The sequence below is a fragment of the Hydrogenovibrio sp. genome, from assembly GCF_049975065.1.
In the GTDB taxonomy this organism is placed as follows: domain Bacteria; phylum Pseudomonadota; class Gammaproteobacteria; order Thiomicrospirales; family Thiomicrospiraceae; genus Hydrogenovibrio.
On the sequence record NZ_JBNGDN010000001.1, the window covers coordinates 1 to 101,750 of the forward strand.

Here is a 101,750-nt window from a genome sequence, read left to right on the forward strand (position 1 = left end):
CACCAGGCCTGGCGGTTTTTTAATAGTTTGATTCCGGTTGAATAAGGGATTCGAATTGATGTCCAGTTGTATCGGATTTGCTCCGATTTTGCCTGAAAACCCAAAAGTGGTGATTCTCGGCACCATGCCCAGTGTGGCGTCGTTGGAAAAAGCGTTTTATTACGCGCATCCGCGCAATGCCTTTTGGCCAATTCTCGCGGAGGCTTTTCAGCAGCCAATTGAAACCACCGAGCAGAAAATCGCCTTGTGCCGACAGCACGCAATTTTGCTGTGGGATGTCTTGGCGTTTTGCGAACGCGCCGGTAGCTTGGATTCCGCCATTAAACAGCCCGAAGCCAATGATTTTGAGTCGCTTTTCAAACGGTTTCCCGCTTTGAAATCGGTGTTGTTTAACGGCAAAGCCGCCCAGAAGTTGTTTGAGCAACAGGTGATGACAACGCAAATTTTACCGAATGATTTGGTGCTTTATTCACTGCCCTCTACCAGTCCGGCCAATGCGCAATTATCCTTTGAAAACAAACGGGTTTTATGGCAGCAAACACTTGAACAAGCCTGGCCGAAATAAGGTAAGATACCCGGTTCGCAACTCGGAATTAAACGATAAAGGATTTGCCTTGAAAGCAGACAACTTTAAACCGGAATTACTCTCGCCCGCCGGGACTTTTAAAAACATGGAGTACGCTTTTGCGTATGGCGCGGATGCGGTGTATGCCGGTCAGCCGCGTTACAGCCTGCGGGTGCGCAATAACGAATTTGACGAAGAGACCTTGGATAAAGGGATCAAGCGAGCACACGCATTGGGCAAAAAATTCTATGTGGTCAGTAATATCGCGGCGCATAACGCCAAAATCAAGACCTATATGCGCGACATTGCGCCGATTATCGCCATGAAGCCAGATGCGTTGATTATGTCCGACCCGGGCTTGATTGCGATGGTGCGGGCGGAGTATCCGCAACAGGAAATCCATTTGTCGGTGCAGTCCAATGCGGTGAACTGGGCGACGGTGAAATTCTGGCACGATCAGGGCATCAGCCGGGTGGTGTTGTCGCGCGAATTGTCGATTCAGGAAATCCGTGAAATCGGCGAAGCGGTGCCGGGCATGGAGCTGGAAGTGTTCGTGCATGGTGCTTTGTGCATCGCTTATTCCGGGCGTTGTTTGCTGTCCGGTTACATCAATAAGCGGGATGCCAATCAAGGCACCTGCACCAATGCTTGCCGTTGGAACTACAACACTTACGAAGGCCAGGAAGACGAAACGGGCGACGTGGTGGGGGTTCCTGTTGAGCAGGTGGCGAACATTACCGACCTGACCAGCACGGCGCCTGAGAGACCGGATGTTACCATTGGTGCGGGTAAGCCAACCGACAAAATGATGTTGTTGGAAGAAGAAGGGCGCCCGGGTGAGTATATGCCGGCGTATGAAGACGAGCATGGTACCTATATTATGAACTCCAAGGACTTACGTGCCGTCGAACTGATTCCGGAATTGGTCGAGATGGGCGTGGATTCCTTAAAAATCGAAGGGCGCACCAAGTCGCATTACTATGTGGCGCGTACCGCGCAGGTGTACCGCAAAGCCATTGAGGATGCGACCGCCGGTAAACCGTTTGATCGAAATTTGCTGAGCGATTTGGAAAGCCTGGCGAGCCGCGGGTACACCGAAGGCTTTTTGCGTCGTCATGTGCATTCCGAATACCAAAACTACGAATACGGCGTCTCCAAATCCGACCGTCAGCGTTTTGTCGGTGAGGTGGTCGATGTGATTGAGCGTGACGGTCAAAGCCTGCTGGAAATCGACGTGAAAAACAAATTCTGCCTGGGGGATTCGCTGGAGATTATGACGCCGGCCGGCAATGTGACCTTGAAGCTGGCGGACATGCAGGATCATCACGATAAACCGGTGGAATGTGCCTTGGGGTCCGGTTGGCGTGTACGCATTCCGAATCCATTTAAAGGCTTGGACTTGGACACTTTGCGTTTCGGTTTGGTGATGCGTAATGAAGCCTGGGGTGGCGACTTGAAGCGGGATGCGGCGGCTCGTGAAGCCAAGTTGGGCAAAGTGGCGAGCAAAGAGGCGGTTAATGAAGCGGCCGACACGTCGGTTTGAAATCGCTTGGGTAAGTTGAAGGAACGACGCTTATGGCTTTGAAAATACTGCAAGGGTGCACCAATTGCGATATGTGCGAACCGGAATGCCCGAACCAAGCGATTTATTACGGCGAGAAAATCTACGAAATCAACCCGGATTTATGCACGGAATGTGTCGGCTATTACGATACCCCGACTTGCGTCAGCGTCTGCCCGGTGGATTGCATTATCACCGATCCGGAGCGGGTGGAGGATTCGGACACTTTATTGAAAAAGTTCGAACATCTGGTGCTGACGGATAAAATTTAACCCAGCACGCTGCAGCGCTCAATGGGTAATGGGTGTCGAGCGTATAACTTTTTGATATGCCATTAAAAAATTCTGATATTAGCCGATAATAATAAGCTATGGTGTTTTGCGAATGGGCTGGTTAAAATGGCAGAAATTGTCGTAATTTCAGCTGCGATTTTTCGTCAATTGTGATGCGTTTGAATGGCAAGAAAATGTCATGTTACCTAATGCTTGTACTGAATGCTTGATTTATCCTCCTCCAACTAGGATGAGCGCTGATGCTCCGCATCGGCGCTTTTTTTTCGCGCCTTGTTTCACGCTTCCTTCTTGACCTGGTCACCTGAGTTTGTATGATGTGACTACTTGAATCAGTTAGGAGAGAGAAAATGACCGGCCAGCAACCTCACAGCCCGCTTTTGGATGAAAAGCTTGAGTTAATCAGCTTTAAGCTCTGCCCGTTTGTGCAGAGAGCCGTGATTGTGCTCAAGCTCAAGCAAGTGGACTTTGATTTGACCTTTATTGATTTGAATAACCCGCCCGAGTGGTTTGCCGAAGTCTCTCCGCTTGGAAAAGTGCCGGTTTTAAAGGTGGGCAAGTCGGTATTGTTTGAATCCATGGTGATTCAAGAATTTGTTGATGAAATCACGCCGCCATCGCTGCACCCGGCGGATCCGCTGAAAAAGGCGATGAACCGCGCTTGGATGATTTTTGGTGGGGATTTGAGTGAGTTGCTGTTTAAGCTGGCGCACGCCACCGAAGCGGCGCAGTTTGAATCCTTGCGTCAGGCGATGCACGATAAGTTGGTGCGAGTGGAGGCGGTTCACAGTGGTGGCACCTATTTTAATGGCGACGAATTTTCGTTGATTGATGCCGCTTATGCCCCGTCTTTTATGCGTTTGGCGTTAATGCAGAATGTCTGTTCAGTGGATTTTCTGGCTGGGTTGCCGAAAATGCAGGCCTGGTCAAAATCGCTTCTGGCTCAAGAATGCGTGAAGGCGTCGGTGGTGCCGGAAATGCCGGTGATGTATCAAACGATGTTGCGCAATGTGGAAAGCAGCTATCTGGCCACCTTGGCGCAGGAAGCCTGATACGTTGAAGCGGTTGGGCGCTGGAATCATTGCTGGGTGCTGGCTGGTTTTGGTGAGCTTGGGCGGGTCTGTGTGTCACAGCCTCGCCGTGGCGGCTCCTGCGCCGTCGGCGCTTCTTGCCTCCCAGGCAACGACCGTCGATTTTAATTGGGTCGCGGCTCGTATCGAGCAGAATGAAACCGGCGGCAAAGAGGCTTATCTGACTTTTTGGAGTGATAATGAGCCTTTCCCTTCGTTCGGTATTGGGCATTTTATCTGGATTCCTAAGGGCGTCACGGTTCCGTTTCAGCAGACCTTTCCGCAGATGGTGGCTTATGTGTCGGCACGTCAGCCGGCACCTGACTGGCTGCGAACCCTGAATCCTTTTCAACCGCCCTGGCCGGATCGCCACGCTTTTTACCAGGCCTGGTCGGAACCGTCATTAAGCGAATTGCGCCAATGGCTGGCTGAGACAAAGGGCTTGCAGGCTCAGTTTATTTATCGGCGGCTGCTGTCGCAGTTGGACGCCGCCTGGCTGCAAATGACGGCTGCACATCAACGCCAGGTGTCACAGCGAATTGCCGTCTTGTCAAGTGAGCCGCGCGGCGTATTTGCGCTGATTGATTACGCCAATTTTAAGGGCGTCGGGTTGAATGCCCAGGAGCGTTATTTGGGTGAGGGCTGGGGGTTGCTGGATGTTTTGCTGGCGATGCCATCCACGCCCTCTGAGTTGTCCGGGGCGTCTGATGCCAAACCGGTCTCATCGGAGGCGTTTTCCGCGGCTTTGCGGGCGTTTGTTGAGTCCGCGACATCGCGGTTGCGGTTGCGGGTGAAACTGTCGCCACGTGATCGCAATGAGCAGCGTTGGCTCCCCGGCTGGGAAACGCGCTTGGCGCGTTATCTTTCGTGAGGCACGCATGTCGGTGACAGCCTCTAATCCAACGTTTAGGCAAACGGCGAAGACCGTTCTTCAGGCCATGCGACCTCCGTTTTTGTTGTTAACCGTGGCGATGATGGTGTTGGTGGCGGCATTGGCCAGCTATGAAGGTTATCGCTGGTCCACGCCTCTGTTTGTTCTGATTTGTCTGGCCGCATTGGCGGCGCATCTGGCGGTCAATCTGCTGAATGAATACGAAGATTTCGAATCCGGTTTGGACGCCATCACCCAGCGAACTCCGTTCAGTGGTGGCAGCGGTGCCTTGCAGGTGGAACCCCGCGCGGCGCAAGCGGTGGCGGCGGCCGGTTATTTTTGTTTGGGGTTTTTGATTACCCTCGGAGCGTTTTTCGTCCAGTTGCGCGGTGAGTGGGTTTTGCTCATTGGGCTGCTCGGTGTGGTGGTGATTGTCAGCTATACGTCTTTTATCACTCGTCATCCTTGGCTGTGCTTGGTGTCACCAGGCCTGGCGTTTGGTCCTTTTATGATCGTGGGCGGCACCTTGGTGTTGACCGGTGAATTCAGTTGGTTGGCCTTTTGGGTGTCTTGGATTCCGTTTTTATTGGTGAACAATTTATTGCTGTTGAACCAGTTTCCAGATGAAGCGGCCGACCAGCGTTTGGGGCGTTTTAATATCATTATGCAATGGGGGCATGCGCGCAGTTTTGGGGTGTTTCTGTTGTTTTGGGGGCTGGCGTATGGGGTGCTGGCCTGGCTGATTCTTTTGCAATGGCTGCCGCTGGCGTCGGCGTCGGGGTTTGTGACTCTGCCATGGGTGTGGGCTATGGGTTATAAACTGCGCAATCGTACCCGAGATTTAATACAATTAACCCCTTTGCTGGCAATGAATGTGGCTGCAACCCTGCTGTTGCCGGTTTTGATTGCGTTTGGCCTTTATTATGACGTGGCTTGAAGACTTGAATTCAAGGGAAGAAAAAATGTACCAGACCTTAATGGATACAGTGGGCAATACGCCGTTGGTAAGGGTGCAGCGGTTGGTGCATCCGGATACGAACAGTGTGGTGCTGGCGAAACTGGAAGGCAATAATCCGGCGGGGTCGGTAAAAGATCGTCCGGCCGTCAATATGATTCGTCAGGCGCAAAAGCGCGGCGAGATTCAACCGGGGGACACCTTGATTGAAGCCACCAGCGGTAATACCGGCATTGCCTTGGCCATGGCCTCGGCGCTGATGGGCTATCGCCTGAAATTGATTATGCCGGACAATATGTCGATGGAACGCCGTGCGTCCATGGCCGCTTATGGTGCCGAGTTGATTTTGGTGTCGCAAGCAACCGGCATGGAAGGCGCGCGGGATTTGGCGCAAACGATGCAGGTGGCGGGGGAGGGGGTTGTGTTGGATCAGTTTGCGAATCCCGATAATCCGATGGCGCATTACCATGCCACCGGGCCGGAAATCTGGCACGGCACGCAAGGCGAAGTCACGCATTTCGTCAGTGCGATGGGCACCACTGGCACCATTATGGGCACCTCCATGTATTTGAAGGAACAGTCCGATGCGGTGCAGATTGTTGGGGTGCAGCCCACCGAAGGGTCGTCGATTCCCGGTATTCGCCGCTGGTCGAAAGCCTATTTACCCGCCATTTACGATGACCGCCGCGTGGATCGCGTGATAGATGTGTCGCAATCGCTGGCGGAAAACACCATGCGAGAGATGGCCGTCAAGGAAGGGATTTTTGCCGGTGTTTCCTCCGGTGGTGCCATGGCGGCCGCCTTGCAGGTGGCGCGTGAAACCGAAAACGCCACCATTGTCACCATTGTGTGTGACCGGGGTGATCGGTATCTGTCTACCAATGTCTTTGCCGCGCCCTGAGCGGTGATTCAGCAGGACCTCCAGCAGACAAAATACAAAATAAAAGGCGTACGGAAGGCTTATGGCCAGAGAAATTGAACGTAAATTTTTGGTAACGGGAAGCGATTGGGAGACCCTGGCGGATAAGCAGGTGCATTTTGCACAGGGGTATTTGAACGATATTCACCAAGGCGGCAGCAAAAGCTCAATTCGCATTCGTTTGGAAGGGGAGGCGGCCAATATTAATATCAAGAGCTTGGAAATCGGCTTGAGTCGCGATGAGTACGAATATTCAATTGACGCGGACGATGCGAGGCGGATGCTGGATACCTTGTGTGTGGGGCCGGTGATTGAAAAAGTGCGTTATTATGTTACATACGAGTCACATATTTGGGAAGTCGATCGCTTTTTAGGCGATAATGACGGTTTGATTGTGGCGGAAGTGGAGCTGTCGTCCGAACAGGAAGTGGTGCGCCTGCCGGATTGGATTGGACAGGAAGTCACGGATATTCCGCGATATTACAACATTAGTTTAAGCCAACGACCTTATTGCAACTGGAGTGATCATGAAAAAATCAGTTAGATCGAATGCGTTGAATGCGCCTACACGGCCTCAAGCCCGATTTTTAAAGCCTTTGGCCGCCGCAATGCTGGTGGTTTCCGGCCAGGCCTGGTCAGCACCGGGGCTGGTGGATATTTATCAGATGGCGGTGTTGCATGATGCCCGACTGGCGGAAGCACGCGCTGTTTATGAAGCGAATCAGCAGGTGGTGGACATTGCCAAGTCGCCTTTATTGCCGCAGATTTCTGTGGATGGGGGTTTGACGAAACGTGACAGCGACCAAAAGGCGAACGATGTGACCACTGGTGAGCTGGGCGTCAGTTTGGATCAATCGCTCTACAACCATGCCAATTGGTCGAACTACACGCAAGCCAACTATGAATTGAAACAAGCCGAATATCAGATCAAGTTTGCTGAACAGGACTTGATTGTGCGTGTGGCGGACGCCTATTTTAAAGTGGTGTTGGCCGAGCAGGATTTGACCCTAGCGGTTGCCAATGAAGAAGCGGATAAGACTCAGTGGGAAAGAGCGAAGGCCTCCGCTGAAGTTGGCTTGTCGAGCCGCACGGACGTGTTGCAGGCCAAATCCAGTTACGATTTATCGACTTCCAATCGCATCAGTGCACAGAATGAAGTGGATAAATCCTATGACGAGCTGATGAAATTGACGGGCAAACCGGTCAATGAGCTGAAAGTGATTGCGCTGAATACTCAGTTGCCGGACATCAAACTCGATATGACAGATTGGGAAACCCGTGCCGAAGGCGATAACCTCGAAGTGTTGCAGCAGCAAGAAAGCACCAAAGTGGCGTCGGAGGAAATTGAAGTGCAGAAGTCCGGTTATTGGCCACAGTTCAATCTGCAGGCGGGCTATCGCAATTATAATTACATGGACACGCCTTCCGGTTACAGTTCGCAATATCAGGATCGTAATGATTTAACCGTAGGGGTGTATGCGAGCCTGCCGCTCTATTCCGGCGGCAGTACCACGTCTTTAGTGTCTCAGGCGCGTGCCAATTACAAGGCGGCAACTGAAGGCTTGCGAAATGCACGCGAAACCGCTCGACTGGATGCGCGAGTGCAGGTGCGCAATGTTCAGCGTGGTTTGGAATTGGTGACGGCCAACCGAGCGGCGGTGCAGTCCAATGATGCGTTTCTGGAAGCCGCCGAGGAAGGCTATAAAGTTGGTTTGAAAAGCTTGCTGGAAGTCTTGACGGCGCGTACCAATATGTTCCAAGCCAGACGAAACTTGGCGGAGTCGCTGCATAATGTGGTCCTCAGTCGTTTGAAACTGGAGGCGGTGGCCGGCAGTCTGACCCCTGAAAAATTGCAGGGTTACGATGAGATTCTCACCAATCCAAGTCAGGAGCCAATGCCGAAACTGGATCCGATGGATCCGTGAGTTGGACTGGCCAGCCATCACGCTTATCCCGGTTTTATGAAAACACGTCATTTTGTACCGCTTGTCTTGCATGATGCCGAGTCGTCGTGAGTTGATTCGAATGGCTGCCGCCTCATCCGCTTCGCTGGCAACGGCAAGCTGGTTGGGCGGTTGCGCGGATGCGTCGTTGACTGAAGGTGGTGAGATTCGCTTTGGGTTGACCAGTCGTCCAAGAATGCTGGATCCGCGCAAGGCGACCGATGCCTTGTCCAGTCGCATCAATCGTTTGTTGTATCAGCCGCTGGTGGATTTTAACGAAGCCTTTGAAGCCGTGCCCGCTTTGGCGGAGTGGCAGCTTATCACGCCGACACATTATCGCTTTACGTTGACGCAAACCCCCGTGTTTCACAACGGTGATCGCCTGAGTGCTGACGATGTGGCGGCGACCTATGAATCGGTTCTGAATCCCGATTTCGGCTCCCCGCACCGTGGATCGCTGAAAAATATTCAGACCATTGAGGTGGTTGACAACAGGGTGGTGGACTTTCGGCTTGCACAGCCGGATGCTTTGTTTGCGGGACGCCTTGTCATTGGGATTTTACCGAAAGCGCTCATTAAAGCTGGGCATCTTTTTCAGTCGCAACCGGTGGGGTCGGGACCCTGTCGGTTTGTGTCCATGACCGAACAGAAACTGGTGTTGCGGCGACCGGATCAGGTTAGGCTGGTATTTTTGCCCGTCAAGGATGCCACGGTGCGTGTTCTCAAGCTGCGTAATGGTGAACTGGACATTGTGCAGAACGATTTGTCGCCGGAATTGGTTGAGTATTGTCAACAACGTGACGACTTAGAGGTGATGTGGCAATGGGGCACCAGTTTTGGTTACATCGGGTTTAATTTCGATGATCCGTTATTGTCGCAGTTGCCCGTGCGCCAGGCCTTGGCGTTTGGCATTGATCGTCAAGCGATTATTGACAGCGTTTTTAACGGTCATGCCCGTTTGGCTGGCGGGCTGCTGGTGCCGGAACATTGGTGCGGCGTGTCGGGGTTGCACGGCTTTGACTACCGTCCTGATCATGCGCGGGCATTGGTTGAAGCGGTAAAGCAAAAACACCCAGGCCTGGTGAATTCTGAGGGAATGCTGGAGTTCAGCTATAAAACCTCCTCGGACCCCACGCGCATCCGCTTGGCGACGATTTATCAATCGCAGTTGCGCCAAGTGGGCATTCATTTGAAGGTGCAAAGCTATGATTGGGGGACGTTTTACAACGATATTAAGCAAGGGCGCTTTCAGCTTTATAGCCTGGCCTGGGTCGGCGTGAAAAGCCCGGATATTTTCCAGTATGTGTTCGACAGTGATGCGATTCCGCCAAAAGGTGCGAACCGCGGGCGTTATCGTGATGCCGAAGCGGATCGTTTGATACGCGAAGCGGGTGAGACGCAATCCCTGCAAAAGCAGGCCGCACTTTATCGTGCGTTGCAGGTGCATTTGCAGGAAACCCTGGCGGTGGTGCCTTTGTGGTATGAAGATCAGTATGCGATATTGCGAAAAGGGATTCTGGGGTATCAACTCTATGCGGACGGCCGTTTTGACGGTCTGTTGAATGTGACCAGGGCGACGGGCACTGACGCCAACTAAGTCACCAATTTGTACTGAGCGGGTTTGAGAGTCACGCAGTGGCTCAGAGGGTGTTCGGGGCGAAACCGTCAAGGATCCGTTCTGAGAAATTACATTGAGATAGAAGGGTATTGTCATTTGAAAAATACGCGTGAAAAAATCATCTGTGCTGCGGTTTCCGTGTGGAATGAAGATTACAGTGCGCCTTTGAAGTACATCGCCCGCGAAGCCGGTATCAGCCGCATGACGTTGCATCGTCATTTTTGCGGACGGGATGCGATTTTGCAGGCGATTGGCGATGACTTCGTCGATCGCGTGGTTCAAGTGCTGGACGAAGCTCAGCAAGAAACGGTGCCGCCCATTGCTCAGATGCAATCGGTTTTGAAAAAGACGCACCGTCTGGGAGAGGATTACAATTTTCTGTTTGATCTGTTTGAGCAGAAAGGGTGCCCAGAAGCCTTAATCGAGCGCTTTCGAGTGTTTGAAGAACGCTTTGCCGCGTTTTTTGATACGTTGATGGCGCAGGGCGTGGTCAAGCCGGGCGTGAATGCCAAATGGGCGAATGCTTTGTTGGAAGGCTTGATGAAGTCGGCGTTTCGGATGCGTCAAAAAGGCTGGAATGCGGCGCTGGATATGGAGGCCTTGGTTTGGGATTCTTATCAATCGGCCATTTTTATTCAGCCCACAAGGATTCAGCCCACAGAGATTCAGCCGACAACGGGCGCTTCCCATTCGGCAGAGGTGTGACCGCAAAGGTCGCAATCTGTCACCGTTTTCAGGCCTGGCGGTTTTCATTAGGGTTTCAACACCCACTCGCCCGTGCTGAACCGAGCGATTGCTGACATTATCACGGCGAACGGGTTAAAATAGGCTTTTCTTTTCACCATGGCCGCTTGTGTTTCTTCGAATTTCCATTTCTCAACAAACCTTATCGCTTTGGGGCAAGGCAGAAGACCTTGAGCCTCTGCAGACTTATGCCGTCAGTACCGCGTTAAACGGGGTCGGTGCTCGGAAAAATTCCGGGCAGACGCCGTTGGGGCGTCATCTGATTCGTGCCAAAATCGGTGAAGGCCAGCCCTTGAATGCGGTGTTTGTCGGCCGTCGCCCCACAGGGGAAATCTACTCGGACGCCTTGGCGAGACAGTATCCCCAACGCGACTGGATTTTGACGCGCATTTTATGGTTGTCCGGTTTGGAGAAAGGGGTGAATCGTTTGGGAGAGGTGGATACCATGCAGCGTTATATTTACATTCACGGTACCCCGGATACGGAGCCGATGGGCTGGCCGAAATCGCATGGGTGTGTGCGGATGCGCAATGCGGATCTACTGAAATTGTTCGACCAGGTTTCGGTTGGCACTGAAGTGGTGCTATTGAAATGATCGGGTTTCTTGCTCGCTTATTTGGGTCGGTGTTATTGATCAGTTGGCTGGTCAGTTCCTTGGTGTTTTTGTTGATTCATCTGGTGCCCGGTGATCCGGTGGTGGTGATGCTGGGGGATTGGGCGAGTCCAGCGGACGAAGCCGCGCTGCGGCGTCAGTTGGGGCTGGATCTCCCGATTTGGCAGCAATACTGGCAGTATTTGGCGGGGTTGCTGCAAGGCAATTTGGGTGAGTCGCTGTTTTATCAGCAACCGGTTTCCGGTTTGATTGCCGAACGCTTTCCATACACCTTGCAGTTAACCGTTATGGCGATGTTGATTGCCATTCTGATGGCGTTTCCGTTGGGTTTCTGGGCGGCGCGGCGTGCCGGTCACTGGCCGGATTACGTGTCGATGACGGTGTCGTTGCTGGGGGTTTCCATTCCAAATTTCTGGCTGGGGCCGATGCTGATTTTGGTGTTTGCCATTGGCTTGGCTTGGTTTCCGGTGAGCGGGGCGGAGCAGCCTTGGTCTTGGGTGCTGCCAGCGGTGACCTTGGGAACGGCCTTGGCGGCGATTCTGGCGCGTATGCTGCGGGCGTCTTTGCTGGAAGTGTTTCATGAAGATTATATTCGCACCGCTCAGGCAAAGGGCTTGCCGCCTCGAACGGTGTTTGGAAAGCACGCCTTGCGCAATGCGTTGCTGCCGGTGGTGACGATTCTGGGCTTGCAATTGGGCACTTTGTTGGGCGGGGCGGTGATTACGGAGGTGGTGTTTGATTGGCCAGGCCTGGGGCAATTGCTGGTGGAGTCGATTCAGCGGCGCGATTATCCGGTGGTGCAGGCGTGTATTTTAATCATCAGTGTGGCGTACATAACCGTGAATGGTTTGACGGAAGTGGTTTACGCTTGGCTGGATCCGCGTATTCGGTTGGGGCAATAACAAATGAAGATTAGGCTTGTCTCCTACGTGACCGAGGGTCGCTGGTTTTATGGGGTTCCGTATTTGATTGTGCTGGCTTGGTTAGCGATGGCCGTGGGAGCCGCGTTTGTTGGAACCCAAGCCATAGAGGTGCAACTGGATCGCTTGCTGGCATTAGGCGATGCTCAGAGCTGGCTGGGCTATGATGAATTGGGTCGTCCCGTTTGGGATCGCCTGTTGATGGGGGCGCAAACCTCGTTACTGGTGGCGGTGTCGGTGGTGGTGTTTTCGGCGTTGATCGGCACCACTATTGGGGTTTACAGCGGTTATGTCGGTGGCTGGACGGATCGGCTGATTATGAAGGTGATTGATGTGTTTCTGGCTTTTCCCGGTCTGCTGCTGGCGATTGCGCTGGCGGCGGTGTTAGGGCCGGGCATCGAGAATGTGGTGATTGCGCTGGTGACGGTGGGGTGGGTCGGTTATGCCCGTTTGGCGCGGGCGCAGACGTTGAGTTTACGCCAACGCGAGCATATTCTCGCGGCCAAAGCGATGGCGGTGCCGACGCATTGGATTCTGTTTCGCCACTTGATTCCGTTGATGTTGGCACCCTTGGGCGTGGAGGCCACGTTTGGCATCGCCGGTGCGGTGATTTCGGAGGCAGGGTTGTCGTTTCTGGGCTTGGGGGTTCAGGCACCTGAGGCCTCTTGGGGGAATATGATTCGCGAAGGGACGCGCTATTTGCTGGTGGCACCGCATTTGGTGTGGGCACCCGGCCTGGCGTTAATGCTGGTGGTGTTGGGGGTGAATTTGTTAGGGGATCAGTGGCGGGATCGTTTGGATGTTCGTTCGCGGACGACTCGGATTTGAGGCGGTTGGCAGGGCTTTCAGTTTGGCGGTGGCATCGGCTTTGCTTAGAGGGTGACTGTAGAGATACCCTTGAATCAGGTGGCAGCCTTCGGCACGAACAAAGTCCCGCTGGGCTTCGGTTTCAATGCCTTCGGCAATAATCGCCAGATTCAGACTTTGGCTCATGGAAATAATGGCTTTGGTGATCTCGGCGTCGTCCTTGTCGTCCGGTAGGTCGCAGATGAAGGAACGGTCGATTTTGACTTTTGTAATCGGAAGGCGTTTTAAATACGCCAAAGAGGAATAGCCGGTGCCGAAATCGTCAATGGAGAGGGTGATGCCGCGCCGTCGGATTTGTTGCAGACGCTTGAGGGTGCTTTCAATATTTGTCATGACACAACTTTCCGTTATTTCAATTTCAATCCATTCCGGTAAACAGTCGTTTTTGTCCAGGAGCGCACTGAGTATTTGAGTGAATCGCGCTTCATGCAGTTGTTTGGCTGAAACATTGATGGCCAGCCGTCCCTGTGTCAATCCAGCGCGTCGCCATTCGGCAATGGTTTGTGTGGCCATGTCGATAACCTGCCGCCCCAGTTGCAAAATCAAACCGGTTTCTTCGGCGATGGGAATAAAGTCCTGCGGTGAAATGAGGCCGCGCTCTGGGTGAATCCAGCGTACCAGGGCTTCAAACCCGATGATGGTATCCGTGTCCACATCGTATTGCGGTTGATAGTAAAGCTCAAATTGGTTTTTGGCCATGGCCTCGCGCAGGTCATTTTCCATTGAAAGCCGTGCTACGGCGAGATCGGTCATTTCTTTGGTGTAGAAGTGATAGGTGTTCTTACCGTCCTCTTTGGCTTGATACATGGCGGCATCGGCGTTTTTTAATAATTGGTCGGCATCCATTCCGTCATGCGGAAAGACGGTGACGCCGATACTGGCGGTGATGTGGAAGACTTCTTCGCCGAGGTGAATGGGTGCCGAAAGCTGATGAATGATGCTGTCGATTGTATTGATAATCTCATTGTTATTTTTCAGTGCGTTCAGCAATACGCTGAATTCATCACCCCCCAATCGCGCCAGGCTGTCAAAACGTCGCAGGCATTTTCGTAGACGTTTGGCGCAAACGACTAGAACCTCATCTCCGCTGTTGTGACCGAAGGCATCGTTGATTTCCTTGAAGCGATCCAAGTCGATAAACAATACGGCCAATTTCGTCTGGTTGCGTTGTGCTTGATAAATGGCTTGATTGAGTCGATCTAAAAAGAGTGCGCGGTTCGGCAGATCGGTCAAAGGGTCGTGAAAGGCGATAAAATCGAGTTCGTTTTTCTGTTGTTTGACTTGATTTTGAATGGTGAGATAGTGGGTAATGTCGTGCCCGAGTTGTATCACATAAGCCGGTTTATTTTGAGCGTCGAGTAGCGGGGTGGCGCTCACTTCAAAGAAGTGGGTTTGCTGGTGGTCATCTTCGTACTCCAGAACGCTTTGGTGGTCACGGCTGTTCTGGAAAGTGTCCATGACGAGGGTGTGGCAGGCTTTTTGAAAGCGACCAATGGAATAGAGCTCGAACCGGTTCACGGCGTTGCGCAGGGTGTTTTGAGTAGCGGCTGGCGCGGTAAATGGGGGCTGTTTTGCCGCTTGGTTTATGAGAACTTTGATGGGCTGATGGTCGCGTATTTCGTAAACCGTCACGGCATCGGTCACGCCATCCATTACGTTTTGCAGGAATTGTTTTTGATCGGAAAGTTCTTCGGTTTTGAGCGCGACGGTTTCGGTTAAGTGGGTATTGAAGTCGAAAATTTGACGGGCACGGTTTTGATACGACCAGTAAAAATAGGAGATTAAAGCGAACAGGTACACCAGCAGCGTGAACAGATACAGGTAGAAGGGGTTGAAGGCTTTGAGATTTTGTTCAATCAACGACAGTGGGTAAAAAAAGAAGAAGTGTCCCATTGGGTCACCCGCGATATTGGGCTGTTTGTAAAAAACCACCAGCTGCTGGTGGCGATGATCGACAAAGTAAGGCTGTCGTTCGCTGTAGGCGAGCAGGTTATGCCGAGTGATGGTGTCGATTAAGTCGTTACGGGCATCTGGGTTGACCAGATACGCCGATCCAACAAAGCGCTTTGAAAAAGGGGTGTGAATCTGGTTTTTGTAGACGGGGTCGGCTAATAACACACTGTCGATATGGCGTTTTTTAAGGTGCGAGACCACGGGCGCAAATTTTCCGATGACTTCGAAAACCCCAACCAGTTGCTTGTTCTGTTGCTGTTTGTCATAGATGGGCACACTGGATTTAAAGGTCATGTCGTAGAGACCCGTGCTGACGACTTGGAGAATTTGCGGTGCTTGGAGCATTTTTTGCAGATCCCGTCTGGCATCGAGTACATTGTCGCCCCGCTTGGGCGTCCAACTTCGGTAAAAGCTGTTGCCGTCGCGATCGACAATGTGCAGCCAAAGGGGCTTTAAGTCGGAATGTTCGGCCAAAGTGTGCAGATAGTCTTGATAGGATAAATTGTTCGGGCTGTGCGTTATGAGCGCCTGTTTGAGTTGAGCGTCCTGCGCCAGCGATAACGCAATAAACGTGAGCTCGCTCATCTGGTTCTGGATGAGCGTATTCACAGTATTATGAATCTCCTGGGATTTTTGTTGATAGGCCAACTGGGTCATTTCGTGTTGCCGTTTGTCGGTATAGGCATGTAACCCGATGAGTACCACCAGCAAAATCAAAAGCGAAAACAATGTCGGGATGAGTATTTTGCTTTGCGGCATAAGTCTCTGGCTAATTTGTGGTGCAATTTTTTTCAGGCATTGAATTGGACGTTTTATTTGAGGTGTTCGTGAGTGTGTGTAATTCCCTAAACGCTAAAAAATGCCGGATACGACACGGGTTTCGGTCATTATAGCGAAGAATAACGGCCAGTGTTTGATAAAACCTTTCATTCAATGTGTGTTGTGTTGCCGTTGGGCTTAGGTTGGAAGCGAAATGCCGTTATAATCGTCGTTATGCCAAAAACGAGAACGAAAACATGATGAAAAAAATGCTGGGGCAGGCCATGCCGTTAGGGTGTGTAATGGTGGACATTGAAGGCATTGAATTGCAGACGCAGGAAGCGGAACGGCTCTTAGATCCTTTGGTCGGGGGGGTGATTTTATTCACGCGCAATTTTGAGTCAATGGCACAGCTTGAGGCGTTGACGGATCAAATTCATGCACTGCGCCACCCGAGATTATTGATTGGCGTGGATCACGAAGGGGGGCGAGTTCAGCGTTTCAGGGAGGGGTTTACGCGTTTACCCGCAATGGGGTTGCTTGGAGACGTCTTTCATTGCTCCGCTCAGGAGGCGCAGGCCATGGCTGAAACCGTGGGGTGGATGATGGCGACGGAGTTGCTCGCGGTGGGCGTGGATTTCAGCTTTGCGCCGGTGGTGGATCTGGATTACGGTGACAGTCGAGTGATTGGTGACCGATCGTTTGATCGGGATCCGGTCATTGTGGGGCAATTGGCATTGAGCGTGATGCAGGGTATGAAAAAAGCGGGCATGGCCTCAGTGGCGAAGCACTTTCCAGGGCATGGGTACATTCAGGCCGATTCGCACTTGGAAGTGGCGTTGGATGCACGTGATTTTAATACCATTGCACGAACCGATCTGCAGCCGTTTTTAAAGCTGATTGAGCATGGGGTGCAAGCGGTGATGCCGGCGCATGTGCGTTATCCGCAAGTGGACGATTGGCCAGCTGGGTTTTCGAGTGTCTGGTTACAGGAGGTGTTGCGCGGTCAGTGTCATTTTGATGGGGCGATTATCAGTGATGATTTGTCGATGCATGCAGCGGCGGCTTATGGTGAGGCACCGGAACGTGTGTCGCTGGCCTTGAAGGCTGGATGCGACCTGGTGCTGGTGTGCAATGACTCTATGGCTGCGGATGCGGTCTTGAGCCGGGTACGTTGGGAGTCGGATGCGGCTTCCCATGCACGCTTGATTCGATTGCACGGTAAAGGTACACTGCGCAGGCATCAGTTGTTGACGAACCCGTTATGGCAGTCGGCGGCTGCCCGAATTGAACATTTTCTGAACGAGCAGAATCAAAAGGTGCTATCGGTATGATTATAAATGAATTGATGAGTGTGTTTATTGGCCAGGTCTGGCATTCGCTGGCGACTATTGTGTCTAATCTATTTTCTGGATCGCTGTTGCAAGTGTCATCCGGTGGGGCGATGGACGAAATTAACCGGATTGGCGGCCTGAATGAAAAGGGTGCCACGGTGTTTGAGCAGATGGTGGGCGACTTAATGAACTTGTTGTTGGATTGGTATCCAGCACTTTGGGATGCTTCTCTTGCGGTGTTTGGCGGTCAGGTCTGGATCCCTTTGTTATTGTTTGTCCTGTTATTGACGTTTTTGGTTGATCTGGTGACTCGGTTGATTTTTCGGACATTGGATGGCAAGTTAAAGCGTCACAATAGGTTTTTCTTATCCTCGATTGTGATAGCCATGACCCGTCCGGTGGTGTTTTACATTTGGTTGTCGGGGTCGGTGCTGGCGCTCCTGACAATGATCAATCATTTCCAGATTTTTACTGAGCTGAAACCGCAGATTCTTGGTTTTCGATCCACTTTGGGTATTCTGGCCGTGGCCTGGTTCTCCGTGCGCTGGGTGGCTGAAATTGAAATTTACTTGAAGCAGCTCGAAGCCGAAGACCGTCGCTGGGATTCAGTGACCATTGAAGCCTTGTCGAAAATCATTAAATTAACCGTTTTTGTGGTGACCGGTTTGTTTGTGTTGAGCGAGCTGGGCTTGAATATCACCGGATTGGTGGCCTTCGGGGGTGTGGGCGCTATGGCCGTGGCCTTGGCCGGTAAGGACATTATCGGTAACCTCTTGGGCGGCATGATGCTCTATTGGGATAAACCGTTTTATGTCGGCGACTGGATCAGTTCGCCGGATCGCTCCATTGAGGGAACGGTGGAAAGTATCGGCTGGCGCATGACGGTGGTGCGTACCTTTGATAAGCGGCCGCTGTATATTCCAAATGGGATATTTTCCACTATCGCGGTGCAAAATCCGTCTCGTATGACCCACCGACGAATCTCTGAAACCATTGGTGTGCGTTATTGTGATGTGGATAAGGTGGCGTCCATTACCGCTGACATTAAAAAGATGTTAAGCGAGCATCCGGAAATCGACAGTACGCAAACCCTTATAGTGAACTTTGTAACCTATAATCACTCTTCGCTGGATATTATGGTGTATACCTTTACGAAAACAACCGTTTGGGTTCGATTCCATGAAGTGAAGGAAGATGTATTGCTTAAAATCGCTGAGATTATTGCGTCGCACAATGCAGAAATTGCCTTCCCAACACGCACTTTGTATGTTGAAGACAGTGTTAAGGTAGAATCGCCAGGCCTGGCAAAAACATCGTAAGCTTTGTAACCCGCTGTCACTCTGCCGCTAAAAAAAGGGGGGGGGACACATCATGGTAGACACGATTAGATAAGGGTGCGCAAGCGCCCTTTTTTGATGCGCTACGGCGCGAATCATTTCATAATAATGACTTCTTTTTCCAGATGAATGCCGTATTTGTGGTCGATGTCTTCTTGAATGCATTCGGCCAGATCAATGATGTCTTGCCCGTTGGCCTTGCCTAGGTTGACCAGTACCAAGGCGTGTTTTTCGGAAACACCGGCTTGTCTCAAGGTACGGCCTTTCCAGCCAGCCTGTTCAATTAGCCAAGCGGCGGGAATTTTGTATTCATTGTGAACCGTTTTGTGAAACGGGATATCGCCGTGAATGGCGGTGAGCTCTTGATAGTAGGCTTCGGTGATCAGCGGATTTTTAAAAAAGCTGCCAGCGTTGCCGTAAATGCGCGGATCGGGTACTTTGTTCTGACGAATATTGATAACAGTGTCAAAGACGTCAATGGAGCGAACGGCTTCCAGGTTGGGGAAGTCGTCAAGAACCGCTTCTTTGAGCGGATCATACACAAGATTAGGATGTCCGTAGCCTGCTTTTCGCAATCGAAACGTCACGCGGTGCACCAATAAACGGTTTTCAAACTCTTGCTTGAAAAGGCTGGTGCGATAACCAAAGTTGCATTCGCTGTTGCGATATTCCTGACGTTCACCCGTAAAGAGGTTTAAGGTTTGCACGCGCGTAATGGTATCGCGCGCTTCGGCACCGTAAGCACCGATGTTTTGAACCGGTGCGGCTCCGACGGTGCCCGGAATCATGGCGAGATTTTCCAATCCCCAGTAGCCGTTTTCAACCGTATATTTTACAAATTCGTGCCATTGCATGCCGGCTCCGACCGATAGCCAGATGTTTTCGGCATCTTCTTTCATCACCCGAATTTTGTCAAACTGACAGGTGACCACCACCTTTTCCATATCTTGAGTGAAGAGGATATTGCTGCCGCCGCCCATAATGACCCACGGGAGCACGGCGAGTTTCATATCCGATCGAAGCACCGGGATGTCGGATTGCTTGCTGATTTCGACAAAATACTGCGTTTTGATGTCGATTTTGAAGGTGTTTCGGTCTTTTAGGGAATAATTCGCATGAATATGCATATCTGATATAATTTTGTAACAAATAAGTAAGGTTATTATAAAGGAATAATGATGGCGCAGTTGAAACTTTCAACCCAAGCATGGACATCCCAAACCGTTTTTATCTTGGCAGCGATTGGTTCCGCGGTCGGTTTGGGCAATCTTTGGAAGTTTCCCTACATTACCGGTGAAAACGGCGGTGGAGCCTTTGTGTTGGTTTACCTTTTGTGCATCCTGTTGATTGGTTTGCCGATTTTGATTGCCGAAATCACCATTGGTCGAGCTGGACAGGCCAGTCCACCGCAAGCGGTTGCTAATATTGTTCGTACAAAAGGTGCCAGCCGCGGGTGGGTGTTTTTAGGCTTTAATGCTGTTATGGGCGGTTTACTGATTTTGACCTTCTACTCGGTGATCGCGGGCTGGGGATTGGCGTATTTTGTGGACAGCTTGACAGGTGCTTTTCAAGGCATGGATGGCAATCAAGCGCAGCAGTATTTCGATGACTTTGTGGCCAGTCCGACGGGATTGACGTTCTGGCATTCCATGATCATGCTGATGACGATTCTGATCGTTGTCAAAGGGGTGCGCAGCGGCATTGAACGCGCCATTAACTTTATGATGCCCGCGCTAATTGTGATTCTTGCGGTTCTGCTGGGGTATGCCGCCACCAATGGTGCCTTGGCAGAAAGCGCGGCCTTTTTGTTTTATCCCGATTTTTCCGAGTTGACCACCCAGTCGGTTCTGGTTGCACTGGGGCATGCTTTTTTTACCTTGAGTCTCGGCTTCGGCACCATGATGGTGTACGGGTCTTATATGCCGAAAGACTATTCCATTGTGCGTGCCAGTTTGTGGATCGTGGCGGCGGATACCGTCATTGCTCTGGTGGCAGGCCTGGTGATTTTCTCGATTGTGTTTGGAAATGGCTTGGAAGCGGGTTCCGGCCCGGGGTTATTGTTTCAGACCTTGCCGATTGCCTTTGGGCAGATGACTGGCGGTTGGTTTTTTGGCACTTTGTTTTTTGGGATGGTGGTGTTTGCCGCCTTGAGCTCAGCCATTTCCATGATTGAACCGGCCATTAGCTGGTTTGAGCAGAACTGGGGCTTTACACGCCGAAAAGCCGCTTGGTCGCTGGGGTTGTTTTCCTGGTTTCTGGGGCTGGGCAGTGTCTTGTCGTTCAATCTATGGCAAAACGTGCATTTCTGGCAGGATAAAACCTTTTTTGGCCTGATGGACTTTTTGACGTCGAATGTGATGCTGCCGCTGGGGGGCATGTTCACGGCACTATTTGTCGGCTGGGTCTGGACGCAATCCGAACGGGATGCCGCTTCCGGTATGCCCGCCCGTTGGTCGCCCACTTATTCGATTCTGACCAAATATGTGGCACCGATTTTGGTGTTTATTGTGTTCTTTGAAAGCGTGGCGGCCTGAGGCGGTAACGTTACACGGTCAGCATGAAAACAAAAAAGCGGGCGCTGGCCCGCCTTTTTGTGCTTGTTTTTTGTGCTTGTTCTGTGTGAGCACGCCTTTTTCAGTATTGCGCCATGTAGCTGCTTTGGATGTGCTTTTGCATTTCCAGGTTTTCTTGCAGCATTTTGCGTTGCAGCTTGTGCGAGAAGCGCAGAATGGAGCGCATGACGTTGAACATCAGTTTTGGGTTCTGCTCGACCAGTGCTTCGAATTCATCGCGATGCAGAATCAAGACGGTTGAATGCGATTGTGCTTGCAGGCGCATGGTGTGGGCGATGCCGTCCAGAAAACTCAGTTCACCGATCAGCGCACCTTTTTTTAAGGTGTTGATGTGCAAGTTTTTTTCATGGCTGATGGGCTTGAGAATTTCAAGCTTGCCTTCGACCAGAATGTAGAGGTTGCCGTCTAGGGTATCCGGTTCGAATAACACTTCTTCTTTGGCCAGTGTGCGTTGTTTGACGATGTCCGACAGCGCTTCACAGTCTTGCTGGGTTAAATCGGCGCCGAGCACGGATTCGGCAATCAGTTGAGTTTCAGCGGGTTTTGACATAAAGCGACTCCTAGTTTTACATGGTTATTAGTTTGAATTTCGTGACGTTTGCGCGGCCCCTGAGTCACTCGTCTGAGTGCAAGCTGGGCGGTGCGGCTTGATCGAGCCGCTCAACCGGAAAAAAGGTGTCAAAGAAAAAGGACAGGCCGACACTGAAGACGAGAATCAACACAAACACGATGAGAATGGATCTGGCCTGTTTGTTGTCGATGAATTTTTCTTTCCATTTTTCCTGTTTGACGTAAGGCCAGATTAATAGAATGAAAACGATCAGCGCGAGAAGTTGCAGAATAATGGACAGCAATCAGTTCACCAATAAGTTGATTAAAATGTGTTCGTAAATATCCGTCAGTTGATTTAAGTCGTTCACATTCACGCGCTCATTGAGCTGGTGAATGGTGGCATTTAACGGCCCGAGTTCAATGACTTGTGCACCGGTTTGTGCGATAAAGCGGCCGTCCGATGTTCCCCCGCCGGTGGAAAGCTGGGTTTCCAAGCCGGTTTTTTGCCGGATGGCCTCGGAAACCGCTTGAATCAACGCGCCTTCCGCTGGAGTAATAAAGGGTAAACCGGACAAATTCCATTGTAAATCATATTGAAATTCGCAGCCATCCAAAATGGTATGGACGGCTTGTTTCAGACTGTCCGGGGTTTGTTCGGTGGAAAAGCGAAAGTTGAAATCCACGACGCAGTCGCCGGGAATGACATTGGTGGCACCGGTGCCGGAATGGATATTGGAAACCTGAAATGAGGTGGGCGGAAAGTATTCGTTGCCGGTGTCCCAAACGGTGTCCGTCAGGATTTTCAGTGCTGGGGCAAAGGCGTGAATTGGGTTTTCGGCTAATTCGGGATAGGCAATGTGACCTTGAGTGCCTTTAACGGTCAAGCGACCGCTAAGCGATCCCCGACGGCCGTTTTTGATGGAATCGCCCAGTTGCTGACTACTGGACGGCTCGCCTACTAAGCAGTAGTCGTATTTTTCACCGCGCGCTTCCAGTGCTTCAACGACCTTGACGGTGCCGTCCACCGCAGGGCCTTCTTCGTCACTGGTAATCAAAAAGCCTATCGAGCCTTTATGGTTAGGATATTCGCTGAGGAAGCGTTTGGTGGCGACCATAAAGCAGGCAATGCTGCTTTTCATGTCGGCGGCACCACGGCCGTATAGATTGCCATTTTCATCAATGTGGGCGGAAAAGGGTGGGTATTGCCACTGATCGGCCGGGCCGGTGGGCACCACGTCGGTGTGGCCGGCAAATACGATGACAGGCTTGGCTTCACCGCGTCGTGCCCAGAGATTGCTGACCTCGCCAAACGGCATCGGTTCGATTTGGAATCCCAAGGGGCGAAGGTAATCGGCAATCACTTGTTGGCAGCCGTTATCGTTTGGTGTCACGGATTCGATTTGAATTAATTGTTGGGCGAGTTGGATGGTTTCGGTCATTCTAGGTGTTCTTTTGGTATTCGGTTTCGTTAAACCCAAACAGCAGGGCGGTGTCGGTTTGCAGCACTGGGCGTTTAATCAGTGTTGGCATCTCGGCGAGTAAGGCCAAGTTGTCACCCGCCATGAGTTGGTGTTTTTGTTCGTCACTCAGTTGTTTCCAAGCGGTGCTGCGTTTATTGACAATGACGTCCATCGGCTGACGATTTTGCCAGGCCTGAAGGGTGTCGAGCGTGAGCGGGTTTTTGCGGAAATCGTGAAATTGATAGTCGAGGTGTTGCGCCTCAAGAAATCGGCGGGCTTTTCGCACGGTATCGCAATTGGGAATGCCGTATAGGGTGATCGGGTTCATTCTGGTTTTCCGAGGTTGAGTTCTTATTATTCTGCTATTTTAATCCATTTTAGAGTGGTTTGAGGGGGAAGATGGTGTCTTTCTCCGGCAGAACGACTTCTCTGTTTTGGTCAGAAACGGTATACTTTGCGTTTTGATTTTGAATGTTAAGAGAAGACTATTATGACGATTAAGCGAGTCGGTCATCGTTACAGCGATGCCAAAACGGGTGCCACTTTGGATGTTTGGTTTCCACGTTCCAATAAAGAAATTGCGCGCAACTGTCTGGCGTTGAAAGCCGGCATCATTAAAAGCGATTTTGTGATGGTTGAGATCGCTTCGGTGGACGCTGCGCCGACCTCGGCGGAAGACGCTTATTTGCGCCTGCATTTGTTGTCGGAATGCGCTTACAAGCCGCATGAGATTAATCTGGACGGTGTATTTGGTTTATTGAGCAATGTGGCCTGGACCAGTGCTGGACCGGTGTTACCGTCGGAGGTGGAGAACCTGCGTGAAGCGATTGCGGAAGAACCGATTCAGTTGACGATCACCTCGATTGATAAGTTCCCGCGCATGGTGGATTATGTGATTCCGGAAGGGGTGCGTATCGGCGATGCGGATCGTGTTCGTCTGGGGGCGCATTTGGCACCGGGCACGACGATTATGCACGAAGGCTTCTGTAACTTTAATGCCGGCACCTTGGGGAATTCCATGGTGGAAGGCCGCATCAGCGCCGGTGTGGTGGTGGGCGAAAACACCGACATCGGTGGTGGCGCTTCCATTATGGGCACGCTGTCTGGCGGTGGAAAACAGGTGATTTCCATGGGGCAGCGTAATCTGTTGGGCGCGAATGCAGGCCTGGGCATTTCGTTGGGTGACGATTGCATTGTTGAGTCCGGTCTGTATTTAACGGCGGGCACCAAAGTGAAAATGCCGGACGGTTCCATCGTGTCCGCACGTGATTTGTCGGGGCAGTCCAAGTTGTTGTTCCGTCGCCACAGTCAGACCGGCGAGGTGCAGGCGATTATGACGGACGGTACGGTTTGGGGCGGCTTGAACGAAGCGCTTCACAGTAACGACTGATGCTAAATTCATAACAACGCCTTCCGTTGTGTGAATACAATGAACCCAGCCTCGGAGCTGGGTTTTTTATGCGTTTTGAAAATGGAACAGGAGAAAAAGATGGCTAAGGTCATGGGGTTGGATCATGTCAGTATTCTTGTGGCGGATGCGCAGGCCAGTTTGAATTTTTATCAAAGTTTGCTGGGCTTGTCGTTGTTGCAACGACCGGATTTGGGGTTCCCGGGCTATTGGCTGGATCTGTTAAATGGTCAGAGTTTGCATATTATGCAACTGCCAAATCCGAACGCTGAAACCAGTCGGCCGGAACATGGCGGGCGGGATTTTCACTTTGCCTTGTGCGTGGACTCGGTGGCTGACTATGAGGCGCATTTGCAACAACACGGCTTGACCTACAGCCGGAGTCGTTCTGGACGAAAAGCTCTGTTTGTCAAAGATTTGGATGGCAATGCGTTTGAACTGTTTGAGGTGGGTGATAAGTCGAAAAGCGCAAAGGGGGAAAGTGACCAGGCCTGGTAAAATGCGTTTTTGCCAGGCCGGGTGAATTGAGGTGCTTTTTGCGTTAATCGCCTCAGGCGTTATTACGTTCAATGTGATCCAGCAAGGCTATTTTCAGGGTTTCTTGAACGTGATGGGCGTGAATCGACTGGTGGCCGGTTGAGCTGATCATAAAGACGTCTTCTGCTTTTTCGCCGACGGTGTTGATTTTGGCATCGTGCACCCGTATCCGGCATTGTTTAAAGGCTTGCCCGATCCGCGCCAGCAGGCCGGGGATGTCTTTGGTGGTGAGGCTGAGTTCGGTCAGTTCATCACTGACTTCCTGAAAGTGAATTTCGGTGGGTGTGTGAAAGACGCGGGTGCGTCTGGGTTCCGGCTGCGGCGAGGGTTGCAGGCCAGTGTCGAATCGCAGTTGGTCTTTCAAGGTGTGTTCGATTTCATGTAGGATCATGTCGTCGGTAATGCACAGGTGTTCGTGGTTGAGCAGGTAAATAATGACCAGTGTCATGTTTTCCGTGCCGGAGTAGATTTTCGCCTCCACGATGTTCAGCCCAAGGCGGTCGAGTATTTGCGTGAATTGGGCGAACAGATAGTCACGGTCGTGCATATAGATAATCAGTTCGGTGGCACCGCGAGACGTTGTGGGCTGGAGATGGATGTTGATATGCGCCCGGTCTTCGTGATAAAGCACCTGGGTGATGCGGGCGATTTCAGCCGGATTTTGACGATTGAAAAAATCGGTTTGTTCAAACGATTGCCAGAAAGCTTGAAAATCAGAAGGGCGCCAGCCTTTGCTTTTGAGCAGTTCGCTGGCTTTTTCTTTATTAAAAATGGCCTGTTTGGTTCGGTCTCTGGGTTGCGTTGAAGTGGCGTCCAAGGCTTCGGTGGTGTTGTGATACAGTTGCAGAAACAGTTGGTTTTTCCAATCGTTCCAGACATCGTCGGACGTGGAACGTACGTCCGCCAAGGTGAGCAAGTAGAGGTAGTCGAGACGCTCTTGGGTGCCGACTTTTTCAGCAAACCGAGCAATGACGTCTGGGTCGGACAAGTCTTTTTTCTGGGCGACATAAGAAAAGTCCAGATGCCGCAGCACCAGCCAGCTGAGCAGTTCCGAGTCGTTTTTGTTGAGATTGTGTTTGAAGCTGAACTCTTTGGCATCTAAAGCCCCCAGCTTTTCGTGGGCACCGTTGCGCCCCTTGGCGATGTCGTGAAACAGCCCCGCCAACAGGAGAATTTCCGGCTTACAGAGTTGCTTGGCAATCTGATGCGCGGTAGGGAATTCATAGGCGTAGTGGTTGACGAAAAAGCGCCGCAGGTTGCGAATCACCAGAATGGTGTGCTCATCCACCGTGTAGGCGTGAAAGATGTTAAATTGCATTAACCCAGTGATTTTTTTGAAACTGGGGAGGTAGGCACCGAGAATGCCGTAGGCATACATGCGTTTGATGGCGGCATTGACGCCTTTCGGTTGGCGGAAAATTTCAATGAACAGCGCTTTGTTGATGGGGTCGGAGCGAAACTGGTCGTCGATCAGGTGCAGGTGGTTTCGGATCAAGCGAATGGTGCGTGATCGGATGCCTTGTATCAGATGTTGGTAGTTTTCAATAATAATGAAGATTTCCAGCAGCGCCGTCGGGTTTTTGGCAAATAGGTTGGTTTTAATAACGTCTAAATAATGGTTGACGATGCGGAAGCGGGGGTTGATTTGTTCAATCCGGTCTTCCTGAGTGCGAAAAATTTCTTCCTGAAAGTGTTGCAGTAGAATTTCATTGAGCCGAGCGACAATGTGAACGTTTTGATAATAGGGTTTCATAAAGGTTTCCACGGCTTTGACACTGTCTTGGCTGGATAGATTAGGGTAGAGTTTTTCTGCCAGCTGTTGTTGGTTGTCGAACAGCAAGCGGTCTTCGTGGCGTTTTTTAAGGCGATGCAGCGCGAAGCGGATACGGTTGAGATAAAGGTAGGCCGCTTGAATTTCCTGAAATTCTTTTTGACTGATAAAGTTATGCTGCATGAGTTCTTGAAGCGAGTTGGCACCGAAATGACGCTTGGCCACCCAAAGAAGGGTTTGAATATCGCGTAACCCGCCTGGGCTTTCCTTGATGTTGGGTTCCAGTTGGTAGAGGGTGTTGTGATAACGTTTGTGTCGGCGCTTTTGTTCTTCCATTTTGGCGTCAAAAAATGTTTGGCTGGGCCAAAAATCTTTGCGGTTAAACAGGTTTTGTAGGTTGGAAAATTGTTCGTAATCGCCCGTCAGCCATCGTGCTTCCAGCAAGTTGGTGGCGGTGGAGACGTTTTCCTGCCCCGAAATAAGGCATTCTTCAAGGGTGCGCACGGCATGACCCACTTCGAACCCGAGATCCCACAGAAAGGTGATGAACTGAATGATGTTTTGCTGGAGGCCGTCGTCATGCTCGCCGAGGATCAGCAAGTCTATGTCGGAATAGGGTTGCAATTCGCCGCGCCCGTAACCGCCAACGGCGATAAGCGTCAAATGGTGTCCGCTGTCTTTCGGCAGACAGTGTTGCCATATTTTTTTGAGCAGTTGGTCGATAAAAGAAGTGCGCTCTTTGATTAAGGCCTCAATGGAGCGTCCCTGATCGAATTTGGCAAACTGCTGTTCGTTGAAGGTCTGCAAAAGCCGTTTGCCGCTTTCCAGTACCTCTGGGCGCTGGGAGTGTGTGAGGTGGTAGATGAAGCTGGGAATGGTGCTCGGATCCTGAGGGGTGTCTTGGGACTGGTCGTTGGACATGCAAGTATCCTTAATGTCGTCGAGTGGGTTGGCTCCGGCTCCGTTGCCGTGGTTGTCATTAATGTGAAGGCATTAGGGCAAAACCGGTGTTTCGCCAGGTCTGAGGGTGAACACTTCATAGCCGTCATCGGTGACGGCGAGCGTGTGCTCCCATTGCGCGGAGAGTTTTCGATCGGCGGTTTTGACAGGGAAAATGGTGTTTTCCGGATGTTTTTTATTGGGGCCAAGCGTTTTCACATCGGCTTTGCCTTGGTTGATCATGGGTTCAATGGTGAACACCATTCCGGGTTGGAGTACAATTTCTTTGAGTTCCGGTTGGGTATAGTGCACCACTTGAGGTTCTTCATGGAATTCGGAGCCGATGCCGTGGCCGCAATATTCTTTGACCACAGAGAAGCCGTTGTTATGCGCGTGGGTTTCGATGGCTTCGGCCACCTCATACAAGGTAGCACCGGGTTTGACGGCTTGAATGCCGAGCCACAGGCACTCGTGGGCGACGCGGCACAGACGATGCGCGAAAGGTTTGACTGAACCGACTTCGAACATCATGCTGTTGTCGCCGTAGTAACCGTCTTTAATAACGGTGACATCGATATTGACAATGTCACCGTTTTTCAGCTTTTTACTGTGATCCGGTATGCCGTGGCACACCACGTCGTTAATGGAAATGCAGCTTTCCGCGGGAAATCCGTGGTAGCCGAGGGTGGCGGAAAGCGTGCCCTGTTCTTCGCGCATGAAGCGCGCCATAATATCGTTCAGCTCACCGGTGGTGATGCCCGCTTGTACGTGGGGTTCAATCATGACCAGTACGTCTGCGGCCAGTTGGCCAGCGATGCGAAGTTTTTCCAGTTCGTTTTGCGTTTTAATTTTGATTGCCATAATGGGTCCAGATAGTCAATAGGATAGTCGTTATTCCAGAAGTCTTACGTTTTGAGGGTAGGTTAAAAGACTTGAAAAAAACGAGGCGGCGTGTTATAAATGCGCCGCCTTTTTGAATGAGGCTATTTTAACAAAAAAACCACACGTCTGCCGAGACATCAAGCGGGGTGCCGCATCAAGCTTTTCGACGTCGGAAATAGCGCCAGCGTTATTTTAAGAAAGATTAAGACAGTCGGGTTTGAGGACGGTTCGTTTGATGGGCAGGTGGAGGCTTAACCCAAAATCTGGAGAAAATCATGGCTAAAGTGACAATGCGTCAAATGTTGGAAGCGGGTGTTCATTTCGGGCACCAGACACGTTATTGGAACCCAAAAATGGGGCCTTACATTTTTGGTGCGCGCAATAAAATTCATATTATCAACCTGGAAAAAACCCTGCCGCTGTTCAACGATGCGTTGAACTTTTTAGGCGGTGTTGCCGCTAAAAAAGGCACAGTGCTGTTTGTGGGCACCAAACGTGCCGCGGGTGATTTGGTGGCCGAAGAAGCTAAACGCTGCGGCATGCCTTATGTGAATCACCGTTGGTTGGGTGGTATGCTGACTAATTTCAAGACCATTAAACAGTCCATTAAGAACCTGAAAGACTTGGAAACTCAGGCGCAAGATGGCACCTTTGAGAAGATTACCAAAAAAGAAGCGCTGATGCGCACACGTCAGAAAGAAAAGTTGGAATTGTCGTTGGGCGGTATCAAGGACATGCGTGCCATGCCGGATGCTATTTTTATTATCGATACCGGTAACGAGAAGATTGCGATTCAAGAAGCGAAGAATTTGGGCATTCCGGTTGTGGGCGTGGTGGATACCAATAACGATCCAAATGGCGTTGATTACGTGATTCCAGGAAACGACGATGCGGTTCGTGCCGTGTCTTTGTACCTGTCATCTGTGGCGGATGCCATTATCGAAGGCAAAGGTTCAATTGCGACTGCGGTTGAAAGCGATGAGTTTGTGGAAGAGCAAGCCGAAGCCTAATTTTTTAGCCCACTTTTGGGGTGAGTCCGCGCCAGACGGCGCGGCAGATGAAAATACCAGGCCTGGTCATTATTTCCAGGCTTTTTAGTTGATTTCAATTTAGTTTAGGGGTCTCGAAATGGCTGTTACAGCATCAATGGTGAAAGAATTGCGCGAAATGACCGGCGCAGGAATGATGGATTGTAAGAAAGCATTGGGTGAAACCGATGGTAATATGGAAGAAGCGATCGAATTTCTTCGCAAAAAAGGCATGGCCGGTGCGGATAAGAAAGCGGGTCGCACAGCGGCGGAAGGGGTGATTGCCATTGCCGTTTCCGACGACAAGAAGAAAGCGGCCATCGTTGAAGTAAACTGTGAGACCGATTTTGTCGCTAAAGGCGACGAGTTCAAAACGTTTGCCGATGAAATTGCGGCGATTGTGTTGTCATCAGGCAAAACCGATATTGAAGCCTTGTTGTCTGAAACCATGGCGAATGGTCAAACAATCGATGAAAGACGTCGTGAGTTGGTGGGTAAAGTCGGTGAAAACATGGCGGTACGTCGCGTAGAGTTGATCGAAACGACCGGTGAAATTGGTCAGTATCAACATGGCGAAAAAATCGGTGTGGTGGTGGCCATGAATGGCGGTGACGAAACTTTGACGCGTGACGTGGCGATGCACATTGCAGCGGCGAAGCCAGCGGCCATTTCGTCTAATGATGTGGATCCGGAAGTTTTGGAGAAAGAGCGTAAGTTCCAAATCGAACAGGCTCAGGATTCCGGTAAGCCAGCTGAAATCATTGAAAAAATGATCGAAGGACGTATGCGCAAGTATCTGGAAGAGATCACGCTTCTGGGGCAGGCGTTTGTTAAAGACCCGGATCAAACGGTTGAGAAGTTGTTGAAATCTTCCGATGCCTCCGTGTCGCATTTTGTTCGCTTGGAAGTAGGCGAAGGGATTGAGATCGAAGAAACCAATTTTGCAGACGAGGTAGCCGCTGCCGCTGCCGCTGTTAAAGGTTAATATGGTTTTGGGTTCATGGCGCTGAACAAGCGCAATCGAACCCAATTAGGTCGCATTAGGCTTTGTTGGGTCGTGTTAGGCCTTGTTTTATGATGAAAAGCCATGGTAAGCAACTGAGTTTATCATGGCTTTTTTGTAACTTTTTTTTGCGATTTGTCTCGAAAGTCATTTTATAATGCTTTCCATTTCAAAGCGGTTTGCAAGTCAATAATTCAAAATGGTTTAAGGTGGGTCATGTCATTGAAATATCAACGAGTGCTGTTAAAGTTCAGCGGTGAAGCCTTGATGGGGCAGGGGCAGTTTGGGCTTGAAGCGGCTACGCTGCGAAAAGTGGTGGGCGAAGTGAAAGCGTTGCATGAACTGGGTGTGGAAGTCGGTTTGGTGGTTGGGGGTGGCAACATCTTTCGCGGTGCCCAGATTGCCGGTTCCGGGATTCAGCGAACCACTGGAGACCAGATGGGGATGATGGCCACTGTGATTAATGCTTTGGCTTTGCGGGACGTGATTGAAGACATGGGCATGTCGGCGGTGATTTATTCGGCGATGGGCATTGAAGGGGTGTCCCATGGGTTTAATGCCAATCAGGTCAAAAAAGGGTTGCAAACGGGGCAGGTCGCCATTTTTGCGGCGGGCACCGGCAGCCCTTTCTTTACCACTGATACGGCGGCCGCCTTGAGAGGCATAGAGATTGATGCCGATATTGTGCTTAAAGCGACCAAGGTGGATGGTATTTATACGGCGGATCCGGCGAAGGATCCGAGTGCTGAGCGATTGGCGGTGCTGAGTTACGATGAGGTGATTCAGCGTAATCTGCAGGTGATGGATATGACGGCTTTTGTGCTGTGCCGTGATCACAATATGCCGATTCGTGTGTTTGATATGTTTAAAGAAGAAGCGGTCATTCGCATCGTGCGCGGAGAGGATGAAGGTACGTTGGTGCACGCAGGCTGAGCGGGTCATTAGTTTCATGTTTAAGGAGAGTAAAAGAAATGTTGAACGATATTTTTAAGGATGCCGATGAGCGGATGTCTAAATCGGTGGAAAATTTGGCCAGTAATTTCGCTAAAATCCGCACAGGTCGAGCGCATCCGAGTATTTTGGATGCCATTAAAGTCGATTATTACGGTTCTGACGTGCCGATCAGCCAGGTTGCGAACGTCAATGTGGAAGATGCGCGTACTTTGACGGTGCAGCCTTGGGAGCAGACGATGGTGTCGGTGGTGGAAAAGGCGATTATGACCTCGGATTTGGGGATTAATCCGGTGACGACGGGCAATATGATGCGTATTCCGATGCCACCTTTGACAGAAGAGCGTCGTAAGGAGTTTATTAAGCTGGCGCGTTCCGAAGCGGAACAGTCTAAAGTGGCGGTGCGTAATATCCGTCGTGATGCCAATGCCGATTTTAAGGCTTTGAACAAGGATAAGGACATTACCGATGATGAGTTGCGTCAGGCCGAGGAGCGGATTCAAAAAGCCACCGATGCGCACGTAACCGAAATCGATAAGATGTTGGCGGAAAAAGAAACCAGTCTGATGGAAATTTAAGCTGAAATTTTCCGGTTATTGCGGCATAATGAGCCGTTAATGATCAATTGCGGCCTGTCTTGGCTTTCGCCTAGAGAGGCCGTTTTTGTTTGAACACATCATTCGGCTAGGAACACTTTTGAGTCAAGGTCAACCGACAGCAAGCATCCCAAAACACATTGCGATTATTATGGATGGTAATGGTCGCTGGGCGAAAAAACGACTGCTTCCGCGCTTTGTGGGGCACCAGAAAGGCGTGAATGCCGTTAAGCGTGTTGTGGCGCGATGTGGTGAACTGGGCGTGGAGTCGCTGACGCTGTTTGCCTTCAGCACTGAAAACTGGAAGCGCCCTCAGGAAGAAGTCAATAAGCTGATGGGGCTGTTTCTAATGGCGCTGCAGAAAGAAGTGGCTAAACTGCATGAAAATAAAGTGCGTTTAAACGTCATTGGTGATCGCAGTGCTTTCAGTGATGACATTCAGGCACATATTCTCAAAGCCGAAGCCTTAACGGCGGATAATTCCGCACTGACATTGAATATTGCGGCCAATTACGGTGGCCGTTGGGATATTGTTCAAGCGGTTCAGGCCTGGCAGAAAGCGCATCCCGATAAGCCGATCACTGAGTTGAATGAAAAGGCGCTGTCTGAGTACGTTTGCTTGGCGGAACAGTCGGTGCCGGATTTATTGATTCGAACCGGTGGCGAGCAACGCATCAGCAATTTTTTAATTTGGCAGATGGCGTATGCCGAGTTTTATTTTACCGATGAACTTTGGCCGGATTTTGACGCCGCTTCTATTGATCGAGCCGTGGCGTCTTTTCAGCGGCGCGAACGCCGCTTTGGCAAAACCAGTGAGCAGGTGTCGACATGTTGATGCAGCGCGTGATTACCGCTACCTTACTCTTTGCAGGGGTCTTGGCCTTATTATTTTCGGAAAACGACCAGGCCTGGTTTGTTTTTGTGTTACTGTCCACCTTGATTTGCGCCTGGGAATGGGCCGGTTTAGCGGCGATAAAACGCCCGTGGCAGCGTTGGATGTATGCTTTGCTGGTGGTTGCGCTCAGTGCATGGTTGGCACTGAGCGCCAGTGTTCACGTCAGTGAGTGGATGACGTTGACGGTGACGGTCATAATGGTCGCAGCGGTGCTGGTGTATCAAGCCACGGCGGGGGCATACAGTGTGCGATCGCAGCTGGGGATTTTGTCGCTGGGCGGCTTGGTGCTGGCCAATTTTGCAGTGCTGTTGGTAGCGTTTTTGGAGCATTATTCACCGTTGATTTTGCTGTTGAGTCTATTTGTCATCTGGGCGATTGATACCGGCGCCTATTTTTCGGGGCGCCGCTTTGGGCGACGCAAACTGGCGCCGCACGTCAGCCCTGGTAAAACCTGGGAAGGGGTTTTGGGGGGTGGCTTGCTGGCCTTTGTTGTGGCTTGGTTGGGGCTGATCTGGCTGGCACCTAGCTTGTCCATTTCGTATGCACTGGCGGCCTTGTGTTTTGCCGCCGTGGCGCTGGTGTCCGTTTTTGGCGATTTATTTGAGAGTCTGTTAAAGCGGCAAGCGGGTTTGAAGGATAGCAGTCGCATTTTGCCTGGGCATGGTGGCTTGCTGGATCGCGCGGATAGCCTGTTAATCGCTGTGCCGATGTTCTTTTTTGTGTGGACGTGGATTCGGCTATGACGATACTCTGGTCTGTTTTAGGCTTTATTGTCGCCATGGGTATTTTGGTGACCATTCACGAATGGGGGCATTATATTGTCGCGCGTGCTTTTAATATTAAGGTGACGCATTTTTCGTTGGGGTTCGGTAAAGTGTTTTACCGTCGGCAGTGGGGCGAAACCCAGTTTCAGTTGAGCGTTGTGCCGTTGGGCGGTTACGTCCGCTTTGTGGATGAGCGAGAAGGGCCGGTAGCACCGGAAGATCGCGCCAGAGCTTTTAACCGTCAAAGTGTCTATCGTCGCTTTGCGGTGGTGGCCGCGGGACCGGTTGTCAATCTGGTGTTTGCATGGCTGGCCTTTTCGCTGATTTATTTCTCAGGTGTTTCGGGGTTAAAGCCGGTGTTTCAGAGTATCCCGCCGAAAACGCCTTTGGCCGAAGCCATGCCGAATAATGACCAGGCCTGGCAGGTTTTGAGTGTCAATGAACAATCGGTTCTGGATTGGCGTGCGGTCTATCAGCAGGTGCTGCAGGCACTGGCGGGCAAACAATCGTATCTGGATGTGCAGGTGCAGCCGTTAAACGGCGGCCAGGATCAGAATTTGATATTGCCTTTGAAGGGATTGGATATTAATCAGCCCGAGCAGGATTGGTTGAGTTCCTTGGGGTTTCGGCCGGAGTACCCTCCTTTTCAACCAGTCATTAACCAGGTTGTTGCAGGCTCCCCGGCTGAAAATATGGGGCTTGAGACCGGTGATCGTGTGGTGAAAATTGACGGTTATGCAGTTGATGATTGGTCTCAGTTGGTTGAATATGTGCGCAGCCACCCAAGTAAACCAGTAGAATTGCAGGTTGATCGTAACGGGCGTTCCGTTACGTTGGCAGGCGTGTTGGGGGAAGTGTCCTCTGGGCAAACGCCCGTGGGGCGTCTCGGAGCCTCGGTTCAATTGGATGAAGCGGCTTTGGCACCCTATCGCATCACACAGTCGTTTGGCCTGTTGGCGTCGCTGGAAAAAGGTTGGCAGCATACGGTCGGTTTTGTGGATATGACGTTGAATATGATTCGGGGGATGTTGTTCGGCGATGTCTCACTCCAGAATCTTTCCGGGCCGGTCAGTATTGCCGAATTTTCCGGCAAAGCGATGCAGTCGGGCTGGGTGTCTTTTCTCACCTTGTTAGGTCTGTTAAGTTTGAGCCTAGGGATTTTGAATTTATTGCCAATTCCGGTTTTGGATGGCGGGCACCTTATGTTTTATCTGGTGGAGATGCTTAAAGGCTCTCCTGTGAGTGAGGCGGTAGAAGTAGCGGCACAGAAAGTGGGTTTGGCTTTGATTCTGACGCTCACTTTTTTTGCATTATTTAATGATGTGGTACGAATTTCGAATGGGTAAACAGTTTACACAGGTTGTGTTTTGGCTGACATTATGGGTTTGGCCCTTTGTCTCTATTCAGGCAGCCGATTTTGCGGTGCAAAATATTCAGGTTGAAGGGAATAAGCGAATCAGTTTTGAAACCATTCGCAGTTATTTGCCGGTGGACGTGGGTGAGACCCTGACGCCGAAAAAAGTTGAACAGAGTATTGATGCGCTTTATCGCACGGGCTTTTTTCGGGACATTGCTATGTTTGAAGACGCTGATGGCGTTCTGCTGATTCGTGTCATAGAACGGCCTTCGATTGCTGAAATCAAAATTGAAGGGAATGATCTCATAAAAACCGAGGACATGAATATGGCCTTGGATTCTTTAGGCATTAAGCAGGGACGGATATTCAATGATACCCAGATGGATCGAGTGGTGCTGGATTTGCGACGTCGTTATCAGAATCAGGGCTACTATGCTGCGGAAGTGGATATAGAAGTGACCGATTTGCCCCGAAATCGTGTGGGTTTGCTGATTAAAGTGGAAGAGGGCAAGCCTGCCAGTATTGGTCGTATTACACTGGTTGGCAACCATACCTATGAAGACGATCGTTTGAAGTCGGCCATTGCGCTGTCTGAATCAGCGATGATTGGCGATTCCGATAAGTATGCCAAACCCAAGTTGCAGGCGGATATTGAAACCTTACGTTCCTATTATATGGACAGAGGGTTTGCTGAATTTGAAGTCATTTCATCCCAGGTCAGTTTGTCGCTGGACAAAACGCAGGTGTTCTTGACAATTAATGTCAAAGAAGGCGATCAGTTTACGGTTTCGTCCATTGATTTTTCAGGGGAAACCATTATTACGGAAGACGAGCTGGAAGCGTTGCTTGAAATCGAAGAGGGTGAGTTCTACTCGCGCAGTCAGATAGTCGCCACGGTGAATGCCATACGAGACCGTTTGAGTGAAGAAGGTTATGCTTTTGCCGAGATCGAGCCGCTGACGAAGCTGGACAAGGATAATCGTCTGGCCGCGCTGGATTTCCGCATTGAGCCAAAAAGTCGGGTCTATGTCCGTCGTATTCGTCTTGAGGGCAATACCCGCACGCAGGATCATGTGATCCGGCGGGAATTGCGTCAATTTGAAAGTGCGCCCTATTCGTTAAAAGCCGTGAGACGCTCAAATACCCGTTTGAATCGCTTGGGGTATTTCAAAACCGCTAAAATCGAAACGGATCGAATTGCTAAGGACTTAGTGGATCTTGTGGTGAAGGTGGAAGAGCAATCGACCGGTTCCTTTAACGCCGGTGTCGGCTATTCACAGGTCGATGGCATCAGTTTCACGCTGGGGGTGACGGAGCGAAATATTCTCGGTACGGGCTATCGTGGTAATCTTGACGGTACTTACAGTGCCTCGACCAAGAGTGCGAATATTGGCTTGACCAATCCGTATTTTACTGAGGATGGCGTGTCGCTGGGCGGTGGGCTGTATTATCGGGAAATCGACGCTTCTGAATTGGATGTCGCCAATTACACCACCAACAATTTTGGGGTGCGTTTGACAATGGGCTATCCGATCAGCGAGTGGAGTAATTTAAACTACGGTACGAGATTCGACCATCTTTCCTTACAATGTAACGATGACTTCACCTACTGTAATGAATATGTCGATGAATACGGTACAGATTACGATTCGGTGCGACTGACCATGGGCTGGAGCTACGATACCAAAAACGCTTTTTATTTTCCGACGCGCGGTCAACGTACCAGTTTGAGTGGTGAAGTGGCGATTCCGACCAACTCAACGATTTCGTTCTACAAGTTGTATGCGAATGAAACCTTTTATGTGCCAATTACCGATATTTTTACGTTCCGCCTAAAAGGGGATCTGGCGTATGCCGGTGGAATGGACGGTTCCCCAGTGCCGTTTTTTGAAAATTTTTATGCCGGTGGTATTGGAACGGTGCGCGGGTATGAGCCGAATTCACTTGGGCCGCGCTATAACCAGGCAACGGATGGTTCCGATGACCCGACCGGTGCGCCCATTCGAATCATCACCAACGCCGAGCTCATTTTCCCGATGCCGTTTATTGAGGATTCCACTAACCTGCGTTTGAGTGTGTTTGCCGATGCCGGCAATGTGTTTACCGATTGGGAAGCGGTGGATTTGCCGGAATTTCGCTCATCCCTCGGCATGGGGGTGTCTTGGATAACCCCAGTCGGACCTTTGGCCTTCAGCTTCGCGAAGGCGTTAAACGCTTCCAAAGACGACAAAACTCAAGTGTTTCAGTTTAACCTAGGGATGCCGATGTAAAGGCGATGTCTGGGGTATTTGGCGTAAATAGGATTAAAAACCCGAATTAAATCGGATACAATATTTCAAATAGTTTGTGTGGTAAGGAATTTTATATGCGGAACTGGTTCGCGATCATTGTCGGAAGTCTGTGCATTTTGTTATCGAGTCAGGTTCTGGCCGAATCGGCCAAGCTGGGTGTGGTGAATGTCGCCTTGTTGTTAGAAAAAGCCCCCCAAGCACAAGCTGCGGGTAAAAATCTTGAAAAAGAGTTTGGGCCTCAGCAGTCGGAGTTGAAGCAACTGGCCAAACAGCTGGAGCAAAAGCAGCAGGCGTTCCAAAAAAATCAATTGGTGATGTCGGATACCCAAAAGCTCACGGCGGAGCGTGAAATCAGCATGATGTCACGTGATATTCAGCGTAAACGCAATGATATTCAGGAACTGGTTAATATTCGACGCAACGAAGAACTGGCTTCCTTGCAAAATCTTGTGAATAAAGCCATTCGTGAAATCGGTAAGCAGGAAAAATATGACTTGATTTTATACGAAGGCATTGCCTACACCAATGACCGGTTGGATATTACCCAAACGGTTCTAGAATACTTGCAAAAAGAATTCCAGAAAAAGCGAAAAAATTTCAACCAGTAATTTTTCAGAGCAGTCGATTGAAACTTCAAGCTATTTTAGAACATCTGGGAGCCAAGGGGCTTCAGGTTGAGTTTCTGGGAGATTCCAGCGTTCCGATTGTACAGGTTTCGAGCCTGACTGAAGCGGGTTCCCAGCACATCAGTTTTTTCTCTGACCGTAAACGACAGGCTGAACTTGCTGACTGTCAAGCCGGTGCGGTGATTCTGAAACCGGAAGACGCCGAGCTCACCCAAACCAATCGACTTTTGGTCGATAATCCTTACTATGCCTATGCCTTGACGGCGCAGTTTTTAAACCGATTGCACTATACCCCCGCTGTTCATGAAACCGCCGTTATTGATCCTTCCGTTCAGTTGGGTGATGGCATCTATGTCGGAGCTCAGGCTGTTATTGGTGGTGATGTCAAAGTGGGTAAGGATTGTTACATCGGTGCCGGCTCGGTCATCGAAGAAGGCGTTGAAATCGGTGACGGTGCTTATATTGCCCCGAATGTGACTTTGATGAAAAACACCCTGCTCGGCCGAGAAGTTCGCTTGGAGTCAGGTTGCGTTATTGGCGGTGAAGGATTTGGGTTTGCGAACCATGAGGGCGAGTGGCACCATATTCCTCAGATAGGTCGTGTTGTGGTGGGTGATCGTGTTTATGTCGGCAATAACACCACGATTAATCGCGGCACAATCGGGGATACGGTGATTGAATCCAATTGTATTATTGATTGTCTGGTGCAGATTGGGCATAACGTGCGGGTGGGTTACGGAACCGTTGTGGTCAGTCAGGTCGGGATTGCAGGCAGTACTCAGATAGGGCAGTATTGCGTTTTAGCGGGTCAGACCGGGGTGGCTGGGCATATTGAAATCGCGGATCATTGTCATTTTGCGGCGAAATCCGGCATCACTGGTCACGTCAAGGAAGCTGGACATTATTCTGGCTTTCCGGTCGTGCCAAGCGCTGACTGGCAAAAAACCACCGTGCGCATTAAAAGTTTGAATAAGATGGCTCAAAAGGTCAAGCAGATAGAAAAGCAGTTAGAAGAAATAAAATCACAATTGGAAAATAATTAAGATGCAAATTGATATTAAAGAAATTTTTGAGTATCTGCCACACAGGTATCCTTTTTTGCTCGTCGATCGCGTAACCGAATTCCATGCCGGGGAGTCGCTAAAAGCTTATAAAAATGTCACCTATAATGAACCGCAGTTTACAGGGCATTTTCCGGATAACCCTATTATGCCAGGCGTGATGATTATTGAAGCCATGGCACAGTGTACCGGGGTTCTGGCGTTTAAAACGCAAGAGGTGAAGCCGGATGGTACGTCGATGTATTATTTGGCGGCGGTGGATAATTGCCGCTTCCGCAAGCCAGCGGTTCCTGGTGATCGCTTGGACTTTGAAGTGAAAGCGCTCAATAATAAAAAGGGTATCTGGAAATTTGAATGCACCACCAGTGTGGATGGCAAATTAATTGCCTCATGCGATATGATGTGTGCGGAACGCAGCGTTTAATGACTAACTGAAGGAAATTGCGTGATACATTCAACCGCCATAATAGATCCTCAGGCTCAGATCGATGCGGATGTTGAAATAGGTGCTTATTCGATTATCGAAGGGGCGGTGACGATTGGCTCCGGCTGTGTGGTCGGGCCGCATGTGGTGATTTCTGGCCCGACGACCATTGGTCGCAACAATCGGTTTTTTCAGTTTGGCTCCATCGGTGCCGAGCCGCAGGATAAAAAGTATGCCGGCGAGCCGACCACCCTCGTAATTGGCGATAACAATACGTTTAGAGAAAATGTCACCTTAAATCGTGGCACGGTTCAGGATCGCGGCGAGACGCGAATTGGCAACGATAATTGGATCATGGCGGGGGTGCACATTGCCCACGATTGTGTGGTCGGAAACCACGTTATTTTTGCCAATGCTTCGGCGCTGGCCGGTCATGTGGTGGTGAACGATTGGGCGATTTTAGGCGGTTATACTCTTGTCCACCAGTTCTGTAATATTGGCGCACATTCTTTCTGCGGTATGGGCAGTGTCATCAATCAGGATGTGCCGGATTTTGTCACTGTATCAGGCAATCTGGCCGGCCCGCGCGGATTGAATCTGGAAGGTTTGAAACGCCGTGGATTTGATCGTGACCAAATTAATCTTGTCAAGAAGGCGTATCGTGCCTTGTACCGCACAGGGTATCGTTTGGAAGAAGCCATTCACGAAATTGATGCCATAAACGATGAGCGCGATACGCTGGGTCATCTTCTTGCGTTTTTAAAACAATCTTCCCGTGGCATTGTCCGTTAATGCTCAAGAGGCCTCACAGCGAGGCCAACCTCCCTCACCTGTTTTTGCACTGGTCGCCGGTGAAGCCTCTGGTGACACGCTTGGCGCTGAGCTGATAATCTCTTTGAAACAGCGGTTTCCGCAGGCTTGTTTTGTGGGGATTGGTGGGCCTAAAATGCTGGCTGAAGGCATGGAAAGCTGGTATCCGATGGAGCGGTTGTCGGTAATGGGGTTTTTTGAAGTCCTTAAAGTTTTACCAGGCCTGGTCAAATTGCGTCATCGGCTGATTCAAGGGTTGCGGGCGTTACAGCCGGATGTGTTTATTGGTATTGATGCGCCGGATTTTAACTTTCGTGTCGAGGCTGAACTCAAAGCAGCTGGGGTGCCGACGGTTCATTATGTCGGCCCTTCGGTTTGGGCCTGGCGCGAAAAACGGTTGCTCAAAATCAAACACTGTGTGGACGGCGTGTTGGTGCTCTTTCCGTTTGAGTTACCCTTTTATGAGAAATATGGCATTCCAGCTCGTTTTGTCGGTCATCCTTTAGCCAATCAGGTGCCTGAGGTGCCCAATGCTGAACGGGCGAGAAGGGCGCTTGGGGTGCCGTTGGATGTTCCAGTGACGGGGCTTCTGCCCGGTTCGCGTCGCAGTGAAATTGATTCCATGATCGATGTTTATGTCCAGGCAGCGGCGTTTCTCGCCGACGTCTATCCAAGTATGTGGTTTTTGGTGCCGTGTGTGAACGCCGCCGCAAAACAACGTGTGGCGCAGTCATTTTCCCAGTATGGTCGCGACTTGAACGTTCTTTTGTTGGATCAGCAGGCTCAGCGGGTGATGGAGGCCGCGGATCAACTGATTGTGACGTCCGGCACCGCCACTTTGGAAGCCGCCTTGATGAAGCGCCCCATGGTTCTGGCGATTAAGTTGCACCCCATCACCCACTGGATTATGCGTCGTCTAGCGACAACTCAGTGGGTTGGCTTGCCGAATGTGCTGGCGCAAAAATCCATTGTGCCGGAATACATTCAACAGGCGGCAACCCCTAAGCAAATTGCGTTAGGCCTGGGGAAACTCATTTCCGACCCTGCTTTGCGCCAAGCGCAACTGACCGAATTTGACGCTCAATATCACTTGCTCAAGCAAGCGGCTTCTGAGCGCGCGGCGGAGGCGGTAGTGGAGTGGAGTGGATTGAATGAGTGGGTGTATGACCAAACTACCTGAGCAATTAACCTTGTTTGAATTGGCTTCGTGCAAAACTTCCGGCTATGTTGTTGGGGTCGATGAAGTGGGGCGGGGGCCTTTGGTCGGGGATGTGGTTGCGGCGGCGGTCATTTTGCCGGAGTCGTGCGAGCTGAACCTGAAAGATTCTAAAAAATTAACGCCATCGCAACGCACAAGGCTGGCGGATGCCATTCAAGCGCAGGCGCTGGCATTTTGCATTGCCAGTGCGACACCGGAGGAAATTGATCGGCTGAATATTTTGCAGGCGACCCTCGTGGCGATGCAGCGTGCGGTCAGCGGCTTGCATTTGCCGATTGCACAGGTGTTGGTCGACGGTAACCATTGTCCATCGCTCGAATACCCTTGTGAAGCGATTGTAAAAGGGGATGGCAAGGTTCCTCAGATCAGTGCGGCCTCAATTCTGGCGAAGGTGCATCGTGACCGACAGATGCTGGCGTTGCATGAGCGTTACCCGGATTATGGCTTTCAGCAGCACAAAGGGTACCCGACTCGACAGCACCTGGAAAAGATCGCCCAATTGGGTGTGATTCCTGGATACCGCCACTCTTTTAAACCGGTTCAAAAGGTTTTGAAGGCCTGGTCTGCACGAGCTTGAGTCGGTTTTGGATGCGCGTGCCTTTCCGATGAAAGGGTGATCGTCCAGGGGCTTCCTTGAGCCATTTTTCTTGAACCATTTTTCCGGTTGCCCCAAATTGGTGAAACATTCGGGTTGAGAAAAGGGTTCAATTGCTATAAAGTTTGGGAGTGAATGGGGGATGCTGTTTGGGTTTGCCGTTTGGATTTACCCTTTAGGCGCGGCCATCGTAGCGATGCGTTTCCCGAGTCACGCTGTTACTTGAGTGAAAAACGGATTTTTTTATTATTCTGAGACTGCCTGTGTGCAAAAGTCTCCTTGAAACATTGGGATAGGCCATGACAACAACACTGGAACAGGTCGAAAAAACGGCACAGCTGAGCAAAAATAATCAAATGAGTTTGATGATTTTTCAGGTTCAATTTCCACGTGAAGATTACACGCCACCCTATTACGGCATGAATGTATTTAAAGTCCGAGAAGTCCTAGAGGGTCGCGCTTATGATTTGTCGGAGATGCCGGATACCAATCCGTTGATTGAGGGCATGATTGAGTTGCGCGGTGTCTATTTACCCGTCATTGATTTGCCCAAGTGGATGGGGTTTGAAATGACGGATGAGGAGCGTGAAAAGTCGATTATTATCGTTTCCGATTTCAGTCACAATTTCATTGGAATGCGTGTGGCGCACATTCACGGTGTGGAAGAAAAGGACTGGGCGGACATTAAGCCAGCCAGCAACTACAATGTGGATGTGAACACCAATCAAGTCGTGAATCATACCTACTTGGATGGCACCGACACCCTGTGTTTTATTCTGGATATTGAGAAACTGCTGATCGAAGCCATGCCGACCATGGCTGAAAAAATCTTCTCCTCCGCCAAAGATGTCGGTTCTCAAACCTACGATTTTTGCGACAAAGTGGCTCAGGGGGAAATCTTGTTTGCGGAAGACAGCAAGTCGATTCAGAAGTACATGGGCATGGTGTTTGATCAGTTGGGCTTAAAGCATCGTGGCTTTGATAACGGTCGCCTGTTGTTGGATCATGTGGCCAGCTTGGAGGATTTAAGCGGTGTGTCCATTATTTTTACCGATCTGGAAATGCCGATGGCCTCCGGGCATACGGTCATTAAGGAGTTGCGCAGTCAGTTAAAAAGTCGAAACATACCGATTGTGGTGCATACCTCCATGACCAGTGATAATAACAGTCGAGAAGTGCTGGAGATGGGCGCGGACTTTTTTGTCGGTAAAGTGGACACTGGCTTGATCGTGGACACCATTAAAAAGGTGGAAGCGAAATACTACACTGCCCCGTAAAACGCCAGAAGCCCAAGCGGCAACGAAGTGCGTCAATGAAGTTGTTTTTCTTGAAGGGCATGAAGGGTTTAGGCGATTCGGAATTGACAAGCGGACACAAAAAAAGGCACTGATCAGGTGCCTTTTTTAATGGAATCTCTCAGTGAGATTAACGCTGACGTGCTTTGAATCTTGGGTTGGTTTTGTTGATTACATAAACCTTACCGCGACGTCTAACGATTTGGCAGTCTTTGTGACGTGCCTTAGCTGATTTTAGAGAAGATAAAATTTTCATTTTAGATATCCAGTTGTGTTAATTGGTTTGACTCTTTGGTACCCGCGTATCGAGTGCAGCCGAGTGAAACCGAGTTTCAAATTTGAAAGGACGTATTCTACGCATTAACGAATGCTCTGTCTAGTTTTTTGTTAAAATGCTTTCTTTTTCGTGATAGGTTCCGGGCAGGGTTGAGGTGTCATTAAAATCCCAAATTGAAGCATATCTTGGTGCCGATGGCGTGATTGCCCAAGCGGTTGATGGCTATCAAATGCGGCAGGCGCAGATGGATATGGCGGAAACGATTGCCGATATCATCGAATCTGAAGGCTGTTTGCTGGCCGAGGCGGGTACGGGGACTGGTAAAACGTTTTCCTACCTGGTGCCGGCATTGTTGTCGGGTCAGAAAGTCATTGTGTCCACCGCCACCAAAACCCTTCAAGACCAGCTGTTGCGTAAAGACATTCCATTATTGATGGACTTATGCCGTGTCGCCGGCACCGTGAAGGTGTTGAAAGGGCGGGAAAATTATCTTTGCCCGCAACGGCTTGAAATAGCGGAAACGGCTGAACAAAACACTCAGTCGGTGTGGCAGAAGTTGAATCGGATTCATGACTGGCAACTCAAAACCCGATCGGGCGATAAAGCCGAATTAACGAATCTGGATGATAATGACCCTCTCTGGTCTAAAGTCTGTGCTCGCCTGGAATTTTGTCAGGCAAATGATTGCATGGGGGGAGAGACCGATTGCTTTTATCCCAAAGTCAAACAGCAGGCTTTGGATGCACAGGTGTTGATTGTGAATCACCATCTGTTTTGTGCTGACTTGGCTTTGCGGGAGCAGGGGTTTGGTGAAGTCTTGCCGGAAGCTGATATTTATATATTTGACGAAGCGCATCAGTTGCCGGACATAGCCGCACAGTTTTTAGGCTTTTCCATTAGTCGCTATCAGCTGGATGAGCTGGTGCGTGATTTGAAGTTGGCTTATCAGAAAGAAGCCCCTGAAGTGGTTGAGCTGGCCGATCAAACAAAAGCTTTAGAGCAGAAGATTACCCAGTTCCACGAGTCGCTCGGCAAGTGGGAAAAGCGCTGGACTTGGCAAGTCTTTGAGGACGCCAAGGCGCCAGTGAAAATGCTGGAGCAGTTGCGCAATCAGCTCGGCGTGTTAATCGATACGCTCAAGCCGCTGACGGATAAAGGAAAGCTGTTGTCGGCCTTGTCTAAACGCAGTCAGGCGTTTGAAAAGCAGCTTCAGAGCTGGCTAACGGCCTCATCGGATAATCAGGTGCGCTGGGCAGAATCATCGCAGGCACGATTTAAATTGAACTTAACCCCCTTGAGTGTGGCGGCACCGTTCAGTCGGCAGCGAGAGGCTTTGGGCGGCGCTTGGATATTTACCTCGGCAACGCTCAGCGTGAATCATCGGTTTGACTATTTTGCCCATCGATTGGGATTGGATGACGCCGAAACGCGTCAATGGGAGAGCCCGTTCGATTATGCGCGTCAAGCCGTGATTTATCATCCGCTGGGGTTGCCAGATCCAAAAGACCCAGATTACATCAAAATATGCCTGCGAGCGGCTTGGCCATTATTGCAGGAAAGTCGTGGGTGCGCTTTTTTGCTGTTCACCAGTCACCGAGCCTTGCAGGAAGCGAGAACCATTCTGGCCGAGCACTGGGATGGCACTTTGTTGGTTCAGGGGGATGGCCCCAAGAACACGTTGCTGCAACGCTTTAAAGACAATGATAGAGCCTTGTTACTCGGGACGAGCAGTTTTTGGGAAGGGGTGGATGTCAAAGGTGAAGCGTTGAAACTGGTGTTGATCGATCGCATTCCGTTTATTCCGCCGGATGATCCGGTGGTGCAGGCGCGTGAAGCGGCGCTCAAACAAAAAGGGTTAAGCGCTTTCTTTCATTTTCAAATCCCAGAAGCGACGATTGCTTTGAAGCAGGGAATTGGGCGCTTGATTCGCGATACGTCCGATTATGGTGTGCTGATGTTGTGTGACCCACGGTTGACACAGAAATCCTATGGGGCGATTATCACCAACAGTTTTCCGAATTTTAACTGGGTCTTTTCCGTGGAAGAGGCCAAACAAAAACTGAGAGAGACCTGAACGCATGACGGCCACCGCCAGTATTCTCGCGATTGAAACTTCTACCCAGGCCTGCTCAGCCTGTCTGATCCATCATGGCACGTCTTATTTAGAGTATGAGTTAGCGCCGCAGAAGCATGCGGATCGTATTTTAACCATGGTTGAAAAGGTGCTTCATCAGGCCGATGCCAGGCCTGGTGATATCCAGCTTCTGGCTTTTGGGGAGGGGCCGGGGGCGTTTACTGGCGTGCGAATTGCGACCGGCGTGATTCAAGGGTTGGCCTTTGGTTGGGATAAGCCAGTACTGGGCGTTTCAACCTTGGAAGCACTGGCTTGGCAAGGGTATCAAGCAACAGGTGCCTTGGATTGGCTGGCGTTTCTGGATGCGCGTATGCAGGAAATGTATTTACAGGCGTGTCGCATTGAGTCGGGACGCCTGGTTTCGCAAGCGCCGCAATTGATGTCTGCCGCGCAAGCGCACCAGTGGATCGAAACCCAGACCGGTACGCCCAGTGGGGTGGGTGATATAGCGGTGGAGTTTCCAGTGACAGCGGCCAGGTTTTCAGCCTGGTACTCGGCGCGACCTTCTGCGCAGGCGATCGCGGAGGTCGCGCAACAGCGCTTATCCCAAGCGCATTCGGTGGATGATGTTTTGCCAATGCCGCTTTATTTGCGCAATCAGGTGGCGGAGAAACCTAAGCCTAAACCACCTTCCGCGTATAGCCGGAAAATTTAATGTCGGTTCTTCGGTTTTTCGACTCATCACCTTGCGCCAAGAACGGTCAAAAGCTTGGTTTCTTAACGGATCCCTTTGGGCGAATGGTAGAATGGCCTCTTGGTGGGGGCGATACGTTTGAAGAGATACGTTTGATGAGATACCTTTGGTGAGAAAAGTATGGAGAAGGAAGTGAAAAAGCAATTGTCTGTCTGGTTGGGTCTGCTATGGCTTCTGTCCACTACTTGGGCAGTAGCCGATACGGTGTCGTCAAAGTTTAAAGTGGGCGAAACCATTCTGGTTGGGTTTCCGGCGAATAACATCAAGGGAGACGCATACATTATCGGTATTATTCGTAAAGTCACCCCAGAGGGCGATTATCAGATTTCGGTTCGCGACTTTGTCGAGGGGCATGATTATGGTTTGTCCTGTGTGCCGATTGCGGTAAACGAGAGGGGGCAAGAAACGGGGCAGTCGGGCTGGGAAATCTGGGACAATACCAAACAGTTGACCAGTGAAGGCTTGGAGTATATTGTGCCACGCGATAAGGTGATGAAGCTGGACAAAGGTAAGCTGAATTTTATTGATCGGTACAATGTTTACATTACCTACTCACGCTGGAAGTCGAATGTGCCGGTGATGTCGATCGATCGGCTTGATAGCGCAGAAGCCGAAGCGGCTTATGCGGGGATTGAAGGGATTATTCCGGCGCTGGAAATCGCCAAGCTGGATCGTGCCAGTTATTACGACCCTGAAAACGGTCGCCCCTATTGGCCGCACGAGTCGGTGCCGCATCTCAATGTCTTGCTGGCGCAAGTGAGTGATTTGCTGAAGGAAGACCCAACGTTGAACCAACTTTGGCGGGCTCAGTCGCGGGATTGGCCAGCGATTGAATCCAATATGCGAACCTACTTTTTAGTCGATGCCATGGATAAAGTGGTTCGCGATGCTGAAGCCATTCTGTACGAAGAGGACGTGAAAAAAGCCGATCCCGAAGCGCTGAAAACCTTAAAGGCTCAATTGAAGCACCTCGGGATGGCGGATTAGTGGGTTTGAATGATTTGTGGTTGTTCTGCGATGGCAGCAGTGGGATTGAGTGCGTTTGCGTTATTTTGGGAACTTGTAGTAGGTGACGTTTAAATAATCCACCACCTGTTCGCGCTCATCGTCAAACCAGCCAACATTCAAATTGCTGTCACAATAAGCCACGGCTTTTTGCAGATCGGCATAGTTTTTTGGACTCATTTTAACCAGTGTTTCTTTGTTGTAGCCCAGCTCGGCATGGCATTTCATGCAGTTGGCGTCATCGTGTAGCGTTTTGCCAGGATGGGCTTCGGCGTGCGCCATGATCGGGGTTAGGAGCAAGCCGGTCATTAAAAATGCTTGAGCGTGTTTCATAAGATAGAGCCTCCAAAGTGAAATATTCAAGATTCGTCCGACAATAATACGATTTCATTGTACTGATAAACGGCTGGGCTTCTTATTAATGTTTTTACCCGCACACTAAATAAAATTTATCATTATAAAATTGATCATGGTTGCTTTGAAGACTGGTTGCTTTGAAGATTTAGTTCTTGGCTACCAATGATCTAACCCGAGATAAGTCACAAAATGCCCAGGTCTGGCAATTTTTCAAGCCGCAAGGCTGCCGGGATGGCTCTGGCTCCGTGAGGGGTTGAGGAAGTCATGATTCACGAGGAAACTGTATGGTTGAAAAAACGTTTATTAAAGGCAAGGATGCCTGTCTGGAAGAGTCGATTTTGCGAATGCAGTCGCTGTTGCAGGCCGCGGGGTTTGATATTGAAGAGGTGTCTTGGTTGAATCCGGTGCCAAATGTGTATTCGGTTCACCTACGCGACCGCAACTGCCCGACATTGTTTACCAATGGCAAGGGTGCCAGTCGCAAAGCCACTCTGGCCAGCGCTCTGGGAGAGTTTTTCGAACGTTTGGAGACCAACTATTTTTTCTCCGACTTTTACCTTGAACCGTCAGAGGATGACGCGGATAAAGCGCCGGACTGGCTCTACTTTCCAGATGAAAAAACCATTGCTTTAGAGGATTTTAAATCGCTTTTAACGCCGTCGCTCTGGGCGATTTATGAGGCCGATGGGGATTTGAGCGGTGACGACTTTTTGAGTTTAAACGATTCGGTTGAGCGCATTCGCTGTTTGCCGCTTCGTCAGGCACGTTCGGGTGAAATCGTCTATTTTCCGATGAATCTGTTGAGTAATCTTTATGCGAGTAATGGGTTAAGTGCGGGCAATACACCGCAGGAGGCCTTGGTGCAAGGCTTGTCCGAGGTGTTTGAACGCTGGGTGAAGCAGCGTATTCTGACCGAGAACCTGTGTTTGCCGGAGGTGCCGGAGGCGTTGATTCAACAGTTTCCAACGGTGGTGGCGGCTCGAACGGCACTGCAGGCGGAAGGCCTGGCAGTGTCGATTCGCGATGCTTCCCTTGGCGGGGCTTATCCGGTGATGAATGTGACTCTGCTGGATCGAAAAAGCGGACGTTGTTTTGCCTCTTTCGGTGCTCATCCGATGTTTGAAGTGGCGCTGGAGCGCACCTTGACCGAGTCGTTGCAGGGACGTCGTCTGGAGCAGTTGGACGGTTTTCAGACACCGGTGTTTGATGCGGAACGGGTGGCAGAGGATGAAAATATTGAAAATCATTTTATTGATTCCAGCGGGTTGATTCATGCACGCTTTATCAGTCGGCAATACGATTTTGAATTTGTGCATTGGGATTTTGAGGGCGACACAAGCGCTCAGCTGGAAAACCTGTTGCAGCGCTTTGACCGTGAGGGGCGCGATGTTTTTTATGCCGAATATAATCACTTTGGCGTGCCAGCCTGCCGAATCCTGGTGCCCGGGGTGTCAGAGGTGTTTCCGAGACATGAGTTGCTGGAAGATAATCAGAATCGCGGACGGGCCTTGCGTGAACAATTGGCCGCGTTAATGGTGTCTAAGGCGCCGAATCGCTTTGAGGCGGCTTATGACGCCATCGAAGCGATGGGGTTTTCGGAGCACCAGGGAGTGGCGAATTTAATTGGCTTGCGGCCAGACCCGGGGTCTTATTGGCAAAAGCTGAAGATGATTGAATTGCAGATGTGGCTGGCGCTGGCCAGTGGAGACTATGAGACAGCGTTGGATGCGTTGCAGACCAGTTTGTATTTTGTGGATGACCCGGAATGGCACCGGTTGTATATTGCCTTGGAATTTGGGTTGGAGGTTCTGCTGCAGAGTGATTTGGAAACCTATCCCGTTTCCGTTCAGGCGGATTTGTTTGGCGAGGCCTTGACCGAGCGGGTGTGGCGTTGTATTCGTGGAGAAGAACTGTTTGGCGGTTTGCCGATGGGGGCGGCCGCTTTTCAGGAAAGTCGCAGTCATCGGGGGTTGTTACAGGTCTATCGCCGAGTTCAGGCGGTCAAAGCAAAAGCTTGGGGAGCGGTGGGCTAATTTGTTAGAATAGCACCCCATTATTTGTTGGAAGTATTGTTGGATGATTTTCCGGTGGCGACTTCGGTTGGCCCTGACACAGAAAAGACGATAGGACACTTATGAAATTAGATTTTTTAGAGTTTGAACAACCGATTGCGGAGCTGGAAGCCAAAATTGACGAATTGCGTCATTTGGACGGGCAGGACATGGATTTGCTAAAAGAAGTGTCCGCTCTGGAAGAAAAAAGCCGCAATCTGACTCAGTCCATTTTCAGTCGGCTGTCGGATGTGCAGGTCGCCCAAGTGGCGCGCCACCCGCAGCGCCCTTATTTATTGGATTATCTCAGCCAAATGTTCACCGATTTTACTGAAATGCACGGCGATCGTGCGTTTGCCGATGATGCGGCGATAGTGGGCGGTTTGGCGCGTATCGATGGGTATCCAGTGATGGTGATTGGACAGGAAAAAGGCCGAGACACCAAAGAAAAAATTCGCCGCAATTTTGGTATGCCGCGCCCGGAAGGGTATCGCAAAGCGCTGCGTTTAATGAAAACCGCCGAGCGTTTCAATCTGCCGATTTTGACCTTTATTGATACGCCGGGAGCTTACCCAGGAATTAATGCTGAGGAACGCGGTCAGTCCGAAGCCATTGCCCGCAATCTCATTGAGATGGCGGAGTTGAAGGTGCCGGTGATTTGCACGGTGATCGGTGAAGGCGGTTCTGGCGGTGCTCTGGCGATCGGTGTGGGGGATGTCACTTTAATGATGCAATACAGTACTTATTCGGTGATTTCGCCGGAAGGCTGTGCCTCCATTTTATGGAAAGATGCCGCCAATGCGGCGGATGCCGCCACTGCGCTGGGCATTACCGCGCCCAGACTGAAAGAGTTGGGTCTGGTGGATGTGATTGTGTCCGAGCCATTGGGCGGCGCGCACCGAGACCCGAAGGCGGCGGCCGCCTCTTTGAAACAGGCGCTGCTGGAACAGTTGGACGCCTTAAAGATAGAGCCTGTAGAAACCTTGCTGGAAAATCGTTATCAGCGCTATATGCACTATGGCAATTTTGATGTGGCTTGAGGCCGGGGCGTATCTGACTGGGGTTTTGAACGAGGTTGAAAATGTCGCAATCAAAGGTCGAATCCGCCGTTTCGGCCTGGCTGGCGCAATATCCGCCGCCCAACCGCTTTTTGGTAGCGTTTAGTGGTGGTATGGATTCTGTGGTATTGTTGGACGCCTTATCTAGGGTATTGCCGCCCAATCGGCTCCGAGCGGTTTACATTCATCATGGGTTGCAACCCGAGGCGAGCGATTGGCAGGATTTTACCGCGGACTTCTGTCGTACGCGCGGCATTGAGTATCAGTCGGTGGCGGTGCAGGTGGCGACCGCCAAGCGTCAAGGCCTGGAAGCTTTGGCGCGTGCAGCACGCTATCAAGCCTTGTATGAATGCCTTGATGCCCAGACCATTTTATTGACGGCGCACCATCTGCGAGATCAGGCGGAAACCTTTCTGCTCAATGCGTTGCGCGGTTGCGGCCTCTCTGGGTTAGCGGCCATGCCATCCGAAAAAACCGTGCGTTTCCAAGGGCGAGTGCACCTGCATGCTCGTCCACTTCTTGATGTGCCTTATTCGGCCTTGCAATTTTATGCGCACCAGCACCGTCTGACTTGGGTGGCGGATCCCTCCAATTCCGATCCGAGCTTTCGGCGGAATTTCATCCGCCATCGCGTGTGGCCACACATTGACCAGGCCTGGCCAAAAGCCGAAAAGACGTTAGGGCAAACCATTGAGCATCTGTCCGAATCCGTCTGTTTGTTGGATGCCTTGGCCAAGCAAGACCTGGATGGAGCAGTGATGAATGCCTATCAATTAAGCTTGGAAGGGGTTTCCCGTTTGGGCGCTTTGCGGGTTAAAAATGCGTTGCGCTATTGGGCGCGTGAAGTGGCGCTGAATGTCCGCTTAAACGAGACGGTTTACGCTTGGGTATTACAGTGCTTGCAGCATTCAAACCCTGAATCGCATCCGCGTTTAAAGCAGGCGGGCATGGAGTATCGTTGGCATCGAAATCAACTGTATGCTTTTTCAGAGGCCATGTTGCGCGTAATTGCCGATGCGGATTATCGTGTGGTTGGGGCGGACTTTCAGGCACAAAATTATTATTTTTCGCATAGGCTTTACCAAGGTACAGAAAGTGACCAGGCCTGGTTAAACGCCAGATTATCGTCCGATGGGGCTTGGGTGCGCGCGATGAAACCAGAAGATGTGCAGCGCCTCGGTTTGAAGTCGCGTCTGAAAAAATGGTTTCAGCGTCAAGGGGTGCCGCCTTGGGATCGTCGTCGCTGGCCGCTGTTGGAAAAAGATGGCGAAATCATCGCCGTTTTGGGCGGTGTTGAAGCGGATCTGTCGCATCGAACGGAATGAATGATTGCCCAAAAAACGGGGTTACGGTATAATTTGATTCCATTCTGATTATCCAATTCCGGTAGGTACTAGCCAGTTTCAAAGGCATTTTTTAATGATGTCTTTAACCCGAATGTTTTATGGATTTGTGCCGAAATTGCGCAGAACCTTGTTTTCACAAGGAAATTTTCGAAGAAGTGTCGTATTCATGATTACGGCCGACTGAGAAAATATTTCTTGTAGAATCAAGGAGCAAGCAAGGTCGGTGCAAATTTGTGAAATATTCGGGTTAACTGAATAATGCTGAATTAAGTCCAAGCTAAAGTGATTTCATGACAAAGTTTATATTCGTAACAGGCGGTGTGGTTTCTTCTCTCGGGAAGGGCATTGCGGCCGCGTCTCTCGGCTCTATTTTAGAAGCGAGAGGGCTTAAAGTCAGTATGCTGAAAATGGATCCGTATATTAATGTGGATCCGGGCACCATGAGCCCGTTTCAACATGGCGAAGTCTTTGTGACCGATGATGGCGCTGAAACCGACTTGGATTTAGGGCATTATGAGCGTTTTGTACAACGTAATTTTACGCGACGCAATAGCTTTTCGACCGGTCAGGTTTACGAAAAAGTGATTCGCAATGAGCGGCGCGGCGATTATTTGGGCGGGACGGTTCAGGTGATTCCGCACATTACCGATGAAATTAAACATCGCATTCGGTTAGCCGCGGCCGGTGCGGATGTGGCTTTGGTGGAAGTGGGCGGCACGGTAGGGGATATTGAGTCCCTGCCGTTCTTGGAAGCCATTCGTCAACTCGGTGTGGAAGTTGGTCGTGAACGTGCCCTTTTTATGCATTTGACGCTTCTGCCTTATATCGCCGTGGCCGGAGAAGTGAAAACCAAACCCACGCAGCACTCCGTCAAAGAGTTGCGTTCCATCGGGATTCAGCCGGATGTGCTGATTTGCCGTTCTGAACGCCCCCTGGAAGCTTCCGAAAAACGTAAGATTGCGCTTTTCACCAATGTGGAGGAGCAGGCGGTCATCAATTCACTGGACGCGCGCACCATTTACGAGGTGCCCAGAATGCTGCATGAACAAGGTTTGGATGAATTGGTTACAAATCGTTTTCGCTTGGATGTGCCGGTAGCGGACTTGTCGGACTGGGATCGGGTCGTGGATGCGCAAATGCATCCCAAGCAGTCGGTGGATATTGCCATGGTCGGCAAGTATGTGGATTTGACCGAAGCCTATAAATCGTTGATTGAAGCGCTGATTCATGGTGGTATCAAAACGCTGACGCAAGTGAATATTCACTATATTGATTCCGAGGACATTGAAAAAAACGGCACCGAAGCCTTGCAGAAAATGGATGCGGTGCTGGTGCCGGGCGGCTTTGGCGAACGTGGCGTTGAAGGTAAAATTCAAGCGATTCGTTTTGCCCGTGAAAACAAAGTGCCTTATCTGGGGATTTGCTTGGGGATGCAAATGGCGGTGGTGGAGTTTGCCCGTCATGTCGCCGGGTTGGATAATGCGCACAGCACTGAGTTGAATGCCGACACCCCAACGCCGGTGGTGGCCTTGATTACCGAGTGGACGGATGAAAACGGTGAGTTGGTCGAGCGTGACGAAACCACGGATCTCGGCGGCACCATGCGTTTAGGCGCGCAAGGGTGTTTGTTGGTGGCCGGAACGAAAATTGCAGAAATCTATGGTCAAACGCTCATCCGTGAGCGTCATCGACATCGTTATGAAGTCAATGATGGCTATATCGCCAAGCTGGAAAAAGCCGGGTTGATTATTTCCGGGCGTTCGGAAGACGGTAATCTGGTGGAAACGATTGAAATTGAAAACCACCCTTGGTTTGTGGCGTGTCAGTTCCATCCAGAATTTACATCGACCCCGCGAAACGGTCACCCTTTGTTCAAAGCCTTTGTTGAAGCTGCGAACACTCACAAAAACGCTTAGAGATCTTGGTTGTAACGCTCTCTTTTATGAAAAGGCATTGAAATGAATTTATGCGGTTTTAAAGTTGGAATCGATCAACCGTTATTTTTGATTGCGGGTCCGTGTGTGATCGAATCGGAACAGTTGGCACTGGATACAGCCGAGCAGCTGAAAGTTTTGACCGACACCTTGGGCATTCCGTTTATTTTTAAATCGTCTTACGATAAGGCGAATCGTTCGTCCACCAAAAGCTTTCGCGGCTTAGGGATTGAAGAAGGCTTGCGTATTTTGCAGAAAGTGAAAGACGAGATCGGCGTGCCGGTTTTGACGGATGTGCATGAAGACACGCCATTGGATGAAGTGGCGTCGGTAGTGGATGTGATGCAAACGCCAGCCTTCTTAGTGCGTCAAACCAACTTTATTCAAAACGTCTGCCGCCAAGGCCTGCCGGTCAATATCAAAAAAGGTCAGTTTCAGGCGCCTTGGGATATGGATCAGGTGGTATTGAAAGCGAGAGAAGTCGGGAACGATCAAATTATGGTCTGTGATCGCGGTACGTCCTTTGGTTACAACACCTTGATTTCCGATATGCGCGGCCTGGCGTCCATGCGTCAAACCGGCTGTCCGGTGGTGTTTGATGCGACGCACTCCGTGCAGCAGCCGGGTGGGCAAGGCACCACTTCCGGCGGGCAGCGTGAAATGGTTCCGGTGTTGGCGCGTGCTGCCGTAGCAGCCGGTGTCTCCGGTGTTTTTATGGAAACCCATCCGAATCCGGAAAAAGCCTTGTCAGACGGCCCGAATATGTGGCCACTGGGGAATTTGAAGCCCTTACTGGAAACCCTGAAGTCCATTGACGATGCGGTCAAGGAAAAAGGCTTTATTGAAAACCTGTCCTAGCCCGAAAAGTTCATAAATCACGCCCCTTTTCGCTTTTATGAATTTCCGGGCTAAAACCGGCTTCAAAAGCCGATAAACCGAATTTGTCATCCGGCTGCCATAATCTGTTTTTAGAATGCAACGGATGAAACCAATAAACTGAGTTGAAAAGAAATAGGAAAATGCACATGTCATTGATTAAAGAGATTAAAGCACGTCAAGTCATCGATTCCCGTGGTAACCCGACGGTGGAAGCTGATGTGATTCTGGAAGACGGTTCAAAAGGTCGTGGTATTTCGCCCTCCGGCGCCTCCACCGGCTCGCGTGAAGCGATTGAGTTGCGAGACGGTGATGCCTCGAAATTCGGCGGTAAAGGCGTTTTGAAAGCGGTCAATAATATTAACACCGAAATCAAAGCCTGTTTGCTGGGCAAAGACGCTACCGACCAAGCCGCGATTGACAAGGCGATGATCGAGTTGGACGGAACCGACAATAAAGCCCGTTTGGGCGCCAATGCGATTTTGGCGGTTTCGATTGCGGTGGCGCAAGCGGCGGCAAAGTCCAAAGGCTTGCCCTTGTATGCTTACTTGAAAACCGACGATTACAAAATGCCGGTTCCGATGATGAACATCATCAACGGTGGTGAGCACGCTGACAACTCGGTGGATTTCCAGGAATTTATGATTATGCCGGTCGGCGCACCGTCCATTGCAGAAGCCATTCGCTATGGTGCTGAGGTGTTTCATGCGCTGAAAAAAGTGTTGCACGATAAAGGCTATAATACGGCGGTGGGCGATGAAGGTGGTTTTGCACCGGATCTGAAATCCAATGAAGAAGCGATTCAAGTGATTTTGGAAGCGATCGAAAACGCCGGCTACAAAGCGGGTGAAGACATTATGATTGCGATGGATGCCGCGTCTTCCGAGTTGTATAAAGACGGTCAATATTATCTGGCGTCTGAAGATAAGACTCTATCTTCCGAACAGATGGTGGATTTACTGTCCAGTTGGGTGGATAAGTACCCGATTATTTCGATTGAAGATGGTTTGGACGAGTCCGACTGGGACGGCTTCAAATATCAGACGGAAAAAGACGGCAAGCGTTTGCAAGTGGTCGGAGACGATTTGTTTGTCACGAATCCAAAGATTTTGCAAGAAGGGATCGACAAAGGCATTGCCAACTCGATTTTGATTAAAATCAATCAGATTGGTACTTTGACCGAAACCTTTAAAGCGATTCAAATGGCCAAAGACGCCGGTTATACGGCGGTGGTATCACACCGTTCCGGTGAAACCGAAGATACGGTCATTGCCGATATTGCGGTGGCGACGGGTGCCGGACAAATCAAAACCGGTTCCATGTCCAGAACGGATCGTATCGCGAAATACAACCAGTTGATTCGCATTGAAGAAGAGTTGGGCGATGCGGCGGTGTACCCTGGAAAAGACGCCTTCTATAACCTGAAATAATCCGGGTTAATCTTGAAAATCATCTACATTGCGTTCGCAATTGTTATTTTGATTCTACAGGTTCGCCTCTTGTCATCGGACGGTGGCGTGGGCGAACTGATGTCTTTGCAAAACAAGCTGGATGCGTTTCAGGCGAAAATTGATGCTTTGGAACATCAAAATTTTTTGCTTCGCAAGGAAGTCAAAGATTTGCAATCCAATACCCAAGCCATTGAAACCATTGCCCGTCAGAAACTGGGCATGATCGGTGAAAATGAGGTCTTTATTAAAGTGGTTGAACTGCCTAAGGTTCCGGCCGCAACGGAACCCTCAATCACATCGGTGCCTTCTCCTGAAAACCCTATTGAAAATCAAGCTTCAGACAAAGATTCTGAGCCATCCTCCGACACCTCACTGAGCAAATCGTCTGACTAGAATGCAATCGCTCTGATTAACCGCTCTGATTAAACGCTTTGTTCACTCGGGCTATTTGTCGGTGCCGCTTGTCGTACCTTGTTTTTTTAAAAATACGTACACGGCGCCAGTGCCACCGTGCTTGGGTTGCGCGCTGCAAAAGGCCAGAACTTGAGGCCATTGTGGTAAACGACAATTGACTAGATTTTTTAAAACCGGTTGCTTCGATTCGGAGTTGTAGCCCTTGCCGTGCACAATGATAAGGTATCGCGCTTTGTGGGCAATGGCTTCCTGAAGAAACCGAGCAAGTGCTTTGTCCGCCTGAGCTTCGGTCAAGCCATGCAGGTCGAGTTCAAACGCGGTTGAAAAGTCGCCTTTTTTTAACCGTTTAAAATCCTGTGCCGAACAGTCTGGTTGTCGGTATTCGAGCGTTTCAAACGCAGAAACGCTCTGGGTAGAGTTTTCCCAGGCCTGGTGTTTCATTGAAAATGAGGTCTGATTGTCGAGATGATGACTGGGGTGATGCGACGTTTTGGTGCGCTTGCGTGGGCGGAGGTGTCCTGCCGCATTGGGTGAGTAAGCTTTGGACGTTTTGAGTTTTTGTACGTCCTTTACGGCTTGTTCAAACAGGGATTTATCTGCATCTGAAATGGACGACATAGGCTATAATGACAGGCTTTAAAAACGTTATTTTAGCGCAGAAAGTCTTTGTTATGAAGAATTCGCGCTTCCCGTCAGTCGTGTTCAACCGAATGGACGGCAAGCCCTTTAAACGAACCAAGCGTTCAACAGGACCTTATAAAAAAATTCAGAACCTCATAATAATATTCAGGACTTCATAATAATATTCAGGATCTTATGAAAATACTACTCTCCAATGACGACGGTTATGATGCGCCAGGCATTCAAGCCTTGTGGAATTGTATGCAAACCCTCAATGTGCATTCTGAGCTTCGGCTGATTGCGCCGGATCGGAATCGCAGCGCCGCCAGTAATTCTTTAACACTGATGGAGCCTTTGCGGATTAAATCGCATGGCGAGTCGATCTACAGTGTGAATGGCACCCCTACGGATTGTGTCCATTTAGGCATCAATGGCGCTTTGGATTTTCAGCCCGATATGGTGCTTTCGGGCATCAATGCGGGTGCGAATATGGGGGATGACGTTCTCTATTCGGGGACAGTGGCGGCGGCGACGGAAGGGCGGTTTCTTGGTAAACCCTCCATTGCGGTTTCCTTGTGCGGTGAAACCCATTTTGAAACGGCCACGCATGTTATCAGCCATCTATTTAAAGCGTATCAGACGCTGCCGTTGGATCGCACGACCATTTTAAACATCAATGTCCCCGATATTCCAATCGAGGCCTTAAAGGGCATTCGGATCACTCGTTTAGGCAAGCGACATTGTTCCGAAAGGGTCGTTTGCACACAAGACCCGCGTGGTAAACCCATTTACTGGGTCGGTCCAGCTGGCGAAGCGGAGGATGCGGCTGAGGGCACCGATTTTCATGCGGTTGAACAAGGGTATGCTTCCATAACGCCTTTGAAAATTGATTTAACGCATTATGAAATGCAAGCCCTGTTAAACGGGTGTTTTGACGGGTGCGTGACCTGATGGACAGGGGCTGAAATGGCTAGGCTGGCAGAAGCGGTCATCTATCCGAATGAGGCGTTTCAAGCCGAGCAAGGTATGGGAATGACATCGCAGCGTACCCGTAACCGGCTGATAGAGCGCCTTTGGCAAAACGGGGTCAAGGATGAGGCGGTGCTGAATGCCATGCGGGTCACGCCGCGCCATGTCTTTATAGACGAAGCCCTAGCTTCACGCGCTTATGAGGATACGGCGTTGCCGATCGGATTCGGTCAAACCATTTCGCAACCCTGGGTGGTGGCTCAAATGACGGCTTGGTTACGGGCGGGTCAAGCGGTGAAGCGCGTACTGGAAGTGGGGACGGGTTCCGGTTACCAAGCGGCGATTCTGGGATTATTGGTGGATGAGGTTTATACGGTTGAGCGTATTGAACCTTTGATGTTGCGTGCGCGTAGGGTGCTGCAGCATTTACAATTGAAAAATGTCGAAGTTGCCTTGTCCGATGGGCATTGGGGCTGGCCTGAAAAAGCCCCCTTCGATGCCATTCTGTGCGCGGCATCACCGCAGACTGTGCCAGAGGCGCTTTTGGCACAATTGGTGGATGGCGGTCGTCTGGTGATGCCGGTGGGGGGCGCTCGACAGCGTTTGTGCGGTTTCGTCAAAACCGGTGAAAAGGTGACCGAAACCGACTTGGGTGAGGTTTTGTTTGTGCCCATGCTGACGGGGCTGGAATCCGATTAGGTCTGGTGCGGCTGTTACGATGAGAAAATAATGAAGTTCTTCAGTTATTTGTACGATAAAACCCTGCGGTGGTCTCGACACCCTAAAGCGCCTTGGTACTTGGGGGGGATGAGTTTTGCAGAGGCCTCTTTTTTTCCGATACCGCCGGATGTGATGTTGATGCCAATGAGTCTGGCGCAGCCGCAACGGGCTTATTATTTTGCCTGGTTGACGACAATCACTTCTTTGCTGGGCGGGCTTTTCGGATATGCCATTGGGTATTGGATGCTGGAGGCGGTCTGGCCGTTGATTGAAGCGGCGCATTATGTGGAAAAATACCACGCCATCGAAGGGTTCTTTGCGGAGTATGGTTTTTGGATTGTGTTTTTGGCTGGGTTCAGCCCGATTCCTTATAAACTCTTTACGATCAGTGCCGGAGCCAGTAATATGGCCTTACTGCCTTTTATCTTGGCTTCTTTTGTCGGGCGTGGTGCGCGCTTTTTTCTGGTGGCGGCCTTGATGAAATGGGGTGGGGAGCGTTATGAATCTAAAATTCGGCAATACATCGACTGGATAGGGTACGGTTTTATTGTGCTGGTAATGCTGTATATTTTAATTAAGCAGATATAGTCTAGCCCGAAAATTTACCTTTGGTTCTTCGTTTCTGAAAACCCTCGTATTCACGATTGCGACGGACTGAATCACGCTTATCATGGAATCAAGGCGTCAGTAAGGCCAGTGAAAATGTACGAATTGAAGATGTGAAGGTCACTATGTGGGATAGGTTGGTTTAGAAGATGAAACGTTTTATACCCCTACTGATTTGCTCCTGGCTGGTTTTCGGCTTGTTCGGGTGTTCCACCAGTAATCATTATAAAGGTCAGGGTGATCCGTCCGCCTCCAAGGCTTCGCGGAGTGCTGAAAGAGGGGATTGTGGTGCCCTTTATGTTGTTAAGTGGGGGGACACTTTGAGCGAAATCGCCGTTCGTTGCGGCGTTACGATGGCGGCTTTGGCCGAAGCGAATCATTTGGATCCACCCTATCGGATTTATGTTCGTCAGGAGCTGGTAATGCCACAGGTGGGGCGAGCGTTTTCCGCTGACCGCTCGTCCAAGGTGCGCCCAAAAGCGCAAGCGAACGCCTCGGTTGCGCCCTCCAGGGTATCGTTTGCTTGGCCTGTCAAGCAAGCGTCCCCTTATCGTTTTGTGCGTGACAGTCGCGGGTTAAATAGTCTGGTGATTGATGGCACCGTTGGGGAAGGCGTGCATGCCATGGCGAACGGTGAAGTGGTTTATGCCGGGGATGGGATTCGTCAGTATGGCAATATGGTGGTGATTCGTCACGATAATGGTTATTTGACGGTCTATGCACACAACGACAGCTTGCAAGTTAAAGAAGGTCAGCGGGTTAAAAAAGGCCAGTTGATTGCCACCTTAGGGCAAACGGGCACAGCCAAAAAACCGGAGTTGTTTGTGGAGGCGCGTTACCGTGGCAAAAAAGTGGACATCAAGCCACTGTTGAAGCTCACTCAGGCTTCGCCATAATGAGGCCGAGAACAATATTGCGATCTTCGGTGGTGAGGACATTGTAGGTTCGGCAAGCCGCGGCGTTGTCCATGACTTCAAGGCCAATGCCGTTTTGAGCGCAAAAACGAAACAGACTGGGGTCGGGAAAAATCTGCCGTTCACCGGTGCCGAGGATGATCACATCGGGTTTTAATGCAAACAGCGCTTTTAAATGGTTTTCGTCGAGTGCGTCCAGGCTGGGACAGTTCCAGTCGCTGTTCAGTTCATGCTGGCTCAAAAAGCAACTGCTGTCGATTTCAAATTCATTGATTTTGACCAGGCCTGGGCGATATTGTTTAACCGTCAAGATATTGGAATCTCGGTGTTCTGTGAATTTCAATTTCGACCTCCATTCTGTTGTCGTGGGTGTATCCGTTCGAATCCGAAGTGCTAACCTGAAGGGTTCACAAGCTTGCTACTGAGCTTGCTGGCTTCTTGATTCCAATCGCCTGCAAATTTATCAATTTTCCGAACTGAATTATACCTAAGATACCGTCTGTGTTCGCAGTGGTTTTCATCTGTGGGAGAGCGGGGGGATACGGTCAATATTTCAATTGACGAAAGGAATTGTTTCTGTATCATTAGTAGATTAAATCTCATTATACTTTCTGCCGAAAGCGTCGCTATTGCGCGGATTTTTTGTCTGCGTTGCTCTGAAGTCTCGAGGTTTCAAAACCGTCTGTCCTGTCTGGAAATCTTCCGAATCGCGGTGGTTTGAGGTGGTTTCGTTGGTTTTTCGGGCGCGCAGCCAGTCGGCTTGAATCCGGCAGACTGCTGGATTCGTTGCTGAAATAAACCGAAAGCGAGCGCGCATTTGGCAGAACCAATTTTAAAGGTTAAACACTCAAGTGACTGGCGACTTTCAAAGAATCAAACGACTTCCTCCCTATGTGTTCAATATCGTCGGCGACCTAAAAGCGCAAGCGCGACGGCGCGGTGAAGACATTATTGACTTTGGCATGGGGAACCCCGATCAGGATACCCCGCAGCACATTGTCGATAAGCTTGTGGAAGTGGTTCAGCGTGAAGGCACCCATCGTTATTCTGTCTCGCAAGGCATTCCGCGGTTGCGCAAAGCCATTTGCAATTGGTATAAAACCAAATTCGACGTGGATCTGGATATGGATACCGAAGCGGTGGTGACGATTGGTTCCAAAGAAGGCTTGGCGCACCTGGCGTTGGCCACAGTCGATAAAGGGGATACGGTGCTGGTGCCGAATCCGGCTTATCCCATTCATCCTTATGGATTTGTGATTGCCGGAGCCGATATTCGCCATGTGCGCATGACACCGGATGTGGGTTTTTTCGAGGAATTGGAAAAGGCCATAAAGGAATCCTGGCCGACGCCGAAAATGCTGGTGTTGAACTTTCCTGGGAATCCGACCACGCAAACCGTGGAATTGGAATTTTTTGAAAAAGTCGTGGCCATCGCGAAAGAGCACGATATTTGGGTGATTCATGATTTGGCGTATGCCGATATTGTGTTTGACGGCTACCAATCACCCTCGATTCTGCAGGTGGAGGGGGCGAAAGACATTGCCGTGGAATTTTACACCCTGTCGAAAAGTTACAATATGCCTGGCTGGCGTGTCGGCTTTATGGTTGGAAATCCAGACCTGGTGAATGCGTTGAAACGCATGAAATCCTATCTGGACTATGGCACTTTTACCCCCATTCAGGTGGCAGCGATTGCGGCATTGGAAGGACCGCAGGAGTGTGTTCAGGAAATTTGTGATATGTATCGTGTTCGGCGGGATGTGCTGTGTCAGGGATTGAACAGCATCGGCTGGGAAGTCGAGCCGCCGAAGGCGACCATGTTTGTCTGGGCACCGATTCCCCCCGCCTATCGAGAAATGGGGTCTTTGGAGTTTTCGAAAAAACTGCTAACCGACGCTAAGGTAGCGGTTTCTCCTGGGATTGGTTTTGGTGACTATGGCGACGATCATGTCCGTTTTGGTTTGATTGAAAATGAACATCGCACTCGTCAGGCGATTCGCGGCATTCGGGATATGTTCCGCAAAGATGGGTTGATCAACGTTAAATAAATTTGGAGTCAGTGTGAAGCAAGTTAAGTTAGGTTTGTTAGGTTTGGGTACCGTCGGTGGTGGCACCGCTCAGATTCTTCAGGAGTCGTTGCCGGAAATTGAGCGTCGTTTGGGCGGAGATGTAACGCTCCGCATCATTCATGTCGCAGTACGGGAGCTGAACCGGACAAGACCGCTTGAAATTGACGGTGCCGTGATGACCGATCAGCCGATGGATGTGGTGAATAATCCGGATGTGGACATCGTTGTGGAATTGATGGGCGGCACAAGCCTGGCGAAAACGTGCATTGAAACGGCGATTGAAAAGGGTAAATCGATTGTCACTGCGAACAAAGCCCTGATTGCCGAGCATGGTAATGCGCTGTTTCAAAAAGCCCAAGAACAAGGCGTGTCCATTGCTTATGAGGCGGCCGTGGCAGGGGGGATTCCCATTATCAAAGCCTTGCGCGAAGGCCTGGCCGCCAACCGCATTGACTGGGTAGCGGGGATCATTAACGGTACCGGTAACTACATCCTGACAGAAATGAAAACACCGGATGCGGACTTTGCAAAAGTGCTGAAAACCGCCCAAGAGTTGGGTTACGCCGAAGCCGATCCGACCTTTGATGTGGAAGGCATTGACGCGGCACACAAACTCACGATTCTGGCATCCATTGCGTTTGGCATTGAATTGCAGTTTGAACGGGTTTACACCGAAGGCATCAGCCAAATCACAGCGGAAGATATTCGCTTTGCCGAGCAGTTGGGGTATGAAATTAAGCATCTGGGAATTGCCAGTCGAGCGGAAGACGGCTTTTCGTTGCGCGTCCACCCGACATTGGTGCCAAAATCGGTATTATTGGCGCAGGTCAACGGCGTCATGAATGCGGTGATGGTGCACGGCAACCATGTTGGACCGACACTCTATTACGGGCCGGGTGCCGGTGCCGGGCCAACCGCCAGTGCGGTGGTGGCGGACATCATTGATCTGGTCCGTGCCGCGCATCAACCGGTCGCGGATCGTGTGCCCCCCTTAGGCTTCGGGTTGCATCAGCTGACCTCAGCCCCCGTCTTGCCGATTGAGGCGATTGACTCGGCCTATTACCTTCGGTGTTTTGCAAAGGATAACGCCGGTGTGTTGGCGCAGTTGAGCGCCACCCTGGCGGAGCATCACATCAATATTGAGTTGCTGCATCAAGAGCCATCCTCTCAGAATCCGGAGGATGCCACGGTGGTGATTATCACCAACCAAGTGAAAGAATCTGAAATGAATCGCGCGCTTAAAAAGCTGGAAGCTATGCCTGCAATTGATGGCGAAATCATGCGCATTCGAGTCGGTGCGCTCGACGCTTGAGCGGATTTAACCCAACATTTTCGCTAGGTCACACGCATGTCTAAGTCCTCTTTGGCGCTCACTCTGTGGGTGCCCAATCTGCTGACGGAAGCCGTTTGCAGTGCCCTCCGGGAAGCGGCTCCTTCCGAGTTGTCTGCGAAAGCCTTTCCGGCGCTGACCACTTTGATGTCGCGTGCCGATGTATTTTCGGTCAAGTCGCAGTCGATTTACGACACAGGCGCCTATCTGTTTCATCAGACGGTTTCGCAGCCGCCAGCGGCAACCATGGCCTTGGCACAGTTAGCAGACTTCGAGGTGGCCGATTTTTGGTTGAGAGCCGAACTCTGCCAGATGATTCCGGATCGCGACTCCTTGGTGCTGATTCCAGCGGCGGATTTAGGGGTTTCTGAGGCCGAAGCGGAGGCTTTGCGGTTGGCCTTTAACGAATACTTTGCATTGGATGGCGTTCGGCTGGAAGCCGGTGGGCGAACGGATTGGTATTTGCGCTTGCCGCAAACGGTGGATGTGCATACCTTTCCCTTGCCAGAGGTCGCTTATCGCCACGTTCAATCCTGTTATCCGAGTGGGCATGCGGCACCCTATTGGCGGCAATTGATGAATGAAGCGCAAATGCTGTTCTTCAGTCATCCGGTCAATGAAGCGCGGCGAGAAGCCGGCCGTCCGGAAATCAACAGCCTCTGGTTTTGGGGCGAGGGAGCTTTGGATCTAAAGGGGGCGGTGCGCCGACCAAATGCCAATGTGTGTTCGGATGATCTTTACTTTCAAGGGTTGGCAAAGCTCACCCAAGCAGGCTGTCAGCCAGAACCGATAAACTACCAGGCCTGGTCGGAATCGGCTTTGGCGATGGCTCAACCTCTGTCGCATCATTTGATTCACCTTGACCGAGCCGCACCGCGGGACGGCACGCTTTCGGATTGGCTTTCGCAGTTGCACAGGCTTGAAGCCGATTGGTTTGCGCCCTTGTTGGCGGCCTTGCGGCAAGGGGCGCTGCACTCGTTATTCATTGACGTGGGGCGGCCTCAGCGTTATCACTTAAAGCCGACGCACCTTCGCCGCTTCTGGCGACGTCGCAAATCGATTGTGCTTTGATACGCGATGCTGGTCAGCCTGACGGATGGGGATTTTTGGGTGAAACTTTTGTATAATTTAAACCCGAACGTTTACTCTGTTTTAGGCCGTCCGACGGCCAAATTCTGACAACACGACTTATACGACTTATACGAAACTGGAACCCTTATGCAATTTATCGAAACCCGTGGTAATGACGGTCACAGACCAACCTCAATTCGTTTCTCGCAAGCCATTTTAAGCCCTATGTCGTCTTTTGGTGGCATTTATTCGCCGGAAAGTCTGACGCATTTTGATTTGGATTTTCTGCAATCGCATTTGGATTCCGACTACAAAGCGTTGGCCAAAGCCATTCTGGACTTGTTTGAAGTGGACATTGATGGCCAAGTGATTGATGAGGCGTTGTCGTTATACGATGCCTTTGATGACCCAACCAATCCGGTGCCGGTGGTCAAGGTGTACGACGATCTCTACGTCAGCGAACTGTATCACGGGCCGACCCGCGCCTTTAAGGATATGGCGTTACAACCTTTCGGCAAGGTGCTGTCATCCGTGGCGCAGGCCAATAATGAGCAATATCTGATACTGGCGGCCACCAGCGGCGATACCGGGCCGGCGGCACTGGAGACCTTTAAAAACCGTGATAAGGTTCAGGTGGTTTGCCTCTACCCGGACGGCGGTACTTCCGATGTGCAGCGGCTGCAAATGGTCACGGAAGAGGCACCGAATTTAAAAGTCATTGGCATTCGCGGTGATTTTGATGATGCGCAGACGGCGTTGAAAACGCTGTTGGTATCCGAATCGTTTCGGGCGACATTGCAAACCAAGCACATTTCGTTGTCCGCCGCCAACTCAGTGAATTTCGGCCGCATTATTTTTCAGACCATTTACCACATTCACAGTTATTTGGAACTGGTTCGCCAAGGTGCCATTGCACTGGGCGATCGTGTGTATCTGAACGTGCCGAGCGGTAATTTCGGTAATGCGTTGGGCGGCTATTATGCGCTGAAAATGGGGTTGCCGGTCGAGCAGATCCACATTGCCTCCAACCAAAATAATGTATTGACCCGTTTTATTCAGACAGGTGAATACGATCTGCGCGACGCCGGTGTGATTCCCACGACCTCACCGGCGATGGATATATTGAAATCGTCCAATATCGAACGAATTCTGTTTGATTTGTTCGGTGCGCAGCGAACCAAAGAGCTGATGCAGCAGTTGGATGAGCACAAATTCTATCAGCTAGCGGACGATGAGCTGAAAGCGGTTCAGGCGATTTTTGCCGCCGATTACTGCACCGATCAGGAAGGAAAGGATTACATTCGGGCGGCGTTTGATGAAGGCTATTTAATGTGTCCACACACCGCCACCTGTTTTAAGGTTTACGATACCTGTCGTGCAGACAAATCACTCAAAACCATCGCTTATTCCACTGCGGAATGGACAAAGTTTTCGCCGGTGATTGCGGATGCCTTGACCGGTCAGAAATTTGAACATGACAAGGAGGCCTTAGAGATGATTTCGCAAAAAGCGCGCGTTGCGATTCCATCGCAGATATCCGATCTGTTCGATAAAGACATTGCTCAAAAAGCGGTGATCGATAAAACCGACATACAGCAAACCATTCTGGCGTTTTTAGCGTAAACGCAAAAGCGGCGATTGCACTTTTTCAGCCGGGCTGCAAGGTGACGATTTTCAGTTGCAGTCGGGTTCGCCCATGAAAGGTGTTCAGGTCTGGTTGATAGACACACAGCACTTTTTGCGGCGGCTGAAATGGATCGGGCGTGTCGGCAGACGATTTGGCGTGAAAGTAAATCCCTGAGAAGACGGCACCACTTTCGCCCTGTAATTTCACCGCTAAATGGGTTTGAGTTTGCCCAACGCAACGGGATTCGATCAAGGTAAACGTCCCTTGAAAAATCGGTTTCGGCCATTCACGACCGTAGGGTTCCAGTTGGCTCAGTTCCTGGATCAGAGCCGGTGTCAACTGAGCGTCGGTTAGGGTGCCATCTGTGTCAAGGGTGGGGATGGGGGCTTGCCCCTTGAGTTGGCAACGAATCGCCTCTTCAAACAGTTCCGAAAACACCGCGTATTTTTCAATGGCAATCATGCAGCCGGCCGCGCCTTTGTGCCCCCCCATGGATTCAAACAGTCCTGAGTGTTGTTCGGCCATCCATTGAAAGGCTTCGCGCAGGTCGATGTCGGGCACAATACCGCGTCCGCTGCCGGCCAAATAGCCATCCTGTAAATCGGTCATGGCAATGGTCGGCAGTCCGAAAGCGTCACCGATTCGGGAGGCGATAATGCCTTGAATCCCAGCGTTGCCTTGCATTTGGATGCACAGGGTGAATTTGGCCTCGTGATAGAGTTGTTCTGCCTGTTGTCGCGCCTGGGCAAGCATGATTTCCTGTTGCTGACGGCGTTCCAGATTATCCTCATCCAGTTGTTTTAGGTGACGGCTGGCTTCCGCCAGAGAGGTGGCATTGAGAAATTTGAATGCGGTGGTGACATCGCTTACTCGGCTGGCGGCATTGATGCGGGTGGCTACTTGGAATCCAAGGTATTCCGCATTGAAGGCCTGTCCTTGATTGTCGTGCATTTGGCGTAAGGCTTGCCAAGCCGGTTGATTCAAACCGTTGATGTCCGCTAGGCCGGAAAGCACCACGGCACGATTATTCAAACTTTTCAGGCTGACACTGTCGGCCACCGTGCCCAAGGCAACATTGGAGGTTAAGCTTTTCAGACTGGGGCTGTCTTTTGGGATGCGCCCACGGCGAATCAGTTCCTGCCGAACTTGAGTCATCACCAGAAAAATCACAAAACATCCTGCCACTGTCTGGTCGTATTGACAGCCAGGCTGTTGTGGGTTGACGGTGCAGATGGCGCTTGCCGGTGTGCCTTCTAATGGAATTTGGTGATGGTCGGTCACGCAAACCGGAATGCCTTGGTTGGCGAGGCGCTGAATCCGTGCTTCGTCACTGGAACCCTGATCGGCTGAGATCACGAGATCGATCGGCGCTTCAATGGCGAGAATGCGATCCACCACCTCATCGGTAATGCCATAGCCTTCACGTCTTTCGCTGATAACGTGCTCCAAACGATGCGCCGGCACGCCAAAATAATCAATGAGCGCGTGGCTGGCGACCCAGGCCGAGGTCACGCCGTCTGTATCGTAGTCGGTGGCCAGAACGATTTGGCCGTTGGATTCAACCGCGTCCGCAATCAGCCTAGCGGCTGTGTCGGCGTTTTTCAGTTCCTTGGGGTGCTGAAGGTATTGCAGTTTGGGGAAAACGAGTTTGCGCACTTCGTCCGCCAGAATACCGGGTGGCAGATCGCTGGGTTGCAATCGCTGCCCGACCAGTTTGGCTTGCAGCGGCGTTAAACCGATGGCGAGCGCCGCCTCGAAAATTTCTCGGTTGGGCTGCCGTTCGGTAATGCGCGGCGTTTTTGGCGTTGGGTTGGGTCGATGTATCTTTGCGTCGCTGGGGTGAGAATCGGTGGATTTAAAAGTATCAGACATAAGGAAGATTTTAGCATGATTCTGTATTTGCATGGTTTTTTAAGCACGGGAAACAGCTATAAAGCACAATGGATACGCCAAGCGTTTGCGTCATTGAATAAGCCAGGCCTGGCGGTATTGACACCCACCTATCCGATGGTTTCGCCGCAGGCTTCAATGGCGGCCATTGAGCGGTGTGTGTTGGAGGCGGGGCTGCAGAATCACCAGGCCTGGTGTGTTTTCGGTTCCTCCATGGGCGGATTTTACGGTCGCTATATCGCCCAGCGTTATGGTGTCGGTGTGTGTATGATTAACCCGGCCTTGCAGCCTGAGCCGATACTGCGCCCACACCTTGGAGAGCATCGGCATCCGAGTAGCGGTGAGGTGATAACGCTCAATGAATCTTATCTGCAGAATTTGCACGCTTATCAATCCGATGTGGACCCACAACAGATGGCCTTAGTGTTACTGGATAAGGGCGATGAGGTGATTCCGTATGAATCGGCTTTTGAGGCTTACAATCCACTGGGACAGGTGCGGCTGTTTGAGGGCGGTGATCATGCGTTTCAGCATCTCGACCAGGCCTGGCCGGATATGGTGCGGTTTGTGGAACAGACGGTGGGGGTGTCTTTATCTTAGGCTGGGTGGCGGCACTGTTCGGATTAGGCCATAATGTCAATAAGGGTGCCAATCATATCGTCTGCGGTTTTCAAGGCTTTGGCCGAGCTTTCCACCTGAGTTTCGGTTTGTTTCATGCTGACCAGCGGTTCGGCTTTATTGGGATTGTTCATGTTCGCCAATTTCTGGCTGTCCTGATCCAACTGGTTAAAGCCGCTCTGAATGCCTTGATAGGCATAGGCTCCGGCGGTGGTTGAAATGTCCATGCTGATCTCCTAAAACTCGAAATGCAATCGAAAAGGCTCAAATTATAAGCGGTAAACGAGGCATTCGATCTGGCCTCTCGTTCCGCCAAAGGGTTTGAAAATTGCTTAGAAACCGCGAATTCATAACTTTAGTTTACGCGCTTTTTATTTTTCTGCAACCAAATAGGGGTCACGATTCACTGTGTAACGGACAAAAACGTTGCCGTAAAGTTCGCTGCCTTGGCGATCCACTTCGACGGTCATTTGATCGCTTTTCCAAATGTAAGCGGTGTAATCCGGCGAGCCGCCCCAGCCTTTGCGCACAACTTGGGTGGGTTGGCCGATTTGTGAGACGATGGTCTGGGCGACTTCGCGTGTGGTGATGCGGCTTAAGCGGTTTTCGAAAGCAATGGATTCGGGACGGTACAAGCGGTACACGGAGGTTAATCGCCCAGTGCCATCATAGCGGAATTCAACGTAATAACTGTCCTTCATGCGTGACCAGGGGAAAAATTTGTCAATATTTCGTTGCGCATAAGTGGCTCTGGCTTCATGAAATCCACCCAGTTGACGCAGATGTTTGCGGATGTCCTTGGCCTTGAGATCGACCAAGCTGAGACCAAACAAAGTGATCTCATCGACAGTCTTGGGTGTTTCGGGCGTGTCTTCCGCTGTCCAGCTCGCTCCGGTAAACACGAGCAGCGCTGTGAACGTCCAGTATTTAAAAAAAGAAAGCAAAGATGGCAAAGAAGGCATAATCTCGTCACTCGATTCTGGTTTGGAAAAGCGGTTTGCATAATCACTGTAACGGCCGCATCAGCCAATTCTTAATCTGTGTTTCGTCCAAGGGAGCACCCGGGACGTGAAACAGTGTATGCTTGTCCGCCTCGGGTTGTTCGAATGTTTTGATTTGTTGTCGCATCACCGTTTCATCGGCATCGGATGGGCTGCGATTTTCACGTTGACGCTGGCGTAAGTTGGCTTCAATCTGCGCATAGTGATCATCGGGGCAAAGGCAGAATTGATAGGCTTGGGCAGGGGTTCGTTCCGCGAGATTGAGAAACGGTTGGCGATGTTCGGCTTTAAGAAAGGTGGCATCGACAATGACATTGAAGCCCTCTTGTAATAGGATTTGCGCGTGGTCGTAGAGGGTTTGGTAAGTGCGGCGACTCATTTCCGGGGCGTAGAGGCGGGCTTTTTCGGCTGGGGGAACTCGGTGTGTTGGTGCAATGCCATAAAGGCGTTTACGCTCTATGTCAGAGTTGAGAATAATCGCATCGATGGCGTCCAAAAGTTGCCAAGCGTAATAGGACTTTCCTGAGCCAGACAGACCAATCATCAGAATCAGCTTGGGCTCGGATACGGCGTAGGCGTCATTTTCGGCCTGGCGAATGAAGTCCAGTGCCTTGGCTTGCAAACTTTCGGCTTCCGGGGTGTTTTGCGGCAGCTGGTGGTAGCGAAGCGCGGTGATTTTGGCGCGTACCATGGCGCGATAGACTTGGTAAAATGCCAGGTATTTTACGCCGTCGTAATCGCCGGTCAGGCTCAGATAATAGCTTAACAGCTTACGCTTTAATCGGGTTTGCTGGCGGTTTTCCAAGTCAATCATTAGAAAGGCGAGATCGTTCATAACATCGATCCAGCGAAATTGTTCGTTGAATTCAATGCCATCAAACAGGGTGGGCTCGTCGTTTAATAAGGTAATGTTATCCAGATGCATGTCACCGTGGCAGGCCCGGATAAAACCGCCTTTTTTACGCTGTAATAGACCGTTAAACAGCGATTTCTGCGTGAACAGCGTCCAGTCGGCTAGCTGCTTCAGGCGATAGTGCCATTCCGGGTGCGAAAAGGTTTTCATCAGCGGGGGAAAGTTTTCCAGCATTGGGTGAATCACATCGTCTGGGTGACCGTAGGCAACACTGTCGGTAGCCGGTTCTGCGCGTTGATGAAAGTCGGCAATGCGGCTGGCGAGCTGTTGAATTTGAGCATCGTCAAGTGTGTGGTCGATCAGATAGCGGCCAAGCACCTGATTGGGATCGAATTGACGCATTTTAATGAGGTATTCAACCGCCTCGCCATGTGGCTGAAACTGCAGGTGATTTTGATCGTTCAGGTAAAGCGGGCAAATTCCCAGATACAGTTGCGGAGCCGTGCGCTGATTGAGTTGTATTTCCAGTTGGCAATAGGTGTGACGTGCGGCGAGAGTGGCGAAATCCAAAAAACCGAAATCCACCGGTTTTTTGAGTTTATAAGCAAATTCACCGGTTAAGAACACCACGGAAATGTGGGTTTCAATGGTGGTGATGACTTCCGTCGGATGCGGGTAGCAATCTGCGCTGGAGAGTTCGTCGATCAGAAAAGTCAGGTTCACGAATTCAGAAGCCTGTTCAGAGGGTGGTAAAAGGGTTTTGAATGGGGCGTTCGGAGCATTTTGGCCGTTGAATTGCCTTGGGTGTAAACGAACCGCCCCCAAGTGAGGGCGCGGTTGCGTGTGTTTTTCGAACGTTTTGGCGTTTGTTTGTTGTAACGCCAAAGAGGATTAGGCGATCCCCTGTTTCTCGCGCATTTCTTGTTTGGTTTTCATTTCCACCGTTAAGGTGGCTGTAGGACGCGCTTCCATTCGGGCCAAACCAATGGGGTCACCGCTCATTTTGCAATAACCGTACTCACCGTTTTCAATGTCTTTCAGCGATTTATCAATTTTGGCAATCAGTTTACGCTCTCGGTCGCGCGTTCTTAATTCCAAGGCGAATTCTTCTTCCTGTGATGCGCGGTCGTTTGGATCGGCGGGGGTTGATGAATCCGAGCGAAGATGATTTACGGTGTTGCTGGCTTCCCAAATCAACTGTTTTTTCCAGGCCAAGAGCTTGTTTTTGAAATGTGTCAGCATTTCCGGACTCATGTATTCTTCATCGGGCTTCGGTTCATACTGTGGGTAGTTTTCGATAAAATCATGTGAAAGTTCCATCACTTTCCCTTTTTTATTATTGTGTTAGACCGAGTTCGGCATTCAATGTTTGCTCTAAGCGGAAGCTGCCAAGGGTCTATTCTGAATAAAAAATCTTAACGCTCGTCCCAGACGTGTGAAAAGATCCGGCAAAAATCTAACTGCGTTTTATACCAAGTTTTCCAAACACAGACAACCTATTTTACCAGCCAAGTCGAATGGATTCTTGAGTAAATGCTCGCACGAATTGAGGAAAAAGGCCGTTAAACCCTGTAAGAAAGTTGCAAAATTCGTCAGATGCGCTTTAATAATGCGAGTTTTTAACGAATAAGGAATAGCGAAAATGGCAGAATTACAGGCGTTGTTATTTGATGTGGACGGCACTTTGGCGGATACCGAGCGAGACGGTCATCGGGTGGCGTTTAATATGGCCTTTGAGCAGGCTGGCCTTGATTGGCACTGGAATGAAGCACTTTATGGTGAATTGTTGGCCGTCACAGGCGGCAAAGAACGCATTCGCTATTTCTTGGAAAAGTTTCACACCGACTTTGAAAAACCGGACAATTTCGATGACTTTGTAAAAGGATTGCACCAGGCAAAAACCGATTTCTACACCCAGTTATTATCGGAAGGAAAAATTCCCTTGCGTACCGGGGTTGAGCGTTTGATTCAGGAGGCGCGCGATGCTGGGTTGCGCCTAGCGGTGGTGACCACCACCACGCCGGCTAATGTCACTGCGTTGCTGACGCACACATTGGGGGAAGACTCGGAATCTTGGTTTGAAGTCATTGCCGCCGGCGATATTGTCCCCGCCAAGAAACCGGCACCGGATATTTACCACTGGGCGTTAGAGCAGATGTCGCTGGCACCGGAAGAGGCGATTGCGTTTGAGGATTCGCTCAATGGCATTCTGTCTTCGTCAGCGGCTCAGGTGCCGACCATTGTGACCATTAATGATTACACCAAAGACGATGATTTTTCCAAGGCGGATCTGGTGCTGGATCACATGGGCGAACCGGATCAACCGTTTCAAGTGCTGTCCGGTGATGCTTTCGGTCATCAGCACTTGAATCTGGAATTGGTTCGAGCCTTGTCCAAATCGGGCAGATAATACCAGTCGCTAACCAGTCGCTTAGCAGTCATTGTGGCCAACGGTCGGTTAGAGTCTTTAGGCTTTTGCCCCAAGTAAGCGGGTGACGCCAAAGGCGGCGTCGGCGTGATTTACGTTGACCATTTCGCCGGGCAACGCTTGCGCCCGCAAAGCCATCCAGGCAGTGTTCTGTGTGCCACCCCCAGTGGTGAACAGCCGTTTCAGTCTGGGTGCGCCCAGCGTTTCAAAGCGTTGATACCCCAAGGCTTCAATGGCCACCAATCCTTCCAGCAGTCCCTGTAAAAATTGTTCATCCGAATCGGGTCTTGGCGTCACGCGCGGAGCCAGCGTCGGGTCGTTGATAGGAAATCGCTCGCCGTTCGACAGCAGCGGATAGTAGTCTAAACCGCTCGGTTGCTGAATATTGAGCTGGGCGATCAGCTGTTTCAGCGTTTTCAGATCAAAGTATTTCAATAGGACGGCACCACCGGCATTCGATGCGCCGCCAACCAACCAGCGGTCTTGCAGGCGATGGCTGTAAAGACCGTATTCCGGCGCAAAAATGGGTTGGTCGGATAACAGTTTCAGTGCCAGAGTGGACCCAAGCGACGTGACGGCGTCTCCGATTCGATGAGCGCCGGTGGCTAAAAACGCCGCTAGACTGTCGGTGGTGCCGCTGACAATTTGCATGCTCGGGTCGAAGCCGAATCGTTTGGCCAAGTCGGGGGAGATTGAGCCAATGGGCGTGCCGGGGGACACGACTTTCGGCAAGCAGAGCTGTGTCAGCTCGCCAATCCAGTTTGGCCAGGCCTGGTGAATCGGGTCGTATCCCAGTTTCAAGGCGTTATTTTCATCTGTGGGGACAGGGTGCCCCGTGAGATAGCGGTTCACCCAGTCAATTTGGTGGAAAATATGTGCTTCTTCCCGTTGCGTGACCGTGAGTTGATGGGCTTCCAACCACATGACTTTCGCCAGCGTGCTGGAGGCACCGTGTGCCGCGCTCTGCTTGGGTGCGATGCGGGCGATGCGCGAGGCTTGCGGCTGCGCTCTTCGGTCGTCGTACATCCGTGCTGATGTCCAGGCTTCCCCTTGCTGGCTGCCCAGCAGAACGGTGGAGGAGGTGGCATCCAGTATGCAATGGGTGATGCGGTTTAAAGGGGTTTTCTGTGCCAGAGAGGCGAGCAGGCGATTGAGTGTCTCAATCCATAATTCGGGACTTTGTTCACTGCAAGCGTCCTGTCTGTCGGGAAATGGCATGGATTCGGTGGCGGTTGCGAGGGTCTCGTCAAAGGCACGGCTGTTGGCCGGAATAACCAGCGCACGCATTCCCGATGTGCCAATGTCGATTCCCAGCCAATGTTCGCTGTTTGCCGTGTTTTGTGAGTGTAAGGTGTTGGGTTGTGTCATCATAAAATTGCCGTATTGGCGCTGCGTCAGTCGGGTGGCCGGTTGGTTCAAAAAACAGACTCGGCTCATTATAGCAAACCGTTCGATAATGGCGTCAGTGTGCTTTTATTTAAAGTGGAATTAAAGTAAAATTCTGACTACTTTTGAAGGTTTCCCAGCCGTGCCGTTGACAGGCGGTATTCGGCGGGCGTCAGCCAACGATCTCAGATGCTGTCCAGGCGATCCGATTCTATCAACGCAAGACATTGCAATAACGTGTAAGGAAAGTGCTCAATGAACGAATTGCAACAAGTTTTAATCCTCTTTGCAATTATTGTCATTGCCGGGCTTTATTTTTTTCAAAAAAGGAAAGCGAAATCAGATGCACCCGAGTCGGACTCGAAAGGCCTAACAGCTTCTCGAGATGAGCGCACTTCTGCCAGTGAAGCCTTGAACGAATTGGGCGAGCCACACATTCCTTTTTCCAAAGAAACCGAACATCGTTTGCATCTGGACGAGGCGGAAGCGGATGACGTACCGGAGTCGCAACTGGGACTGGCGTTTGGTCAGGAGTTTGAGCCGCCACCGAAGTCCGCGTCTCAGACGACTGAATCGGCATCGTCCGCAATGCAATCGACGCCGGCGCCAGCGGATTCGGAGGCCACCAACGAAACCACTCAGCGTAAGCCGCGTCACATTGTGCTGGAAGTGGAAGACATGCAGCCGGTGATGGGGTTGGAGTCAAACGGCGATCATCCCTATGCCGCAGATGACGACTACACACCCAGTTTTGGCATTCCGGAAGATGGGGTCAGTGCGCCGAATACGGCCGCGGAAACCGAGCTGAAAGAACCGCAAATATTTGCGATTATCGTGATGGGAACCCAAGATTTTGCCTGGCCGAAAGTCAATCAGACCTTGCACGGGGTGGGGTTGGTGCCCAACAGTAATGGCATTTTTGTGAAAAAAGACTCGATGGGGAACGAAATTATCCGGGTAGCGAATCTGCTGGAGCCGGGGAGTTTTCCATTGGACGAACCGACGAATAATGAGTTTACAACGCCCGGTGTGGTGCTGATCCTGGAACTGCCGACGACGGTGAAAGCCCCGGCGGTGATGCACGATATGATTATGATGTCGCGCAAAATCTCGCAACGCTTGAATGCCCGCCTGTATGATGCCGAACGTCATTTAATGAAAGAATCCGATTTTCAGGCGATGCGCGATGCGGCGGTCGCCTATGAATCGCGTGCGATTTAACATTTCATCTTTTTATGACTGAGCCAGAAGAGCCGCACGACTTTACCCAATCGCACTATCAGGCGTTGGTGAAACGTCTGAACCATCACAGCCATCAGTATTATGTACTGGACGCCCCGCAAATCAGTGACCCGCAATACGACGCCCTTTATCAGCTACTGTTGGCGGTGGAAACCTTGCACCCGGATTGGGTGCTAAAGGAATCGCCCAGTCAGCGGGTCGGTGACCAGCCCCTCACCGAATTCAAAACCGTCCGCCATGCGCTGGCCATGTATTCCCTAGACAATGCCTTTAACGACGAGGACCTGGCGGCGTTTTTGAAGCGCATTCAGGAAAAAGCGCCAGGCCTGGCGGAAATCGAGTTTTCCGCCGAACCGAAAATGGACGGTCTGGCCATTAATATCCGTTATGAAAACGGCGAACTGGTACAAGCCACCACCCGCGGCGACGGTCAGGTCGGCGAGGATGTCACCCATAATGTGCGCACCATTCAAGCCGTTCCCTTGAAGCTTTTTGGCCAGGCCTGGCCGGAAGTGGTGGAAGTGCGCGGCGAAGTGTTTATGTCTAAAACAGCGTTTGAAAAACTGAACGCCTATCAGCAATCCATCAACGGCAAAGTGTTTGCTAACCCTCGAAATGCCGCCGCTGGCTCCTTGCGACAACTGGATGCCAAAATCGTCGCCAAACGTCAGTTGAGTTTTTACCTCTATGGCTGGGGCGAAATCAGCGACAACTGGCCGGTGCCGGAACGTTATTCGGATATGATTGACCAGTTGGTGCAGTGGGGCTTGCCATCCAATCCGCATTCCGAAGTGGTGCGCAACCTGGACGGAATGCTGACCTACTATGAAAAACTGTTGCGCTCGCGCGATGAATTACCGTATGAAATCGATGGCATTGTCTATAAAGTGAATCCTATTGCCCTGCAAGCACACCTTGGGTTTACCGCACGTGCGCCTCGTTGGGCCATCGCGCGCAAATTCCCGGCGCAAGAGGTCTGGACCAAGCTGTTGGACATTGAAGTACAGGTGGGGCGTACCGGCGCGATTACGCCTGTGGCACGTTTGGAACCGGTTTCCGTGGGCGGTGTGACGGTTTCTAATGCGACCCTGCATAATATGGATGAGATTCGCCGCAAGGACGTCCGCATCGGCGATACCGTGATTGTCCGCCGTGCCGGAGACGTGATTCCGGAAGTCGTGGGGCCGGTGTTGGCGCAGCGCCTAGGGGAGACTCGACTGTTTGAAATGCCGAGTCACTGCCCGGAGTGCGGTTCCGATGTGGTTAAAGAAGCCGATAAAGCGGCTTATCGCTGTACCGGCGGCTTGGTTTGCCCGGCCCAGCGTAAACGTTCTTTATATCACTTTGTATCGCGTAAAGCGATGGATATTCAGGGTTTAGGTGATAAGCTGATTGACCAGTTGGTGGATATCGGCTGGGTGAAACATCCGGATGATTTTTATCATTTAACGGTCGAACAGCTGGCGAGCCTGGAACGCATGGGCGAAAAGTCGGCGCAAAATGTTGTGGACGGTATTCAAGCCTCCCGTGAAACCACCTTGGCCAAGTTTATTTACAGTCTGGGGATTCCGGAAGTCGGTGAAGTCACGGCGCGGAATTTAGCCAATCACTTCAAAGACTTGCCAAGCATTCAGCAGGCCACGCTTGAAGAATTTGTTGCGGTGGATGACGTCGGTGAAGTGGTCGCCGAACACCTAGTGAACTTCTTCAAGGAACCGCATAATGAAGAAGTGATTCAAGGTTTGCTGAAGGCTGGAATCCATTGGCCGACACCGCAAGCCGCCGAGGGTTCGACGGATTCGCCGTTTGACGGAAAAGTCGTGGTGTTGACGGGCACCTTAACCGAAATGAGTCGTCCGGAGGCCACAGACTGGCTGGAATCCTTGGGAGCCAAAGTCACCGGCAGTGTGTCCGCCAAAACCGATTATGTGATTGCCGGTGACAAAGCCGGTTCAAAATTGACCAAGGCCGAATCGCTGGGTGTAGCGGTTCTGGACGAGTCCGAATGGCTGGCGATGATGCCGCCGCGCGCTTAACCCGAATATTTCATGAATTTGTGCTGAAATTGCGCAGAACCTTGTTTTCACAAGGAAATTTTCGAAGAAGTGCCGTATCCACGATTACGGCCGACTGAGAAAATATTTCTTGTGGAATCAAGGAGCAATCAAGGTCGGTGCAAATTTGTGAACTGTTCGGGTTAAAAAGCGTTTCAATATCTGATAAGGAAATAATGATGGTCAGACCGCGTAATGTGAATCGAACCAAAGCTAAGAAAGAAATTCCAGACTGGGAACAGGAAGAATTTGAAAGCCGCACCGACATTAAAAAAGCGGCTCAAGCGGTTACGGAAATGGGTGAGCAATTGGCGGAGTTATCCGAAACGGCGCTGAAAAAAATGGCCTTGCCGGAAGAGCTGCTGAATGCGCTGCTGTTAATGAAAGAAATGAAAAATGGGCCAGCGATTAAGCGGCAGAAGCTGTTTATCGGCAAGTTATTGCGCAAGAATGAGCCGCTGATCGTTGAGATCAAAGCACGATTGTTTGCAATGGAGCAGCAAGCCAAGCAGCAAAATGCCCATTTTCATCGTCTGGAAAAATGGCGCGATCGTCTGGTGACCGAAGGCGATGAGGCGCTGAATGAATTTGTGGCGGAATACACTCAGGCTGATCGCAGTCAGTTACGGCAGTGGATTCGTAATGCTCAGAAAGAAGCGGAACAAAACAAGCCGCCTAAAGCCTCCCGAGCGATTTTTCAATATTTAAAAGGTCTGGAGTGGTAGTACCATTTGGGCGCTCATTTTCGCCAGGCCTGGCCAAATGTCAGCGGTGTCCCAGTTTGCGCAGGATGGTGGCTTGGTAAATAAAGGTTCCGAAGGGGATTAGAGCCGCCAGAAACCCTCTGAAAGCCTGCATTTCCGTAAGCCATCCTTTCAGCGCGTAGGCGGCTAGCAACGCGCTGAACGTCATAAATAAAATGCCGTGCAATAGTCCGATGATCGAAACGGCATGCGGATACCCGAAAGCGTATTTCAGCGGCATGGCGATGAATATGAGCGCCACCAGCGTGGTGCCTTCCAATATCGCCAACCCTTTCAAATAAGCATACCGTTGCATGGATATTCAGCCAGTCCTTTCCATTTCAAAACATTCGGTTCAATAGCAGTCGAAAGGACTCCCGTGACACACGGTGCCCGAATTCAAATAAAACCAAACCTAAAATCACCAGGCCTGCCCCTGTCCAGATGGTGGCATTGAGCGGTTCCTGATTTAGGAAATGCCCCAGCAACAGGGCGATGATCGGGGTGATTAAGGTAATCAGTCCCAGTCGCACCGCATCCAGATGCCGCAGCACATAGTAGTAGAGAATAAACCCGATCAGCGAGCCGAATACGCCGAGGTAGACAATGGCGCTCAGGGCACGATTTGGCAAGGCGGGTAACTCGATTAAAAATTGCGGATGCAGCAGCAGATACACCAGGCTGGAAATCCAGACGGCTCCGGCGACAATGTGCGTGTTGGGCAGACCGTGATTGAGTTTTTTCACCAGTACGGTGCTGAGCGAATGAAACGTCACCGACAGTAGGGCGAAGCCCAGTCCGGTGAGCAGGGTTTTTCCGGCAGCAGTTTGCCAGCTCAAGTTGGGTGCCAGTACCACCATGAGGCCGATAAAACCGACCAGTAACCCCAGGTATTTGCTGAGGGTTAAGGCCATGTTGTGCAAAATAAAATAAGCGAAGAGCCCGGTGACCATCGGCGTTAAACCGAATAAAAGCGAGACCCATCCGGAAGGCATGGTTTGGGCGGCATAGTACATGGGCGTCATGCCGCCGAGCATGCCGAGACTGGCGGCAAGATAGATGAGTAGATCCTGTTTTTTCAGTGAAAACCGCTGACGTGTCCAGAAAAGTAAAATGGGAATAATCAGCAGGGCACTGATGAAAATGCGACCGGCCACCCCCACGAGCCAGTCCTGCTGGCCGCTCCATTGAATGGCTAAAGGGGTGGTAGACCAGATCAGTATCACAGCCAGATAAGCAAGCAATAGTGGCATGGTGTTGTCAGCCTAGCCGTGGTGTCAAACGTTTAATTCAAACACGCCTTTCTGGTGGTTTTTAGACACTTGATTGGCTTGGAAAAGTTCACCGTTCATGGCGATATACACTCCGGCATCGGCCAGTTGTGCCGCCATTATTGCGGTGCCCAGATTAAACATCGCATCCGAGTGACCCAGGCGGTAAGGACGCATGGCTCCGGTTAAAACGATGGTTTTGTTGTTCAGTATTAGGGTGTCGGACAGCATTCGAGCGGTTTCAACCATGGTGTCGGTGCCGTGGCTGATAACGATGCTGTCGGTGTCGGCCTGTTCGCAAAGTTCGGCAATGCATTGTCGGTCAAAGTCGGTCATGTCGAGGCTGTCTTTCAGCATGGGAATATGGGTCTGAATACTGAGGGTGGTATTGGCCTGTTGCAGCATTTCCGGTAAGTGTGTTTCGCAGAACATCAGTTCGCCGGTAGTGGTTTGATAATCTTTATCCAGGGTGCCGCCGGTAACGATCAGCGTAATTTTGGGATCCGGTGGGTTCATAGCGAAAAGCCTTCGTTGCTTCAGTTAGGTTGGCGGAGAATACCGGTGACAATGCCGAGAATTTCAATGTTTTCATTGGTGATGATAATGGGTTCCATCTCGGCATTCGCCGGTTGCAGGCGAATGCCGGTTTTTTCAATGTAGAATTTTTTCATGGTGACTTCTTCATTGTTGATGCGCACCACCACCGACTCGCCGTTTTCTGCGGTAGAACGGCGTTCGATAATGACGATGTCGCCGTCTTCGATGTTTTCGTCAATCATGGAATTGCCTTTCACCCGCAAGGCAAAGGTCTCCTTGCGCACCATGGATTGCGGAACGGAAACCGTATCGTAATCCATTTCCATTTGAATCGGTTGCCCGGCGGATGTCCAACCCAGCAGGGGGACTTGCACAAAATCCACGTCCATCAGTTCCACGGGATCGGCAGTGGCCAGCAGGTTTTTTTGCTGACGTTTGGGAATCAGATATGCGACATTTGACATAGGCGTTTCTCAAAAAAGAAGTTCTGGGCTATCTTAGCGCGATGTTCATGGTTATGGAAGCACCTTTTTAAAGGGTTTGACCTCAACTTTTTCGTAAACGCCGGCCGCCAGATAAGGGTCGGCATTTGCCCAGGCCTGGGCGTTTTCCAAAGAGTCGAACTCGGCGACGATGAGGCTGCCGCTGAACCCGGCTTCGCCTGGGTCGTTGGAATCCACGGCGGGGTTGGGGCCGGCCAAAATCAGACGACCAGCCTCTGACAGTGCTTTTAAGCGAGCGATGTGTTCTGGGCGTGCCTGCGCACGTAATGGCAAACTGTTTTCGACGTCGTAGGCGAATATGGAATACAACATGATTATTTCTCGTCTTTTTTTGGGGTGGGTGGGTTGTTAGAGCTTGTATTTGCCGACGTTTGCGCGGTGTCGGTGGTCTGCCCACTGGACACTGAATCGAGTTCCGCACTGGCCAAGGTATCCAGGGTGGTGTCCATTACGCGTTGTTCGGTTTCGTCAAACGTCTCTTCATCCTTGGTTTTAATGTAACGGCTGATGTATAAGCCTTGAATAATGATGAACAGAAGGGTCAGCCCCATCAGGCCGAACAGTTTGAAGTTGACCCAAGTATCGGTGTCAAACTGGTAAGCGACGTAGATATTCGCGACCCCAGAAAAGATAAAAAAGGCGACCCACATATAGCTCAGATTCACCCAGACGCGATCCGGCAGGGTAATGGCTTGATCCATCATTCGGCGGATAATCGGTTTCTGGCCGATATAGTGACTGCCTAAAAAGACCAGTGCAAAGCCCCAGTTGACGACGGTGGGCTTCCACTTAATAAAGTCTTCATCCTGAAAAATCAGCGTGGCTCCGCCCAAAATGACGATCAGCGCCAAGGTAATAAGGTGCATTTTTTCAACGCGCTTGTCTTTGGCGTAAACATAGGCCACTTGGGCAATCGAGGCGACTATGGCCACCGCCGTGGCGACATAGATATCGTACATTTTGAAGGCGATGAAGAATAGAATGACGGGAAATAAATCGAATAATAGTTTCATTTAGAATACTTTGGGCTGTGTTTGATAAAATGGATCAGCGTTGTCTGTCTGACTTCGGTTAAGACGCTGTGCGGACGACACTCATTTTATATGGGATGTGCGCGTAAGGAAACCCATATCATACGAATTACTGTTTTAACCCAAATGTTTCAGGATATTGAATGAGAGCCGATTTTCACTGCCACACCACCGCATCCGACGGTGCTTTGACACCACAGGCTCTGGTTGAGCGTGCTTTGGAAAAAGGGGTGACTGCCTTGGCGATCACCGATCACGATACCACTGCCGGTTATGAAGCGGTTCGCGACTATGCGGAAAAAAGGGGGTTGGATTTGATTCCCGCCTCGGAAATTTCCTGTCAGTGGCAGGGTCATACCATTCATGTGGTCGGATTGAATGTGGATGTGGATAATCCGCAATTGCAGTCGGGATTAAAGTGGAACCGCATTTTGCGCTGGACGCGTGCCTTTGAAATGGATGTGAAATTTCAGAAACGCCGTTACGAGAGTGTTTTGAAATGGATATTGCCGGAGATTGGTGAAGGCATGATTGGTCGTAATCATTTTGCGAAGGCCTTAATGGCGCAGGGCGTCACCAAAGATCATCAGCAGGCGTTTGACTGGTTTCTTAAGAAGGGCAAGCCGATGTATGCTTCAGTGGCGTGGCCGGAGTTGAGTGAAGTGGTGCGCTGGATTCGTGAGGCTGACGGTGTGGCGGTGATTGCGCATCCGCATATTTACAAAATGGGGTCTAATAAGCTGAACCGAATGATTGAAGCCTTTAAGGAGGCTGGAGGGCAAGCGATTGAAGTGGTGAACCAGCCGCGCGTTTGTTCTGAGCAGATCGGCATGGCGCAACGTGCGCAGCGTTACGGACTCTATGCGTCATTGGGGTCGGACTTTCATCGCCCAGAGCAGGTCTGGCGGGATTTGGGGTGGTTGGCACCGATGCCGAAAAATTGTCGGCCGGTTTGGGAGTTGTTTCGTTCGGGAAGCTTGGCGTCCGGATTGAATTCGCCGATATCCTAGGATATTTTGCGGGCATTTACAGTATAATTTGCCCGCTTACCCACTGACCGTACCTTATCTGGAATTCATTGTGCGAAGAGAATGTCAATACCTATCGGTGCATCCCGATAACCCCCAAGATCGAATTTTAAAGCAGGCGGTGGATATTTTGAACGCTGGCGGGGTTATTGCCTACCCGACGGAATCGGGTTACGCCTTGGGCTGTCTGCTGGATAACAAAGAAGGTGCCGACCGTATTCGAGCGATTCGGCGTTTGGATGATAAACATTATTTTACCCTCGTTTGCCCGGATTTAAGCCAGTTATCCGCGTATGCCAAGGTGGGCAATGTGCAGTTTCGTTATCTCAAGTCGCATTTGCCTGGGCCTTATACCTTTATTTTGCCGGCCAGCCGGGAGGTGCCGCGTCGCTTGCAAACGCCGAAACGCAAATACATCGGCTTGCGAGTGACACCCAATACCGTCACCAATGCGCTTTTGTCTTATTTTGATAAACCGTTGATTTCAGTGTCGTTGATTTTGCCCGGTGAAGAGTTGCCGATGACCGATGGCTGGAGCATTCAGGAAACGCTCGGGCACGCTTTGGATGCGGTGTTGGACGGCGGTTTTTGTGGTTTTGAGCCGACAACGGTGATTGATTTTACCGAGGATGTGCCCGTCTTGATTCGTCAGGGGCAGGGTGTATTTAATGATTGACCGAATATGAATGAGAGGATTTCATGATTGAACTATCCATTATGCAAAAAATTGCCATCTGGACGATTCCAGTGTTATTGGCAATCACCTTGCACGAAGCCGCACACGGTTGGGTGGCGTCCAAGTTGGGCGATAAAACCGCCGAAATGTTGGGGCGAGTGACGTTAAACCCCTTAAAGCACATTGATTTGGTCGGCACCATTATTGTGCCGATCGCGTTGCTGGTGTTGGGGGGATTTGTGTTCGGCTGGGCAAAAGCCGTGCCGGTGAATACCCGCAATTTTAAGAACCCTGCGCGGGATATGGCTTGGGTCGCGGTCGCGGGGCCCATGTCGAATTTGTTGATGGCCATTGGCTGGGCGGTGGTGGCTAAAATTGGGTATGACCTGTCAGCGGGAGCTGGCTCTGTCGATAATATTGGTCAGTTCCTGGCCTATTCAGGCATGGCTGGGGTCGCGATTAATTTGGTACTGCTGGTTTTAAATATGATTCCGATTCCGCCGCTGGATGGCAGTCGTGTTGTATCCGCCTTTTTGCCGAATGGCTTGGCTTACACTTATAATCGACTGGAGCCTTATGGCTTATTTATTTTATTGGGCATGATGTTTTTGGGTGTCTTGGGGCCGATTATTTCCGGGCCTTATCAAGCTCTGCAAGGGTATTTGCTGCAACTGGTGGGGTTACATTAGATGACGTTTTACAAACAGGAACAGTCGCCTTCGTCGCCGAAGCGCAAACAGGATGCGCGTCAAGCGCCTGTTAAATCATCTGCTAAATCATCGGCTAAAACGTCCCGCTCGGGAACGCTCGGGGAGCGATTGCAGAAAATTTTAGCGCGCGGAGGCTTTGGTTCGCGTCGCGAAGTTGAAAAGCTGATTGAAGCAGGCCTGGTGAAAGTGAATGGTAAAGTCGCCGTGCTCGGCGATCGCGCCCGAGAAACCGACACGATCCAGGTGCGCGATCAGCCAGTGCGCGAAACCCGACTGGCGGTGCAGCCGACTCAGGTCATTCTGTATAACAAGCCCGAAGGGCAGGTGTGTAGTCGCAAGGATGAAAAAGGGCGTGACACCATTTACAGTCATTTACCGCGTATCATCAACAGTCGCTGGGTCAGTGTGGGACGTTTGGATCTGAACACTTCCGGTTTGTTGGTGCTGACCAATAATGGCGAGCTGGCCAATCGGATGATGCACCCATCCTATGAAATGGAGCGTGAGTATTCGGTGCGGGTGTTTGGTGAGGTGTCCGACGAGATTTTGACGCGTCTTAAAAAAGGGGTCAAGCTGGAAGACGGCTGGGCGAAATTTGATCGCATCGATAAAATTCCCCAGCAAGAAGAGGATGCCATTAACCAGTGGTATCGGGTGGTGATCAAAGAGGGGCGCAACCGTGAAGTGCGTCGCATCTGGGAATCGCAAGGCGTGCAGGTCAGTCGTCTGGTGCGCACCCGTTATGGCGCCTTTGATTTGCCGCGAAATTTACGCCGTGGTAAATCAGAAGCCTTGACCTGGAAGCAAATCAATCAGTTGCTCAAATCGGTTGGTTTGCCGGAAGAACCCAGGCCGGATTTGCGCGAGCGCCTCGGCACGCCCGCAAAAGCGAAACCGGCGATTGAGCGCACCACCGGTCGTGGTGTCTATCGCCGCAAAGGTGAAAATCATCGTGAAGAAACGCTCAAAGAAGCGGCCAGTCCATATAAAGGTAAAAGCACCAGGCCTGGCAAAACACGTCGATAATGTGGGGCACCCGAAAGGGTTAAGTTAAACCTGTCTGTGGAGTTCGCAAGTGCATAAGAGTTTAGTGACCAATCTCATCAGCGTGCTGATTTTGCTGGTTGGGTTTGTGACGGCCAACGATTGGCTGTTGATGGTGGGGCTGTTTGCTTTGTCGGGTGCGCTGACCAATTGGCTGGCGCTGCACATGCTGTTTGAAAAAGTACCCGGCCTGGTGGGTTCTGGAGTGGTTCCGGCACGCTTTGAAGATTTTAAAAACGCGATTCGTGATTTGATGATGCAGCAGTTTTTTACCCAGGAAAACATTGATCGCTTTATCCGTCAGTCGGCCAAGCCAAGTCTGCATTTAGCCCCGGTGATTGAGAAGGTTGATTTAACGCTGGCCTATGACCGCTTGGTGGATGTGATTATGGCGTCCAGTTTTGGCAGTATGCTGGGGATGTTTGGTGGTAAAGAAGCGCTCACGCCGCTGAAAGAACCGTTTGTCACCCATATGAAATCGGCGCTGATTGAAATCACCGAGCGGGAATCGTTTGCGCAACTGTTACAGCAGCAGGTGGATCAGCCGGATGTGATGGCGGAAATCCGTCAGCAAATCGAAACCATTATCGAAGCGCGTCTGGCGGAGTTGACCCCAAAAATGGTCAAGGACATGGTGCAACAGATGATTCACCAACATTTGGGCTGGTTGGTGGTCTGGGGAGGCGTTTTCGGCGGCCTGATCGGGTTGGTCGCGCAGGGTTTAATGCAGGTTTAACCGGCGGCTCCTTCAGGAAATGCGCTTGTTCGGGACGAAAAAAACCCCGCATGCGCGGGGCAGGATATTTCGCATAACCGGTTGATTAAAACGCTTTACGCTTTGTCGGTTCGATTAAAGTATTCTAAACCACTTCAAACTCGTCCTGACGGGTCGGTGCTTTGTTGTTGGCTGAAGCTTCAGCTTCAGATTCTAAAGACGGAAGCCCTAAAGTTTCACGTCGAAAGTTTTCCATCCCTTTGGTCACGAGATCCGTGGTGGCGAGAAAATTATCTTTAATTGGACCTTCGAAGATTTTCAGTTCCTGCAAAATGGTTTGCGCTTCGTCAAAGCCTTTTTGCAAGCCGCCGCCGACAACGTCCATGAATTTATCCATCAAGGCTTCGCCTTCCAGACCTGGGTGGGATTTTTTAAACCCTTCCAGAAAGCCGGTGGCACCCGATAGAATACGGTCGGCGGTGTTTTCCGGTGTCCAGTATTCCATGCCACCCTGTTTTTCCAGGTTTTCCATGCTGATGGCGTTTTCGCCTAGGTCTGGTGCCAAAATTTCATTGAGGTTGGTGATGGTGGACTGAAACGTCATTTTCAACGAGTCACTCATGGCCTGATTGGAGTCGCCGAATAAATGGGCGATCAAACTGGCTTGGTTTTGACTTTGGATGCTGGGATTGTTAATGGCGTTCGCACCTTTGGCAGCCTCGGAACCATTGGTTTTTTCGGTTTCGGCTTTTTGCGACACTTGCTGGGAAATGTAGGCTTCACTCTGCATACTGGTATGCTTTTGATAGGCAATCATTCCGCTGGGTACAGATGAAATGGTCATGGCATTGTTCTCCTTTTTGCTGGCGGGTTGGAGAAAACGGGGTTTGGTAAAGCCTTTCGTTCCGTTTGGCAACGAGATTTTGATGGTCTTTATCAAACGTTTAAAACGGTGATATTATTTTCGTCAAATTATGTATCTTTTAGTATTATCTTACGCCGATTTAATTTGAATGCAAAGCCTTTTCTCCATAGAAGTTATCGGCCGTTTAGAAATAAGTTGAGTGGAAAATGTCAATAATATTCAATCGCCCTTGGTGAGCGATTTCGACCCGAGAAAAGCTGGGGCAAGCTGCTGATTGTGATGTGAAAAAATGGTATCATTCCGCTTTATTTTTGAATAATGGTTAACGTTTTATGGAACTGAATCCGATTTACAGCAAAATCAAAGATTTTACCGAGCGCACAGACGTGCTTAGGGGGTATCTTTGACTATGAAACTCGGCAGGAACGCCTCGTTGAGGTTGATCGTGAGCTGGAAGATCCGGCCGTTTGGAGCGACCCAGAACGCGCCCAGAATTTAGGCAAAGAAAAAGCCCATCTGGATAAGGTGGTTAAAACCATCCAAGATTTGGACGGCAGTCTGGAATCGGCTCAGGAAATTCTGGAAATGGCGGAAATGGACGCCGATCAGGAAATGGTCGATGAAGTGGTCAGCGAGCTGGCGCGCCTAGAACAGGCGTTGGATACGTTGGAATTCCAACGTATGTTTTCCGGCGAGCTGGATGCCAATAATTGTTATCTGGAAATTCAAGCAGGGTCGGGTGGCACCGAAGCGCAGGACTGGGCTAATATGCTGCTGCGGATGTATTTACGCTGGGCGGAAAGCCGTGGGTTTAAAGCCGAATTAATGGAAGTGTCTGCCGGGGATGTGGCCGGCATCAAAGGCGCTACCGTGCATGTGCAAGGCGATTATGCCTTTGGCTGGTTGCGCACCGAAACCGGTGTGCACCGTCTGGTACGCAAGTCACCCTTCGATTCCGGCAACCGTCGTCACACCTCGTTTGCCTCCGTCTTTATCTCGCCGGAAATCGACGACAGTTTTGAGATTGAAATTAACCCGGCCGATTTACGAATCGACGTTTACCGCGCCAGTGGAGCCGGTGGTCAGCACGTTAACCGAACCGAGTCGGCGGTGCGGATAACCCACTTGCCGACCAATACGGTGACGCAATGTCAGAACGGGCGCTCGCAGCACCAGAACAAGGCCGAAGCCATGAAGCAGTTGCGCGCCAAGCTTTACGAGTTGGAAATGCTGAGCCGTAACGCCGAGAAGCAGGAGTTGGAAGACAGCAAATCCGACATCGGTTGGGGCAGTCAGATTCGCTCTTACGTGCTGGACTCGGGCCGCATCAAGGATTTACGCACCAATGTCGAAACTGGTAATACCACGGCGGTGTTGGACGGTGATCTGGATCAGTTCATCATTCCAAACCTGAAAGCGGGCGTCTGACGATAGACGACTACGTTGTTCGGCAAAATAACCAGGCCTGGTGAAAACCCGACGGCATTGGCAACACAGAATTGAAACACTTTAAGCGATTTGAATAGGAAACAACATGGCAAACTCAGAAACACCCGGCACGACTGAAACCCCAGCCGTGGATGAAAACAAAATCATTGCGGAAAGACGCGCCAAGCTCGCCGCTTTAAGAGAGGAAGGGCACTCCTACCCGAACACCTTCCGTCGTAACGACGTCTCCAGTGACTTGCACGAGCAATACGATGCCTTAAGCAAGGAAGAATTGGCGGAAATGCCGAAAGTGCGTGTGAAGGTGGCCGGGCGTATGTTGCTGCGTCGCATTATGGGGAAAGCCAGTTTTGCCACCTTACAGGATACGCATGGTCGTATTCAGATTTACGTGACACGCGATGAGTTGCCGGAAGGCTTTTACAACACTCAGTTCAAAAAGTGGGATCTGGGTGATATCGTTGGTGCGGAAGGCTATTTGTTCAAAACCAATACCGGTGAATTGTCGGTACACGTTGAGCATATAGAGCTGATTACTAAGTCGCTGCGCCCCTTGCCGGATAAGTTCCACGGGTTGCAAGATCAGGAAATTAAATACCGCCAGCGCTACATTGATCTGATTGTTAACGAAGAAAGCCGCGAAACCTTTAAGCTGCGTTCTAAAATCGTTCAGCATGTGCGTCAATTCCTGATTGAAAAAGGCTTTATGGAAGTGGAAACCCCGATGATGCATGTCATTCCCGGTGGCGCCACCGCCAAGCCGTTCAATACCCACCACAATGCGCTGGACATGCCATTGTATCTGCGGATTGCACCGGAGTTGTATTTGAAACGGCTGGTGGTCGGCGGTTTCGAGAAGGTATTTGAAATTAACCGCAGCTTCCGCAACGAAGGCTTATCGACTCGACATAACCCGGAATTCACCATGGTGGAATTCTATGCCGCTTACACCGATTACCATCAGTTGATGGATTACACCGAAGCGTTGCTGAAAGAGTTGGCGGAAATGACCGTCGGCTCCACGCAGGTGCCGTATCAAGGGCAAACCTTCGATTTTGGCAAGCCGTTTGCGCGCCTGACGATGAAAGACGCCATTTTGCAATACAATCCGAACATTGCCGCTGAACAATTGGACGATTTGGAATCGGCGCGCGCCATTGCCAAATCGTTGCATCTGGATTTGGACGAAAGTTGCGGTTTGGGCAAAGTGATGACTGAAATTTTTGAGGAAACGGTCGAAGAAAAGTTGATGGACCCAACGTTCATTACCGAATACCCGGCGGAAGTGTCGCCTTTGGCGCGTCGCAACGACAATAATCCGTTTATCACCGATCGTTTCGAGTTGTTTATCGGCGGCCGAGAGTTGGCGAATGGCTTTAACGAGCTAAACGATGCCGAAGATCAGGCCGAGCGCTTTAAAGCGCAGGTGGAAGCGAAAGACGCCGGTGACGATGAAGCCATGCATTACGATGAAGATTACATCACCGCTCTGGAGCATGGTATGCCGCCGACGGCGGGTGAAGGGATCGGTATTGACCGTTTGGTGATGCTGTTTACCGATAAACCGTCGATTCGGGATGTGTTGTTATTCCCGCATATGCGCCCGGCGGATTAAGCTCTCAACCCGTCAAAAACGATACAAAAAGTCGCTGTTCTCAGCGACTTTTTGGTTTTGAGCCAGCGTTGTGAAAATCACCAGGCCTGGTGGAAACGCTGGTCAGTCATCGGTTAAGTCATAGGGCAGCGGTTCAATATGGGCTGGGTCGCCGTTTTCGGTTTTCAGTTGCCCTTGGGCCTTTTCCAGTGGTTTTAACGTGGTGACGGCCAAGCAAACCACCCCTTCGAATACATCGTGTGCGGCCAGGATAGTTGTGAATTTATAAGATTTGTCAGCCTCGTCGGTCAGGATGAAGGTCTCACCGGGTGCCATCGGGGTTGACTGGTTCAAGTGAAGTCGGAGCATACGCTTGGTGGCTTTGCCCCGGTAGTGCATACGGGCAATGACTTCCTGGCCGGGGAAGCAGCCTTTTTTAAAATTGATGGCGTCCAGCTTGTCGAGATTCAAAAATTGAGCGATGAATTCATTGCTGGTGTCCGCATTGACGCTGGGCTGGCCGCTGACAATTTGCAAAAGCCGCCAGTCGAGGTTGTTGGTGGCTTCCCCATTGGCTTTAAGCTGTGTCCACAGGGCTTTCATGGCCTCAAGCGGTCCGAAAAAGCTGTAGGTGTGGTAAGGTCCTGAACGTTTGACCGCGATCACATCGGTCAGCCCTTCCATTTCTAAGGACTTGGTTTCAAACAGTGCTTTGATTTTGGTGGTGACCAAGCGTTGAATGTCCACATCGGCGAAATCTCCGCCGTAACCAATGTGAACCCAGTCACTTGAGAGGTTTTCAAGGGTGACTTTCGCGTTCATTTTGTACAATGTTAAGCGTTTGAGAAGCGATTCGGTCAGGCTGCCATCAAAATTTAAATAATAGGCGTCTTCGTGTTTGAATACCAGCAGCACGGCAAGTACCTTGCCTTGCGGTTCGCAGTAAGCACTCATTTGTGCACGGGTTTCCGTGACTGAGCTTAAATCGTTGGTCAGTTGGCCTTGTAAGAATGAAAAAGCCTCTTCTCCAGAGACCTTAATCAGTGCTTGCGTGGCGAGGGTGGTAAAAACCGGCCCGTTTTTCACCATGTATCGCTCAATGTCTGCCAAGCCAAAAGTGGTGATGTCATCCTGCTCGTTCCACTGGGCACCCTGAGAAGAAAGAAACGCTTTCCATTCTGAATTCATTTATGTGTCCTTCTGCATTATTTTTAAAGGTTTATTATACCTTGAAGCCTGTGCTGTGTCCCAAGCGTTATGGGCGATTAACGAGTAGACCGCCGAGCTTTGCTTCGTGAGTTTTTTTTAAACAGATTCTGTACTGTGTATAATAAGTTTTCATCACCTGTTGGATTAAAATGATTGACGCGTGTGGTGTTTAGGTTCTTGGTTTTTCACCGAGTTCTTTTTTGAAGCCATTTTGGGTCAGTTTTGAGAAGGTGTGGTTAGCCCGAAGAGATGGTTACAGCCTGTTTTGTCGATTGGAGGAGTCACTTGTGGCCGAAGCGTTCAAAGAATTTTTGACATTTAAGTTGGGTAAGGAAGAGTTTGCGATAGCGATTGATCGTGTTCAGGAAATTCGTGGTTGGAAAGCGCCCAGTCCTTTACCGAATGTGCCTGCTTATGTAAAAGGGGTAATTGATATTCGCGGAACCATTGTGCCGATTCTGGATTTGCGTCAACGGTTTCACATTCCCGCCGAATTCAAGGCCACGACGGTTGTAATAGTGGTGAATATTATGACCAGTCAAGGAGAGCGCATAGTTGGGCTGGTCGTGGATGCTGTTTCAGATGTCAATCACTTTGATGTGAACGCTTTGCAGCCACCGCCGGATATTTCCAACTCGATTGACTCGCAATATATGCAAGGTCTGACAACGGTGCATGACCAGAAAGATCAGGTAAAAGAGACCGAGGATCGCATGAATCGAAGTAAAACAACCAAGGGGCAGATGGTGATTGTGATTGACATTGATAAGCTGGCCTCGGAGGGGCTGATTGAGCAAATCGTCAATTCCGATGAGGCGGTGCCATTGCGAAATGGATAAGGCTCAAGAAGGCTTTATTCACAGTGACACTACACTAGAATCAGTACCTCCAGAGAGCATTTTTTTGTTTCGTCTGAGCGCAATTCTCGCAATGCTCATAATGATTAGGGTCAGAGATTTTTAATTTTTTTTGCGCATTTGACTGTGGGGTTTCGGCTTCAGTTGGGTGGGGCGACTGCGTTTTTTGGTGTAAGGGTAGTCAAGGTTGTAGTTTAGCCCACGGCTTTCTTTACGCTTGAGGGCGCTTTGAATCATCAGTTCGGCCACCTGTCCTAGGTTGCGTAATTCGAGCAGATCAGCATTCAATTTATGCTGATAGTAATAATCATAGATTTCCTGTTTCAGCACTTTGATGCGTCTCAAAGCGCGTTTCAGGCGCTTGTCGGTGCGGACGATTCCGACGTAATCCCACATCAGTCGGCGTACTTCATCCCAGTCGTGACTGATCAGCACCTTTTCTTTGGGCGGCGTGACGCGAGTGTCATCCCAGTCCCGCACGTGACGATCGGGCTGAAAGGTCGGTTGCATTTTTTGCTTGATATCTTGATAAGCCGTTTCCGCAAACACCAAGCCTTCGACCAGAGAATTGCTGGCGAGCCGGTTGGCACCGTGCAAACCGGTGTAGGCGGTTTCGCCGATGGCGTATAAATGTTTGATGTCGGTTTGCCCCTGAAGATCGGTGGTAACGCCCCCGCAGGTGTAGTGCGCAGCGGGCACCACTGGAATCGGCACTTGTGTAATGTCGATGCCGACGTTTAAGCAGCGTTGATAAATAGTGGGAAAGTGTTCGAGGATAAACGATTTGGGTTTGTGTGAGATGTCGAGAAAAACGCAATCGATCCCGTGCTTTTTCATTTCTTGGTCAATGGCTCTGGCGACGATGTCACGGGGCGCAAGCTCTTTGCGGTCGTCGTAAAGGTGCATAAAGGTGTCGCCATTGGGGAGTTTTAAAAGGCCGCCTTCGCCGCGGACGGCTTCGGATATTAGAAAGGAACGGTCTTGTGGATGATACAAGCAGGTCGGGTGGAATTGATTAAATTCCATATTGGTGACAGAGCAGCCGGCTCGCCAAGCCATGGCAATGCCGTCACCGGTTGAGGTGTCCGGATTGCTGGTGTAGAGGTAGGTTTTGCTGGCTCCCCCTGTGGCGAGAACGGTAAACTGGGCTAGGTGCGTTTTCACGTCCCCGCTGTCGGGTTCCAAAATGTAGGCGCCGATGCAACGGCTACGATCTTGATTGAGGATCAGATCCACCGTCATGTGGTTCGGCAGTAAGGTGATGTTTGGGTTGGATTGAACTGCTTCCAGCAAAGTTTTAGTCACTGTTTTGCCGGTATGATCTGCGGCGTGAATCACTCGCCGATGACTGTGGCCGCCTTCTTGCGTCAAGTGGTAGTCATCGGAGGTTTTTTGTTTGCTGAAAGCGACGCCGAGCTCAATGAGTTCGTAAATGGCTTGCGCGCCTTTTTCAGCCACCATTTTGACGGTTTCAATTTGACACAAACCGGCACCCGCCTCCATGGTGTCTTGGATGTGGGATTCAATCGAATCAAACGGGTCTAAAACCGCGGCAATCCCCCCTTGGGCGTAAGCTGAACTGCCTTCGTTTAAGGATGACTTGGCCACGAGGGTAATGGAATAATGGCGTGCCAGTTTAAGTGCAATGGATAGACCGGCAATCCCACTGCCAATGACGAGTGCGTGGGTGGTCGTTGGGTGAGTTTCGGTGTTTTTCATGTATTTGTGACTACGCCTTTTGCCGATTTGCCGAAAGAGGTCATGAGGCTCGCCTTGCCATTGGAAGGGGCAGGCCGATTTCAACACCTCTTGAAAATAAATCAAATGGTACCATAACTGTTAAACAATCATGGAGTCGATAGAGAATGAGCAATTCATCCGGTAGCAGACGTCCTACAGCGCAAGCGCGGAAGACGGCCTCTCAAACCCGTTTAGGAGCCTTGCAGAGTCGAAACGCCCCGAGCGAACTTGAAGCGACTTCGCGGATGACGGCGAACGGGCTGGTCGAATCCGTCGATGGTGATTGGGCAGAGGTGTTAACGCAGCGTCAGACGGGCTGCAGCGGTTGCGGTTCCCAAAAAGGGTGCGGTACAGCGTCTTTGGCCAAGCTGTTTGTCCCTCGGCAGCCCGGTCGGCTTCGGGTGCGCAATGCCATTAGCGCCAGGCCTGGCGATACGGTTCGCCTGTCAATGGATGAGTCACAATTCATCCAACATTCTCTGATGGCCTATGGGATACCATTATTAGGACTCTTTGTAGGCGGGTTGTGTGTTAGCTGGATGACCCAGGCCTGGGAAGAAACGGCTGTTTCGGAATGGATGACGGTTCTGGGGGGGCTGTTCGGAATGATTGTCGGTTGGCTTGGGGTGCGTAGGTTTTATCATCCTGAGCCACCGTTAATGGAGGCTGTGATTACGGTGTCAGAGGTGGAGCAATCCTTGGGTCGCACGTCGGATCAGTCAAGCATAAGCTGAAGCCGTTAGACGGTTAAAAAAGCGTTAGGAGTTGGAATGAAGACAGTAATGAAATCGTTTTATGCCTACAGTGTGATGGCTGTAGTGTTGTTGTTGGCGTTTGGTGGTGTCAAAGCGGCGACGGTAACCTTGCCGGACTTTTCGGAGCTGGCGGCGGAAAACAGCGATGTGGTGGTGAACATCAGTACGACTCGAAAAGTCGAAGTTGGTTCCATGCCTCAGTTTCGTGGCATGCCTGAAGAAATGTTGCGTTACTTTTTTGGGATTCCCGGCCAAGGGCCGCACGGCCAGCCACCGGCGCCTAGAAAAGAAGCCAATTCGTTGGGCTCTGGTTTTATTATTTCCCAGGATGGCTACATCATCACCAATAACCATGTGGTGGCAGAAGCCGATGATATCGTGGTTAAACTCAGCAACCGTCAAGAACTGAAGGCCAAGCTGATCGGTGCGGATGAACGCTCCGATATTGCATTGCTTAAAATCGACGCCAAGGGTCTAAAAACCGCTAAAATCGGCACCTCTCAAAACTTAAAAGTCGGCCAATGGGTGTTAGCAATCGGCGAGCCGTTTGGGTTGGATTACACTGTCACGCACGGCATTGTCAGTGCTTTGGGGCGCTCGCTTCCAGATGACACCTATGTGCCGTTTATTCAAACGGATGTGCCGATTAATCCGGGTAATTCCGGTGGCCCCTTGCTGAATATGGACGGTGAGGTTGTTGGCGTCAATGCGCAAATATTCAGCAAAAGCGGTGGTTCCATGGGGCTGTCCTTTTCAATTCCAATCGATATTGCGATGGACGTGGCAAAGCAGTTAAGAGAAAAAGGCTTTGTTGAGCGCGGCTTTCTCGGTGTCGGTGTTCAAGAAGTTTCCGGTGATTTGGCGCGTTCATTTGATATGAAGCGACCCATGGGGGCGTTGGTCACATCCACGGAAAAAGGCTCGGCGGCGGATGAAGCGGGTATTGAACCTGGGGATATTATTTTAGAGTTTGGGGGCAAAACCATCCAAAAATCATCGGACTTGCCACCGGTTGTTGGCACGTCACCGGTTGGCAAGCCGGTTCAGGTGAAAGTGCTGCGCAATGGTCGTTTTAAAACCGTTACCGTTCGCCTGAAACCGCTCGATTCACAAGCCGACGCGGCGTCGACTGGTTCGAAAGATGCGCCTCAGAAAGGGTATGAAAATACGTCCTTGGGAGTGCAAGTGGAGCCGATCCAGCAAAAGGTATTGGAGCGTTTAAATATTCCATTCGGGGTGGCGGTGACAGAAGTTAAAAATAACAGCGCCGCTCAAAAAGCGGGCATTATGGCGGGTGATATTTTGATTACCATTAACTTCAAGCCGATAAAATCGCCAAAGGATTTAAATGAAGTGATTCGTTCGGCACCGAAAGGACGTTCTTTACCGGCGCGGATTATTCGCGGTAATCGTTCAATCTTCGTTCCGTTGGTATTGTCTTAAACAGACTCTTTTACAGAATGCGACATTTGATGGGCTTCACGTCAATCGAAGTCGCAGGGTGAATATAAAGTGAGATTTCCAATCAATTAGCGTAAAATACGCGGTTTAATTGGTTATCAAACGGTTAAGCCTCGATGCTTGAAAAGGGTGGCTAGCGTTCGCAACTAGACACCCTTTTTGCGTTTTAGTGATCCGACAGTGCCCGCAGTGAGATCAGCGGCGTGTCGCCATTCGGACGGGTTAGATGCGTTTATCGGGGTCAGAGCACGTTTACAAAGCCGTTTTGAATCTTTCAAATCGTTTATTTTGAGGCCTAGATGTCTAAGCAGCTTGCACACATTCGTAATTTCTCCATCATTGCACACATTGACCACGGAAAGTCCACCATTGCCGATCGTTTTATTCAGTTGTGCGGCGGTCTGACGGAACGGGAGATGGCCAGTCAGGTACTGGATTCAATGGACTTGGAGCGCGAACGTGGGATTACCATCAAGGCACAGAGTGTGACGTTGAATTATGAAGCGGACGATGGTCAACGGTATCAACTGAATTTTATCGATACGCCTGGGCATGTGGATTTCTCTTACGAAGTGTCCCGCTCCCTAGCGGCTTGCGAAGGCGCTTTGTTGGTCGTTGATGCGTCGCAAGGGGTGGAGGCTCAGACCGTGGCCAACTGTTACACCGCCATCGAGCAGGGTCTGGAGGTCTTGCCGGTCTTGAACAAGATTGATTTACCGGCAGCGGATCCGGATCGGGTGGTGGATGAAATTGAAGAGATTATCGGCATCGAAGCGCATGACGCGGTTCATGCCAGTGCGAAATCCGGCATTGGCGTAAAAGAAACGCTAGAAGAAATCGTGCAAAAAATTCCGCCGCCAGTCGGCGACCCGGCCGCGCCGCTCAAGGCGTTGATTATTGACTCTTGGTTTGATAATTACCTTGGCGTGGTCTCCCTAGTGCGGGTCATTGACGGTAAAATTGGTAAAAAAACAAAGATGCAAATTGTTTCGACTAAGGATGAGTACCTGGTTGATGATGTGGGTATTTTTACGCCAAAGCGCACTTCGCGGGACTTCTTATCGGCTGGGGAAGTTGGCTATGTGATTGCCGGTATTAAAGACATTGACGGCGCCCCTGTCGGTGACACCATAACGACATCGGACTCGGATGCTAAGCCCTTGCCCGGCTTTAAACCGGTTCAACCAAGGGTGTTTGCCGGACTCTTTCCGATCAGTTCCGAAGATTATGAGGATTTGCGTGAAGCTTTACGAAAGTTACGCCTGAATGATGCCGCTTTGCATTTTGAACCGGAAAGTTCGGATGCGCTCGGCTTCGGTTTTCGTTGCGGCTTTCTGGGGATGCTGCACATGGAGATTATCCAAGAGCGGCTGGAACGTGAATACAATCTTGACTTGATCACCACGGCTCCCACGGTTGTTTATGAGGTTTTAACCAAAAAGGGTGAACTTCTCAATATCGATAACCCTTCCAGTCTGCCGGATCAAAGCGTCATCGAAGAAATACGCGAGCCGATTATTCAGGCGAATATTCTGGTGCCGAATGATTATGTGGGCGCGGTCATGAAGCTTTGTTTGGAAAAACGAGGCGTCCAAAAGGACATGCAGTATGCCGGAAATCAGGTGTCGATTCATTACGAATTGCCGTTGAATGAAGTGGTGTTGGATTTCTTCGATCGTTTGAAATCGACCAGTCGTGGTTATGCCTCAATGGATTATGAATTCAAACGCTTTCAGGCGGACGATTTGGTGCGTTTGGAATTTTTGATCAATGGCGAAACAGTGGATGCTCTGGCGTTGATTGTGCATCGCTCCACGGCGGTGCAACGAGGCAAGGTGCTGATCGAAAAGTTACGTCAGATCATCCCGCGGCAAATGTTTGATGTGGCGATTCAGGCCGCCATCGGCGCGAAGGTGATCGGTCGAACGAATGTAAAAGCGCTGCGTAAAAACGTGACCGCAAAATGTTACGGCGGCGATGTCTCCCGTAAAAAGAAACTGCTGCAGAAACAGAAAGAAGGCAAAAAACGCATGAAGTCGATCGGCAGCGTGGATTTACCGCAAGAAGCGTTTTTAGCGGTGCTGAATACCTCCGATGAAACCTAAGAGAATTGTATAAATGAGTTTTGAATTAATATTGGTGATTGTCACCGCCATTACCGGTGTGGTTGTGTATGTTGATAAGGTGGTGTGGAAGCCGAAACGTGATCGCTCCGTCACCACTGAAAAAGAGCCGATATTAGTTGAATACTCGCGTTCTTTATTTCCCGTTTTTTTGATCGTGCTGGTGTTGCGTTCCTTTGTGGCCGAGCCGTTTCGTATTCCATCTGGTTCCATGTATCCGACCTTGGAAATCGGTGATTTTATTGTCGTCAACAAGTTTTCGTATGGTGTGAAATTGCCAGTGACCCAGACGAAAATCCTGCCCGTCGGTGAGCCGAAGAGGGGGGATGTGGTGGTGTTTAAATATCCGAAAGACCCGGATGTGGACTACATTAAACGGGTGGTGGGGTTGCCGGGCGACGAAATTGCCTATTACGGAAAAACCCTGTTTGTGAATGGTCAAGCGGTCAAACAGACATTGCTGGGGGAGTATGAGGGCGTGGCCTCCGGAAAAGTGATGGACGGCGCGACCTTACTGGAAGAGTTTTTTGGAGAGCATTCGCATGATATTTTGTTAGACCCCGAAAAGCGTGGGCAGGATATGACGACGGTGACGGTGCCGGAAGGGCATTACTTTATGATGGGGGATAATCGCGATCACAGTAATGACAGCCGTTTTTGGGGGTTTGTTCCTGAGCGCAACCTGAAAGGCAAGGCCTTCGCAATTTGGATGAATTGGGACGACGGCATTCAGGTTGAACGAATTGGCAAAGGGATTGAGTAACATGTCGGAAGGGGAAAAACGCATCAAGCTTGAGCGCTTGGCGAAGGCGCTTGGTTACCAATATCAGAACCTGGAGTTGCTTCAGCGTGCTTTAACCCATCGCAGTGTGGGGGCGCGTAACAATGAGCGCATGGAGTTCTTAGGGGACAGTTTGGTTAACTTTATCATTGCCGATGCGTTGTTTCACCAGTTTCATAAGATTTCCGAGGGGGATTTGAGTCGGATTCGCGCCTATCTGGTGAAGGGCGAAACCTTAGCGAAAATTGGTAGAGAATATCAATTATCGGATTATTTGATGTTGGGGCCGGGCGAGTTGAAGAGTGGTGGTTATCGGCGCGAATCCATTATCGCCGATACGATGGAAGCGATCATTGCGTCCGTCTATGAGGATGGTGGCTTGGAGGCTTGCCGTGCCTTTGTGTTGCGCAGTTACGAGAACCGCTTGAAGGCACTGGATCCCGCCAAAGTGGGCAAAGACCCGAAAACTCGGTTACAGGAAGTTCTGCAATCCAGTCATCAAGAGTTGCCGGAATACAGTGTTATTTCGGTGAATGGTCCGGCTCATGCTCAGGATTTTACTGTCTGTTGTTATGTGGCGAAGTTGAATCGAAAGTTTGAGGCAACCGCGACTAATCGGCGTAAGGCGGAGCAATTGGCGGCTGAAGAGGCTTTGGAAATTCTGGAGAAAAACGATGACTGATGCGATGGAGCCAAACACTGACTCGGGTAGACCTTCGGCAGAGGCGGGGTATCAAGCCGGTTTTGTCGCGGTGGTCGGCCGTCCGAATGTTGGCAAGTCCACGATTATGAATGCTTTGATTGGGCAGAAGTTGAGCATAACGTCGCCGAAACCACAAACAACCCGACACCGTATTCACGGGATTTTAACGACGGACGCGTTTCAGGTTGTGTTTGTGGATACGCCGGGAATGCACCTGGACGGTCAGAAGTCGATTAATCGATACATGAACCGGGCGGCCAGCAGTGCCTTTGCGGATGTGGATGTGATTTTGTTTGTGGTCGAAGCCGGGCGCTGGAGCCAAGAGGATCAGGCGGTGGCGGAACGGTGCCGTCTCAGTGAGATTCCGGTGGTGCTGTTGGTGAATAAAGTGGATAAGTTTAAACAAAAAACCGATCTGTTTCCGTTTTTGCAAAAGGTGGGAGAACAGGCGGATTTTGACGCTTTGATTCCCATATCCGCCTATTCCAAATCCGGCTTTGAGCCGTTGCGGGCGGAGATATTGAAGCATTTACCGCATCAGGCGGCGATTTTTCCAGAGGACTATATTACCGACCGCTCCACACGTTTTCTCGCCGCTGAGATAGTGCGCGAAAAGTTAATGCGTACCTTGGGGGATGAAGTGCCTTATGGCGCCACCGTTGAGATTGAGCAATTTGCGTTTAATGAAGAAGAGCACCGCTGGCACATTAATGCCTTGATTTTGGTGGAGCGTCCGGGGCAGAAGCAGATTGTCATTGGGAAGAAAGGTGAACAGATTAAGCAGATGGGCATTCAGGCGCGTAAGGATATGATGCATTTATTGGATGCCCGAGTGCATCTGGAGTTGTGGGTCAAGGTGAAAGAAAATTGGTCGGATGACGAGCGTGCTTTGGCCAGTCTTGGCTATACAGAACATTCGTAGCGAGTTCTATTTGAGTAGCGAGGAAGCGTTTGGCAAAGGATATTGAGCAATTAGCCTTTGTGTTACATCGTCGTGCTTATCGTGAAACCAGTTTATTGGTGACGTTTTTTACCGCCGATTTCGGTAAACAGAATGCGGTGGTGAAAGGGGTGCGAACCGGAAGCCGTGCGGCCGCCGCCAAACAGGCCTGGTTGCAACCTTTCCAAGGGGTAAATATTGGTTGGCGTGAACGTCAGGGGCGCACATCGGATTTGGTGGCTTTAAATCATCTTGAGTCGGCGCAATTGCGCTTTCCATTGGCGGGCGAGGCCAGCGTGTGCGGTCTGTATGTCAATGAGTTGTTGTATCGCTTGCTCTATCCGAGCTTGGCGACGGATAGGTTGTTTGAAGCCTATCAACAGACGCTGTATGATTTGGCCGTGTCTCGAAACCGTTCTGACCAGGCCTGGGCATTACGTCAATTTGAATACGAACTGCTGTCGGAATTGGGCGTGGCGTTTCAGATTGAAACGGATCATCGTCAACAACCGTTGGTCATTCAGCAACGCTACTGGTTTCATCCCGAACAGGGTTTGTTTGCGGAAAATGATGCGGCGCTGCCGACGGGAATGGTGGGGGTCTGGGTGACAGGGGACTGTCTGTTAAAGTTGGCGAAAGGCTGTTTCTGTGAAGGCTGTCTGCGTG

At 50.7% G+C, this 101,750-nt stretch carries 99 protein-coding genes; 72 read left to right on the forward strand and 27 right to left on the reverse strand.

The window, feature by feature from the left end:
- Positions 1-58 precede the first annotated feature (58 nt).
- The 14 genes from ACP5D0_RS00005 to ACP5D0_RS00070 all read left to right on the forward strand — a co-directional run bounded on the left by ACP5D0_RS00005 (position 59) and on the right by ACP5D0_RS00070 (position 12,897).
- The gene (locus ACP5D0_RS00005; RefSeq protein ID WP_472363489.1) at positions 59-565 is read left to right on the forward strand and encodes a DNA-deoxyinosine glycosylase; all 507 of its coding nucleotides are present in this window, start codon (positions 59-61) and stop codon (positions 563-565) included.
- A 49-nt stretch (positions 566-614) separates the two neighbouring features.
- A complete protein-coding gene (gene trhP / locus ACP5D0_RS00010; RefSeq protein ID WP_472363490.1) occupies positions 615-2,108 on the forward strand; it encodes a prephenate-dependent tRNA uridine(34) hydroxylase TrhP in 1,494 nt (497 codons plus the stop codon).
- Positions 2,109-2,140: 32 nt separating this feature from the next.
- The gene (locus tag ACP5D0_RS00015) at positions 2,141-2,398 is read left to right on the forward strand and encodes a YfhL family 4Fe-4S dicluster ferredoxin (protein WP_472363491.1); all 258 of its coding nucleotides are present in this window, start codon (positions 2,141-2,143) and stop codon (positions 2,396-2,398) included.
- A gap of 368 nt (positions 2,399-2,766) precedes the next feature.
- Positions 2,767-3,468, forward strand: a complete 702-nt coding sequence (locus ACP5D0_RS00020) for a glutathione S-transferase family protein (RefSeq protein ID WP_472363492.1) — start codon at positions 2,767-2,769, stop codon at positions 3,466-3,468.
- Between the two features lie 70 nt (positions 3,469-3,538).
- Positions 3,539-4,357, forward strand: a complete 819-nt coding sequence (locus tag ACP5D0_RS00025; protein WP_472363493.1) for a hypothetical protein — start codon at positions 3,539-3,541, stop codon at positions 4,355-4,357.
- A 67-nt stretch (positions 4,358-4,424) separates the two neighbouring features.
- A complete protein-coding gene (locus tag ACP5D0_RS00030; protein ID WP_472363494.1) occupies positions 4,425-5,294 on the forward strand; it encodes a prenyltransferase in 870 nt (289 codons plus the stop codon).
- Positions 5,295-5,319: 25 nt separating this feature from the next.
- Positions 5,320-6,213 (forward strand): cysteine synthase CysM, encoded by an 894-nt coding sequence (gene cysM, locus ACP5D0_RS00035; protein WP_472363495.1) that lies wholly within the window; start codon positions 5,320-5,322, stop codon positions 6,211-6,213.
- A 61-nt stretch (positions 6,214-6,274) separates the two neighbouring features.
- Positions 6,275-6,775 carry a CYTH domain-containing protein gene (locus ACP5D0_RS00040; RefSeq protein WP_472363496.1) on the forward strand — a complete coding sequence of 167 codons (501 nt, stop codon included), beginning with the start codon at positions 6,275-6,277 and terminating at the stop codon, positions 6,773-6,775.
- Positions 6,759-8,156, forward strand: coding sequence for a TolC family outer membrane protein (locus ACP5D0_RS00045; RefSeq protein WP_472363497.1), 1,398 nt, complete (start codon positions 6,759-6,761; stop codon positions 8,154-8,156). Before ACP5D0_RS00040 ends, ACP5D0_RS00045 begins: the two co-directional genes overlap by 17 nt.
- A 70-nt stretch (positions 8,157-8,226) precedes the next feature.
- The gene (locus ACP5D0_RS00050; protein WP_472363498.1) at positions 8,227-9,771 is read left to right on the forward strand and encodes an ABC transporter substrate-binding protein; all 1,545 of its coding nucleotides are present in this window, start codon (positions 8,227-8,229) and stop codon (positions 9,769-9,771) included.
- Between the two features lie 117 nt (positions 9,772-9,888).
- Positions 9,889-10,497, forward strand: coding sequence for a TetR/AcrR family transcriptional regulator (locus ACP5D0_RS00055; protein WP_472363499.1), 609 nt, complete (start codon positions 9,889-9,891; stop codon positions 10,495-10,497).
- A 148-nt stretch (positions 10,498-10,645) separates the two neighbouring features.
- A complete protein-coding gene (locus tag ACP5D0_RS00060) occupies positions 10,646-11,131 on the forward strand; it encodes a L,D-transpeptidase family protein (protein WP_472363500.1) in 486 nt (161 codons plus the stop codon).
- Positions 11,128-12,051 carry a nickel ABC transporter permease gene (gene nikB, locus ACP5D0_RS00065; RefSeq protein WP_472363501.1) on the forward strand — a complete coding sequence of 308 codons (924 nt, stop codon included), beginning with the start codon at positions 11,128-11,130 and terminating at the stop codon, positions 12,049-12,051. Before ACP5D0_RS00060 ends, nikB begins: the two co-directional genes overlap by 4 nt.
- Before the next feature lie 3 nt (positions 12,052-12,054).
- Positions 12,055-12,897, forward strand: coding sequence for an ABC transporter permease (locus ACP5D0_RS00070; protein ID WP_472363502.1), 843 nt, complete (start codon positions 12,055-12,057; stop codon positions 12,895-12,897).
- Here the strand turns inward: ACP5D0_RS00070 and ACP5D0_RS00075 are convergent.
- Positions 12,841-15,648, reverse strand: coding sequence for an EAL domain-containing protein (locus ACP5D0_RS00075; protein ID WP_472363503.1), 2,808 nt, complete (start codon positions 15,646-15,648; stop codon positions 12,841-12,843). The genes ACP5D0_RS00070 and ACP5D0_RS00075 overlap by 57 nt on opposite strands.
- Positions 15,649-15,905: 257 nt before the next feature.
- On the opposite strand from ACP5D0_RS00075, the gene nagZ reads away from it, so the two are divergent.
- Together nagZ and ACP5D0_RS00085 are read left to right on the forward strand one after the other, a co-directional pair.
- Positions 15,906-16,982, forward strand: a complete 1,077-nt coding sequence (gene nagZ, locus ACP5D0_RS00080) for a beta-N-acetylhexosaminidase (protein WP_472363504.1) — start codon at positions 15,906-15,908, stop codon at positions 16,980-16,982.
- Positions 16,979-18,301 carry a mechanosensitive ion channel family protein gene (locus ACP5D0_RS00085; protein ID WP_472363505.1) on the forward strand — a complete coding sequence of 441 codons (1,323 nt, stop codon included), beginning with the start codon at positions 16,979-16,981 and terminating at the stop codon, positions 18,299-18,301. Before nagZ ends, ACP5D0_RS00085 begins: the two co-directional genes overlap by 4 nt.
- A 113-nt stretch (positions 18,302-18,414) precedes the next feature.
- Here ACP5D0_RS00085 and murB read toward each other — a convergent pair whose 3' ends face one another.
- Positions 18,415-19,446, reverse strand: coding sequence for a UDP-N-acetylmuramate dehydrogenase (gene murB, locus ACP5D0_RS00090; protein ID WP_472363506.1), 1,032 nt, complete (start codon positions 19,444-19,446; stop codon positions 18,415-18,417).
- Positions 19,447-19,497: 51 nt separating this feature from the next.
- Here murB and ACP5D0_RS00095 point away from each other — a divergent pair, with 51 nt between their 5' ends.
- Positions 19,498-20,853: a sodium-dependent transporter gene (locus tag ACP5D0_RS00095; protein ID WP_472363507.1), complete on the forward strand. Its 1,356-nt coding sequence runs from the start codon at positions 19,498-19,500 to the stop codon at positions 20,851-20,853.
- Between the two features lie 100 nt (positions 20,854-20,953).
- Here the strand turns inward: ACP5D0_RS00095 and ACP5D0_RS00100 are convergent, their stop codons facing one another.
- From ACP5D0_RS00100 to ACP5D0_RS00115, 4 genes are all read right to left on the reverse strand, one after another.
- Positions 20,954-21,442, reverse strand: a complete 489-nt coding sequence (locus ACP5D0_RS00100) for a Crp/Fnr family transcriptional regulator (protein WP_472363508.1) — start codon at positions 21,440-21,442, stop codon at positions 20,954-20,956.
- A gap of 64 nt (positions 21,443-21,506) precedes the next feature.
- Positions 21,507-21,746 carry a hypothetical protein gene (locus ACP5D0_RS00105; protein WP_472363509.1) on the reverse strand — a complete coding sequence of 80 codons (240 nt, stop codon included), beginning with the start codon at positions 21,744-21,746 and terminating at the stop codon, positions 21,507-21,509.
- Complete coding sequence (dapE, locus tag ACP5D0_RS00110) at positions 21,747-22,883, reverse strand: succinyl-diaminopimelate desuccinylase (protein ID WP_472363510.1); 1,137 nt, start codon at positions 22,881-22,883, stop codon at positions 21,747-21,749.
- A 1-nt stretch (position 22,884) separates the two neighbouring features.
- On the reverse strand, positions 22,885-23,232 hold the full coding sequence (locus ACP5D0_RS00115) for an arsenate reductase (RefSeq protein ID WP_472363511.1): 348 nt from the start codon (positions 23,230-23,232) through the stop codon (positions 22,885-22,887).
- Between the two features lie 162 nt (positions 23,233-23,394).
- Here ACP5D0_RS00115 and ACP5D0_RS00120 point away from each other — a divergent pair, with 162 nt between their 5' ends.
- Both ACP5D0_RS00120 and ACP5D0_RS00125 read left to right on the forward strand, forming a co-directional pair.
- Positions 23,395-24,294, forward strand: a complete 900-nt coding sequence (locus tag ACP5D0_RS00120) for a DapH/DapD/GlmU-related protein (protein ID WP_472363512.1) — start codon at positions 23,395-23,397, stop codon at positions 24,292-24,294.
- A gap of 99 nt (positions 24,295-24,393) precedes the next feature.
- Positions 24,394-24,810, forward strand: coding sequence for a VOC family protein (locus ACP5D0_RS00125; protein ID WP_472363513.1), 417 nt, complete (start codon positions 24,394-24,396; stop codon positions 24,808-24,810).
- A 52-nt stretch (positions 24,811-24,862) separates the two neighbouring features.
- On the opposite strand, the gene glnD is transcribed toward ACP5D0_RS00125, so the two are convergent.
- On the reverse strand, positions 24,863-27,541 hold the full coding sequence (gene glnD / locus ACP5D0_RS00130; RefSeq protein ID WP_472363514.1) for a [protein-PII] uridylyltransferase: 2,679 nt from the start codon (positions 27,539-27,541) through the stop codon (positions 24,863-24,865).
- Positions 27,542-27,613: 72 nt separating this feature from the next.
- Positions 27,614-28,420, reverse strand: coding sequence for a type I methionyl aminopeptidase (gene map, locus ACP5D0_RS00135; protein ID WP_472363515.1), 807 nt, complete (start codon positions 28,418-28,420; stop codon positions 27,614-27,616).
- 296 nt (positions 28,421-28,716) lie between these two features.
- Here map and rpsB point away from each other — a divergent pair, with 296 nt between their 5' ends.
- The 15 genes from rpsB (at position 28,717) to ACP5D0_RS00210 (ending at position 43,338) form a co-directional block, all read left to right on the forward strand.
- On the forward strand, positions 28,717-29,451 hold the full coding sequence (rpsB, locus tag ACP5D0_RS00140) for a 30S ribosomal protein S2 (RefSeq protein ID WP_472363516.1): 735 nt from the start codon (positions 28,717-28,719) through the stop codon (positions 29,449-29,451).
- 118 nt (positions 29,452-29,569) lie between these two features.
- On the forward strand, positions 29,570-30,454 hold the full coding sequence (gene tsf / locus ACP5D0_RS00145) for a translation elongation factor Ts (protein ID WP_472363517.1): 885 nt from the start codon (positions 29,570-29,572) through the stop codon (positions 30,452-30,454).
- A gap of 234 nt (positions 30,455-30,688) precedes the next feature.
- The gene (gene pyrH, locus ACP5D0_RS00150) at positions 30,689-31,405 is read left to right on the forward strand and encodes a UMP kinase (protein WP_472363518.1); all 717 of its coding nucleotides are present in this window, start codon (positions 30,689-30,691) and stop codon (positions 31,403-31,405) included.
- A gap of 38 nt (positions 31,406-31,443) precedes the next feature.
- Positions 31,444-32,001 carry a ribosome recycling factor gene (gene frr, locus ACP5D0_RS00155; protein WP_472363519.1) on the forward strand — a complete coding sequence of 186 codons (558 nt, stop codon included), beginning with the start codon at positions 31,444-31,446 and terminating at the stop codon, positions 31,999-32,001.
- A gap of 118 nt (positions 32,002-32,119) precedes the next feature.
- Positions 32,120-32,854, forward strand: coding sequence for an isoprenyl transferase (locus ACP5D0_RS00160; RefSeq protein WP_472363520.1), 735 nt, complete (start codon positions 32,120-32,122; stop codon positions 32,852-32,854).
- A complete protein-coding gene (locus ACP5D0_RS00165; protein ID WP_472363521.1) occupies positions 32,848-33,657 on the forward strand; it encodes a phosphatidate cytidylyltransferase in 810 nt (269 codons plus the stop codon). The genes ACP5D0_RS00160 and ACP5D0_RS00165 overlap by 7 nt, the downstream gene beginning before the upstream one ends.
- Positions 33,654-35,024 carry an RIP metalloprotease RseP gene (gene rseP, locus ACP5D0_RS00170; RefSeq protein WP_472363522.1) on the forward strand — a complete coding sequence of 457 codons (1,371 nt, stop codon included), beginning with the start codon at positions 33,654-33,656 and terminating at the stop codon, positions 35,022-35,024. The genes ACP5D0_RS00165 and rseP overlap by 4 nt, the downstream gene beginning before the upstream one ends.
- On the forward strand, positions 35,017-37,305 hold the full coding sequence (gene bamA / locus ACP5D0_RS00175) for an outer membrane protein assembly factor BamA (RefSeq protein ID WP_472363523.1): 2,289 nt from the start codon (positions 35,017-35,019) through the stop codon (positions 37,303-37,305). Before rseP ends, bamA begins: the two co-directional genes overlap by 8 nt.
- Positions 37,306-37,400: 95 nt before the next feature.
- The gene (locus ACP5D0_RS00180; RefSeq protein WP_472363524.1) at positions 37,401-37,934 is read left to right on the forward strand and encodes an OmpH/Skp family outer membrane protein; all 534 of its coding nucleotides are present in this window, start codon (positions 37,401-37,403) and stop codon (positions 37,932-37,934) included.
- A gap of 17 nt (positions 37,935-37,951) precedes the next feature.
- Positions 37,952-38,995 (forward strand): UDP-3-O-(3-hydroxymyristoyl)glucosamine N-acyltransferase, encoded by a 1,044-nt coding sequence (lpxD, locus tag ACP5D0_RS00185; protein ID WP_472363525.1) that lies wholly within the window; start codon positions 37,952-37,954, stop codon positions 38,993-38,995.
- Position 38,996: 1 nt separating this feature from the next.
- Complete coding sequence (gene fabZ, locus ACP5D0_RS00190) at positions 38,997-39,437, forward strand: 3-hydroxyacyl-ACP dehydratase FabZ (RefSeq protein ID WP_472363526.1); 441 nt, start codon at positions 38,997-38,999, stop codon at positions 39,435-39,437.
- 21 nt (positions 39,438-39,458) lie between these two features.
- Positions 39,459-40,229 (forward strand): acyl-ACP--UDP-N-acetylglucosamine O-acyltransferase, encoded by a 771-nt coding sequence (gene lpxA, locus ACP5D0_RS00195; protein ID WP_472363527.1) that lies wholly within the window; start codon positions 39,459-39,461, stop codon positions 40,227-40,229.
- Positions 40,213-41,427 carry a lipid-A-disaccharide synthase gene (gene lpxB, locus ACP5D0_RS00200; protein ID WP_472363528.1) on the forward strand — a complete coding sequence of 405 codons (1,215 nt, stop codon included), beginning with the start codon at positions 40,213-40,215 and terminating at the stop codon, positions 41,425-41,427. The genes lpxA and lpxB overlap by 17 nt, the downstream gene beginning before the upstream one ends.
- Positions 41,411-42,043, forward strand: coding sequence for a ribonuclease HII (rnhB, locus tag ACP5D0_RS00205; RefSeq protein WP_472363529.1), 633 nt, complete (start codon positions 41,411-41,413; stop codon positions 42,041-42,043). Before lpxB ends, rnhB begins: the two co-directional genes overlap by 17 nt.
- A gap of 317 nt (positions 42,044-42,360) precedes the next feature.
- Entirely contained in the window at positions 42,361-43,338 is a 978-nt protein-coding gene (locus ACP5D0_RS00210) for a chemotaxis protein CheW (protein ID WP_472363530.1), read from the forward strand.
- A gap of 148 nt (positions 43,339-43,486) precedes the next feature.
- Here the strand turns inward: ACP5D0_RS00210 and ykgO are convergent, their stop codons facing one another.
- A complete protein-coding gene (gene ykgO, locus ACP5D0_RS00215) occupies positions 43,487-43,612 on the reverse strand; it encodes a type B 50S ribosomal protein L36 (RefSeq protein WP_472363531.1) in 126 nt (41 codons plus the stop codon).
- 175 nt (positions 43,613-43,787) lie between these two features.
- Between ykgO and ACP5D0_RS00220 the strand changes: the two genes are divergently transcribed.
- The 3 genes from ACP5D0_RS00220 to ACP5D0_RS00230 all read left to right on the forward strand — a co-directional run bounded on the left by ACP5D0_RS00220 (position 43,788) and on the right by ACP5D0_RS00230 (position 47,448).
- Complete coding sequence (locus ACP5D0_RS00220) at positions 43,788-45,707, forward strand: ATP-dependent DNA helicase (RefSeq protein WP_472363532.1); 1,920 nt, start codon at positions 43,788-43,790, stop codon at positions 45,705-45,707.
- Positions 45,708-45,711: 4 nt separating this feature from the next.
- Complete coding sequence (gene tsaB / locus ACP5D0_RS00225) at positions 45,712-46,422, forward strand: tRNA (adenosine(37)-N6)-threonylcarbamoyltransferase complex dimerization subunit type 1 TsaB (protein ID WP_472363533.1); 711 nt, start codon at positions 45,712-45,714, stop codon at positions 46,420-46,422.
- A 171-nt stretch (positions 46,423-46,593) separates the two neighbouring features.
- Positions 46,594-47,448: a hypothetical protein gene (locus ACP5D0_RS00230; protein WP_472363534.1), complete on the forward strand. Its 855-nt coding sequence runs from the start codon at positions 46,594-46,596 to the stop codon at positions 47,446-47,448.
- A 60-nt stretch (positions 47,449-47,508) separates the two neighbouring features.
- Here ACP5D0_RS00230 and ACP5D0_RS00235 read toward each other — a convergent pair whose 3' ends face one another.
- Positions 47,509-47,799, reverse strand: coding sequence for a hypothetical protein (locus ACP5D0_RS00235; protein WP_472363535.1), 291 nt, complete (start codon positions 47,797-47,799; stop codon positions 47,509-47,511).
- 308 nt (positions 47,800-48,107) lie between these two features.
- Here ACP5D0_RS00235 and ycaO point away from each other — a divergent pair, with 308 nt between their 5' ends.
- From ycaO to ACP5D0_RS00270, 7 genes are all read left to right on the forward strand, one after another.
- Entirely contained in the window at positions 48,108-49,856 is a 1,749-nt protein-coding gene (ycaO, locus tag ACP5D0_RS00240) for a 30S ribosomal protein S12 methylthiotransferase accessory factor YcaO (protein WP_472363536.1), read from the forward strand.
- Positions 49,857-49,957: 101 nt separating this feature from the next.
- On the forward strand, positions 49,958-50,914 hold the full coding sequence (accA, locus tag ACP5D0_RS00245; RefSeq protein WP_472363537.1) for an acetyl-CoA carboxylase carboxyl transferase subunit alpha: 957 nt from the start codon (positions 49,958-49,960) through the stop codon (positions 50,912-50,914).
- A 41-nt stretch (positions 50,915-50,955) separates the two neighbouring features.
- Positions 50,956-52,257, forward strand: a complete 1,302-nt coding sequence (gene tilS, locus ACP5D0_RS00250) for a tRNA lysidine(34) synthetase TilS (protein WP_472363538.1) — start codon at positions 50,956-50,958, stop codon at positions 52,255-52,257.
- 311 nt (positions 52,258-52,568) lie between these two features.
- Positions 52,569-54,194: a CTP synthase gene (locus ACP5D0_RS00255; RefSeq protein WP_472363539.1), complete on the forward strand. Its 1,626-nt coding sequence runs from the start codon at positions 52,569-52,571 to the stop codon at positions 54,192-54,194.
- A 42-nt stretch (positions 54,195-54,236) separates the two neighbouring features.
- Positions 54,237-55,070, forward strand: coding sequence for a 3-deoxy-8-phosphooctulonate synthase (gene kdsA, locus ACP5D0_RS00260; RefSeq protein WP_472363540.1), 834 nt, complete (start codon positions 54,237-54,239; stop codon positions 55,068-55,070).
- A gap of 167 nt (positions 55,071-55,237) precedes the next feature.
- On the forward strand, positions 55,238-56,518 hold the full coding sequence (gene eno / locus ACP5D0_RS00265) for a phosphopyruvate hydratase (RefSeq protein ID WP_472363541.1): 1,281 nt from the start codon (positions 55,238-55,240) through the stop codon (positions 56,516-56,518).
- Positions 56,519-56,530: 12 nt separating this feature from the next.
- Positions 56,531-56,932 carry an FtsB family cell division protein gene (locus tag ACP5D0_RS00270; RefSeq protein WP_472363542.1) on the forward strand — a complete coding sequence of 134 codons (402 nt, stop codon included), beginning with the start codon at positions 56,531-56,533 and terminating at the stop codon, positions 56,930-56,932.
- Positions 56,933-56,983: 51 nt separating this feature from the next.
- Here the strand turns inward: ACP5D0_RS00270 and ACP5D0_RS00275 are convergent, their stop codons facing one another.
- Positions 56,984-57,571 (reverse strand): Smr/MutS family protein, encoded by a 588-nt coding sequence (locus ACP5D0_RS00275; RefSeq protein WP_472363543.1) that lies wholly within the window; start codon positions 57,569-57,571, stop codon positions 56,984-56,986.
- A 198-nt stretch (positions 57,572-57,769) separates the two neighbouring features.
- Here ACP5D0_RS00275 and surE point away from each other — a divergent pair, with 198 nt between their 5' ends.
- The 4 genes from surE to ACP5D0_RS00295 all read left to right on the forward strand — a co-directional run bounded on the left by surE (position 57,770) and on the right by ACP5D0_RS00295 (position 60,765).
- The gene (surE, locus tag ACP5D0_RS00280) at positions 57,770-58,525 is read left to right on the forward strand and encodes a 5'/3'-nucleotidase SurE (RefSeq protein WP_472363544.1); all 756 of its coding nucleotides are present in this window, start codon (positions 57,770-57,772) and stop codon (positions 58,523-58,525) included.
- 15 nt (positions 58,526-58,540) lie between these two features.
- Positions 58,541-59,242, forward strand: a complete 702-nt coding sequence (locus ACP5D0_RS00285; RefSeq protein ID WP_472363545.1) for a protein-L-isoaspartate(D-aspartate) O-methyltransferase — start codon at positions 58,541-58,543, stop codon at positions 59,240-59,242.
- Positions 59,243-59,272: 30 nt separating this feature from the next.
- The gene (locus tag ACP5D0_RS00290; protein ID WP_472363546.1) at positions 59,273-59,851 is read left to right on the forward strand and encodes a YqaA family protein; all 579 of its coding nucleotides are present in this window, start codon (positions 59,273-59,275) and stop codon (positions 59,849-59,851) included.
- 167 nt (positions 59,852-60,018) lie between these two features.
- Positions 60,019-60,765, forward strand: a complete 747-nt coding sequence (locus ACP5D0_RS00295; RefSeq protein ID WP_472363547.1) for a peptidoglycan DD-metalloendopeptidase family protein — start codon at positions 60,019-60,021, stop codon at positions 60,763-60,765.
- On the opposite strand, the gene ACP5D0_RS00300 is transcribed toward ACP5D0_RS00295, so the two are convergent.
- The gene (locus ACP5D0_RS00300; RefSeq protein WP_472363548.1) at positions 60,746-61,126 is read right to left on the reverse strand and encodes an Mth938-like domain-containing protein; all 381 of its coding nucleotides are present in this window, start codon (positions 61,124-61,126) and stop codon (positions 60,746-60,748) included. The two genes, ACP5D0_RS00295 and ACP5D0_RS00300, sit on opposite strands and share 20 nt — an antisense overlap.
- Before the next feature lie 508 nt (positions 61,127-61,634).
- On the opposite strand from ACP5D0_RS00300, the gene alaC reads away from it, so the two are divergent.
- The 4 genes from alaC to thrC all read left to right on the forward strand — a co-directional run bounded on the left by alaC (position 61,635) and on the right by thrC (position 66,876).
- Positions 61,635-62,831 (forward strand): alanine transaminase, encoded by a 1,197-nt coding sequence (gene alaC, locus ACP5D0_RS00305; protein WP_472363549.1) that lies wholly within the window; start codon positions 61,635-61,637, stop codon positions 62,829-62,831.
- Positions 62,832-62,844: 13 nt separating this feature from the next.
- Positions 62,845-64,164, forward strand: coding sequence for a homoserine dehydrogenase (locus ACP5D0_RS00310; RefSeq protein ID WP_472363550.1), 1,320 nt, complete (start codon positions 62,845-62,847; stop codon positions 64,162-64,164).
- Positions 64,165-64,200: 36 nt separating this feature from the next.
- A complete protein-coding gene (locus ACP5D0_RS00315) occupies positions 64,201-65,253 on the forward strand; it encodes a hypothetical protein (RefSeq protein WP_472363551.1) in 1,053 nt (350 codons plus the stop codon).
- Between the two features lie 147 nt (positions 65,254-65,400).
- Positions 65,401-66,876 (forward strand): threonine synthase, encoded by a 1,476-nt coding sequence (gene thrC / locus ACP5D0_RS00320; protein WP_472363552.1) that lies wholly within the window; start codon positions 65,401-65,403, stop codon positions 66,874-66,876.
- 25 nt (positions 66,877-66,901) lie between these two features.
- Here the strand turns inward: thrC and ACP5D0_RS00325 are convergent, their stop codons facing one another.
- The gene (locus ACP5D0_RS00325; RefSeq protein WP_472363553.1) at positions 66,902-68,752 is read right to left on the reverse strand and encodes a single-stranded-DNA-specific exonuclease RecJ; all 1,851 of its coding nucleotides are present in this window, start codon (positions 68,750-68,752) and stop codon (positions 66,902-66,904) included.
- 15 nt (positions 68,753-68,767) lie between these two features.
- On the opposite strand from ACP5D0_RS00325, the gene ACP5D0_RS00330 reads away from it, so the two are divergent.
- Complete coding sequence (locus ACP5D0_RS00330) at positions 68,768-69,370, forward strand: YqiA/YcfP family alpha/beta fold hydrolase (RefSeq protein ID WP_472363554.1); 603 nt, start codon at positions 68,768-68,770, stop codon at positions 69,368-69,370.
- 23 nt (positions 69,371-69,393) lie between these two features.
- Here the strand turns inward: ACP5D0_RS00330 and ACP5D0_RS00335 are convergent, their stop codons facing one another.
- From ACP5D0_RS00335 to dksA, 4 genes are all read right to left on the reverse strand, one after another.
- Entirely contained in the window at positions 69,394-69,615 is a 222-nt protein-coding gene (locus tag ACP5D0_RS00335) for a hypothetical protein (RefSeq protein ID WP_472363555.1), read from the reverse strand.
- Between the two features lie 144 nt (positions 69,616-69,759).
- A complete protein-coding gene (locus tag ACP5D0_RS00340; RefSeq protein ID WP_472363556.1) occupies positions 69,760-70,350 on the reverse strand; it encodes a hypothetical protein in 591 nt (196 codons plus the stop codon).
- A gap of 43 nt (positions 70,351-70,393) precedes the next feature.
- The gene (locus tag ACP5D0_RS00345) at positions 70,394-71,965 is read right to left on the reverse strand and encodes a bifunctional aminoglycoside phosphotransferase/ATP-binding protein (protein ID WP_472363557.1); all 1,572 of its coding nucleotides are present in this window, start codon (positions 71,963-71,965) and stop codon (positions 70,394-70,396) included.
- A 168-nt stretch (positions 71,966-72,133) separates the two neighbouring features.
- Positions 72,134-72,562, reverse strand: a complete 429-nt coding sequence (gene dksA, locus ACP5D0_RS00350) for an RNA polymerase-binding protein DksA (protein WP_472363558.1) — start codon at positions 72,560-72,562, stop codon at positions 72,134-72,136.
- A 322-nt stretch (positions 72,563-72,884) separates the two neighbouring features.
- On the opposite strand from dksA, the gene ACP5D0_RS00355 reads away from it, so the two are divergent.
- Positions 72,885-73,652 carry an HAD family hydrolase gene (locus ACP5D0_RS00355; protein WP_472363559.1) on the forward strand — a complete coding sequence of 256 codons (768 nt, stop codon included), beginning with the start codon at positions 72,885-72,887 and terminating at the stop codon, positions 73,650-73,652.
- 57 nt (positions 73,653-73,709) lie between these two features.
- Here ACP5D0_RS00355 and ACP5D0_RS00360 read toward each other — a convergent pair whose 3' ends face one another.
- Complete coding sequence (locus ACP5D0_RS00360; RefSeq protein ID WP_472363560.1) at positions 73,710-75,107, reverse strand: FGGY-family carbohydrate kinase; 1,398 nt, start codon at positions 75,105-75,107, stop codon at positions 73,710-73,712.
- Positions 75,108-75,311: 204 nt separating this feature from the next.
- Between ACP5D0_RS00360 and ACP5D0_RS00365 the strand changes: the two genes are divergently transcribed.
- The 3 genes from ACP5D0_RS00365 to yjgA all read left to right on the forward strand — a co-directional run bounded on the left by ACP5D0_RS00365 (position 75,312) and on the right by yjgA (position 79,077).
- Positions 75,312-76,277, forward strand: coding sequence for a cell division protein ZipA (locus ACP5D0_RS00365; protein WP_472363561.1), 966 nt, complete (start codon positions 75,312-75,314; stop codon positions 76,275-76,277).
- A 14-nt stretch (positions 76,278-76,291) separates the two neighbouring features.
- The gene (ligA, locus tag ACP5D0_RS00370; RefSeq protein WP_472363562.1) at positions 76,292-78,334 is read left to right on the forward strand and encodes an NAD-dependent DNA ligase LigA; all 2,043 of its coding nucleotides are present in this window, start codon (positions 76,292-76,294) and stop codon (positions 78,332-78,334) included.
- A 194-nt stretch (positions 78,335-78,528) separates the two neighbouring features.
- Complete coding sequence (yjgA, locus tag ACP5D0_RS00375) at positions 78,529-79,077, forward strand: ribosome biogenesis factor YjgA (protein WP_472363563.1); 549 nt, start codon at positions 78,529-78,531, stop codon at positions 79,075-79,077.
- 40 nt (positions 79,078-79,117) lie between these two features.
- Here the strand turns inward: yjgA and ACP5D0_RS00380 are convergent, their stop codons facing one another.
- The 6 genes from ACP5D0_RS00380 to ACP5D0_RS00405 are packed head-to-tail and all read right to left on the reverse strand — an operon-like array spanning position 79,118 to position 82,419.
- A complete protein-coding gene (locus ACP5D0_RS00380) occupies positions 79,118-79,411 on the reverse strand; it encodes a DUF3817 domain-containing protein (RefSeq protein ID WP_472363564.1) in 294 nt (97 codons plus the stop codon).
- 25 nt (positions 79,412-79,436) lie between these two features.
- Positions 79,437-80,348, reverse strand: coding sequence for a DMT family transporter (locus tag ACP5D0_RS00385; RefSeq protein WP_472363565.1), 912 nt, complete (start codon positions 80,346-80,348; stop codon positions 79,437-79,439).
- 24 nt (positions 80,349-80,372) lie between these two features.
- Positions 80,373-80,882, reverse strand: a complete 510-nt coding sequence (locus ACP5D0_RS00390) for an asparaginase domain-containing protein (protein ID WP_472363566.1) — start codon at positions 80,880-80,882, stop codon at positions 80,373-80,375.
- Positions 80,883-80,902: 20 nt separating this feature from the next.
- Complete coding sequence (gene lexA / locus ACP5D0_RS00395) at positions 80,903-81,367, reverse strand: transcriptional repressor LexA (RefSeq protein WP_472363567.1); 465 nt, start codon at positions 81,365-81,367, stop codon at positions 80,903-80,905.
- Between the two features lie 51 nt (positions 81,368-81,418).
- Positions 81,419-81,718: a YciI family protein gene (locus tag ACP5D0_RS00400; RefSeq protein ID WP_472363568.1), complete on the reverse strand. Its 300-nt coding sequence runs from the start codon at positions 81,716-81,718 to the stop codon at positions 81,419-81,421.
- 2 nt (positions 81,719-81,720) lie between these two features.
- On the reverse strand, positions 81,721-82,419 hold the full coding sequence (locus ACP5D0_RS00405) for a septation protein A (protein WP_472363569.1): 699 nt from the start codon (positions 82,417-82,419) through the stop codon (positions 81,721-81,723).
- A 161-nt stretch (positions 82,420-82,580) separates the two neighbouring features.
- On the opposite strand from ACP5D0_RS00405, the gene ACP5D0_RS00410 reads away from it, so the two are divergent.
- The 5 genes from ACP5D0_RS00410 (at position 82,581) to ACP5D0_RS00430 (ending at position 86,631) form a co-directional block, all read left to right on the forward strand.
- Entirely contained in the window at positions 82,581-83,447 is an 867-nt protein-coding gene (locus tag ACP5D0_RS00410; protein WP_472363570.1) for a PHP domain-containing protein, read from the forward strand.
- Between the two features lie 70 nt (positions 83,448-83,517).
- On the forward strand, positions 83,518-84,141 hold the full coding sequence (locus tag ACP5D0_RS00415; RefSeq protein ID WP_472363571.1) for an L-threonylcarbamoyladenylate synthase: 624 nt from the start codon (positions 83,518-83,520) through the stop codon (positions 84,139-84,141).
- Between the two features lie 23 nt (positions 84,142-84,164).
- Positions 84,165-84,830, forward strand: a complete 666-nt coding sequence (locus tag ACP5D0_RS00420) for a site-2 protease family protein (RefSeq protein ID WP_472363572.1) — start codon at positions 84,165-84,167, stop codon at positions 84,828-84,830.
- Entirely contained in the window at positions 84,831-85,877 is a 1,047-nt protein-coding gene (gene rluB, locus ACP5D0_RS00425; protein WP_472363573.1) for a 23S rRNA pseudouridine(2605) synthase RluB, read from the forward strand. It begins immediately after the preceding gene.
- A gap of 49 nt (positions 85,878-85,926) precedes the next feature.
- Positions 85,927-86,631, forward strand: coding sequence for a DUF445 domain-containing protein (locus ACP5D0_RS00430; protein ID WP_472363574.1), 705 nt, complete (start codon positions 85,927-85,929; stop codon positions 86,629-86,631).
- Between the two features lie 124 nt (positions 86,632-86,755).
- Here the strand turns inward: ACP5D0_RS00430 and ACP5D0_RS00435 are convergent, their stop codons facing one another.
- Entirely contained in the window at positions 86,756-87,454 is a 699-nt protein-coding gene (locus ACP5D0_RS00435) for a DUF5610 domain-containing protein (protein ID WP_472363575.1), read from the reverse strand.
- 353 nt (positions 87,455-87,807) lie between these two features.
- Between ACP5D0_RS00435 and prfB the strand changes: the two genes are divergently transcribed.
- Both prfB and lysS read left to right on the forward strand, forming a co-directional pair.
- A protein-coding gene (gene prfB, locus ACP5D0_RS00440; RefSeq protein WP_472363576.1) for a peptide chain release factor 2 occupies positions 87,808-88,903 on the forward strand; the annotation gives its coding sequence in 2 pieces (ribosomal slippage) (positions 87,808-87,879 and positions 87,881-88,903; 1,095 coding nt in all).
- Between the two features lie 106 nt (positions 88,904-89,009).
- Positions 89,010-90,536, forward strand: coding sequence for a lysine--tRNA ligase (gene lysS / locus ACP5D0_RS00445; protein ID WP_472363577.1), 1,527 nt, complete (start codon positions 89,010-89,012; stop codon positions 90,534-90,536).
- A 102-nt stretch (positions 90,537-90,638) separates the two neighbouring features.
- Here the strand turns inward: lysS and ygfZ are convergent, their stop codons facing one another.
- The gene (gene ygfZ / locus ACP5D0_RS00450) at positions 90,639-91,703 is read right to left on the reverse strand and encodes a CAF17-like 4Fe-4S cluster assembly/insertion protein YgfZ (RefSeq protein WP_472363578.1); all 1,065 of its coding nucleotides are present in this window, start codon (positions 91,701-91,703) and stop codon (positions 90,639-90,641) included.
- A 308-nt stretch (positions 91,704-92,011) separates the two neighbouring features.
- On the opposite strand from ygfZ, the gene ACP5D0_RS00455 reads away from it, so the two are divergent.
- Complete coding sequence (locus tag ACP5D0_RS00455) at positions 92,012-92,563, forward strand: chemotaxis protein CheW (RefSeq protein ID WP_472363579.1); 552 nt, start codon at positions 92,012-92,014, stop codon at positions 92,561-92,563.
- 120 nt (positions 92,564-92,683) lie between these two features.
- Here the strand turns inward: ACP5D0_RS00455 and nadB are convergent, their stop codons facing one another.
- Positions 92,684-94,300: an L-aspartate oxidase gene (nadB, locus tag ACP5D0_RS00460; protein ID WP_472363580.1), complete on the reverse strand. Its 1,617-nt coding sequence runs from the start codon at positions 94,298-94,300 to the stop codon at positions 92,684-92,686.
- Positions 94,301-94,446: 146 nt separating this feature from the next.
- On the opposite strand from nadB, the gene ACP5D0_RS00465 reads away from it, so the two are divergent.
- From ACP5D0_RS00465 to recO, 7 genes are all read left to right on the forward strand, one after another.
- The gene (locus tag ACP5D0_RS00465; RefSeq protein ID WP_472363581.1) at positions 94,447-95,055 is read left to right on the forward strand and encodes a SoxR reducing system RseC family protein; all 609 of its coding nucleotides are present in this window, start codon (positions 94,447-94,449) and stop codon (positions 95,053-95,055) included.
- A 36-nt stretch (positions 95,056-95,091) separates the two neighbouring features.
- Positions 95,092-96,519 (forward strand): DegQ family serine endoprotease, encoded by a 1,428-nt coding sequence (locus ACP5D0_RS00470; RefSeq protein WP_472363582.1) that lies wholly within the window; start codon positions 95,092-95,094, stop codon positions 96,517-96,519.
- 317 nt (positions 96,520-96,836) lie between these two features.
- Positions 96,837-98,642, forward strand: a complete 1,806-nt coding sequence (lepA, locus tag ACP5D0_RS00475; protein ID WP_472363583.1) for a translation elongation factor 4 — start codon at positions 96,837-96,839, stop codon at positions 98,640-98,642.
- A gap of 13 nt (positions 98,643-98,655) precedes the next feature.
- Entirely contained in the window at positions 98,656-99,423 is a 768-nt protein-coding gene (lepB, locus tag ACP5D0_RS00480; RefSeq protein WP_472363584.1) for a signal peptidase I, read from the forward strand.
- A 1-nt stretch (position 99,424) separates the two neighbouring features.
- Entirely contained in the window at positions 99,425-100,123 is a 699-nt protein-coding gene (rnc, locus tag ACP5D0_RS00485) for a ribonuclease III (protein ID WP_472363617.1), read from the forward strand.
- A complete protein-coding gene (era, locus tag ACP5D0_RS00490) occupies positions 100,116-101,066 on the forward strand; it encodes a GTPase Era (RefSeq protein WP_472363585.1) in 951 nt (316 codons plus the stop codon). The genes rnc and era overlap by 8 nt, the downstream gene beginning before the upstream one ends.
- 29 nt (positions 101,067-101,095) lie before the next feature.
- The coding region (recO, locus tag ACP5D0_RS00495) for a DNA repair protein RecO (protein ID WP_472363586.1) at positions 101,096-101,750 on the forward strand (655 nt) is incomplete at its 3' end.

Excerpts from the sequence above, each read along its gene's own strand:
- ACP5D0_RS00005 (WP_472363489.1), top strand. The coding sequence starts at position 59 with ATGTCCAGTTGTATCGGATTTGCTCCGATTTTGCCTGAAAACCCAAAA.
- ACP5D0_RS00015 (WP_472363491.1), top strand. The coding sequence starts at position 2,141 with ATGGCTTTGAAAATACTGCAAGGGTGCACCAATTGCGATATGTGCGAA.
- ACP5D0_RS00020 (WP_472363492.1), top strand. The coding sequence starts at position 2,767 with ATGACCGGCCAGCAACCTCACAGCCCGCTTTTGGATGAAAAGCTTGAG.
- ACP5D0_RS00030 (WP_472363494.1), top strand. The coding sequence starts at position 4,425 with ATGCGACCTCCGTTTTTGTTGTTAACCGTGGCGATGATGGTGTTGGTG.
- cysM (WP_472363495.1), top strand. The coding sequence starts at position 5,320 with ATGTACCAGACCTTAATGGATACAGTGGGCAATACGCCGTTGGTAAGG.
- ACP5D0_RS00040 (WP_472363496.1), top strand. The coding sequence starts at position 6,275 with ATGGCCAGAGAAATTGAACGTAAATTTTTGGTAACGGGAAGCGATTGG.
- ACP5D0_RS00045 (WP_472363497.1), top strand. The coding sequence starts at position 6,759 with ATGAAAAAATCAGTTAGATCGAATGCGTTGAATGCGCCTACACGGCCT.
- ACP5D0_RS00050 (WP_472363498.1), top strand. The coding sequence starts at position 8,227 with ATGATGCCGAGTCGTCGTGAGTTGATTCGAATGGCTGCCGCCTCATCC.
- nikB (WP_472363501.1), top strand. The coding sequence starts at position 11,128 with ATGATCGGGTTTCTTGCTCGCTTATTTGGGTCGGTGTTATTGATCAGT.
- ACP5D0_RS00070 (WP_472363502.1), top strand. The coding sequence starts at position 12,055 with ATGAAGATTAGGCTTGTCTCCTACGTGACCGAGGGTCGCTGGTTTTAT.
- ACP5D0_RS00075 (WP_472363503.1), bottom strand. The coding sequence starts at position 15,648 with ATGCCGCAAAGCAAAATACTCATCCCGACATTGTTTTCGCTTTTGATT.
- nagZ (WP_472363504.1), top strand. The coding sequence starts at position 15,906 with ATGATGAAAAAAATGCTGGGGCAGGCCATGCCGTTAGGGTGTGTAATG.
- ACP5D0_RS00085 (WP_472363505.1), top strand. The coding sequence starts at position 16,979 with ATGATTATAAATGAATTGATGAGTGTGTTTATTGGCCAGGTCTGGCAT.
- murB (WP_472363506.1), bottom strand. The coding sequence starts at position 19,446 with ATGCATATTCATGCGAATTATTCCCTAAAAGACCGAAACACCTTCAAA.
- ACP5D0_RS00095 (WP_472363507.1), top strand. The coding sequence starts at position 19,498 with ATGGCGCAGTTGAAACTTTCAACCCAAGCATGGACATCCCAAACCGTT.
- ACP5D0_RS00100 (WP_472363508.1), bottom strand. The coding sequence starts at position 21,442 with ATGTCAAAACCCGCTGAAACTCAACTGATTGCCGAATCCGTGCTCGGC.
- dapE (WP_472363510.1), bottom strand. The coding sequence starts at position 22,883 with ATGACCGAAACCATCCAACTCGCCCAACAATTAATTCAAATCGAATCC.
- ACP5D0_RS00115 (WP_472363511.1), bottom strand. The coding sequence starts at position 23,232 with ATGAACCCGATCACCCTATACGGCATTCCCAATTGCGATACCGTGCGA.
- ACP5D0_RS00120 (WP_472363512.1), top strand. The coding sequence starts at position 23,395 with ATGACGATTAAGCGAGTCGGTCATCGTTACAGCGATGCCAAAACGGGT.
- ACP5D0_RS00125 (WP_472363513.1), top strand. The coding sequence starts at position 24,394 with ATGGCTAAGGTCATGGGGTTGGATCATGTCAGTATTCTTGTGGCGGAT.
- glnD (WP_472363514.1), bottom strand. The coding sequence starts at position 27,541 with ATGTCCAACGACCAGTCCCAAGACACCCCTCAGGATCCGAGCACCATT.
- map (WP_472363515.1), bottom strand. The coding sequence starts at position 28,420 with ATGGCAATCAAAATTAAAACGCAAAACGAACTGGAAAAACTTCGCATC.
- rpsB (WP_472363516.1), top strand. The coding sequence starts at position 28,717 with ATGGCTAAAGTGACAATGCGTCAAATGTTGGAAGCGGGTGTTCATTTC.
- tsf (WP_472363517.1), top strand. The coding sequence starts at position 29,570 with ATGGCTGTTACAGCATCAATGGTGAAAGAATTGCGCGAAATGACCGGC.
- pyrH (WP_472363518.1), top strand. The coding sequence starts at position 30,689 with ATGTCATTGAAATATCAACGAGTGCTGTTAAAGTTCAGCGGTGAAGCC.
- frr (WP_472363519.1), top strand. The coding sequence starts at position 31,444 with ATGTTGAACGATATTTTTAAGGATGCCGATGAGCGGATGTCTAAATCG.
- ACP5D0_RS00165 (WP_472363521.1), top strand. The coding sequence starts at position 32,848 with ATGTTGATGCAGCGCGTGATTACCGCTACCTTACTCTTTGCAGGGGTC.
- rseP (WP_472363522.1), top strand. The coding sequence starts at position 33,654 with ATGACGATACTCTGGTCTGTTTTAGGCTTTATTGTCGCCATGGGTATT.
- bamA (WP_472363523.1), top strand. The coding sequence starts at position 35,017 with ATGGGTAAACAGTTTACACAGGTTGTGTTTTGGCTGACATTATGGGTT.
- ACP5D0_RS00180 (WP_472363524.1), top strand. The coding sequence starts at position 37,401 with ATGCGGAACTGGTTCGCGATCATTGTCGGAAGTCTGTGCATTTTGTTA.
- fabZ (WP_472363526.1), top strand. The coding sequence starts at position 38,997 with ATGCAAATTGATATTAAAGAAATTTTTGAGTATCTGCCACACAGGTAT.
- rnhB (WP_472363529.1), top strand. The coding sequence starts at position 41,411 with ATGACCAAACTACCTGAGCAATTAACCTTGTTTGAATTGGCTTCGTGC.
- ACP5D0_RS00210 (WP_472363530.1), top strand. The coding sequence starts at position 42,361 with ATGACAACAACACTGGAACAGGTCGAAAAAACGGCACAGCTGAGCAAA.
- ykgO (WP_472363531.1), bottom strand. The coding sequence starts at position 43,612 with ATGAAAATTTTATCTTCTCTAAAATCAGCTAAGGCACGTCACAAAGAC.
- tsaB (WP_472363533.1), top strand. The coding sequence starts at position 45,712 with ATGACGGCCACCGCCAGTATTCTCGCGATTGAAACTTCTACCCAGGCC.
- ACP5D0_RS00235 (WP_472363535.1), bottom strand. The coding sequence starts at position 47,799 with ATGAAACACGCTCAAGCATTTTTAATGACCGGCTTGCTCCTAACCCCG.
- ycaO (WP_472363536.1), top strand. The coding sequence starts at position 48,108 with ATGGTTGAAAAAACGTTTATTAAAGGCAAGGATGCCTGTCTGGAAGAG.
- accA (WP_472363537.1), top strand. The coding sequence starts at position 49,958 with ATGAAATTAGATTTTTTAGAGTTTGAACAACCGATTGCGGAGCTGGAA.
- tilS (WP_472363538.1), top strand. The coding sequence starts at position 50,956 with ATGTCGCAATCAAAGGTCGAATCCGCCGTTTCGGCCTGGCTGGCGCAA.
- ACP5D0_RS00255 (WP_472363539.1), top strand. The coding sequence starts at position 52,569 with ATGACAAAGTTTATATTCGTAACAGGCGGTGTGGTTTCTTCTCTCGGG.
- kdsA (WP_472363540.1), top strand. The coding sequence starts at position 54,237 with ATGAATTTATGCGGTTTTAAAGTTGGAATCGATCAACCGTTATTTTTG.
- eno (WP_472363541.1), top strand. The coding sequence starts at position 55,238 with ATGTCATTGATTAAAGAGATTAAAGCACGTCAAGTCATCGATTCCCGT.
- ACP5D0_RS00275 (WP_472363543.1), bottom strand. The coding sequence starts at position 57,571 with ATGTCGTCCATTTCAGATGCAGATAAATCCCTGTTTGAACAAGCCGTA.
- surE (WP_472363544.1), top strand. The coding sequence starts at position 57,770 with ATGAAAATACTACTCTCCAATGACGACGGTTATGATGCGCCAGGCATT.
- ACP5D0_RS00285 (WP_472363545.1), top strand. The coding sequence starts at position 58,541 with ATGGCTAGGCTGGCAGAAGCGGTCATCTATCCGAATGAGGCGTTTCAA.
- ACP5D0_RS00290 (WP_472363546.1), top strand. The coding sequence starts at position 59,273 with ATGAAGTTCTTCAGTTATTTGTACGATAAAACCCTGCGGTGGTCTCGA.
- ACP5D0_RS00295 (WP_472363547.1), top strand. The coding sequence starts at position 60,019 with ATGAAACGTTTTATACCCCTACTGATTTGCTCCTGGCTGGTTTTCGGC.
- ACP5D0_RS00315 (WP_472363551.1), top strand. The coding sequence starts at position 64,201 with ATGTCTAAGTCCTCTTTGGCGCTCACTCTGTGGGTGCCCAATCTGCTG.
- thrC (WP_472363552.1), top strand. The coding sequence starts at position 65,401 with ATGCAATTTATCGAAACCCGTGGTAATGACGGTCACAGACCAACCTCA.
- ACP5D0_RS00325 (WP_472363553.1), bottom strand. The coding sequence starts at position 68,752 with ATGTCTGATACTTTTAAATCCACCGATTCTCACCCCAGCGACGCAAAG.
- ACP5D0_RS00330 (WP_472363554.1), top strand. The coding sequence starts at position 68,768 with ATGATTCTGTATTTGCATGGTTTTTTAAGCACGGGAAACAGCTATAAA.
- ACP5D0_RS00335 (WP_472363555.1), bottom strand. The coding sequence starts at position 69,615 with ATGGACATTTCAACCACCGCCGGAGCCTATGCCTATCAAGGCATTCAG.
- ACP5D0_RS00340 (WP_472363556.1), bottom strand. The coding sequence starts at position 70,350 with ATGCCTTCTTTGCCATCTTTGCTTTCTTTTTTTAAATACTGGACGTTC.
- dksA (WP_472363558.1), bottom strand. The coding sequence starts at position 72,562 with ATGGAACTTTCACATGATTTTATCGAAAACTACCCACAGTATGAACCG.
- ACP5D0_RS00355 (WP_472363559.1), top strand. The coding sequence starts at position 72,885 with ATGGCAGAATTACAGGCGTTGTTATTTGATGTGGACGGCACTTTGGCG.
- ACP5D0_RS00360 (WP_472363560.1), bottom strand. The coding sequence starts at position 75,107 with ATGAGCCGAGTCTGTTTTTTGAACCAACCGGCCACCCGACTGACGCAG.
- ACP5D0_RS00365 (WP_472363561.1), top strand. The coding sequence starts at position 75,312 with ATGAACGAATTGCAACAAGTTTTAATCCTCTTTGCAATTATTGTCATT.
- ligA (WP_472363562.1), top strand. The coding sequence starts at position 76,292 with ATGACTGAGCCAGAAGAGCCGCACGACTTTACCCAATCGCACTATCAG.
- yjgA (WP_472363563.1), top strand. The coding sequence starts at position 78,529 with ATGATGGTCAGACCGCGTAATGTGAATCGAACCAAAGCTAAGAAAGAA.
- ACP5D0_RS00380 (WP_472363564.1), bottom strand. The coding sequence starts at position 79,411 with ATGCAACGGTATGCTTATTTGAAAGGGTTGGCGATATTGGAAGGCACC.
- ACP5D0_RS00385 (WP_472363565.1), bottom strand. The coding sequence starts at position 80,348 with ATGCCACTATTGCTTGCTTATCTGGCTGTGATACTGATCTGGTCTACC.
- ACP5D0_RS00390 (WP_472363566.1), bottom strand. The coding sequence starts at position 80,882 with ATGAACCCACCGGATCCCAAAATTACGCTGATCGTTACCGGCGGCACC.
- lexA (WP_472363567.1), bottom strand. The coding sequence starts at position 81,367 with ATGTCAAATGTCGCATATCTGATTCCCAAACGTCAGCAAAAAAACCTG.
- ACP5D0_RS00400 (WP_472363568.1), bottom strand. The coding sequence starts at position 81,718 with ATGTTGTATTCCATATTCGCCTACGACGTCGAAAACAGTTTGCCATTA.
- ACP5D0_RS00405 (WP_472363569.1), bottom strand. The coding sequence starts at position 82,419 with ATGAAACTATTATTCGATTTATTTCCCGTCATTCTATTCTTCATCGCC.
- ACP5D0_RS00410 (WP_472363570.1), top strand. The coding sequence starts at position 82,581 with ATGAGAGCCGATTTTCACTGCCACACCACCGCATCCGACGGTGCTTTG.
- ACP5D0_RS00420 (WP_472363572.1), top strand. The coding sequence starts at position 84,165 with ATGATTGAACTATCCATTATGCAAAAAATTGCCATCTGGACGATTCCA.
- rluB (WP_472363573.1), top strand. The coding sequence starts at position 84,831 with ATGACGTTTTACAAACAGGAACAGTCGCCTTCGTCGCCGAAGCGCAAA.
- ACP5D0_RS00435 (WP_472363575.1), bottom strand. The coding sequence starts at position 87,454 with ATGACCATTTCATCTGTACCCAGCGGAATGATTGCCTATCAAAAGCAT.
- lysS (WP_472363577.1), top strand. The coding sequence starts at position 89,010 with ATGGCAAACTCAGAAACACCCGGCACGACTGAAACCCCAGCCGTGGAT.
- ygfZ (WP_472363578.1), bottom strand. The coding sequence starts at position 91,703 with ATGAATTCAGAATGGAAAGCGTTTCTTTCTTCTCAGGGTGCCCAGTGG.
- nadB (WP_472363580.1), bottom strand. The coding sequence starts at position 94,300 with ATGAAAAACACCGAAACTCACCCAACGACCACCCACGCACTCGTCATT.
- ACP5D0_RS00465 (WP_472363581.1), top strand. The coding sequence starts at position 94,447 with ATGAGCAATTCATCCGGTAGCAGACGTCCTACAGCGCAAGCGCGGAAG.
- ACP5D0_RS00470 (WP_472363582.1), top strand. The coding sequence starts at position 95,092 with ATGAAGACAGTAATGAAATCGTTTTATGCCTACAGTGTGATGGCTGTA.
- lepA (WP_472363583.1), top strand. The coding sequence starts at position 96,837 with ATGTCTAAGCAGCTTGCACACATTCGTAATTTCTCCATCATTGCACAC.
- lepB (WP_472363584.1), top strand. The coding sequence starts at position 98,656 with ATGAGTTTTGAATTAATATTGGTGATTGTCACCGCCATTACCGGTGTG.
- rnc (WP_472363617.1), top strand. The coding sequence starts at position 99,425 with ATGTCGGAAGGGGAAAAACGCATCAAGCTTGAGCGCTTGGCGAAGGCG.
- era (WP_472363585.1), top strand. The coding sequence starts at position 100,116 with ATGACTGATGCGATGGAGCCAAACACTGACTCGGGTAGACCTTCGGCA.